Annotated in this window: 86 protein-coding genes and 8 pseudogenes (1 of these 94 running past the window's edge); 57 read left to right on the forward strand and 37 right to left on the reverse strand. The window is 70.6% G+C overall.

Annotation, left to right across the window (positions count from 1 at the left end):
- Positions 1 to 312: 312 nt before the first annotated feature.
- Both ACIBJC_RS36215 and ACIBJC_RS36220 read right to left on the reverse strand, forming a co-directional pair.
- Positions 313 to 1,803, reverse strand: a complete 1,491-nt coding sequence (locus ACIBJC_RS36215) for a sodium:solute symporter (RefSeq protein ID WP_399300227.1) — start codon at positions 1,801 to 1,803, stop codon at positions 313 to 315.
- On the reverse strand, positions 1,800 to 2,000 hold the full coding sequence (locus ACIBJC_RS36220) for a DUF3311 domain-containing protein (RefSeq protein WP_329825586.1): 201 nt from the start codon (positions 1,998 to 2,000) through the stop codon (positions 1,800 to 1,802). Before ACIBJC_RS36220 ends, ACIBJC_RS36215 begins: the two co-directional genes overlap by 4 nt.
- A gap of 428 nt (positions 2,001 to 2,428) precedes the next feature.
- On the opposite strand from ACIBJC_RS36220, the gene ACIBJC_RS36225 reads away from it, so the two are divergent.
- From ACIBJC_RS36225 to ACIBJC_RS36255, 7 genes and pseudogenes are all read left to right on the forward strand, one after another.
- Positions 2,429 to 3,817: an NAD-dependent malic enzyme gene (locus ACIBJC_RS36225; protein ID WP_399300230.1), complete on the forward strand. Its 1,389-nt coding sequence runs from the start codon at positions 2,429 to 2,431 to the stop codon at positions 3,815 to 3,817.
- Positions 3,818 to 3,883: 66 nt separating this feature from the next.
- A complete protein-coding gene (locus tag ACIBJC_RS36230) occupies positions 3,884 to 4,273 on the forward strand; it encodes a gamma-glutamylcyclotransferase (RefSeq protein WP_399300233.1) in 390 nt (129 codons plus the stop codon).
- 66 nt (positions 4,274 to 4,339) lie between these two features.
- Positions 4,340 to 5,236, forward strand: coding sequence for a 2-hydroxy-3-oxopropionate reductase (locus ACIBJC_RS36235; protein WP_399300235.1), 897 nt, complete (start codon positions 4,340 to 4,342; stop codon positions 5,234 to 5,236).
- Positions 5,237 to 5,270: 34 nt separating this feature from the next.
- Entirely contained in the window at positions 5,271 to 7,049 is a 1,779-nt protein-coding gene (gene gcl / locus ACIBJC_RS36240; RefSeq protein ID WP_399300238.1) for a glyoxylate carboligase, read from the forward strand.
- A 55-nt stretch (positions 7,050 to 7,104) separates the two neighbouring features.
- Positions 7,105 to 8,112, forward strand: a pseudogene (gene alc / locus ACIBJC_RS36245) (allantoicase); the annotation flags it as partial.
- Between the two features lie 375 nt (positions 8,113 to 8,487).
- Positions 8,488 to 9,171: an ATP-binding cassette domain-containing protein gene (locus ACIBJC_RS36250; protein ID WP_399300241.1), complete on the forward strand. Its 684-nt coding sequence runs from the start codon at positions 8,488 to 8,490 to the stop codon at positions 9,169 to 9,171.
- The gene (locus tag ACIBJC_RS36255) at positions 9,171 to 10,892 is read left to right on the forward strand and encodes a DUF6297 family protein (RefSeq protein WP_399300244.1); all 1,722 of its coding nucleotides are present in this window, start codon (positions 9,171 to 9,173) and stop codon (positions 10,890 to 10,892) included. The genes ACIBJC_RS36250 and ACIBJC_RS36255 overlap by 1 nt, the downstream gene beginning before the upstream one ends.
- 48 nt (positions 10,893 to 10,940) lie before the next feature.
- On the opposite strand, the gene ACIBJC_RS36260 is transcribed toward ACIBJC_RS36255, so the two are convergent.
- The 5 genes and pseudogenes from ACIBJC_RS36260 to ACIBJC_RS36280 all read right to left on the reverse strand — a co-directional run bounded on the left by ACIBJC_RS36260 (position 10,941) and on the right by ACIBJC_RS36280 (position 16,425).
- Positions 10,941 to 11,600 carry a GPP34 family phosphoprotein gene (locus tag ACIBJC_RS36260; protein WP_399300246.1) on the reverse strand — a complete coding sequence of 220 codons (660 nt, stop codon included), beginning with the start codon at positions 11,598 to 11,600 and terminating at the stop codon, positions 10,941 to 10,943.
- Between the two features lie 65 nt (positions 11,601 to 11,665).
- Complete coding sequence (locus tag ACIBJC_RS36265; protein WP_399300249.1) at positions 11,666 to 13,288, reverse strand: MDR family MFS transporter; 1,623 nt, start codon at positions 13,286 to 13,288, stop codon at positions 11,666 to 11,668.
- Between the two features lie 53 nt (positions 13,289 to 13,341).
- Positions 13,342 to 13,614, reverse strand: a pseudogene (locus ACIBJC_RS36270) (sugar phosphate nucleotidyltransferase); the annotation flags it as partial.
- A 236-nt stretch (positions 13,615 to 13,850) separates the two neighbouring features.
- A complete protein-coding gene (locus tag ACIBJC_RS36275) occupies positions 13,851 to 15,059 on the reverse strand; it encodes a glycosyltransferase (protein ID WP_399300252.1) in 1,209 nt (402 codons plus the stop codon).
- A 52-nt stretch (positions 15,060 to 15,111) separates the two neighbouring features.
- A complete protein-coding gene (locus ACIBJC_RS36280) occupies positions 15,112 to 16,425 on the reverse strand; it encodes a UDP-glucose dehydrogenase family protein (RefSeq protein WP_399300254.1) in 1,314 nt (437 codons plus the stop codon).
- Positions 16,426 to 16,689: 264 nt separating this feature from the next.
- On the opposite strand from ACIBJC_RS36280, the gene ACIBJC_RS36285 reads away from it, so the two are divergent.
- Together ACIBJC_RS36285 and ACIBJC_RS36290 are read left to right on the forward strand one after the other, a co-directional pair.
- Positions 16,690 to 17,382, forward strand: coding sequence for a TetR/AcrR family transcriptional regulator (locus ACIBJC_RS36285; RefSeq protein WP_399300256.1), 693 nt, complete (start codon positions 16,690 to 16,692; stop codon positions 17,380 to 17,382).
- 262 nt (positions 17,383 to 17,644) lie between these two features.
- Entirely contained in the window at positions 17,645 to 18,727 is a 1,083-nt protein-coding gene (locus ACIBJC_RS36290) for a Kelch repeat-containing protein (RefSeq protein WP_399300259.1), read from the forward strand.
- Positions 18,728 to 19,216: 489 nt separating this feature from the next.
- Here the strand turns inward: ACIBJC_RS36290 and ACIBJC_RS36295 are convergent, their stop codons facing one another.
- Positions 19,217 to 21,460: a PQQ-binding-like beta-propeller repeat protein gene (locus ACIBJC_RS36295; protein WP_399300262.1), complete on the reverse strand. Its 2,244-nt coding sequence runs from the start codon at positions 21,458 to 21,460 to the stop codon at positions 19,217 to 19,219.
- A 623-nt stretch (positions 21,461 to 22,083) separates the two neighbouring features.
- Between ACIBJC_RS36295 and ACIBJC_RS36300 the strand changes: the two genes are divergently transcribed.
- The 16 genes and pseudogenes from ACIBJC_RS36300 to ACIBJC_RS36375 all read left to right on the forward strand — a co-directional run.
- Positions 22,084 to 22,887: a hypothetical protein gene (locus ACIBJC_RS36300; RefSeq protein ID WP_399300265.1), complete on the forward strand. Its 804-nt coding sequence runs from the start codon at positions 22,084 to 22,086 to the stop codon at positions 22,885 to 22,887.
- Between the two features lie 98 nt (positions 22,888 to 22,985).
- Positions 22,986 to 24,131, forward strand: coding sequence for a hypothetical protein (locus tag ACIBJC_RS36305; protein ID WP_399300268.1), 1,146 nt, complete (start codon positions 22,986 to 22,988; stop codon positions 24,129 to 24,131).
- A gap of 30 nt (positions 24,132 to 24,161) precedes the next feature.
- A complete protein-coding gene (locus ACIBJC_RS36310) occupies positions 24,162 to 24,554 on the forward strand; it encodes a hypothetical protein (protein ID WP_399300271.1) in 393 nt (130 codons plus the stop codon).
- A 2-nt stretch (positions 24,555 to 24,556) separates the two neighbouring features.
- Positions 24,557 to 24,838: a hypothetical protein gene (locus tag ACIBJC_RS36315; protein WP_399300274.1), complete on the forward strand. Its 282-nt coding sequence runs from the start codon at positions 24,557 to 24,559 to the stop codon at positions 24,836 to 24,838.
- Positions 24,839 to 24,841: 3 nt separating this feature from the next.
- The gene (locus ACIBJC_RS36320) at positions 24,842 to 25,342 is read left to right on the forward strand and encodes a hypothetical protein (protein ID WP_399300276.1); all 501 of its coding nucleotides are present in this window, start codon (positions 24,842 to 24,844) and stop codon (positions 25,340 to 25,342) included.
- 43 nt (positions 25,343 to 25,385) lie between these two features.
- Positions 25,386 to 25,736 (forward strand): hypothetical protein, encoded by a 351-nt coding sequence (locus tag ACIBJC_RS36325; RefSeq protein ID WP_399300279.1) that lies wholly within the window; start codon positions 25,386 to 25,388, stop codon positions 25,734 to 25,736.
- A complete protein-coding gene (locus ACIBJC_RS36330; RefSeq protein WP_399300281.1) occupies positions 25,733 to 27,418 on the forward strand; it encodes a hypothetical protein in 1,686 nt (561 codons plus the stop codon). Before ACIBJC_RS36325 ends, ACIBJC_RS36330 begins: the two co-directional genes overlap by 4 nt.
- A complete protein-coding gene (locus ACIBJC_RS36335) occupies positions 27,418 to 27,762 on the forward strand; it encodes a hypothetical protein (protein WP_399300284.1) in 345 nt (114 codons plus the stop codon). Before ACIBJC_RS36330 ends, ACIBJC_RS36335 begins: the two co-directional genes overlap by 1 nt.
- 26 nt (positions 27,763 to 27,788) lie before the next feature.
- Positions 27,789 to 28,199 (forward strand): hypothetical protein, encoded by a 411-nt coding sequence (locus ACIBJC_RS36340; protein ID WP_399300286.1) that lies wholly within the window; start codon positions 27,789 to 27,791, stop codon positions 28,197 to 28,199.
- Positions 28,200 to 28,202: 3 nt separating this feature from the next.
- Entirely contained in the window at positions 28,203 to 29,519 is a 1,317-nt protein-coding gene (locus ACIBJC_RS36345) for a baseplate J/gp47 family protein (protein ID WP_399300289.1), read from the forward strand.
- Entirely contained in the window at positions 29,516 to 31,765 is a 2,250-nt protein-coding gene (locus ACIBJC_RS36350; protein ID WP_399300292.1) for a hypothetical protein, read from the forward strand. The genes ACIBJC_RS36345 and ACIBJC_RS36350 overlap by 4 nt, the downstream gene beginning before the upstream one ends.
- Positions 31,762 to 32,376, forward strand: coding sequence for a hypothetical protein (locus ACIBJC_RS36355; RefSeq protein ID WP_399300294.1), 615 nt, complete (start codon positions 31,762 to 31,764; stop codon positions 32,374 to 32,376). Before ACIBJC_RS36350 ends, ACIBJC_RS36355 begins: the two co-directional genes overlap by 4 nt.
- A gap of 12 nt (positions 32,377 to 32,388) precedes the next feature.
- A complete protein-coding gene (locus tag ACIBJC_RS36360) occupies positions 32,389 to 33,390 on the forward strand; it encodes a hypothetical protein (protein ID WP_399300297.1) in 1,002 nt (333 codons plus the stop codon).
- 17 nt (positions 33,391 to 33,407) lie between these two features.
- Positions 33,408 to 36,992, forward strand: a complete 3,585-nt coding sequence (locus ACIBJC_RS36365; RefSeq protein ID WP_399300300.1) for a hypothetical protein — start codon at positions 33,408 to 33,410, stop codon at positions 36,990 to 36,992.
- Positions 36,989 to 39,406 (forward strand): hypothetical protein, encoded by a 2,418-nt coding sequence (locus tag ACIBJC_RS36370; protein WP_399300302.1) that lies wholly within the window; start codon positions 36,989 to 36,991, stop codon positions 39,404 to 39,406. Before ACIBJC_RS36365 ends, ACIBJC_RS36370 begins: the two co-directional genes overlap by 4 nt.
- Positions 39,407 to 39,442: 36 nt before the next feature.
- Positions 39,443 to 39,526, forward strand: a pseudogene (locus ACIBJC_RS36375) (dehydrogenase); the annotation flags it as partial.
- Positions 39,527 to 39,606: 80 nt separating this feature from the next.
- On the opposite strand, the gene ACIBJC_RS36380 reads toward ACIBJC_RS36375, so the two are convergent.
- Both ACIBJC_RS36380 and ACIBJC_RS36385 read right to left on the reverse strand, forming a co-directional pair.
- Positions 39,607 to 40,938, reverse strand: coding sequence for a cytochrome P450 (locus tag ACIBJC_RS36380; protein ID WP_399300305.1), 1,332 nt, complete (start codon positions 40,936 to 40,938; stop codon positions 39,607 to 39,609).
- A 150-nt stretch (positions 40,939 to 41,088) separates the two neighbouring features.
- Entirely contained in the window at positions 41,089 to 41,511 is a 423-nt protein-coding gene (locus ACIBJC_RS36385) for a YjbQ family protein (protein WP_399300308.1), read from the reverse strand.
- Positions 41,512 to 41,603: 92 nt separating this feature from the next.
- Here ACIBJC_RS36385 and ACIBJC_RS36390 point away from each other — a divergent pair, with 92 nt between their 5' ends.
- The 6 genes from ACIBJC_RS36390 (at position 41,604) to ACIBJC_RS36415 (ending at position 47,082) form a co-directional block, all read left to right on the forward strand.
- The gene (locus ACIBJC_RS36390; RefSeq protein WP_398905870.1) at positions 41,604 to 41,687 is read left to right on the forward strand and encodes a putative leader peptide; all 84 of its coding nucleotides are present in this window, start codon (positions 41,604 to 41,606) and stop codon (positions 41,685 to 41,687) included.
- A 161-nt stretch (positions 41,688 to 41,848) separates the two neighbouring features.
- Positions 41,849 to 42,715, forward strand: a complete 867-nt coding sequence (locus tag ACIBJC_RS36395) for an ABC transporter permease (protein WP_399300311.1) — start codon at positions 41,849 to 41,851, stop codon at positions 42,713 to 42,715.
- Positions 42,688 to 43,440 (forward strand): ABC transporter ATP-binding protein, encoded by a 753-nt coding sequence (locus ACIBJC_RS36400; RefSeq protein WP_399300314.1) that lies wholly within the window; start codon positions 42,688 to 42,690, stop codon positions 43,438 to 43,440. The genes ACIBJC_RS36395 and ACIBJC_RS36400 overlap by 28 nt, the downstream gene beginning before the upstream one ends.
- A gap of 102 nt (positions 43,441 to 43,542) precedes the next feature.
- Positions 43,543 to 44,583, forward strand: coding sequence for an ABC transporter substrate-binding protein (locus ACIBJC_RS36405; RefSeq protein WP_399300318.1), 1,041 nt, complete (start codon positions 43,543 to 43,545; stop codon positions 44,581 to 44,583).
- Positions 44,580 to 45,797: an LLM class flavin-dependent oxidoreductase gene (locus ACIBJC_RS36410; RefSeq protein ID WP_399300320.1), complete on the forward strand. Its 1,218-nt coding sequence runs from the start codon at positions 44,580 to 44,582 to the stop codon at positions 45,795 to 45,797. The genes ACIBJC_RS36405 and ACIBJC_RS36410 overlap by 4 nt, the downstream gene beginning before the upstream one ends.
- 115 nt (positions 45,798 to 45,912) lie before the next feature.
- Entirely contained in the window at positions 45,913 to 47,082 is a 1,170-nt protein-coding gene (locus tag ACIBJC_RS36415) for an NAD(P)-binding domain-containing protein (RefSeq protein ID WP_399300323.1), read from the forward strand.
- Between the two features lie 37 nt (positions 47,083 to 47,119).
- Here the strand turns inward: ACIBJC_RS36415 and mltG are convergent, their stop codons facing one another.
- Both mltG and ACIBJC_RS36425 read right to left on the reverse strand, forming a co-directional pair.
- A complete protein-coding gene (mltG, locus tag ACIBJC_RS36420; RefSeq protein WP_399300326.1) occupies positions 47,120 to 47,965 on the reverse strand; it encodes an endolytic transglycosylase MltG in 846 nt (281 codons plus the stop codon).
- A 440-nt stretch (positions 47,966 to 48,405) separates the two neighbouring features.
- The gene (locus ACIBJC_RS36425) at positions 48,406 to 50,364 is read right to left on the reverse strand and encodes an ABC transporter ATP-binding protein (protein WP_399300329.1); all 1,959 of its coding nucleotides are present in this window, start codon (positions 50,362 to 50,364) and stop codon (positions 48,406 to 48,408) included.
- Positions 50,365 to 50,522: 158 nt separating this feature from the next.
- On the opposite strand from ACIBJC_RS36425, the gene ACIBJC_RS36430 reads away from it, so the two are divergent.
- The 5 genes from ACIBJC_RS36430 (at position 50,523) to ACIBJC_RS36450 (ending at position 56,509) form a co-directional block, all read left to right on the forward strand.
- On the forward strand, positions 50,523 to 50,966 hold the full coding sequence (locus ACIBJC_RS36430; RefSeq protein WP_399300332.1) for a MarR family winged helix-turn-helix transcriptional regulator: 444 nt from the start codon (positions 50,523 to 50,525) through the stop codon (positions 50,964 to 50,966).
- 110 nt (positions 50,967 to 51,076) lie between these two features.
- Positions 51,077 to 52,936: an ABC transporter transmembrane domain-containing protein gene (locus tag ACIBJC_RS36435; protein WP_399300335.1), complete on the forward strand. Its 1,860-nt coding sequence runs from the start codon at positions 51,077 to 51,079 to the stop codon at positions 52,934 to 52,936.
- Positions 52,933 to 54,714, forward strand: a complete 1,782-nt coding sequence (locus tag ACIBJC_RS36440) for an ABC transporter ATP-binding protein (protein WP_399300338.1) — start codon at positions 52,933 to 52,935, stop codon at positions 54,712 to 54,714. Before ACIBJC_RS36435 ends, ACIBJC_RS36440 begins: the two co-directional genes overlap by 4 nt.
- 151 nt (positions 54,715 to 54,865) lie before the next feature.
- Positions 54,866 to 55,435: a helix-turn-helix domain-containing protein gene (locus ACIBJC_RS36445; RefSeq protein ID WP_399300341.1), complete on the forward strand. Its 570-nt coding sequence runs from the start codon at positions 54,866 to 54,868 to the stop codon at positions 55,433 to 55,435.
- A 132-nt stretch (positions 55,436 to 55,567) separates the two neighbouring features.
- The gene (locus ACIBJC_RS36450; protein ID WP_399300344.1) at positions 55,568 to 56,509 is read left to right on the forward strand and encodes a class I SAM-dependent methyltransferase; all 942 of its coding nucleotides are present in this window, start codon (positions 55,568 to 55,570) and stop codon (positions 56,507 to 56,509) included.
- Positions 56,510 to 56,540: 31 nt separating this feature from the next.
- On the opposite strand, the gene ACIBJC_RS36455 is transcribed toward ACIBJC_RS36450, so the two are convergent.
- Positions 56,541 to 57,332: a metal-dependent hydrolase gene (locus ACIBJC_RS36455; protein WP_399300347.1), complete on the reverse strand. Its 792-nt coding sequence runs from the start codon at positions 57,330 to 57,332 to the stop codon at positions 56,541 to 56,543.
- 216 nt (positions 57,333 to 57,548) lie between these two features.
- Between ACIBJC_RS36455 and ACIBJC_RS36460 the strand changes: the two genes are divergently transcribed.
- Both ACIBJC_RS36460 and ACIBJC_RS36465 read left to right on the forward strand, forming a co-directional pair.
- Positions 57,549 to 60,062, forward strand: coding sequence for a DEAD/DEAH box helicase (locus tag ACIBJC_RS36460; protein WP_399300350.1), 2,514 nt, complete (start codon positions 57,549 to 57,551; stop codon positions 60,060 to 60,062).
- Positions 60,063 to 60,135: 73 nt separating this feature from the next.
- A complete protein-coding gene (locus ACIBJC_RS36465) occupies positions 60,136 to 61,008 on the forward strand; it encodes an acyl-CoA thioesterase (protein WP_399300353.1) in 873 nt (290 codons plus the stop codon).
- A gap of 91 nt (positions 61,009 to 61,099) precedes the next feature.
- On the opposite strand, the gene ACIBJC_RS36470 is transcribed toward ACIBJC_RS36465, so the two are convergent.
- A complete protein-coding gene (locus tag ACIBJC_RS36470) occupies positions 61,100 to 61,483 on the reverse strand; it encodes an SDR family NAD(P)-dependent oxidoreductase (RefSeq protein ID WP_399300355.1) in 384 nt (127 codons plus the stop codon).
- 105 nt (positions 61,484 to 61,588) lie between these two features.
- Entirely contained in the window at positions 61,589 to 63,136 is a 1,548-nt protein-coding gene (locus tag ACIBJC_RS36475; RefSeq protein ID WP_399300358.1) for a glycosyltransferase family 39 protein, read from the reverse strand.
- Positions 63,137 to 63,264: 128 nt separating this feature from the next.
- Between ACIBJC_RS36475 and ACIBJC_RS36480 the strand changes: the two genes are divergently transcribed.
- The 3 genes and pseudogenes from ACIBJC_RS36480 to ACIBJC_RS36490 all read left to right on the forward strand — a co-directional run bounded on the left by ACIBJC_RS36480 (position 63,265) and on the right by ACIBJC_RS36490 (position 66,738).
- The gene (locus ACIBJC_RS36480) at positions 63,265 to 63,945 is read left to right on the forward strand and encodes a response regulator transcription factor (protein ID WP_399300361.1); all 681 of its coding nucleotides are present in this window, start codon (positions 63,265 to 63,267) and stop codon (positions 63,943 to 63,945) included.
- Complete coding sequence (locus tag ACIBJC_RS36485) at positions 63,932 to 65,401, forward strand: sensor histidine kinase (RefSeq protein WP_399300364.1); 1,470 nt, start codon at positions 63,932 to 63,934, stop codon at positions 65,399 to 65,401. The genes ACIBJC_RS36480 and ACIBJC_RS36485 overlap by 14 nt, the downstream gene beginning before the upstream one ends.
- A gap of 185 nt (positions 65,402 to 65,586) precedes the next feature.
- A pseudogene (locus ACIBJC_RS36490) lies at positions 65,587 to 66,738 on the forward strand (ISAs1 family transposase).
- A gap of 7 nt (positions 66,739 to 66,745) precedes the next feature.
- Here ACIBJC_RS36490 and ACIBJC_RS36495 read toward each other — a convergent pair.
- The 6 genes and pseudogenes from ACIBJC_RS36495 to ACIBJC_RS36520 all read right to left on the reverse strand — a co-directional run bounded on the left by ACIBJC_RS36495 (position 66,746) and on the right by ACIBJC_RS36520 (position 78,493).
- A complete protein-coding gene (locus ACIBJC_RS36495; protein ID WP_399300366.1) occupies positions 66,746 to 66,940 on the reverse strand; it encodes a hypothetical protein in 195 nt (64 codons plus the stop codon).
- A gap of 727 nt (positions 66,941 to 67,667) precedes the next feature.
- Entirely contained in the window at positions 67,668 to 67,964 is a 297-nt protein-coding gene (locus ACIBJC_RS36500) for a hypothetical protein (RefSeq protein ID WP_399300369.1), read from the reverse strand.
- Between the two features lie 653 nt (positions 67,965 to 68,617).
- Positions 68,618 to 69,067: a hypothetical protein gene (locus ACIBJC_RS36505; protein WP_399300372.1), complete on the reverse strand. Its 450-nt coding sequence runs from the start codon at positions 69,065 to 69,067 to the stop codon at positions 68,618 to 68,620.
- Between the two features lie 917 nt (positions 69,068 to 69,984).
- Positions 69,985 to 70,071 (reverse strand): annotated as a pseudogene (locus ACIBJC_RS36510) (hypothetical protein); the annotation flags it as partial.
- A gap of 167 nt (positions 70,072 to 70,238) precedes the next feature.
- Positions 70,239 to 70,658, reverse strand: a complete 420-nt coding sequence (locus ACIBJC_RS36515) for a hypothetical protein (protein WP_399300375.1) — start codon at positions 70,656 to 70,658, stop codon at positions 70,239 to 70,241.
- A 2-nt stretch (positions 70,659 to 70,660) separates the two neighbouring features.
- On the reverse strand, positions 70,661 to 78,493 hold the full coding sequence (locus ACIBJC_RS36520) for a ricin-type beta-trefoil lectin domain protein (RefSeq protein WP_399300379.1): 7,833 nt from the start codon (positions 78,491 to 78,493) through the stop codon (positions 70,661 to 70,663).
- A gap of 489 nt (positions 78,494 to 78,982) precedes the next feature.
- Here ACIBJC_RS36520 and ACIBJC_RS36525 point away from each other — a divergent pair, with 489 nt between their 5' ends.
- The 3 genes and pseudogenes from ACIBJC_RS36525 (at position 78,983) to ACIBJC_RS36535 (ending at position 83,040) form a co-directional block, all read left to right on the forward strand.
- Complete coding sequence (locus ACIBJC_RS36525) at positions 78,983 to 82,180, forward strand: FG-GAP-like repeat-containing protein (protein ID WP_399300381.1); 3,198 nt, start codon at positions 78,983 to 78,985, stop codon at positions 82,178 to 82,180.
- A gap of 349 nt (positions 82,181 to 82,529) precedes the next feature.
- Positions 82,530 to 82,754, forward strand: a pseudogene (locus ACIBJC_RS36530) (beta-galactosidase); the annotation flags it as partial.
- A 106-nt stretch (positions 82,755 to 82,860) separates the two neighbouring features.
- Positions 82,861 to 83,040 carry a Beta-galactosidase C-terminal domain gene (locus ACIBJC_RS36535; protein ID WP_399300384.1) on the forward strand — a complete coding sequence of 60 codons (180 nt, stop codon included), beginning with the start codon at positions 82,861 to 82,863 and terminating at the stop codon, positions 83,038 to 83,040.
- A gap of 45 nt (positions 83,041 to 83,085) precedes the next feature.
- On the opposite strand, the gene ACIBJC_RS36540 is transcribed toward ACIBJC_RS36535, so the two are convergent.
- The 3 genes from ACIBJC_RS36540 to ACIBJC_RS36550 all read right to left on the reverse strand — a co-directional run bounded on the left by ACIBJC_RS36540 (position 83,086) and on the right by ACIBJC_RS36550 (position 87,386).
- Entirely contained in the window at positions 83,086 to 84,015 is a 930-nt protein-coding gene (locus ACIBJC_RS36540) for a LamG-like jellyroll fold domain-containing protein (RefSeq protein WP_399300387.1), read from the reverse strand.
- A gap of 4 nt (positions 84,016 to 84,019) precedes the next feature.
- Positions 84,020 to 85,471: a PQQ-dependent sugar dehydrogenase gene (locus tag ACIBJC_RS36545; RefSeq protein ID WP_399300390.1), complete on the reverse strand. Its 1,452-nt coding sequence runs from the start codon at positions 85,469 to 85,471 to the stop codon at positions 84,020 to 84,022.
- Positions 85,472 to 85,877: 406 nt separating this feature from the next.
- Positions 85,878 to 87,386: a hypothetical protein gene (locus ACIBJC_RS36550; RefSeq protein WP_399300393.1), complete on the reverse strand. Its 1,509-nt coding sequence runs from the start codon at positions 87,384 to 87,386 to the stop codon at positions 85,878 to 85,880.
- A 528-nt stretch (positions 87,387 to 87,914) separates the two neighbouring features.
- Here ACIBJC_RS36550 and ACIBJC_RS36555 point away from each other — a divergent pair.
- Positions 87,915 to 88,082: pseudogene (locus ACIBJC_RS36555) on the forward strand (MMPL family transporter); the annotation flags it as partial.
- A gap of 170 nt (positions 88,083 to 88,252) precedes the next feature.
- Positions 88,253 to 89,062: a S1 family peptidase gene (locus tag ACIBJC_RS36560; RefSeq protein ID WP_399300396.1), complete on the forward strand. Its 810-nt coding sequence runs from the start codon at positions 88,253 to 88,255 to the stop codon at positions 89,060 to 89,062.
- A gap of 58 nt (positions 89,063 to 89,120) precedes the next feature.
- Here the strand turns inward: ACIBJC_RS36560 and ACIBJC_RS36565 are convergent, their stop codons facing one another.
- From ACIBJC_RS36565 to ACIBJC_RS36575, 3 genes are read right to left on the reverse strand one after another with little or no spacing between them, the layout of a single operon-like run.
- The gene (locus ACIBJC_RS36565; RefSeq protein WP_399300398.1) at positions 89,121 to 90,617 is read right to left on the reverse strand and encodes a tripartite tricarboxylate transporter permease; all 1,497 of its coding nucleotides are present in this window, start codon (positions 90,615 to 90,617) and stop codon (positions 89,121 to 89,123) included.
- Positions 90,617 to 91,186, reverse strand: a complete 570-nt coding sequence (locus tag ACIBJC_RS36570) for a tripartite tricarboxylate transporter TctB family protein (RefSeq protein ID WP_399300400.1) — start codon at positions 91,184 to 91,186, stop codon at positions 90,617 to 90,619. Before ACIBJC_RS36570 ends, ACIBJC_RS36565 begins: the two co-directional genes overlap by 1 nt.
- Positions 91,183 to 92,169 carry a Bug family tripartite tricarboxylate transporter substrate binding protein gene (locus ACIBJC_RS36575; protein ID WP_399300403.1) on the reverse strand — a complete coding sequence of 329 codons (987 nt, stop codon included), beginning with the start codon at positions 92,167 to 92,169 and terminating at the stop codon, positions 91,183 to 91,185. Before ACIBJC_RS36575 ends, ACIBJC_RS36570 begins: the two co-directional genes overlap by 4 nt.
- 159 nt (positions 92,170 to 92,328) lie before the next feature.
- Here ACIBJC_RS36575 and ACIBJC_RS36580 point away from each other — a divergent pair, with 159 nt between their 5' ends.
- The 7 genes from ACIBJC_RS36580 to ACIBJC_RS36610 all read left to right on the forward strand — a co-directional run bounded on the left by ACIBJC_RS36580 (position 92,329) and on the right by ACIBJC_RS36610 (position 98,792).
- Positions 92,329 to 93,102, forward strand: a complete 774-nt coding sequence (locus ACIBJC_RS36580) for an IclR family transcriptional regulator (protein WP_399300406.1) — start codon at positions 92,329 to 92,331, stop codon at positions 93,100 to 93,102.
- 18 nt (positions 93,103 to 93,120) lie between these two features.
- Positions 93,121 to 93,702, forward strand: a complete 582-nt coding sequence (locus ACIBJC_RS36585) for an RraA family protein (RefSeq protein ID WP_399300410.1) — start codon at positions 93,121 to 93,123, stop codon at positions 93,700 to 93,702.
- Complete coding sequence (locus ACIBJC_RS36590) at positions 93,695 to 94,606, forward strand: NAD(P)-dependent oxidoreductase (RefSeq protein WP_399300413.1); 912 nt, start codon at positions 93,695 to 93,697, stop codon at positions 94,604 to 94,606. Before ACIBJC_RS36585 ends, ACIBJC_RS36590 begins: the two co-directional genes overlap by 8 nt.
- Positions 94,607 to 94,760: 154 nt before the next feature.
- The gene (locus ACIBJC_RS36595; protein WP_399300416.1) at positions 94,761 to 95,519 is read left to right on the forward strand and encodes an IclR family transcriptional regulator; all 759 of its coding nucleotides are present in this window, start codon (positions 94,761 to 94,763) and stop codon (positions 95,517 to 95,519) included.
- Positions 95,519 to 96,724: a CaiB/BaiF CoA transferase family protein gene (locus tag ACIBJC_RS36600; RefSeq protein ID WP_399300419.1), complete on the forward strand. Its 1,206-nt coding sequence runs from the start codon at positions 95,519 to 95,521 to the stop codon at positions 96,722 to 96,724. The genes ACIBJC_RS36595 and ACIBJC_RS36600 overlap by 1 nt, the downstream gene beginning before the upstream one ends.
- Positions 96,721 to 97,581: a citryl-CoA lyase gene (locus tag ACIBJC_RS36605; RefSeq protein ID WP_399300422.1), complete on the forward strand. Its 861-nt coding sequence runs from the start codon at positions 96,721 to 96,723 to the stop codon at positions 97,579 to 97,581. The genes ACIBJC_RS36600 and ACIBJC_RS36605 overlap by 4 nt, the downstream gene beginning before the upstream one ends.
- Positions 97,582 to 97,700: 119 nt before the next feature.
- Positions 97,701 to 98,792, forward strand: coding sequence for a hypothetical protein (locus ACIBJC_RS36610; protein ID WP_399300425.1), 1,092 nt, complete (start codon positions 97,701 to 97,703; stop codon positions 98,790 to 98,792).
- Between the two features lie 101 nt (positions 98,793 to 98,893).
- On the opposite strand, the pseudogene ACIBJC_RS36615 reads toward ACIBJC_RS36610, so the two are convergent.
- The 8 genes and pseudogenes from ACIBJC_RS36615 to ACIBJC_RS36650 form a co-directional block, all read right to left on the reverse strand.
- A pseudogene (locus ACIBJC_RS36615) lies at positions 98,894 to 99,082 on the reverse strand (FCD domain-containing protein); the annotation flags it as partial.
- A 174-nt stretch (positions 99,083 to 99,256) separates the two neighbouring features.
- Complete coding sequence (locus tag ACIBJC_RS36620; protein ID WP_399300428.1) at positions 99,257 to 100,906, reverse strand: glycoside hydrolase family 13 protein; 1,650 nt, start codon at positions 100,904 to 100,906, stop codon at positions 99,257 to 99,259.
- 56 nt (positions 100,907 to 100,962) lie between these two features.
- On the reverse strand, positions 100,963 to 101,859 hold the full coding sequence (locus ACIBJC_RS36625) for a carbohydrate ABC transporter permease (RefSeq protein WP_399300431.1): 897 nt from the start codon (positions 101,857 to 101,859) through the stop codon (positions 100,963 to 100,965).
- 17 nt (positions 101,860 to 101,876) lie between these two features.
- Positions 101,877 to 102,836, reverse strand: coding sequence for a carbohydrate ABC transporter permease (locus tag ACIBJC_RS36630; RefSeq protein ID WP_399300434.1), 960 nt, complete (start codon positions 102,834 to 102,836; stop codon positions 101,877 to 101,879).
- Positions 102,837 to 102,843: 7 nt separating this feature from the next.
- The gene (locus ACIBJC_RS36635; protein WP_399300437.1) at positions 102,844 to 104,193 is read right to left on the reverse strand and encodes an extracellular solute-binding protein; all 1,350 of its coding nucleotides are present in this window, start codon (positions 104,191 to 104,193) and stop codon (positions 102,844 to 102,846) included.
- Between the two features lie 165 nt (positions 104,194 to 104,358).
- On the reverse strand, positions 104,359 to 105,378 hold the full coding sequence (locus ACIBJC_RS36640) for a LacI family DNA-binding transcriptional regulator (protein ID WP_399300439.1): 1,020 nt from the start codon (positions 105,376 to 105,378) through the stop codon (positions 104,359 to 104,361).
- Between the two features lie 130 nt (positions 105,379 to 105,508).
- Entirely contained in the window at positions 105,509 to 109,813 is a 4,305-nt protein-coding gene (locus tag ACIBJC_RS36645; protein WP_399300442.1) for a discoidin domain-containing protein, read from the reverse strand.
- Positions 109,814 to 110,118: 305 nt separating this feature from the next.
- Positions 110,119 to 110,361 carry a DUF6011 domain-containing protein gene (locus ACIBJC_RS36650; protein WP_399300445.1) on the reverse strand — a complete coding sequence of 81 codons (243 nt, stop codon included), beginning with the start codon at positions 110,359 to 110,361 and terminating at the stop codon, positions 110,119 to 110,121.
- Between the two features lie 85 nt (positions 110,362 to 110,446).
- On the opposite strand from ACIBJC_RS36650, the gene ACIBJC_RS36655 reads away from it, so the two are divergent.
- A complete protein-coding gene (locus ACIBJC_RS36655; RefSeq protein WP_399300447.1) occupies positions 110,447 to 110,935 on the forward strand; it encodes a glutathione peroxidase in 489 nt (162 codons plus the stop codon).
- Between the two features lie 55 nt (positions 110,936 to 110,990).
- Here the strand turns inward: ACIBJC_RS36655 and ACIBJC_RS36660 are convergent, their stop codons facing one another.
- Positions 110,991 to 112,244: an acyl-CoA dehydrogenase family protein gene (locus ACIBJC_RS36660; RefSeq protein WP_399300450.1), complete on the reverse strand. Its 1,254-nt coding sequence runs from the start codon at positions 112,242 to 112,244 to the stop codon at positions 110,991 to 110,993.
- Between the two features lie 178 nt (positions 112,245 to 112,422).
- Here ACIBJC_RS36660 and ACIBJC_RS36665 point away from each other — a divergent pair, with 178 nt between their 5' ends.
- A complete protein-coding gene (locus ACIBJC_RS36665; RefSeq protein WP_329825448.1) occupies positions 112,423 to 113,067 on the forward strand; it encodes a TetR family transcriptional regulator in 645 nt (214 codons plus the stop codon).
- 51 nt (positions 113,068 to 113,118) lie between these two features.
- On the opposite strand, the gene def is transcribed toward ACIBJC_RS36665, so the two are convergent.
- Complete coding sequence (gene def / locus ACIBJC_RS36670) at positions 113,119 to 113,676, reverse strand: peptide deformylase (protein WP_399300453.1); 558 nt, start codon at positions 113,674 to 113,676, stop codon at positions 113,119 to 113,121.
- 115 nt (positions 113,677 to 113,791) lie between these two features.
- Between def and ACIBJC_RS36675 the strand changes: the two genes are divergently transcribed.
- Both ACIBJC_RS36675 and ACIBJC_RS36680 read left to right on the forward strand, forming a co-directional pair.
- Entirely contained in the window at positions 113,792 to 115,030 is a 1,239-nt protein-coding gene (locus ACIBJC_RS36675) for a MurT ligase domain-containing protein (RefSeq protein ID WP_329825446.1), read from the forward strand.
- Between the two features lie 49 nt (positions 115,031 to 115,079).
- Positions 115,080 to 115,343: the beginning of a glutamine amidotransferase gene (locus ACIBJC_RS36680; RefSeq protein WP_329825445.1), read on the forward strand. The gene runs 465 nt beyond the window's last position; the window shows 264 of its 729 coding nt (coding positions 1-264); it begins with the start codon at positions 115,080 to 115,082; its stop codon lies beyond the right edge, outside the window.

Genomic DNA, 115,343 nt, shown 5'->3' on the forward strand with positions numbered 1-115,343 from the left:
GACCCCAAACCGTTCGCATGGACCAAGAGCGCCGACGAAATCCTCAACTCATTAGCGAAATATATCGCCAGGATTTCCGGCGCAGGACACTAGCTGGCGGCGCTGCTTCTCCTGGAGCTTCTGCTTACGGGACGGGCTCTTCTCGGGGGTTTGCGAAGTCATGACCAAGATCATAAGCCGACCGTCGGTAAACCCCGAAATTCCCAACTGACGCCCTTCGAAAGGGCGTTCCAGAGACCGGAAAGCCGGGCCCCGGCGCCGCCGCGGCCGGCCCCTCCGATGCGGAGTGCCGGCCGTGGCGCGCGGGTCCCGTCAGCCGGTTCCGGCGGCGGCCTCGTGCCGGGTGTCCTTGGCCGCGGCCTCGTCCGGTGTGCGGGTGGCGGCGGAAACCCCCATCATCACCAGGGTGTTGAGGAGCAGGGCCACGATGCCGACGTTGAGGTCCTTGACCGCCTGCGGCAGCACGGGCAGCAGGTCGCCGACGGTGACGCCGGTGAGTGTGACGACGGCGACCGTGGTCACACCGACGACTATCCCGGCGGCGGCGCCCTGCTTGGTGACGATCCGCCGACTGGCGAGGCTGGCCAGCAGGGCGGGGAAGAGCTGGGTCACCAGGGCGTAGCCCATGAGCAGCAGGGAGACCAGGGAACTGCCGCCGTTGAAGGTGAAGTACAGCGCGATCAGAGCGAGCGCGGGGACCAGGAGCTGGGCGAGACGGCCCACATGGGCGTCGCTGGTGGCGGGGCGGGCGAGCCGGTAGACGTTCTTGGCCAGGCAGGTCGCGGAGGTCATGAGCAGCAGTGAGCCGGGGACCAGCGCGGTGAGCAGTCCCGCCCCACCGACGATCCCGACGACCCACGGCGGGAACGTGGCGGTGGTGATGCGCAGCAGGGCGAGGTCCGCGTCGGCGCCCTGGAGACCGGGGACCACCAGGATCGCCGCGAAGCCGACGAAGAAGACGAAGAGCAGGATGAGCTGGTAGAGCGGCATGAAGATCGCGTTGCGCCGGAAGACCCGCTCGTTCTGGGCGGTGTAGGAGGCGCTGAAGGTGTGCGGCCACATGTAGAAGCCCACCGCCGAGAGCAGCACGGTCGAGGCGAACCACGAGGTGCTCATTCCGCTGGCGGGCAGGGTGAGAAGGTCCGGCTTGGCCTTGTCGACGGCCTGGAACATGTCGCCGATGCCGCCGAAGTAGTGCACCGGAAGGTAGATGCCGAGCACGAGCACGACCGCCAGGATCGCGACGTCCTTGAACACGGCCGTCCAGGCGGAGCCGTGGATGCCGGAGATCGTCACGTAGACCGTCAGTGCGACGGTGCCGATGATGATGGCCCAGTGCGACGAGATGTGCCCGTACGAGGCCACGGAGACGATGATCCCGAGGCCCTTCAACTGCAGGACGAGGTACGGCACCATCGCGACGACTCCGACCAGGGCCACCAGCGCGCCGAGCAGGGGACTCTCGAACTTGGCGACGAAGAAGTCGGATTGCGAGATCAGCCGGTGTTCTTTCGCGTAACGCCAGATCGCCGGCAGCAGCCAGTACGACAGGACGTAGGCGAGCGAGGCGTAACAGAGGATGTAGTACGCCGGAGCGCCCTTGCCGTACGCCCAGCCCGAGGCGCCCAGAAAGGTGAAGGTCGTGTAGATCTCGCCTGCCAGCAGCAGGAAGACGAACATCGTTCCGAAGCCGCGGCCTCCTACCGACCACTCTTCGAGGTTCATGTCCTTGCCGCGGCGGGCGCGCAGCCCGAGCAGCAGGGCCGCTACGAGGAAGACAAGGATGACGGCGATGGCGGTCACGACGTGTGGTCCTTCCGGTTGGCCGGGTCCAGCCGGTAGATGACGGCCATGGTCGCGGAGATCAGGACGACCCACATGACCAGCCAGAAAAGAATGAACGGCATGCCGAGGACATAGGGCGTCACCCGGTTCGCGAAAAAGATCCCGCCGAGGATCCCGATGAACGGGATCACACCAAGCAGATGGGTGGGTTTCACGTCAAGAACCTCCTGGGGCGGGCGGGACTCCGTGGGGGAGCGAGCACATCCCGGGGCGGTCGCCGTTGGCGGCTCGGCCCGCCGGTTGCGGGATGGGCGGTGCGGCTCCCCGCGTCTCTTTGGATTTCACCGTGCGGAAATAAGTTTCCAACTGGGGAGATGTATAGGCCCGCCGGATGACCTTGTCAACGGTTTTCACAAGACGGATAAATCAAACTTTTTGTTGAAAATACGCCGAACATCCGGTCGGCCACACAGGGAGGCCCACGGTCGGGCCGACACACAACAGCCACACAGGGGCCCCGCGGCACCCGCCCGACGAGCACGTCCCGCGAGAGGGGTTGTTATTCCACCATGCAGAAAATACTATCCGCATCGCAGAACTAGTTCGGCATCCTGCCGGATCCCCGACTGTGCGAGGTCCACTCATGTCCACACCAAGTCCCGGATACGCCATCACGCTGCGCGCCGAGGCACCCGCGGCGCCCGACTCGACCGCGCGGCTGACCTCCGCGGTGAGCGGCGCCGGTGGCGCGCTGACCGCCCTGGACGTCGTCGAGAGAGGTACCGACCGCATCCTGGTGGACCTCACCTGCGACGCCGTGGACGAGAAGCACACCGAGGCCATCAGCGACGCCGTCGAGGCGCTGGACGGTGTGACCGTCCAGGAGACCGGTGACCGTACGTTCCTCATGCACCTGGGCGGCAAGCTCGAAATCACCCCGCGGATCGAGCTGCGCCATCGCGACGACCTGTCCCGCGCCTACACACCAGGGGTGGCCCGCGTCTGCCAGGCCATCGCCGACGACCCCGACGAGGCGCGCCGTCTGACCGTCAAACGCAACACGGTGGCGGTGGTGACCGACGGATCCGCCGTGCTCGGCCTGGGCAACCTCGGCGCCGCCGCCGCACTGCCCGTCATGGAGGGCAAGGCCGCCCTGTTCAAACGCTTCGCCGGGGTGGACGCCTGGCCGGTGTGCCTCGACACCCAGGACACCGACGAGATCGTCCGGACCGTCGAACTCCTCGCCCCGGTGTACGGAGGCGTCAACCTGGAGGACATCTCGGCACCGCGCTGCTTCGAGATCGAGCGGCGGCTGCGCGAGAAGCTCGACATACCGGTCTTCCACGACGACCAGCACGGCACCGCGATCGTCGTCCTCGCGGCGCTCGCCAACGCCCTGCGCGTCGTCGGCAGGAAACTCGCCGACGTACGGATCGTGGTCTGCGGAGTGGGCGCCGCGGGGTCCGCCATCATCCGGCTGCTGGCCGCCGAGGGCGCGGGCTCCATCGTGGCCTGCGACCGCACCGGCATCGTCCACCGCGGACGCCCCGACCTCGACGAGGCGCGCCGCCGGATCGCGGACGCCACCAACGCCGAGAACCGCTCAGGCACCCTGGGGCAGGCCGTACGGGGCGCGGACGTGTTCATCGGTGTGTCCGGGCCGAACGTCCTCACCGCCGCCGATGTCGCCGCGATGGCGGACGGCGCGATCGTCTTCGCGCTCGCCAACCCCGATCCGGAGATCGACCCGGTCGAGGCGCGGCGCCACGCCGCCGTCGTCGCGACCGGCCGCAGCGACTTCCCCAACCAGATCAACAACGTCCTGGCCTTCCCCGGTTTCTTCCGCGGACTGCTCGACGCGGGCGCCCACGAGATCACCGACGCCATGCTCATCGCGGCCGCCCGGGCGATCGCCGACCGGGTCGCGGCCGAGGAACTCGGCGCCGGCTTCATCGTCCCCAGCGTCTTCGACCCGACGGTCGCCCCCGCCGTCGCCGACGCCGTACGCGCCAGGTCGGGCACCGGCGCCTGACTCCACCCCTCACCGCACCACCCGGCCACGTCCCCCACCCGCTGACACTCCCCTGGAGGAGATCCCATGGCACGCATGTTCCTCAACGGCCAGGCGATGGAGGGCGGTCCCTTCCACCACCACCTGGGCGGCGCACCCCTGGTGGCGAGGACCCGTACCGCCCCCGGCCACCGCTTCTTCTCGATCCGTGACACCTGCCCCGGGCTGCTCCCCGACCCCGGTGTCGACACCAGCGTGGCGGGCGAGGTCTACGACGTCCCCGACGAGGTGCTGCGCGACGAACTGCTGCCGAGCGAACCGGCGGAGCTGGAGTTCGGCGTCATCAAGCTCCAGGACGGCTCCTCGTGCTTCTCGATGGTGCTGCGCCGTGGGGAGCTGGAGAAGGGCATCCACACGGAGATCACCGAATTCGGTGGCTGGCGCGCCTACCTGAGGACACTCGGCCGCGACGCCTGAGCCGGTTTCTCCCGGTGGCGCGGGCCCCCACCGCACCACCACACGACGACGGAAGGAAGACGCACCATGAGCACCACCCCCCGGAAGATCGCTTTCATCGGACTGGGCATCATGGGCGGCCCGATGGCCGCCAACCTCGTGAAGGCCGGTCACACCGTGACCGGTTACAACCGCAGCGGCTCCCCCGTCGACCGGCTGATCGCCGCCGGCGGCCGGGGCGCCGGCAGTATCGCCGAGGCGGTACGCGACGCCGAGGTCGTGATCACCATGGTCCCGGCCGACGCCCAGGTCGAAGAGGTCGTCCTCGGCCAGGACGGCGTCCTGTGGCACGCCGCGCCGGGCACCCTGCTGATCGACATGAGCAGCGTCACCCCGGGGACCGCCCTGGAGGTGGACGCCGCCGCGCGCGAGCGGGGCGTCCGTACGCTCGACGCGCCGGTCTCCGGCGGGGAGGCCGGCGCGATCGAGGCCGTCCTGTCCATCATGGTGGGCGGCGAGGCCGACGACTTCGCCGACGCCCGGCCGGTGTTCGACGCGCTGGGCACCACCGTCGTGCACGTCGGCCCGCACGGCGCCGGCCAGACGGTCAAGGCCGCCAACCAGCTCATCGTCGCCGTCCATCTCCAGGCCCTGGCCGAGGCCGTGGTCTTCCTGCGGAACGCCGGGGTGGACCTCGCGGCGGCGCTCGACGTCCTGGGCGGCGGACTGGCCGGCTCCACCGTCCTCGACCGCAAGCGCGCGGCGATGGTGAGCGGCGACTTCAAGCCCGGCTTCCGTATCGACCTGCACCACAAGGACATGGGCATCGTCACCGACGCCGCCCGCGCGGTGGGCGCCCCGCTGCCCGTCGGCGCCCTGGTCGCCCAGCTCGTCGCCTCCGCGCGCGCCTGCGGCGACGGCGGTCTTGACCACTCCGCGCTGCTGCGGGGCGTCGAACGCCTCGCCGGCCACGCCCAGCACTGAACCCCCGATGACCCCCGACCCATAGGAGAACCTCATGGCTCGCATGACTGCGGCCCAGGCCGCGGTGGAGATCCTGAAGCGTGAGGGCATCACCCACGTCTTCGGTCTGCCCGGCGCCGCGATCAACCCCTTCTACGCGGCGATGCGCGGCGACGGCTGCCTGACCCACGTCCTCGCCCGGCACGTCGAGGGCGCCTCGCACATGGCCGAGGGCTACACCCGGGCCAGGCCGGGCAACATCGGCGTCTGCGTGGGCACCAGCGGCCCCGCGGGCACCGACATGATCACCGGCCTGTACTCGGCCATCGCCGACTCGATCCCGATCCTGTGCATCACCGGCCAGGCGCCGGTGGCCAAGCTGCACAAGGAGGACTTCCAGGCGGTCGACATCGCCTCGGTCGCGGGGCCGCTCACCAAGATGGCGATGACCGTCCTCGAACCCGCGCAGGTGCCCGGCGCCTTCCAGCAGGCGTTCCACCTGATGCGTTCGGGGCGCCCGGGCCCGGTGCTGATCGATCTGCCGATCGATGTCCAGATGACCGAGATCGAGTTCGACCCGGACACCTACGAGCCGCTCCCGGTCTACAAGCCGGCCGCGACACGGGCGCAGATCGACAAGGCGATCGAGTTGCTGCAGGCGGCCGACCGGCCGCTGCTCGTCGCCGGCGGCGGTGTCATCAACGCCGACGCGAGTGAACTGCTGGTGGAGTTCGCCGAGTTGACCGGCGTTCCGGTCGTGCCCACCCTGATGGGCTGGGGCGCCATCCCCGACGACCATCCGCTCATGGCCGGCATGGTCGGCCTGCAGACGTCCCAGCGGTACGGCAACGCCACCATGCTCGCTTCGGACTTCGTGCTCGGCATAGGCAACCGCTGGGCCAACCGGCACACCGGGGGCCTCGACACGTACACCCGGGGACGCACCTTCGTCCACGTGGACATCGAACCGACCCAGATCGGCCGGGTGTTCGCCCCGGACCGCGGTATCGTCTCCGACGCCAAGGCCGCCCTCGAACTGTTCGTGCGGGCCGCGCGGGAACTCAAGGACGCCGGGTCCCTCAAGGACCGCTCCGCCTGGTCGGACAGTTGCCGGGAGCGCAAGCGGACGATGCTGCGCAGGACCCACTTCGACCAGGTGCCGGTCAAACCGCAGCGTGTCTACGAGGAGATGAACAAGGCGTTCGGCCGCGACACGCGGTACGTCAGCACGATCGGTCTCTCGCAGATCCAGGCGGCGCAGATGCTGCACGTCTACCGGCCCCGGCACTGGATCAACGCCGGACAGGCCGGCCCGCTGGGCTGGACCCTCCCCGCGGCGCTGGGGGTCGCTACGGCCGAGCCGGAGGCCACCGTCGTCGCGCTCTCCGGGGACTACGACTTCCAGTTCCTCATCGAAGAGCTGGCCGTGGGCGCGCAGTTCAAGATCCCGTACCTCCATGTCGTCGTCAACAACGCCTACCTCGGACTGATCCGGCAGGCCCAGCGCGGCTTCGACATGGACTTCTGCGTCCAGTTGTCGTTCGACAACATCAACGCGCCCGAGGTGGGCGGTTACGGGGTCGACCATGTCAAGGTCGCCGAAGGACTGGGCTGCAAGGCCATCCGTGTCTTCGAACCGGACGGCATCCAGCCGGCGCTGGAGGAGGCCAAGAAGCTCATGGCCGAGCACCGGGTGCCGGTGATCGTGGAGATCATCCTCGAACGCGTCACCAATGTCGCCATGGGCACCGAACTCGACAACGTCACCGAGTTCGAGGAACTGGCCACCGACGCGGAGCACGCGCCCGGCGCGACCCTCGCCCCCCGCGGCTGAACGCCCTTCGGGCCGGTACCCGAAGAGCGCTCCCGGAACAGAACAGAGGAGACGCATGACCGACTTCACCCTGCTGCCCGACCTCGCCGCCCGCTCACTCGGCGCCGGCGTCGTGGCGGCCAACGACGAGTTCTTCGCCGAGAAGGAGAACCTGCTGCGCCCCGCGCCGCCGGTCTTCCAGGCCCACACCTTCGGCCACAAGGGCCAGATCATGGACGGCTGGGAGACCAGGCGCCGCCGCCCGGAGTTCGAGGAGGGCGACCGCGACTGGGCGATCGTCCGCCTCGGCGCCCCCGGCCTGATCCGCGGCGTCGTCGTGGACACGGCCCACTTCACGGGGAACTACCCCGAGTACTGCTCCCTGGACGCCTGCGCGATGGAGGGCTACCCCACCGCCGACGAACTCAGCGGCGCCGAGTGGGTGCCCATCGTCCCCAGGAGCGCCCTGCGCGGTGACAGCGAGCACCGTTTCGACGTCGATGCCGAGCAGCGCTTCACCCATGTACGGCTGAACATCCATCCCGACGGCGGGGTGGCCCGGCTGCGGGTCCACGGCAGTGTGATCCCGGACCCGCGCTTCCTCACCGGGACCGCCTGGGACCTCGCAGCCACGGAGAACGGTGGTGCCGTCACCGACGCCAGCGACCGCTTCTACTCCCCGCCCAACAACGTCCTGGCCCCCGGGCTGCCCCGGGTGATGGGCGACGGCTGGGAGACGCGCCGGCGCCGCGGCGCGGGCAACGACTGGATGGTGGTCCAGCTCGCCGCACGGGGCCGTATCACCCAAGCGGCCGTCGACACCTCGTACTTCATCGGCAACGCACCCGGCTCCGCCCGCCTCCAGGGCATCGACGCCACCACCGGGGACCCGACCGATCCCGGGGCATGGTCCGACCTGCTGCCCCGGACCCGGCTGCAACGGGACACCCGGCACCGCTTCCGGCTGCGCACCGCCCGGCCCGTGACCCATGTCCGGATGGACGTCTACCCGGACGGCGGGCTGGCCCGCCTGCGGCTCATCGGCGAGCCCACGCAGGACGGGCTCGCGGCCCTGGGGCTGCGCTGGTTCGACCGGCTCCCCACCTCACAGGCGGTCGACACGCTCGTCGCCGAGTGCGGCGCCGACCGGGAGTGGGCGCGGGACCTCGCCTTCGCGCGCCCCTTCACCGACCCGACCGGGCTGGAGAAGGCGCTGGAGGGCGCCGCGCCCTGCAACGCGGGCGCCGCTCCCGAACTCGCCGACCGCGTACGGGACCTGCTGGCGGTACGGAACTGACCGTACCCGGTACGGGATCGTGTCCCAGGACGGCCGGCGCCCGGTGGCGTCGGCCGTCCCGGCGATCAGGACGGGCGGCGAGGAAGGACGGGCCGGCGTGAACGGTGCCCGGCGCACGGACGGTAGCTTGGCCCGTACCAACGGACGAAGGTGTGTATCAACGTGACGCGCGGCACCCCCCTGCTCCAACTGGCCGACGTCGGACGCCGTTACGGGGAGCGGTGGGTGGTGCGCTCGGTCACCCTGGACCTCACCGCAGGGCAGTGCGTGGCACTGGTGGGTGGCAACGGGGCAGGAAAGTCAACGCTGTTGCGGCTGGCGGCGGGCCGGGAACGGCCGACGTCGGGAAGCGTCGTCCTCGACGGCGGACCGGTCGACGAGGACACTCCCACGATCCGGGCCCGTATCGCCACGGTGATGGACGCGGGCACACACTATCCGGACCTGACGGTGCGGGAACACCTGATGCTGGTGGCACTGGCGCACGGCCTGGGCGCGGAGGCCGCGGACGCGGTCGACCAGGCCTTGGCGGACCATCACCTGACCGATCACGCCCGCACCCTGCCGTCGGCCCTCTCCTCGGGGCAGACGCAGGCGCTGTCGCTGGCCTCGGCCTTCGTACGGCCGCACGACCTGCTGATCCTCGACGAACCCGAGCAGCGACTGGACACACGGGCCCGGGAAGAACTGGCGCGACGGCTCGCGGCGCACAAGAAGGCCGGGGCGGCGATCCTGATCGCCACCCATCACGACGCCCTGGCACGGGCGGTGGCGGACCGGGTGGTGACGCTGGAGGACGGAACCGCCGTCGGGGGACCCGAACCGCTCGCCGGAGGGGCCCGCTGATGTCCGGTACGGCGGAGGGACTTGCGGATCGTACGGAGCGGACGCTGAAGTTCCTTCGCGAGGCACGCACGTCGTACCGCCGGGAGAGGCGGAGGAACGGCGCCTTCACCGTGTACGTCGTCGCGCTGTTCGCCGTGTTCTGGGGCGCCCCGCTGCTGGCGGCTGCCGCCCGGGCCGGGGAGCGCGGCGCGTGGCACGGGGACACCGCGCGGCAGGTGGAGGCGAGTCTGCCGGTGGCCGCGCCGGCCCTGTCGGCACTGGCGCTGCTGCTGGTGGCACGCAACGCCCTGTGGCGGGGGCCGGTGCTGGTGGATCTGCCCACCGTGTCCTGGCTGCTGCCGTCACCGATCCTCCGCGGCCCGCTCCTGCTGCCCGGACTGCTCGCGTCGGTGTCCTTGGCGGCGTTCACCGGATCGGTCGCCGGCGGTGTGCTGGGATATCTGCTGTACGTGGCCGGAGCCGGCGGATGGGCGCCGCTCACGGCGGCGGGGGCGTGGGCCGGTCTGGCCACGGCGCTCACGGCCGTCGCGACCGGGGCGCTGGTCGAGCGCCACGACCGTACGGTCAGGCGTTACGGCGCCCGGGCCTTCGGGGCCGCCTGGGTCCTTCTGGCCGGCGCGTCGGCGCTCTCGGTCGACGCGGCCGTCCGGAACGGGAGCCCGTGGGCCGGCCCGGTGCTGCTGTGGTCCGGCCCCTGGGGATGGGCGGCCCAGCCGCTTGTCTCCGCCGCCGGGCATGACACACCGGGATGGGGCGCCGGGGCCGCCCTCTCCGCGGTGTGCGCGCTCGCCGCGCTGCTCCTGGCATGGCGCGAGACCCCGCGGATCCCGGAGGAGACCTTGCGTTCCCGGGCCACCGTGGCCTCGCAGTTGACCGCGTCGCTCTTCGCCCTGGACCTGCGGCAGGCCCGCTCCACCGTGCGCGACCCGCGGCGGCGGGGATCCCGGCCCGCGCTGCGGCTGCCCGTACCGCGCCACCCGTGGCTGCTCGTGCCGTGGCGCGACGCGACGGCGCTGTTGCGCGCGCCGGGACGGCTGCTATGGGGAGCTCTGTGGACGGCCGCCGCCGTGGCCCTGAGCGCGTTCGCCTCCGCCGGGCAGCCGCGCGGGCAGATCGTCCTGTGCGCCCTGCCCCTGGTGGCCGGGTATCTGGCCGCGGCCCAGTTGGCCGAGCCGGCTCGCGTCGAGAGCGACGACTTCCGCCGCTCCTCGGGCCTTCCCTACGCGTTCAGGACGCTCGCACTGTGGCACGCGCTCGTGCCCGGCGCCCTGCTCATCGCGGGAACGGGCGCGGCCCTCGTCCTGTCACGGGCGGCCGGGTGGTGGGCACCGGGGCACCTCGTCCTCCTCGCGGCGGCGCCGGCTCTCGTGGGCGCGGCGCTGGTGAGCGCGTACCGCGGCGCGGTCCCGCCGCATGTACTGATCGGCGGGGAGACGCCGATGGGCAACACCGCCGCGCTCCAGACGGCCGTCTGGTACGGGCGCGGGCCGTTGGGGGTGCTGGCCCTGACCACGCCGGTGATGGTCGCGGCGACGCGCCAGGACCATGTCGGCGCGGGGCGTTTGGCCTGGCTGTTGCTCGTGGGGGCATGCGGACTGTGGTGGGCCCGGCGCACGGCCCACCGTCTTCACGGTTTCCGTCCTTCCGATGCGCGAGAGCCGCTGTTCACCGCCGTGCGCACCTGGCTGCGCACGCGCCTCATGACGGGGCCCGGACGGTGAGGCCGGGAACCGCTGTCCGTCAGCGCCTTGTTGAAGCGGGGGCGCCGCTCATGTGCCCCCAACTCCCCCACCGCCCCCGGCGGGCCCGCTCAACAGGAACGAGTCGCGCAACGCCCTGCGCAGACCGGGAACGAGCTCGTCGAGGCGCTCGGCGAACGCCCTGAGCGTGAGCTTGTGTTCGCGCAGTTCCTCTCTCGTGAACACACTGGTCCTCTCGCATTCGACGGGGAGCACAGCCATGGCCAGCGCGTCCGCCGGGAGGGCCGCCGGATCGCGGCCGGCCGCCACGGTGTCGCGTACCGTCTCCCGCAGGGCGAGGACCTGTTGCGGGTCGTTGACGGTGACGTAGTGCGAGGCGAGCGGCGACGGACCTCGTCCGCTCGGGAGCGTGACGGCTCCCGAGGCGGCGAGTTGGTCGCGTACGGGCTGCTCGGCCGTGGCGGCCTTGTGGTGCACGATCCGGAGCCAGTGCGTCGGCTCCTCGGGTACGTCACGCCACACCTCGGCGAGGAAGTGATCGTTCGGCGGCTCGGCGGCGTGCCGCAGGACCCTGCCTCGGTCGGCGGTGAGCAGCCCGTCCAGGGTCAGCTCGGCCAGCGCCGCGGCGCGCAGCAACTGGCCAAGCCCCCGGAGATTGACGGCCTCGAACTTCCCTTTGTCCACGGAGTAGCAGAGCAGGTAGAGACGCTGGGGCAGGCTCCGATCCATCTCTTCGTCCTCCCCACCCTCGAATGTCTCCAAGAGACACTATGCCACTAAATGACAGGCGAGGCTCACTCGTCCGACAGCTTGGTGTCGGGTACCCGCCAGGCGGCGATCACGAAGGCGGCGAGACCGACGACGGCACCGGTGAGGAAGACGACCTGCATGGCGCTGACATAACCCTCAAGGAAGGGCTGGGCGGCGCGGGGATCGAGGGCGTGGAGGAAGGCCGAGTCCTCCAGGTTCACCTTGCCGTCGGCTCGGAGTACGCCGTCCAGGGCGCGGGCGTTGTCCGGTTCTTCGGTGAGTCGGCGGAAGGCCGGCTCGGCCGACGCCGCGGTGAGGCGTTCGGTGATCCGTGTGCCCGCGAGGGAGAAGAGGATGGAGAGAAAGGCGGCGGCGCCCACCGTGCCGCCGTTGGACCGGAAGAAGTTCACCGCCGCGGTCGCCGCCCCCATGTCACCGCGGGGCACCTCCGACTGAGCGAGCGTGGTGATGGTCTGCATCGCGGCGCCGAGGCCGGCACCCATGAGCAGCATGCCGATGGAGACGTACCACAGCGGGCTGTCCGCGCGGAGCGTCGCGAACACCACCAGGGAGAGCGTCAACGAGGCGATGCCCAGGACCAGATGGATCTTGAACTTCCCCGTCCTGGACATCAGCCGCCCGACCAGCAGCGTCACCGACACGTTCGCCACCACGGTGGGCAGCGTGGCCAGACCCGCGTCCACCGGGCTCATGCCCTTCGCGAGCTGAAGGTAGAGCGGGAGCGTCGTCATGGTGCCGAACATGGCGATGCCGACGACGAAGTGCAGGACGGCTCCCAGTCGGAACGCCCGAATCCGGAACAGCCGTGGCGGCAGCAGGGCGGCATCCCCCATCCGGCGCTCCAGCAGGACGAAGAGGATCAGACCGGCCAGTCCGAGCCCGTACGCGGCCAGGGCCGGGCCGGAGAGCCAGCCCCAGGCCCGGCCCTGCTCGGCGACGACGAGCAGGGGGACGATACCGATGGCCAGCGCCAGCGCTCCGCCGTAGTCCAGGCGGTGGCGTACGGGCTGGTGCGGGACGTGCAGCACCCGCAGGATCACCACGACGGCGAGCGCCGCCAGCGGCACGTTGAGCAGGAAGATCCAGCGCCAGCCGTCGAGCCCGAGCAGGGTGGCCTGCCCCGCGAACACCCCTCCGACGAGCGGCCCCGCGATGCTCGCACCGGCGAAGACCGCCGTGATGTAGCCCTGGTACCGGCCGCGTTCCCGGGGCGAGGTGAGGTCGGCGATGATCGTCATGGCGAGCGACATCAGCCCGCCGCCACCGAGACCCTGCACCGCGCGGAAGGCCGCCAGCTCGTAGATCGACGTGGCGAAGCCGCACAGCAGCGAGCCCACGGCGAACAGCACGATCGCGCACAGGTACACCGGTCGGCGGCCGTAGATGTCGGAGAGTTTTCCGTACAGCGGGGTGACGATGGTGCCGGTGACGAGGTACGCGGTCGTCACCCACGCCTGCGCGGTCAGCCCGTGCAGATCGTCGGCGATGGTGCGCAGCGCGGACGAGACCACGGTCTGGTCGAGCGCCGCGAGGAACATGCCGAGCATGAGCCCGGACAGCACGGTGACGATCTGCCGGTGCTCCAGCCGCGCGGGTCCGGCGGGGGCGCCCGTGCCGCCGGGCCGGGCCGCGTCGGAGGTGGTCATGTCACTTCCTCCGCTTCCCCCGCTTCCCCCGCTCATGCCGCGACACCCGGGCCGCCGTCGGCCGCCGAGGTGTGGGCCTCCTCCAGTTCCCAGACGTGGTCGAAGTGGTCCTCCAGCGGGCGCTTGTTCCGCCCGGTGATCACGAGCAGATCGGAGAGACCGGCGCCGGCGGCCTCTTCCACCACGTACTGGATGGCCGGGCGGTCGACGACGGGCAGCATCTCCTTGGGCATGGCCTTCGTCGCCGGGAGGAAGCGGGTGCCCAGACCGGCGGCCGGTATCACGGCCTTGGTGACGGTGGTGGCAGGGGGCGGGGAAGGCGGCATGGGAACCCTTTTTCGCTGCGTGTTCGTACGGTGGACGGAGGCGGAGGCGGAGGCGGAAGCGGAAGCGGAGGCCGGGAGGGGGCGGGCATGAGGAGGGGGCCGAGCCGCCCGGCCGGGGCCCAGGGGGCTCGGCTCCGGCCGGGGGGGCGATTACCGGACAGCCGGACGGGACGACGGCCAGGCGGGACGACGGTCCGCCACGGGGGCCGTCCGACGGGCCAACTGTCCGACGAGTGTCAGATGATCTTCTGCAGATCGGCCACGGCGCTGTCGATCTCCGGCAGCGCCAGCATCGCCAGCCGGGCCTCGCGCGCCCTGGCCCGGACGCCGGGGTCGGTCAGCACCTCGCGTACGGCCTTGGTGATGCCCTCCGCGGTGATGTCGGTGATCTCCCTGCCGAGGCCGAGTTCCTCGACGCGGCGCGCGTTGACGGGCTGGTCGCCGAACTGGGGCAGCACCGCCATCGGGGTGGCCGTGCGCAGCGCCTCCCGGATGCTGTTGAAGCCGCCGTGGGTGAGGAACACGTCGACGGCCTCCAGCAGCAGGGGCTGCGGCACCCGGTCGGTGACGTGCACATGCGGCGGCAGGCCGTCGGTGTCCGCCGGGATGCCGGAGGTGGCGACGATCACGGTGCAGTCGTCGAGCCGCGACACCGCCTCGATCATCGACCGCAGCGTATCCACCGGGTCCGGCATCGGGAACAGCGACGGCCCGTTCGCCTCGGCCCCCATCTCCCTGATCATCGGAAGCGCGGTGCCGAGAGCGGCGAACACCAGGGGGCGGTCGGTGGGCAGTTGGGCGATCCACTCCGGCAGGACCGAGCTGCGGTCCACGGTCACGGTCTGCCGGTAGGACCACGACGGGGGCAGGTGCTGGGCGAACGAGAAGGCCGCCGGTACGTAGTCGACGCGCCCGTGGGGGACGAGCGACAGCGGGTCCTCCTGGGCGGACAGCCCGAATTCCTTCCGCAGGCCGTTGAGACCGGGCAGTACCATGGCGGGGTCGATGAGATTGTTGGTGCCCGACGGGGTGGGCAGTTGCGGGATGCCGAGGTGTTCCGCGATCAGGCAGGAGCTCAGGTCCATGCCGTCGCGCAGGATGAGGTCGGGGGCGAACTCCCGCGCCACCGGAAGGATCTCTTCCCAGAGCTTCCTGGCCATCGGACCGGAGGTGATCTCGGGCATGAGGCGCGCCATGGCGTCCTGCGGCTCGCCGTCCTGGCCCGGCCGCATCGCCTCTTCGAGCAATTCGGGGGTGATGAAGGACTGTGGCGTGAAATCGCTCATGCAGACGGTCACCCGGACGTCGTCCTGTTCGAAGACGGAGGCGACGATCGGGGTGGTGGCCACGAGGACCTCGTGTCCGGCCGCGGCGAACGCCCGGGCCAGCGGAAGCTGCGCGCGACCGTGGGAGGGACTACCGAGCGTGGTGAACAGTACTCGCACGACAAGCCTTTCTTCGGGGCTTGAGAGGGGGGTGGAAGGGAAGGGGGCGCGGTCAACCGGCCATGGCCAGCGAACGGCCGATGCCTTCCCAGGTCAGCGCGGCCCTGTCGAGCCGTGCCGGGTCGAGGATGTTACGGAAGTCGTAGACGAGCGGCGCGGCGAGCCGCCCGGCGACGGCCTCCCAGTCCAGGTCGCGGAATTGCGGCCACTCGGTGAGTACGACGCAGGCGCCGGCCCCCTCGACCGCTTCGAGGGGGGTGCCGGTGATGGTGAGCAGATCGCCGAGGTCGGGGCGGAGTTCGCTGAGGGCCGGGTCGTAGGCGCGCAGTTCGGCGCCCTGCTCCCGCAGCAGGCGGGCGATGGCGAGGGCGGGCGAGTCGCGCAGGTCGGAGGTGCCGGCCTTGAAGGTGAGACCGAGCAGCCCGATCCGGACGCCGCGCAGCGAACCGTCCGCCCCCGCGCATCCGGCGGCCACCCGCTCGACGAGCCGGCGCTGGTGCTCGACATTGGTCTCGATGGTGGCCCGGAGCAGCGGGAACTCGACGCCGGACTCCTCGCAGACGCGCAGCAGCGCGTGCGTGTCCTTGGGCAGGCAGGAACCGCCCCATCCGGGCCCGGGCTTGAGGAAGGCGCCGCCGATCCGCGGGTCGTGGCCGATGCCGGCGACCACGTCGTCGATGTTCGCGCCGAGACTCTCGCAGAGCGTGGCCAGGTTGTTCGCGAACGACAGTTTCATCGCGAGGAAGAAGTTCGCCGCGTACTTGGCGAGTTCGGCGCCGGCGGTGTCGGTGACCACGCGCGGTGCGTCGATGCCCACGTACAGGTCGGCCACCAGCCGGGCCGCGTCCGCGTCGGCGGCACCCACCACGATCCGGTCGGGGTGGAGGAAGTCGCCCACCGCGTGTCCCTCGCGGAGGAACTCCGGGTTGCTCACCACGGTCACGTCGGGGCGGCCGAGCAGGGCCGCGACGCGCTCGGCGGTGCCGACCGGCACGGTGGACTTGTTGACCACCGTGCAGCCACGCGGCAGGCGGTCGCGGACCTCGTCGGCGACCGCCTCGACGGCGGCCAGGTCGGCGGCGCCTCCGACGCCCATCGGGGTGGGCAGGCAGAGGAAGACGACCTCGGCCTCCTCGACGGCCGCCCGGGTGTCCCTCACGAACTCAAGACGGCCGGATTCCAGCCCCTCGCGGACGACTTCCGTGAGGCCCGGTTCGAGGATGTCGACCTCCGCCCGCCGGAGCCGTTCGACCTTGCGCTCGTCGGCGTCCGCGCACACCACCCGGTGCCCGAGGGAGGCCAGACAGGCGCCGGTGGTCAGTCCGACATAGCCGGTTCCAATGACGGTTATATGTCGAAGTCCCATGAGAATCACCGATTCTGCTTGTTCGAGTTTCAGCCTCACCGAGGGCCGGCGCCTCGGCCGTATCACCAGCAGGGGAACAGGTCCGACACCGTCGTCGGACCTGAACGTGGAGGACGGGTGTCGGAGATCAACGGCCCGCGCCGACAAGCTACTTCGCCCGCCTAACCATTTGTCAACGATCGGTGACATTGGTTGGCGGCTTTTGGACAGCGCGGGCCGGCACCGGGAGCATGTGTACGGAACCGCCCGACGGAGGAGAACCAGATGGACAGACCCGAAGAGGCGAAACGGGGCGGCGCCGGCCGCACCTCGCCCCGTAAATACGACGCCGCCGGCACCCAGGCGGCTCTCGTGAGCGCCGCGGCCAGGTGCTTCGGGACGTGTGGGTACGACGGCGCCAGCATCCGCGACATCGCCAGGGTCGCCGATGTCGACGCCGCTCTCGTCTACCGGTACTTCGGCTCAAAACAGCGGCTCTTCGCAGCGGTCGTGACCAGGGGCACCGCCGTGTTCGAACCCCTGCGCCACCTGCCGTTGGAGGAGGTGGCGAAGTGGGTTCACCAACTCGCCTTCGAAGGCCCCGAAGAAGGCGAGATACCGCATCCGGTGCTGACGATGCTCCGCTCACCCAACCGGGAGGAGGCCGTCGGACGTATGCGCGCCGATGTGACCGCGGTCTTCTCGGAGAGCTTCGCCGGACGTCTGGACGGCCCCGACGCCGAGGTCCGCGCCGAACTGCTGGCGGCGCTGGTGCTGGGCATGACACTGATGCGGCTGGCCGTCCAGCCGCCCGCGCTCAGCTCCGCACCGGACACCGCCGTACTGCCCTATCTCACGGCGGCTGTCGATTCGCTGCTGAAGCCGGGCGGGGCGGAGAAGGGAGCGGGTGACGGCTGCTGTCACGGGGTTCCGGGCAGTGACGGGCCGCCCCCGGCCGCCCCGGGCGGCTCCTGCTGAACCCGTCGCCGCCAGCTATCGCCGACCGGCGCCGACCAGCGTTGACCAGCGTTGATAGCGGGAGGGCATCGACGGCTCGGAAGAGGTATTGGACCCGACGAGCCGGACCGCGTGAGCTTGGACGCGGACGTGAACCGCGACTCCACTTCCCGCTTGTGCCCGTCGCGGCGATCACGTCCCGGTAGCCGAGATGCGGAGGGCGATGATGGTGATTCGGGATTCGACGGTGGGTCAGGGACGAGCCGGACGGTGGAATGCCGTGATGAGAAAGGTGCTCGGAGCGGCCGCGCTCGCGGTGGCGGCGGGAAGCCTCTCGGTCGTCGGTGTCGGACCGGTGGCACCGGCCGTCGGCGCGTCGGCGACGGAGCGCGTCGGCGACCGTCAAACACAGTGGCGCGCCGGAGCGCCGATGCCCGAAGGGCGTGCCGAGATGGGGGTCGCCGCACTCGACGGTCGCGTGTATGTCGTCGGTGGCACCGTACAACGCGGCGACGACGCACCTGAGTTCACGACCACTCTGGTGACCAGCTACGACCCACGCGCCGACCGCTGGTCGCGGCACGCTCCGCTGCCTCGGCCGCTCACCCATGTCGGTGTGGAGGTGCTGGACGGCACGTTGTACGCGTTCGGCGGATTCACCGACATCGTGCACCTCGACCCACAGCGGGTGGCCTTCGTGTACGACCCGCGGAGCGACATCTGGACGAGGCTGCCCGACATGCCCCGGAAGCTGGGGTCGGTCGCGGTCGCGGCGGTGGGCGGGAAGCTGCACCTGATCGGCGGACGGGACTCACGCACCGTCGTGACGGTGCCGGGCACGCAGCCGCCGATCTCGCAGGGGTTCGGGACGGTCCGGACCCACCTGGTCTACGATCCGGCGCGGCAGCGCTGGACCCATGCCCTGCCGCTGCCGGTCGAACCTCGCGATCACATGGGGATCGCCGTTCTGGGCGACAGCATCCATGTCCTCGGTGGTCGGGTGGCGGATGTGGCGGACAACCTGGCACGCCACGACGTCTACAACACGCTGACCCGTCGGTGGACCACGGCGGCGCCCCTTCCCACGCCTCGCTCCGCCGGCGCCGCGGCCGTGGTGGACGGCCGTATCGTCTACGCCGGCGGCGAGTGCAAGTCCGCCGGGGGCGCCGACCCGACCGGCACCTACGACGACGTGACGGCTTACAGCCCGCGCACGGACCGCTGGTCCACTCTCCCCGCGCTGCCACAGGCACGGCACGCGTTCGGCGCCGCCCGGATCGGGGACCGCGCCTACTTCGTCGGAGGAGCGCTCACCTGCGGAGGCGGCGCGAGTACCGACACACTGGAACTGACCCTGTCGGAGTGACACCGCTCGGCCAGGGTCGAGCCGCGCGGAACCCCGCGTAGAGCCCGGACTTGTTCTTCGGCTCCGGCCGGCTGGATTCCAAAGCCAGGCGACAGGCGCGTGGGCCGCGCAGTCCCCATCACGACTGAGCCCCGCCGCACCAGCCGGCGGGGCTCAGTCGTCTCACGTGCTCTCACGCTGCGGTCACCAACTGTGCCGACTCACCCGGACAGGAATACCCTGAACTGGCACTATGCGCCCGTCCTAGCTAGGGTCTTTCCGTTCGGATCCGGCTGGATCAGGGAGCTCCGGCCGCGTCAGCGGCTGGCGGGACGCCCGCACCTCACGCGGGACACCCGCACCTCACTTCGCACACCACTGTGACTTTGGACAGCGGCCCCGGAATGGTCCGAACAGCGATTGAGCTGTTCACCTGCCCGCTCAATGGCGGCCATGCGCACTGTCGGAGGCTCCACCGAAGAGCCGGGCCGGCGGCCGGTCCTGCCGGGGTCAGCCCGACTTCGGCGGCTTCCGCGTGTCGAAGGCGAAGAGAGTGTTCTTGTCCGCGGCCACGATCACCGCACGCCCCGCGACAATCACGCGCGGGCTCGCGCCCTGCTCGCCCGTCAAACCGTCGACCTGCGGATCCGTTGTCCACAGGAACCTGCCGTCGTGCGGCGACAGCGCGACCACCCGGCCGGTGGCCGAGCTGAAATACAGTGCGCCGGATCCCGCCACGGGACCCGACGCGCCCTCCACGCCCGTCTGCCGGGACCACTTCACCCGGCCCGTCGCGGGGTCGACGGCCGTGACGAGACCGGTCTGCCTGCTCACGTAGAGGGTGCCGTCCGCCATGCCGGGCGTCCCCGAGTATGTCGTGGCCAACCGGGAGTACGTGACCTTCCGCGAGGCCGGGTGGACCCGCGCCACCCCGTCGTAGCCGGCCGGCGCCGGTCCCTCCATACGTACCTGAAGGAGTACGAGCCTGCCGTTGGCGACGCCCATCGGCACGGCGGGGCCGTCGACCGCGATGGGCCTGCCCAGCGTCCCCGAGGCGCGGTCCACCGGGTACAGGGTGGGGTGGCGCACCTCCAAGGCGTCCACCTCCGTGTCCGTCGCACACATCGCGAGGAGCTGCCGGCCCACCGGAACGGGAGCGCACTGTGTGCCCGCGGGGAACGGCGTCTTCCAGGTGACCGTACCGCTGTGCGCGTCCCGGGCCTCGAAGCGGGAGTTGGAAGCGTCGACCGTCACCACGGCGGAGCCGACCACAACGGCGTCCTGAGTCCGGCCCGTGACGGCCTGCGACTGGGCGCCGGACGGCACGGACCACAGCTCCCGGCCACTGTCCGCGTCGATGGCCACCACCTCACTGGGAGGGTCCTGCGGGGCGTCCTGGGCGGCGAAGCGGTAACCGAGCACCGTGTCATCGGTGGCGCCGATCAGGTGCTTGCCCTGGACGGGGACGCCCGGACTCTTCGCCGTCCACACCTGCGAGCCGTCCGAGACCCTGATACGGGTCGCGACCACACTGCCGCCGCCGCAGAACAGCGCGTCGCCGCGTGCGACGCACCGCACCTCGTCGGGGATGTCCTCGCGACCGCCCAGCACGGTGTTGTGCCACGGCTCGAAGCCGTCCGGAAGTGCGGCAACCGGCGCCGCGACGCTGTTGTCCTGGTGGCCGCCGCTGTCCGCCCCGAAGCCGCCCGTCTTCAGCGCGGCGGCTCCCCCGCCGATCGCGGCCACCGCGACCGCGGTCGCGAGCACGGGACGCCATCGGCAACGCAGACGGCGGCCGACGGGGGCGCCGGTACCGCGTGTGCCGGGACCGGCCGGGTCGGTGGCCGGGGCGCTCGGCTCCGGGGTGGCCCGCGCCGCGAAGTGATGCTGGGTGTCCATGTCGCGGGTGCGGCCCGCGCCGTCCCCGTGCGCGTCGGTCCCGCCGAGGTCGGCCGGCAGGTCCCGCAGCAGTACGAGGAGTTCGTCCGTCGAGGGGCGCCCCTCGACCTCCTTGGCCAGGCACGACTCGACGACCGCGCGCAACGCCACCGGCACGGCGCCCAGCGAAGGCTCCTCGTGCACCACCTGATACGCCGTGATGTAGGGGCTGTCCGCGTCGAAGGGCCCGTGGCCCGTCGACGCGTACACCAGCAGCGTCCCCAGTGAGAAGACATCGGACCGCGGCCCCACACCACGCGGGGCCTGCAACTGCTCAGGCGACATGAAGGGCGGCGTACCGATGACCCGCCCTGTCATCGTCAGCGTCTGCTGGTCCACGGCGCGCGAAATGCCGAAGTCGATGACGCGCGGGCCCTCGGGCGAGAGCACCACGTTCGAGGGCTTCAGGTCACGGTGGACGACCCCCACCCGGTGGATGTCGCGCAGCGCCTCCGCCAGCCCGATGGCGAGCAGCTTCAGCTCCGCTCCGTTCAGCGGGCCTTCCGCCGCGATGCGCTGGGCGAGCGTCTGCCCCTCGATATAGGTCGTCGCCATCCACGGCTGCTCGGCCTCGGGGGCGGCGTCGACCACGGCGGCGGTGAACGCGCCGCTCACCCGTCTCGCCGCCGCCACCTCCTGCCGGAAACGGATGCGGAACTCGTCGTCCCCCGCGAACTGCTGGTGGATGAGTTTGATCGCGACAGGTCGCCCCGAGCTCGTGCGGGCCAGAAAGACCGTGCCCATTCCCCCCGAGCCGAGCCGCGCCTCAAGCGGATAACCGCCGATCTCGGTGGGATCACCTCCGCGCAGCGACACTCTTCCCGACCTCTCGTCCCCCGTGCACCTCTGTCACCACGGGCCTGCGTACCTGTACTGCACCCAAACTAGCCGCAGGGCGGTACGGCGGAGCAAAGAGGGTGACGAACAGGGGGCCCGGGGCTGCTCCCCTACCGTGGAGCGGAAGGCCGGCCGGCACGGCATCGGACGGGCCGTCCTCCTCAACGGCTTCGCCTACGACGAGGACGGGCCAGAGCAGTCCCACAGAGGCCGGTGCGCTCGACGCCCGGGTCCACTTCGCCGAGTAACCTGCCCGCCGCCCGCGCGGACCGCGCTCCGTCTTCGGCCTTCTCGGCAGCACCGGAGCCCCGCCGCACTGGCCCAACTATCCGCCGAGGAAGTCCCGTTGAGGAGAGTGCGTCGGATGCGCGCCCCCGGTGCACCGCCCCGGCGCTCGGTCGCCGGGGCGGGGGCGGCCCCTGAAACCCCTCGCGGACGCAGTCGTCCGAAGGGTGAGGTTCTTACTCCGCCCGGAGCAGGAACTCTTGCCCGAGACTTGTCCGGTATATATAACTATTTTCAGCTATACACCGGAGCTTCCGCGCTGACGCGCAGTCCGGTGCGCCGTGGTGCGAGAGGACCCGAGCCGAAGGACGCGCAGTATGGGTGTCATCCAGGACCGGGCCATGGCACGGCTCACCGACAAAGCCGGCCTCGCGCAACTGCTCACTCCCCGGGCCCGGCTCCTCGTCGAGCTGACCCACGAACTGGAGAACGAGCGCGTCGATTCCGTGACGGACCTCAGGGTCCGCTCCGTCACCCCCCAGTCCCCGCTCTTCCCGCCCGACTCCCGCCAGGGCTACTGGAGCCAGGTCGTCCCCTCGATCACCCGCGCCGACTTCGGCTGGGCGGGCGAGACGGCGGAACCGGTGTGGATCGACGTGCTCGCCGAGGTGGAGGTCGACCTGGTCGCCGAGACCGACCCCGGCGGGCTCGACTCGCTCGTCGTGAAGGCGGTCGACGACTACACCACTCTCGACGAGTTCCGCGCGCAGTTCCGATTCCTGGACCTCGACGCCTTCATGGCGAGCCACGGCCTTCGCACCGTCGAGGACCTGCGCGACTCGGGCGAATACCTGCGCACCGAGGTCAGGCTGCGCCGGCCGCCCGTCTTCGACCCGGCCGACCCGGCCAACCGCCGTACCGTCGGCCTGGACACCGCCGTCGTCATCGGGGCCATGAACGACGTCGCCGGAGCGGTACGGACGGCCCGCCGCGTCGCCGCCGCGGCGCGCGACCGACCGCTCGCGCCAGGGCCGTTCGGGGTGCGCGTCGCTCCGTACGCGCTGGCCGTCGCCTTCCCGGTACCGTCGCCCAGACCGCCGCCCCCGGAACAGGGGCTCGGTCAGGCAGAGATCGAGACCCTGCTCGGCGACGCCGGCATCGCGGCGCTCTTCCTCGCCTGAGGCCCGGCCCACCCCCCGAAGCCCCGGCCCCCCGGCCGCGGTTCCCGCGCCGCACACCGCGCCCCACACCCTCCCGCTGCCGGAAGGAAGCACGCCCCATGCCCACCGATCCCGTCCGCTACGTCCGCGTCAAGACCGAGGGCGTCCCGTTCGCCCCCGCCACTCGCGCTTACGGCAACATCGCCATCCTCGGCCTCGTGGATCCGCCCGCCACCCCACCCGACGATTTCGTCCAGCCCAACGTGCCCACCCTGATCGTCGACACCGGCGTCGCCCGCACGATCGCCACCGGACCCCTGGGCGACGCCGTGGCGACGGCGCTTGTCCAGGAGCCGGGGCCCAGCGAGGTGTGGGCCGTGCGCCTCACCGACGCCAGCCCCGAGTCCCTCGACGCCGCCTTCGCCCAAGTGGCCACGCTCGACGTCCAGCTGGTCGCGCTCGCCAACACCTCGCTCGTCAACACCGCGGCCGCCGGGGCCCCGGCCGTGCCCACCCCGGCGATCGTCAAGCTCGCCGAACACGTCTCCGCGCCCACCGGAGACGGCCTGGAACGCATGGGCATCGCCATGCTCCGCAAGGGGGACGCCGACCCGGCCGTGGTCTCCGGCAGCCTCGTCACCGAACGCATGGTGTACATGGCGCACAAGAGCGACGAGGACGTCGCCGCCGCCGTGGCCGGCACGATCGCCGGCTACGAGCCCCATGTCTCCCTGCTCCTGAAGAAGGTCAAGGTGAGCTCCGGGGCCTTCAGCGTCGCGGACGTCCTCAAGATCAACGGAAGCGAGGGCAAGAACAGCGGCGGCCCGGGAGGCTTCGGCGTCAACTGGCTGGTCGACCCGCCGCTGATCCCTGGTGCGGGTGTCTACCTCGGAGAGGGCTACACCGGCGACAGTGGGCCCGGCGCCAAGAAGTACATCGACATGGTCCGCACCGTCGACGACATCACGTTCCGGCTCAAGGCCCAGCTCATCGCCTCCATCGGCAACCTACGGATCAGCCGCTCCGGGCTGCGCGGTCTCGTCGCCGAGATGGAGACCGTCCTCGAACCCCTGCGGCGGGCCGAGGTCATCGACAGCTACGAGATCGTCGTCCCCATCCTCGTCCTGCTCGACAAGCCACAGCCCAGCCCCGTCGAGGAAGGGCTGATCCTGAAGGCCCGGACCGAGCGGGCCGCCGACGTCATGGTGAAGGTCGTCTACGCCGGGGCGATCCACCGCATCAACATCACCCTGAACTTCGAGTAGTCCGAGTCATTCGAGTAAGGAGCCGCCCCCATGCCCGACTGGAACACCCGGCTGGAAGTGAAACTCGGTGGCCGGACCATCACGCCGATCACCAACTTCTCCCCTTCGTTCAACGTCCCGCACACGGTCATCCACAGCCTGGAGGCCGACGGCGTCGGCTATGTCCGCCAGCCCTTCACCTTCACCTTCACGCTGACCGTCCCCGCGATCGCCTCCGCCGTCGCCGAGCTGACCGAACTCGCGGTCAAGGGTGGCGAGTTCGCCATCGCCGTGGCCGAGAAGAAGGGCACCGACTGGGCGTTCTCCTCGCTCAAGTTCGGCCGCTGCGTGGTCAACGCCGCCCAGCCGAGCAACGTCACCGTCGACGGCGTCCCGCAGGCCACCTTCACCTGCATGGCGCTCAACGTCGGCGTGGAGGAGTGATCGTGGCTGCCTCGGACGAGCCCGGCGGCGACCCCGGTGACGCCGGCGCCGGCGCGGCCCGGGTGGAGCGGACCGGCATCGCGCTCGTCCACGAGGGCGAGTACGTCCTGCCCGCGCCGGGCAGCGAGGCCGTCGTCACCCACCACGCGGGCGGCGGCACCGTCGTCCACTACCACTTCCCCGTGGAGGTGGAGGTCGTCGGCACCCTCCAGGACCACCACCTGCGGCGGATCGCCGACCACGTCTTCGACGCGCTCGACAGCGAACTCGGCAGCCGGGGGTGAACCGTGGCGGACAAGGTGCTCGTCGGCGCGATCCCGCTCCTGTACGTGCAGAGCATCACCCTCAGCGAGGGCTACCGTGTCGAGCGGATCCTGGGCAGCCGGTTCGCTCAGGCCACCCAGCCGTCCACGAAGACGATCGCCATCGAGGCGCTGCTGCTCGGCCCCGACCGGCTCGCCGTCAAGAAGGCCCTGGAGGTCCTGGCGCTCACCTCGCGGGCCCTGCTCTCCGCGGCCGGGCCGGCCCTCGCGGCCAGCGGCATCCCCGTCGTGTGCGGGCTCACGCTCAGCCTCGACATGCAGATCACCGACCTGCGCTTCGCGCAGAGCGTGCAGAAACGCGACGCGTTCGACGTGTCGCTGACGCTCCAGCACGTGCCGCGGTCGAGCCTGACGGCGCTGCTCGGCGAGGCCGCCGACCTGGCCCTCGCCGCAGGCAGCGCCCCCGTCCCCTCCGTACCCGCGCCCGGCCCCGTACCCCGGGCCCCTGGCCCGCCCCTGGGCTGAGCCCCGGAACACCCTGACCCTCGACCATCCGAGAGGAGGCCCCGTGCAAGCAAGCCTGCCCGTCGACGCCGACGAGGGCTTCCCGCAGTCCTTCCGGCTGCGCTTCGGTGACCGCGTCCACCGGATCGAGCTGTACGTCAACGCCACCGAGGACACCGTGGCCCGTGGCGGCCTCCTCGACCTGCTCGGCACCGGGCCGTTCCTCGTCGTCGCCGTCCACCGCGAGGGCCCCGCCGACCTCGTCCCGCTGCTGCGCCGCAAGGCCGTACGCGACCTGCCCTGCCCGGCCGGCGATTTCAGCATCGTCTTCAAGGAGGCCGTCGTCGACGTCCGCAACCTCAACGGCACCGGCAGCTACGGCTCCCGGATCCGCGCGGGGGTGTCCGCCCGATGAGCTTCGCCATCCGCTACAGCGTCACCGTCGACGAGGACAAGCCTGCCGGCGGCGGACTGCTCGGGGCCGTCGCCGCCACCGCCGGCTCCCTTTTCGGCATCGCCGGACTGCCCCTCGACGTCTCCAACGACATCTTCGGCGGCTCGCTCATCCTCGACGCCGACATCACCGTCACCATGCACGAGGGTGCCCTCGCGAGCACCTTCGAGATCGTCCTCGTCAACCCGCCCGGCGACGCCGTCGAGATGCTCCGCGGCAAGCTCGCCGACCAGGCTCTCAAAGCCACCGTCAAACTCGGCTACTTCGACGCCCCGAGCCTCGGGCGCGAACCCGTCATGGAAGGCCGGGTCGTCAAACTCGCCTCCTGGGTCGGCGAGGACGGCCTGAACCGGGCTCGGCTCACCGGCCAGGACGCCGGCGGCTATGCCCTGCGCATGACCCCGGCCGCCGCATACCGAGCCAGTTCCTGCCACGCCACGGAGTTCGCGGAGAACGTCGTCAAGGCCGCCGGACTCACTCTCGCCGAGGGCTCCGTGCTCCTCGCCGACCTGCAGGACTACACCGTGCGCAACCCCACCGCGCTCGGCGCGCTCCGCGACCTCGCCGCCACCGTCCCCGCCCCCGTCGTCATCCGCGGGAAGCGGGTCCTGGTCGGCCCCGTCGTCGGCTCCGACGACCCCGCGCCCGTCGTCTTCGACCCGGCCGTCAACCTCGTCTCGTACGGTGACGCGCAGGGCGAGGAGAGCATCGTCGTCGCCCCCGGCGAGGAACGCCCGCCCACCCGCACCAGCATGGACCTCGTCGTCCTCGGCCACCCCGGCCTGCGGGCCGGCCAGGTCGCCACCGTGAACAACGTCGACCACGTCCCCGACGGCCCGCTGCGCATCACCCGGGTCGTGCACCGCTTCGGTGTCCGTACCGGTTACGTGTGCGAGGTCAAGCTCGTCGCCGCCGCCGCGGGTGAGTACGTCGAGGCCGGCGACGGCGTCCGCTCCTGCGTCGACCGGATGGAGGCCGGCGCCGAACGGCAGCGCCTCGCCCGCCCGGCCGTCGATGTCGGCCAGGTCACCGCCTACAGGTCCGCCGGTCACCAGGTCTCCCTCGCGTACGGGCAGGACCCGCCGCCCGCCATGAGCATGCCCAGCGTGCAGGGGGGCGTGGAGGACGATGTCCCCCTCCTCGACAAACCCGTCGCCGCGCCCTTCGCCTTCGGCCCCTGCGGTCTGATGACCCCCGTCTACCCCGGCATGCGCGCCCTGCTCGCGCACAACCGCGGCCTCGTCAACGACGCCGTCGTCGTCGGCTACCTCTGGCCGCGCACCCCCGGCGCCCGCGCCCCCTCGCCGGAACCCGGCGACCACTGGCTCGCCCTGCCCACCGGACTCGGCTCGGACGGACGGCCCTTCGGCCCCGGCGTCAACGACCTCACCGACGCCAAGGGCGGCCGGATCGTCCAGGCCCGCGGCCTCCGCGTCAGCGTCGGCACCACGACCCTCCCGCAGGTCGGTGTCCGGCCCACCCCGCCGGGCGACGACACCCTCACCATCGAGCACCACACCGGCACCACCATCGCCATCGACACCACCGGAGCGGTCACCGTGAGCACGAAGGGAAGCAGGATCAGTCTCACCAACGGGGCCGTGAGCCTGTCCCTCGACGGCCCCTCCGTGGAGGTGAAGTGATGCCCTGTGTCCTCACCACCTCCTCCGTGATCCGCTGCGCGCACCAGGGCACCTTCCTCGTCACCGCCTCCCAGCACGCCCTGACCGTCGGCGGGAACCCCGTCCTCCTCGTCAGCGACCTGCTCACCGCCACCGTCCCCGACTGCAAGAACATCGACGCCAGCAAGAGCCAACTGCCCTGCGTGAAGATCACGGCGGTCAGCACCGGCGCCAGCCGGCTGCTCTCCGTCCACGGCAGCCCCGTCGCCCTCGACACCGCCAAGGGCACCACCCAGGCCAGCCCCGTCCTCCCCGTGGCCTGGCAGGTCGCCTCCGCCGGCCAGACCCGGCTGAGCACCGACTGAAGGACTGAAGGAGCGCACCGACCGCCATGAACGCCCCGGAACCCCTCGGATACAGCCTGCTTCTCGACGACGGCGACCTCGTCGTCCGCGGCACCGGCCTCGCCGAGGTGCACGGCCTCGCCAACCTCGTCCAGGCCCTCACCCTGCGGCTGCTCACCCCGTACGGCACCGACCGCTGCGACCACCGGTACGGGCTGAGCGCCGGCGCGGCCTTCGGGCACCCCGGCGGGAAGAGCGCCCTCCAGGACCTGCTGCGCCTGGAGATCGTCCGCACCCTCGCCGCCGACCCGCGCGTCCACGAGGTCGTCGATGTCGCCTTCGCCGAGGAAGGGCCCGACAAGCCCGGCGCACCCCGCCCCCGGGTGCTGTCCGTGCGCGTCCTCGTCGAGGCCGTCGACGGCCGCACCACCGCTCTCACCGCCGAAGTGGAGGTGTGAACCATGACGTTCGGTGTCACCGACGAAGGCTTTGTCCTCAAAGGCTTCGACGTGATCCTCGCCGAGAGCAGGACCCGCACCCTGGCCGCCCTCGGGCAGAACCTCGACCTGTCGCCCACCAGCCCGCTCGGCAAACTCCTGGAGGTCGGCGCCCAGGAGGACGCCGAGCTGTGGAAGGCGCTGGAGGACCTGTACTACGCGCAGTTCCCCGCCACCGCCACCGGCGCCTCCCTCGACCTGCTCGGTGACGACGCCGGACTGCCCCGGCAGGGCGGCCGCCGCGGCGGCGACGTCACCCTCACCCTCGGTGGCAGCGCCCCCGGCCGCACCTACGTGGTGCCTCAGGGGACCATCCTGCTGACCACCGGGCCCGACGTCCGGGCCTTCGCCACCACAGCCCCCGTCGAACTCGCCGCCGGGGCCCCGTCCCGTACCGTACGGGTCCTCGCCCTCGAACCGGGCGACGCCGAGGTGCCCGCGGCCGCCGTGAACGACGTCCACCCCGACGACCGCGCCCAGTACCTCGCCGACTGGGCGCCCGCCACCCTCACCGTCGGCAACGCCGGCCCCCTCACCGAACTCGTGACCGAGGACGACGACGCCTACCGGGCCCGGCTCATCGCCCTGCCGTACGCCCTGTGGACCCCGGACGCCGTCCAGCAGGCCGCGCTGCGCGTGCCCGACGTCATCGACGCCCGGGTCTCCGACCCGTTCGGCGGCATCGACGTCTCCCAGGCGTACTTCGGCAGCTTCGACTTCGGCGGCCGCACCTTCACCGAGGATCGCCGCATCGGTGAGCCCTACTTCGCCGAGGTCGCCGTCGCCCACCGCGGCCTGCGCCCCTGGGACACCCGGACCGGCCCCGGCGGGGTGACCGTGACCGGCGTCCACGACCTCGTCGCCCAGGAGGTCGACCGGGTCCGGCCCATCGGCATCCACGTCAACGTCGTCGAGGCCGACCACATCGACATCGCCGTCCGCGCCGAGATCGTCCTCATCCACGGCTTCGACAGCGGCCCCGTCATCGACCGCATCCGGGCCCGGCTCGCCGCCGAGATCGGCCGGCTCCGGCTCGGCGACGACGTGCTGTACGCCCGGGTGATGTGCGCCGTCGTCGATCAGCCCGGCGTCCAGGACGTCCGCCGGCTCCATCTGCGGCGCTGCCCGCCCGCGTTCGGCCGCTTCGGCTTCGGCGGGGTGCCCTACCAGCTCGCCACCGTCGAGGCCGCCGTCGGCGAGAGCCTCGCCATGGGCCCCACCGAGATGGCCGTCTTCGCCACCGATCCCGCCCTCAGCAGCATCGAGGTGGCCAACCCGTGACCACCGCCACCGACGACCCGACCGCCGCGCCCGAACGGCCCCGCCTCGCCGTCGCCGACATGGCGGCCCGGCTCACCGTGCCCTTCGCCCGCGGGTCCGACCAGTTCCACCTCACCGTACGGGGCACGGGCATCGACGCGTACACCTTCGACCTGCACCGCGCCCAGTTCGGCGGCGTCCCGGAACCTCTCTACATCCTCCAGGCCCGGCAGGAGATCAGTGCCACCACCGTCACCCTCACCGTCACCGGCGGTGACACCTTCGACGTCACGCTGCTCGACGGCCTCGTCGCCGGCACCTCCGTCCCCCTGCCCACCCCCATGGGCTTCCTGACAGGCATTCGGTCCACCGGCCTCGCCGGACCGCAGGAGGACTACTGGCGGATCACCGTGCTGCTCGGCACCACGGCCCGCCTGCTGTGGGCCGTCGGCTGGGAACGCGACCACCTGCGCGGACAGATCGCCCGCACCCTCGGCGTGCGCGGCGTCAAAAACGCGGGAGGCATCCAACTGGACCACATCGGTGCCGGACTCGGCGTCGTCCGCTCCCCGGGAGAGACCGACGACGCCTACAAGCGCCGGCTCACCGTCGCTCGCCGCTGGACCCTGCCCACCCCGGCCGGACTCGCCGCCGCCCTCAACGACGCCGTGGGACGCGTCGACGGCAAGGAGAACCCGTTCGTCGTCGAGGACACCGACGCCGAACTCCGCCGCGGCCTGCTGCCCTTGCGGATCGTCCCCGGCACCGTCCTCGCCGGCCGCAGCATCGACATCCGCGGATCCGTCGGCGTGCTCGGCATCGACCTGGCTCCGCCCGACGCCGACGATCCCTTCCACCCCGACCTCCTCGTCACCCTCGACCCCGCCCACGCCGATACCGACCCGCCCGCCGGACCTGACGCCGACCCCCGTAAGGTCCAGCCGGGCGTCGCCGCCGCCCTCGGCCGGCTCGCCCCCCTGCTCACCGGCCGCGTCCGGGTCCGCGCCGGCTACGACCCGCACGCCGCCGACGCCCGCGCCACCGGCCGCGCCGTCCTCCTCAGCCACCCGGCCACCGACGCCGGCCGGCTCGCCGCCCTCGCCCACCGGGCCGGCTTCGACCTCGTCACCCACCGCGAGGACGGACTCGTGTACGCCGAGTGCGCCCCCGGCGACCTCCTCGGTATCGGCTTCGGCGAGGGCATCCTTCCCGTCGGCGGCACCCTCGTCCTCACCGCCCTGCCCGCTCCGCCGCCGTCCGACTCCCTCGTCCGCTGGTCCACGGTGCCCTGCGGGGCAGGACGTGCCCAGTTCGCCCCGCCGGCCGGCGCACCCCCAGGACCGCCCGCGTCCACGACCGCCGAAGGCCCCACCGCCACCCTCACCGGCACCGCCGCCGGCCGGCTCGTCGTCGCCGCCGAACTCCGCCTCGCCGGCCTCACCCTCACGGCCTCCCGCGAGATCACCGTCCACCCTGTCACCGTCGCCGACGGCCACGCGATCGGCTCCGACGGTACCCCCGACCCCGACCCGCCACTCGCCGAACCCTCCGGCGACGCCCAGCACCCCGTCTTCCTCGTCCGGCACGACGACCCCGCCCACGTCGACTACGGGGCCGAGCCAGGCAACCACGTGATGCGCCGCGAGACCCTCGAACACCTCGACCGGCTGATCGGCCTCCTGCCCGCAGGCGCCGCCCAGCTCGCCGTCCGGCGGGACCTCGGCGCGGGAGCGAGCGCGCTCGCCGTGGAGGGCAGGGAACTGCGCCTGGCCCACCCGGGTCTGGCAGCCGGCCCGCTCGCAGCGCTCGCCCACCGGGCCGGCTTCACCCACGTCCGGGTCGCGGGTACCACCGTGATCGTCTCCCAGGCCGCCCAGGACCCCGTACGGGTCACCGCCCCGGGCCTGTCCGACGGCGTCCTGGAGACCGGCGCCACCACGATCCTGGCCGTCGCCCCCACCGCCGCCGAGGTCGGCGCCGCCGGCGTGCTCGTCTGGTCCACCGGCGACGGCGCCGCCTCGCTCCTGACCACCGGCCCCGGCGAGATGTCGGTACGGGGTGAACGCCCCGGCCCCGCCTGGGTGCAGGCCGCCTACCGCATCGGCGACAAGCCCGGTCCGTACCAGATGACCGTACGACTGCGCGACGAACTCGCCGGCCACACCCTGACCCCCGCCACCCACGCGCTCGTCGTGAACCTCCTCGCAGGCCTGCGCCCCCTGGGCGTCGAGGTCGTCACCCGCACCCTCACCGGAGGCAGTCCGTGACCGACATCAGCTTCGTCCCCACCTTCAAACACCTCGCCTGGGTGGACAATCGCGACCGGGTCGCGGCCGGCGGACAGAACGGTTTCAACGTCCGCTTCGACGCCATCCAGAAGGACCTGGAGAAACTGTCCACGGTAGTCGGCGATATCGACACCAGCATCAAGACGGCCGGCCAGCACCCCGCCGTGCCGCGCCTGCTCTCCCTCGCCCCCGCTTTCGTGGCCCTCCCGCCCAGCACGGCCTGGAGCCTGAACCGTTACGGCGTCGCCGTCCGCCACGCCACGAGCGACTCCGACGTCACCGGGCTCCTGAACGTCGCCCCGCCCGACGGCGCCAGACTGGTCAACTTCCGTGCGACCGGCCAGAACTCCGGCGCCGGCAGCCTCGCCATCACCCTCTTCCGTTCCCCGCTCACCGGCACCAGCAGCCGCGAACCCCTCGCCCAGATCACGGCCACCGGTACCTTCGGCGACCCCGTCGGCATCACCCCGGGCAAGGACAAGGTCGAGATGACTGCCTTCCGCTACTTCGTCACGGCGACGCTCACCGGTGCCGTTGACGGCGACAGCATCGACATCACCAGCGTCCAGCTCACCTACATCGCCGACTGAAAGGGACCCCTCATGACCGGAAACCTCTTCCTCTCCATGGACTTCGGCCTGAACACGCCGGAGCAGCCGGGAACCGACGACGGCACCAACCGCCCCTGGCTGGGCGACAGGCCCATCTGGTACTCCAACAACAGCATCCGGCTCGACCCGGGCGTCGACATCGCCACCATCGGCCAGCCGACCCACATCGAGGTCCGGGTCAGCAACAAGGGCGAGCAGGTGATGAAGTACGTCACGGTCGAGGCATGGTTCTTCATCCCCGGCATCGGCGCCATGAAACCGCCGGGTGCGTTCCACACCTTCGTCTCCGGGCTGTCCGACGTCCCGGCCGGCGGCTCGACCGTGTTCACCTGTGACACCGATCCGGTGTGGGTCCCCAGCGATACCGACCTGGCGAAGACCAACGGCGGTCACGCGTGCATCATCGCCAACTGCTTCCAGAGCGACGAGTTCGTCGCCGACCCCGAGGGCACACCCGTCGACGTCGACCAGCCCGTCGCCCCCAACGGCGACCAGCACCAGGGTCAGCGCAACATCCAGCTCATCAAGGTCAAGAAGGCCGCCGCGTCCGCCCCGCAGTGGGTCGACTACACCACCTACCCGCCAACCGACAGCGGTCACCACGAGTACCTGGTCAACGCCACCCACGTGAACCCCCGGATGGAGCGGTTCGACCCCACCACCGAGTCCGTCCTCGCGAGCCAGGAGGGCGTCGAGACCGGCGTGAACGGCGGAAGCGGACTCAACCTGATCACCTCCGGGGGCCCCGTCGAGATCAGGCCCGCCACCGATCCGCCCACCTTCGAACTGCGCACCGAGGGCCTGCCGAGGGAGCTCGGCACCCGGTTCCGTTTCGAAGAGGACCGCGCCGACCAGATCGACTCCGAGATGATGGTCCAACTGCCCCCGGACGCCGAGGTCGGCAGCCTGCACAGCTTCGACCTCGGCATGTGGGCAGAGGACGACGAGCTGGTCGGATCCGGCATGCACGTGCTGGTCCTGGTCACCGAGTAGTCCGGGGCCGGACCGTCGTGGAGACCAGGGAAATCCATGTCCGGGTGCCGGTGAGGATCCGCCTCACCGGCGACCCGGGCCCCGCCGAACTGGCCGCGCTGACCCGCCGCCTCACCGCACTGGTCACCGCCCGGCTCGCCGCCGCCGACCGCGAACTCGCCCGCGCCCAGCGCCCCTTGGCGTCCCCGGGGGTGGCGGTGGAGGCCCGCGAGCCGTACGACCCGGCCCGGGACGCGGGCCCCGGCTACGGCCTCCCCTCGTACGCGGGCGACGGCCGGCCCGCACAGGTGCCGGTCCGAGGCCGCGCCGAATCCCCTTGGACCGTGGTGCGCACCGGCCGCGCCGGGCTCCCCGTCGAACGGTTCCTCGCGTACGTCGAGGAGGTGCTGCACACGCCCTTCCCGCAGGCCGTGCTCTACACCGCCCTCACCGGCACCAGCCGCCCCGTCGACGTCTGGCTCGTCCGCGTCGACCGGCCCTACGTCCCTGACGAACTCGGCCAGGAAATCCTGGCCAGGGCCGCCGCCGGCGCCCGCCCCGAACACGGTCCGCGCACCGAACCCGCCTGGGTGCTCACCGGCTCCGAAGAGGCACTGCACCGGCTTGTCGAGGCCGATGAGGACGGCACCCTCGCCCCGCGTGTCCGCGGTGTGCCGCCCGGCCACGTCCTGTTCGTCTTCATGCATCTGCCGCGCGTCGACCTCACCGACGTCGCCGTGCCAGGACCCGGGCTGTCCCTCACCATGACCGTGCGCGAGGCCGGCTTCTGCGTCGACCCCGAGGTCTTCGCCCGGGCCGTCGGTGTCCCCTGGAGCCGCTACGCCGAGGAGTTCGCCGACGACGCCGTCACCGTCTGGACCCAGCCCGCCGTGCTGCGCCCCGCCTCCACCCTCGCCGGCGCCGACGAGGACACCCGGCACGAGGCCCTGTTCCTCCTCTTCGACCGGCACGCCGGCAGCGGCAGCCCGCGCCACGAACCCGCCGCCCGGCTCTTCGTCGCCGACGACACCCACCTGCCCGGACTGCCCGAGACCGTCCGGCGGCAGAGCACCTGGCCGCCCGGCGAAGCGGGCGTCCGGGTCCTCTACTGCCGCGCCGACCTCGACCTCGCCCCCGAACGCCTCGGCGCCGCGATCTTCCGCCCCGTCGCCCGGCAGATGGCCGCCGCCCTCGTCGCGCGCCTCGGCGACGAGGGCTTCGGCGACCTGCTCGACCGCGTCCTCGACGAGGCCGCCCCCCACGCCCGCGGTCGCTTCGGCAGCCTCTTCGGCCATGTCCTCGCCGTCCTCGAACAGGACGGAAAACTCGGCGAGTTCTTCGACGCGGCCGACGCCACCGGCCGGTTCGCCCTGCGCCTGAGTCTGCTTCAGCAGTGCGAGGCCACCCCGTACGCCCGCCACCCACGTGTAGGAGCCCTGCGCGCCGCCCTCACCGAGGAGCGCCGCGCCACCACCGCCAACGCCTACACCGCCGGCGGCCCCGGACAGGGCGAGATCCAGCTCCACCACGACCCCACGGCCACCGTCCCCGTGGGCGGCCTCCTCGGCGACGCCGACCCGATCTACACCAAGCGGGCCGATGCCATGCGCCCCAAGCCAGGCAAGGCCGAGGCGCTGCGGGCCGAACTCCTCGCCCAGCGACAGAAGCTGGTCGCCGACCTCCTCGCCGGACGGGAGCAACGCGACTACAGCGAGGGGGAGTTCGCCAACGAGGTCATCCAGCGGGCCGCTCGCGCCGCGCATGTCACCGCCGACGACTTCGAGAAGATCCAGGTCGAGTACGGCATCCGGCTCCTGGAGGTCGTCGCCGCCGAGCACAGCGGGCTCCCGTCCTACAACGTCACGTACGAGATCGTCTCGCGCACGCTGGGCGGCGGCGCCCCCTGGGGCACGGCCGCCGGACCGCTCATCGAGGGCGTCGGCGAGTTCGAGGCCCGGCTGGTGCAGTGGCGCCTCGGCCGCCACGGCGAGGTCTTCCAGGCCATCCACTTCGCCGTGCTCGTCGTGCTCGTCGTCGGCGGCATCGCCATCGTCTTGGAGGCCGGCATCGTCGGCCTGCTCATCGAACTCGGCGGCGGCGGAACGGCGGTGGGCATCGGCATCGGCCTCTCCGAGACGGCCTATCTCCTGAAGGTGCTGCTCGGCCAGGAGGAGGCGAGCCTCGGCGGCTTCGTCCTGGCCGCGGTCGACGGCTATCTCGGCGCCGTCGGCTTCCGCGTCGGCGCCGGACTGGGCGGCTGGGCCGGCGGCCGTATCGGCACCGCCACCCTGCGCGGCCGGGTCACCTCCTGGCTCACCACCAAGCTCATCACCGGCGCCGTCGGCGGCGCCGCCACCGCCGGCCTGGAGACCCTCGCCCACGACGTCGTCTCCGTCGCCTTCCAGGACGGGCAGTGGAGGGGCATCGCCACCTATGTGCGCCGCATGGAGTACGGGGCCGTGGTCGGCATCATCGCCGAGTTCACCGTCGTTCCCTTCCTGCGCGCCCTCCTCAAACGCGCCGCGCCGACCCTCGTGCGCGCCGCCCTCCTCACCCAACTCCTGCGCGAGGAAGGCGTGTCGGCCCAACGCTGGGCGGAGGCCATGGCCCACACCCGTGAGCGCATGGAGCAGACCCTCGTCCGGACCGTCGCCGCACCGGAGGCGCGCGCCTGGACCACCGCCCTGACCGAACGCGTCGACGAGGCCGCGCAGGAGCTCGGCCCCGCGCCCCGGGCGGGCGCGGGCCCGCACCCAGGGCCCGAACCGGCCGGCACCGCACCCGTGGTCGAGGGCGCCGCCGCGCGCCCGCGCCCCGGCCCCGCCACCCGCTGGCAGACCCGGGAACAGCTTGAACAGGCGGCCCTGAGAGACCCGGAGGCGGGCCTCGACCGGGCCTGGTACGAGAACGCGAACGAAGCCCAGTTGCGTGCCCGCGAGGCCCGCGACCCGGTCGCCAAGGAGTACCTGGACGAGCGGTGGGGCGGCACCCGGCGCCCGTTCCAGCCCGACCGGCCCAGCGACCCCGCCCTCCAGGAACGGCTCCGCGCCGACCTGCGCGAGGCGCGCGCCGCCGTCGAGGCCGAGCGGCGCAGCCTGGAACAGGAGGGGCTGCGCGAACCCGGCACGCGCGAACCCGGCGGCTTCGAGACCCGTGACACCCGCGCCGGGCGGCAGGGCGTGCCGCCGACCGCCAAGTCCGCCGCCGCCTACGAGGGCACGGTCGCCGTCGCCCGCACCGACATCCCGGCCCTGGCCGGCGAGCGTTTCTCCGGCGGCTCGCCGCGCGCCCTCGGCTCGTACGACCCCACGCACGAGATCCGGCCGCCGGAGAACGTGGTCGTACCACAGGCCCACGGCCACGCCGAGCAGGACCTCGGCCAGCAGCTCGACGCCCGCCTGAACGCCCTCACTCCGGCCGAGCGGGAGGCGGCGCGAGGCCACACCGTGTTCATCCGCGTCGACCAGGAGGTCTGTTCGATCTGCGCGGCCGCCCTGGGCGGCGGCCCGCGCGCCGGAGTCCTGGCCCGGCTCAGCGCCCGCCACCCCGACCTCGTCTTCGAGGTCACCGCGGATGACACCAGCGCTGTCTACCGGATCGTCGGCGGCAGGAGGGTCCGATGAGCCGGCCCGCGAGCACGGGGCCCGGCGGTGGTGGGGCGGGCACCCCGTACCCCTGCCGTTACCACCTGCCCGAGAGCCTCCCGAGGCCCGTCGGGCTCTCCCCGGACACCGCCCGGCTGCTCGGCATCGCCGTCCGGCAGGCCCTTGACGACGCCGTCCGCGCCGCCGAGGCCCGCCGGAACGCGCCGGAGACTCTCACCGGGCCCGCCTCCGGTTCCGCAGGGCAGGGGAGCTCGTCGGGCGAGCAGGCCGTCGGTGCGTATCCGGTGCCCAGCTACGACGACCTGGGCCGCCCGGTCGCCCTGCCGCTCGTACGGGCCTCCGGCCAGGGCGGCGGCCCCGTCGCCACGGGACGCCCGGCGGGCGGGATCGGCGCCGGCGCGGGCCCGGCCGGCGGCGGCCGTGACCTCGGCCGCGGCCCCGGTACCCGTCCCGAGCCGACTCCCACGCCGCCCAAGGCATGGACCCCGCAGGCCCTGGAGGCTCTGCGCGCCCAGTTGGGCCACGGCTACCGCAACGCGGTGATCGGCCGGATCTCCGCGGACAGCCTCGTCGTCGGCGAGCAGAGCATCCGGCTCGTGCCCGCCCTCGGCGACGGCGCCGACCGGGAGCGGACCGTCGCCGCCCGGATCGGCGACGGCGCCTTCTACCTCGACCCGATCCCGCGCGACCGGTTCACGTTGCTGGCCGCCGCCGTGCCCGGCGCGGGCTACGCCGTGCACCGGGTCGGTGCCGACGGGCGCCGCCAGGACACCGGGCTTCGCGTGCTCACCTGGAACACTGCCACCGTCCCGGCCGGCATCCTCGCGTACACCAGCGACCTCACCACCCTCCGCGAGATCACCATCGTCGGCCGCAAGCCCGGCGCCCCACGCGCTGCGGCCGCCCGCATCGCCGATGTCCTGCACCACCTCACCCAGGCGCCGGGCTCGGTCGCGGCAACCACCCTCAAGGCGTACCTGCGCGACCTCGACGACGACGAAGTCATGGCCTGCTTCGAGGAATTGCGCAAGCTCGGCCGGCTCGGCGAGACCCTGGCCCTGGTCCGCGTCCGCGAGTTCCGTGCCTACCTCCAGGAACGACACGTGCCCTGGACGTACATCTTCGCCAACTGGGAGCCCAACCTGGCCGACGGAGCAGCCGTGTTCAGCGGTGTGCTGTGGGGAGCGGGCGAGAGCGTCACCGACGTCCTGGAGATCATCGGCATGCTCGCCGGCTCGGTGTTCTCCGAACGGCTCGCCCAGGAACGCCACCAGTTCTGGACGGCGGTCGTCACCGCCGTCCAGCACCCGCTGATCACCGGACAGGAAGGGCTGCGGCAACTCCGCGACACCTTCTGGGAACGCCTTGAGCGGCTGGAGTTCTTCGACGCGGGCCGCTTCCTGGGTCAGCTTGTGGTGGCCGTGATGACCCTGCCCGAGGCCGTCCGCGCGCTGCCCAAGCTGGGCCGGAGCGCCGTCCGGGTCGTCGCCGCCTTCAACCGGATCGGGGTGGCGATGCTCGACCACATCGGGCTCACCCTCAGGGACATGGTCCGCTTCCTGCTCACGGAGCAGCGCGCCTTCGTCACCGAGAACAACATCGTGCTGATGATGAGCGATGGTGACGACATCCTCGCCTCGGGCCCGAAGACGAAGGGCACCGTCGCGATCGCGCACGGCGAGTTCGTCCAGGCGGTCAAGGACGGCACCACTCCCCTCTTCTCCGATACCGAGATCGACACGTGGCTGAAGCGGCTCGACGAACTCCTCAAGCAAGCCGCGAAGTCCGGCGCCACCGAGGCCGGCGCGGCGGGAAAGGCCGTGCTGACCGTGGAGGCACTGGAGGAGCTCGTCGGCGCGGCCCTCGCGGAGCTCGGCGAGGCCCCAGGGAGCGCGACCCTCCCGAACAGCGTGAAGGGCACCAAGCTGCACACCATCTTCAGCCGCCTGGTCAAGGAGCGCTTCGCGTTCAGCGGACTGGAACTCGTCAGCGAGACCAGCCTGCGCTCCTTCGCGAAGCTCCCGGCCGAGCTCCTGGACCTGCCGATCGAGGCCTATGTGAAGCGGACCCCGGGCCTGATGCCGTACGAGCGGCAACTGACCCCGCTGTTCCGGGGCGAGGGCGGCAAGGTCCGGCTGATCGGCGACCTCAGGCCCGACCTCGTCGTCCGGGCGCCGGGCGAACTGGTCGTGTTCGACCTGACCAGTGTCGAGCGTGCCCGGCACCTGGCGAAGGACATCCTGTACACCCATCTGCTGAGCGCGTCGGGGGAGATCGTCCGGGTCGGCGAGACGTACTGGCGCCACTTCGGCAAGACCACGGCCGAGATCGAGTCCCTCTACCCGAAGGAGGTACGGGCGGCCCGCAAGCAGGCTGAACTCGCCCGGCGCCTCAAGGCCCTGCACGACGCGAAGAAGGGCACCCCTCCCTGAACGCCTGAGTCCTGAACGCCTGAGTCCTGAACGCCGGCCGACGTCGACGCGTTCGGCGTGCCACTGGACGTGACCGACGAGGCGAGCGTGACCGCCGCCGCACGGCTGATCGAGGAACGGCGGGCCGCGGTGCCCTGTCGAGGACTGCTCGGGCGCGCCTCGCCCGGGGTCCGCGGGGGCCTGACTCCGGCACGCCCGCTTCAGGTACGTGGACGTACCGAGGTCGCGCGAGTGGGGCCGTCGGGGCGGACCGTGATGCCGAACAGCGTCTTCGCCGGGGTGGCGGAGAAGGCCAAGGTGTGGGCCGGCAGCAGGTGTTCGAGGAGGACGGTCGATTCGCGGAGCGCGAACTGGAGACCGAGGCAGGCGCGAGGACCGATACCGAAGGGGAAGTAGGCCCCCGGGTGGGCGGGCCTGCCGCCGGGGGCGGTGAAGCGCTCGGGGGCGAAGTGCTCCGGGTCCGGCCACAGTTCGGGGTCGCGGTGGGTGAGGTACGGGCAGACCAGGATGTCGGTCCCCGCCTCGACGGTGTACCCGGCGAGGGTGTCGTCCTCGGGGGCGTGGCGCGGCAGGATCCAGGCGGACGGGTAGAGCCGGAGCGTCTCGTGGACCAGGGCCTGAACGGCCTGGCGACGCTGCTCCGAGCCCTCGCCGCCGGTGGCGAGGGCTTGTTCGCGGGCGGCGGGGTGCCGGTCGAGGAGCAGATAGAGCCAGGTCAGGGTGGTGGCGGTGGTCTCGTGCCCGGCCACCAGCAGCGTCACCATCTCGTCGCGGATCAGCCGGTCGGTGTACTCGGGGCGCTCGGCGGCGGCGTCGGTCAGAACGTGCAGAAGGCCGGGCCCGTCGGGACCGGCCACCCCGCCGCGGGCGGCCTCGACGGCCTGCCGGGCGACCGCGTCGATCCGGGCGAGATCGGCGGCGACGGCGTCGCGGGCGTCGGTCACGTCGGCGGGCAGAGTGGGGAGGGCGGTCGCCACGCCGGCCACGGCCTCCAGTTCGCGCTCGGTCCCGTCGTCCAGAGGGTGTCCGGTGAGGGAGCGCCAGATCGCGTCCAGGGCGAAGCGGCGCATCTCGCGCCCGACGTCGAAGGTCTGTCCGGTACGGGCGTATCCCTCCCAGCGTTCGGCGGTGGTCCGGGCGGCCTCGGTGATCCGGTGTTCGTAGCGGCGCATGCCGGGACCGGTGAACTGGGACTGCAACAGGCGGCGTTGGGACTTCCAGGCCGCACCGGTGGCGGAGAGGACTCCGTCGCCGATCAGCAGTCGGGCGCGGTGGGAGCGCTTGACGTACCGGTCCGGGTGCCGGGCGAGTACGTGCTGTACGGCCCCCGGGTCGGTGACGAGAACGGTAGGGGCCGGCCCGACGCGGAACGCGGCGACGCCGCCGAGCCGCTCGCGCACCTGGGAGAGCAGCTCGACCAGTTCGCCGCCCTCCGACCGCCACCGCCGCACGAGTTCGGGCTCGGCCTCGGGGACGGCTCGTCCCGTTCCGGGGACCTGCGTGAGGGAGTCGGAGGTGGCTTCGGCGTCCATGGTTCCTCTCCTGGTCAACCGTGCTCGGCCCTGACGGAGCAACCGCGCCACGGACTTTACGGGAGGGGGCGGAGCCGCGGGACGCGAACCTTCGAGCCGGGGCAGGAAGGTACGGAGAATCGGCGGCCCGACCCCGGGGAGCGATCTCGGTCAGCCCAGGAAGCTCAGGCGAACCTGGCGGTCGGGGTTGTCCCTGTTCGTGTCGACCAGGCAGACCGACTGCCAGGTCCCCAGTTCCAGTCGCCCCGCGACCACCGGCAGCGTCGCGTGGGGCGGTACGAGGGCGGGGAGGACGTGGTCCCTGCCGTGGCCCGGGGTGCCGTGGCGGTGGTGCCAGCGGTCGTCGGCGGGGAGCAGGGTGTGCAGGGCCGCGAGGAGGTCGTCGTCGCTGCCCGCGCCCGTTTCGATGACCGCCACCCCCGCGGTGGCGTGCGGCACGAAGAGGTTCAGGAGGCCGTCCCGGCCCGCCGCCGTCTCCCGGAGGAATTCCGCGCAGGCGTGGGTCAGATCGGTCACCGTCTCCTCGGTGCCGGTGGCGAGACGCAGGACTCTGGTGGTGAACGCGTGAGACATACGTCCATCTTGCCGACCGCCAGACGGAAGCGCGCGTCCGCGTGGCGAGACGGCATTGACCGGGTCCGGAACATCTCGCTACGTTCGGCGACATGTCCCGATCAGCTCTGCTCACCACGCGCGGTCACATCGACCTGCTGCGGGTGGCTTCCGCCGCGTGTTGTCGCGGCTGCTGACCTCTCTTCGGCTCCGGCGCCTTCCTTCCCCGAGCCCCGCGTCTCCCCACCACCCCGTCGTACCCGGCTGACCGTGCCGTAGCACCACTGTGCGCGGACGCCGGGGCGGGGTCCTGACGCCATCCCCCCTCCCTCGCTCTGTCGCTGCCCGTGGAGCCCCCATGACGCTCGATCATGCCCCGCCCGACATATCCCCTGAATCAACTTATCTCCCCCCTGTTCTGGAGGCCGTGACCCCCGTCTCCGCGCACGGTTCACGGCTGCGTACCGTCCCCCGGTGGCTGCGCCGTACGGTCGGGCCGCTGCTGCTTCTGGTCTGCTGGCAGGTGCTCAGCGCGGCGGGGGTGCTGCACCGTGACATCCTCGCCTCGCCCGGCACCATCGCCCGCGCCGCCGGCGATCTGATCGCCGACGGAACCCTGCCCGCCGCCATGGGGGTCTCGCTCCAGCGTGTCGCCGCGGGGCTGTTGCTCGGCGGGGTGATCGGGGTCTCCCTCGCCCTGGTGTCGGGGCTCTCCCGGCTCGGTGAGGATCTGGTCGACGCCACGGTGCAGATGCTGCGCACCGTCCCCTGGGTCGGTCTGATCCCGCTGTTCATCATCTGGCTCGGCATCGGCGAGGCGCCCAAGATCGCGCTCATCGCGCTCGGGGTCGCCTTCCATCTCTATCTCAACGTGTACGCGGGGATCCGCGGCGTCGACGAACAACTCATCGAGGCGGGCGAGTCGTTGGGGCTCGGCCGCTGGGGGCTGATCCGGCATGTGGTCCTGCCGGGCGCGCTGCCCGGCGCGATGACCGGTCTGCGGTACTCGCTCGCCACCGCCTGGCTCGCGCTGGTCTTCGGCGAGTCGATCAACGCGGACGCCGGTATCGGCTTCCTGATGAACCAGGCCAGGGACTTCTTCCGTACCGACATCATCGTCGTCTGCCTGGTCGTCCACGCCCTGCTCGGCCTGCTCGCCGACGCCGTCGTCCGTACTCTCGAAAGGCTGCTGCTGCAATGGCGACCGACCTTCAAGGGCCAGTGAAAAGCGCGCCGGATCTCGACGGCGCTGCGGCCGTACGGGTCGAGGGGCTGACCCGGTCCTTCGATGGGCGGCCGGTGATCGACCAGCTCGATCTGACCCTGCGGCCAGGGGAGTTCACCGCCCTGCTGGGCCGCAGCGGCTGCGGCAAGTCGACCCTGCTGCGGGTCCTGGCGGGCCTCGACCGGGAGATCGAGGGCACCGTACTCGTACCGAAGCGGCGCGCCGTCGCGTTCCAGGCGCCGCGGCTGATGCCGTGGAAGCGGGTCTGGCGCAATGTGCTGCTCGGTCTGGACGGCAAGCCCGAACGGGCCGTGGCGGAGAGCGCGTTGGCGGAGGTCGGCCTGGGCCACCGGTCGGGCGCCTGGCCCAGGACGCTCTCGGGCGGCGAGGCCCAGCGCGCCTCGCTCGCCAGGGCGCTGGTACGGGAGCCGGATCTGCTGCTGCTCGACGAGCCGTTCGGGGCGCTGGACGCGCTGACCCGGCTCACGGCGCAGCGGCTGGTCGCCGAGTTGTGGCAGCGGCGCGGCTGCGCGGTCCTGCTCGTCACCCATGACGTGGAGGAGGCCCTGCTGCTCGCGGACCGGGCGCTGGTGATGCGGGACGGTGTCATCGCGTACGAGACTCCGGTCGCGCTGGACCCGCCGCGTTCCGTGGGCGATCCGGGTTTCGCGGCTCTCCGCGCCCGGCTGCTCGCCGAGTTGGGGGTCGATGACGTCGGGGATTGATGTCGTCAGGGATCGATGTCGTCGGGGATCGATGACATCGACGACCCCGCCGTCCCCGAAAAACCGTAGCTCCCCCTCCCCCCACCCCCTGAGAGACCGCTCATGAAACGCATTCTGCCCGCAGTCCTGTTGCCCCTCGCCCTGCTGCTCACCGCCTGCTCCGGCGGTTCGTCCGCCGGTGGCTCCGGCGGCGTCGGCGGCTCCACCGACGGGAAGGGGTCGGTGACCCTCAACGTCGGTGACCAGAAGGGCGGTTCCGAGGCGGTCCTGCGGGCCGCCGGTGAACTCGACGATCTGCCCTACAAGGTGAAGTGGTCGACGTTCACCTCCGGTCCGCCGATGCTCGAAGCGGTCAACGCCGGTGCCGTGGACGTCGGTTCGGTCGGCAACACCCCGCCTGTCTTCGCCGCCGGGGCCAAGTCGAAGATCACGATCGTGGGCGCCACGCATGGCGACGCCCGGGGCGAGACCATTCTCGTGCCGAAGGACTCGAAGCTGAGAAAGACGGCCGACCTCCGGGGGAAGACCGTCGCGGTCGCCCAGGGCAGTTCGGCGCACTACCAGTTGATCGCCTCGCTCCGGCGCGCCGGCCTCACCCTCAAGGACATCAAGGTCACCCTGTTGCAGCCGGCCGACGCGCTGGCCGCGTTCGCCGGGGGCAAGGTCGACGCCTGGGCCGTGTGGGACCCGTACACGTCACAGGTGCTCCATGCCGGACAGGGCAAGGTCCTGACGGATGGTCAGGGGGTCGTCAACGGGCTGAACTTCCAGGTCGCCGCGGACGCCGCGCTCAAGAACAAGGCGAAGACGGCGGCGCTCGGTGACTTCATCGACCGGCTGCGCCGCGCCCAGGACTGGGTCTACCGGCATCCGGAGGCGTGGGCGAAGGTCTGGGCGAAGGACACCGGGCTGCCGTACGACGTGGCCCTGGACGCGGTGAAACTGACCTGGGGGACGCGGGTGCCGGTGGCGCTGGACGCCGCGGCGGTGGCTTCCGAGCAGAAGATCGCCGACACCTTCGCCGAGCAGGGGCTCATCCCCCGCCGCTTCGACTTCGCCGACTACCTGGACGGCCGCTTCAACAAGGATCTGCCGCCGTCGACCTCACCCGCGCGCAGCTACGGAAAGGCTTCTTCCCGATGAGCGTTCATCTGCACTGGTTCCTGCCGACCGGGGGCGACGGGCGCACCCTGGTGGACCGTCACGCGTACACCGACGGGGGCATCAAGCGATCGAAGATCACCCCGGTGAGCGGGGTCAGGGCGCCCGACATCGAGTATCTGGCGCAGATCGCCAAGGCCGCCGAGCATCTCGGCTTCGAGGCGGTGCTGACGCCCACCGGCACCTGGTGCGAGGACGCCTGGCTGACGACGATGGCACTCGCGCAGCAGACCGAGCGGCTGAAGTTCCTGGTCGCCTTCCGGCCGGGGCTGATCTCGCCGGTGCTGGCGGCGCAGATGGCGGCCACGTACCAGCGGATCACCCGGGGCAGGCTGCTGCTCAACGTGGTGACCGGCGGCGATGCCACGGAACAGCGGCGCTTCGGCGACCATCTCGACCACGACCGGCGCTACGCCCGGACGGCGGAGTTCCTGTCGGTGGTACGGGGTGCGTGGGAGGGGCGCCCGTACGACTTCGACGGGGAGCACTTCCAGGTGGAGGGCGGGCTGACCGCGCTCCCGCCGGACCCGCTGCCGGACATCTTCTTCGGCGGCTCGTCGGCGGCGGCCGGGCCGGTCGCGGCGGAGCACGCGGATGTCTATCTGACCTGGGGCGAGCCGCCGGCCCAGGTGAAGGAGAAGATCGACTGGATCCGCTCGCTCGCCGAGGAGCGCGGCCGTACGGTCCGGTTCGGCATCCGGATGCACACCATCTCGCGGGACTCCGCGCGCGACGCCTGGGCCACGGCCGACCGGCTGCTGGACGATCTCGACCCCGAGACGGTGGCCGCGGCCCAACGCGCGCTGAGCCGGAGCGAGTCGGCGGGCCAGCAGCGGATGCTCGCCCTGCACGGCGGCTCACGCGACGAGCTGGAGATCTCGCCCAACCTGTGGGCGGGGGTCGGTCTGGTACGAGGTGGGGCGGGCACCGCGCTGGTCGGCAGCCATGCCGAGGTCGCGGACCGGATCGAGGAGTACCACGAACTGGGCATCGAGCACTTCGTGCTCTCCGGCTACCCGCATCTGGAGGAGGCGTACTGGTTCGGGGAGGGAGTGACGCCGGTGCTGGCGGAGCGCGGGCTGCTCGCGCAGGTCCCGGCGTCCCCGCTGCTCGGGGTGGCGGGGGCGGGCGGCACGCGGGCTCCCGGAGACGGGGGCGGGGGCGGCGCGCCGCTGCTGCTGGCCGGGGGCCGCTGAGCCGCCGGGGGCCCGTACGCACCCCCGGTACGCGCGCGGTCGGCCGGTACGCGTCCGGTCGCGGGCGCCGGGCCGGGCCGGGAAGATTGCCGGGACCCGGGCTGTTGGTAGAACCGTGAACGACTTTGGGGTACGCGACATCGACGTGGTGGTCATCGGCGCCGGCCAGGCGGGGCTGTCCGGCGCCCACCATCTGCGGCGCTCGGGGCTGGAGCCGGACCACGACTTCGTCGTCCTCGACCATGCCCCGCGGCCGGGCGGCGCCTGGCAGTTCCGCTGGCCGTCGCTGACGTACGGCAGGGTCCACGGCATGCACGCACTGCCCGGCATGGAGCTGGTCACCGGACCGGAGGACGACGGGCGGCCGTCGTCCGAGGTGATCGGCGCGTACTTCACGGCGTACGAGCACCGCTTCGGCCTGCGGGTCCACCGGCCGGTCGATGTCCGTGCCGTACGGGAGGGCACCGGCGGTCGGCTGCGGGTGGAGACCTCGGAGGGGACCTGGTCGGCCCGGGCGCTGATCAACGCCACCGGCACCTGGGACCGCCCGTTCTGGCCGCGCTACCGGGGCCAGGAGACCTTCCGGGGACGCCAGTTGCACACGGCGAACTATCCGGGGCCCGAGGAGTTCGCGGGGCTGCGGGTGATCGTGGTCGGCGGCGGGGCCTCCGGCACCCAGCACCTCATGGAGATCGCGCGGGTGGCGGCGGGGACGACCTGGGTGACCCGCCGCCCGCCGGTCTTCCGCGAGGGCCCGTTCACCGAGGAGTGGGGCCGGGCGGCGGTGGCGCTCGTCGACGAGCGGGTGCGCCGGGGGCTGCCGCCGCAGAGCGTGGTCTCGGTCACCGGGCTGCCGGTGACGGAGGCCGTCGCGCGGGCGCGCGAGGAGGGGGTGCTCGACCGGCTGCCGATGTTCGACCGGATCACTGCGGAGGGTGTGGCCTGGGACGACGGCCGGACGGTGGACGCCGACGTGATCCTCTGGGCGACCGGGTTCCGGCCCGCCATCGATCATCTCGCGCCGCTGGGGCTGCGGGAGCGGGGCGGCGGGGTCCGGGTCGAGGGGACGCGCGCCGTACGGGACGAGCGGGTCCACCTCGTCGGGTACGGGCCCAGCGCCTCCACGATCGGCGCCAACCGCGCCGGACGTGCGGCCGTACAGGAGATCGGGCGGCTGCTGGAACGTACACCCAAGGCGGGGACGCCCGGGGAGAGGACACCCGGGGAGAGGACGGCAGGCGAGGCGGCGACAGGGGACGAGCAGGCGGAGGCGCTGCGTGCGTGAGAGGCGCTGCGTGCGTGAGAGGGGCTGAACGCCCTTCCTACGCGGCGCCCTCGCGGTGCTTGTTGAACTCCTCGACGTTCTTGCGGTGTTCGGCGTACCGGTTCGTGAAGCGGGTGTCGCCGGGCTTCACGGTGACGAAGTACAGCCAGTCCCCGGGCGCGGGGCTGACGGCGGCGCGCATCGCCTCCTCCCCCGGGTTCCCGATCGGCGTGGGCGGCAGTCCCTTGTGTTCGTAGGTGTTGTACGGGCTCTTCGTCCGGGTGTCCTCGTGGGTGGTGTCCAGGGTGGAACGGTTCAGCGCGTAGTTGAGCGTCGAGTCCATCTGGAGCGGCATGCCGAGGGCGAGCCGGTTGTGCACGACCCGGGCGACCCTGGCCATGTCCGCCGTTGTGGCGGCCTCCGCCTGGACGATGCTGGCGATGGTGACCGTCTGGTAGGCCGTCACCCCGTGGGCCTGCGCGCCGGCGGTGATCCGGTCGCCCCCGAACCGCTGGTTCGCGGTCCTGACCATGTAGTCGAGCAGTCCGGCCGGGGAGGTCGAGGGGGCGATCGGGTACGTCGCCGGGAAGAGATAGCCCTCCGGGTTGGCCCGGGCCGCCTCGGGCAGTTCGAGCCGGGTGCTCGCCAGCGCCTTCCGGGTGGTGCCCGCCGGCACGTCGAGCGCGCGGTCGACCGAGGCGTAGACCTGGGTCGCGCGCCGGCCCTCGGGAACGATCAGGGACGTCGCCCGCGGGGCGCTCTCGTCCCCGCCGGTCAGCAGGGCCACCGGCACCAGCACCGCGGCCGTTGCCACCAGGGCGGCGCCGGTGATCAGCACCAGCCGGCCGCGGCGGGTCAGCCGGGTACCGCGCCCGGGTCGTGCCACCGGAGGCTCGTTCTTCATATGGGCACACTAACCCGGAGTGATCATCGAACCCGACATCTCGGGCATGGCGACACGAATGGCACGCGTTCGGACGGACACCGGGACGACCGCCGGAACCACCACCCGGACAACCGCCCGGACGAATGCCCGGCGGACGAACAACGATCGAGGAACACACGAACGTGGGATCGGTTGTTCGTCAGAACGTGTGATCGCATCGGAATCCATTGCTCCGCACCGATGTGACGGGTGATTCTTACGGAGCGCGTTCGACGGGCTGCAGACCGTGAAGCGCACTGTCCCGCAGTTGCATCACGTACAAGGAGAAACACCTCGATGAACGTCATCACCAGCCTGCTCGCCGGCATCGTCCACTTCGTGGGCTGGCTCGTCTGACACACCTTCACCGAACGCGGTGCCGTCGCTTCCCGTCCCAGGGAGCGGCGGCGCTGCCGTGTTCACCGGGCTTCGAGAGCCACCGGTGCGAGACCGCCGGCGCCGGAGGCGTCCGCGTGCGACGGGCGCTCGTCCCTGCGGACGAGCGCGGCGTAGCGGCCGTCCCGTCGGAGCAGTTCCTCGTGGGTACCCCGCTCGGCGACGGCGCCCGCGTGGAGGACGACGATCTGGTCCGCGTCCCTGACCGTGGAGAGCCGGTGCGCGATGGTGATGGTCGTACGTCCTTCGGAGAGCGCGTCGATGGCCTGCTGCACCGCGTGTTCCGTACGGGTGTCCAGCGCGCTGGTCGCCTCGTCCAGGATGAGTACGGGCGGGTCGCGCAGGATGGTGCGGGCGATCGCGAGGCGCTGTTTCTCGCCGCCGGAGAAGCGGTATCCGCGCTCACCGACCAGCGTGTCGTAGCCGTCGGGCAGCGAGGCGATGTGGTCGTGGATCTGGGCGGCCTTCGCGGCGGTGCGCATCTCCTCGTCCGTGGCGTCCGGCTTGGCGAAGCGCAGGTTGTCGGCGACCGAGGCATGGAACAGATAGGTCTCCTGGGAGACGACACCGACGGCCCGGGCGAGGGTGTCGAAGTCCAGATCGCGTACGTCCACGCCGTCGAGGAGCACCCGGCCGCCCGTCACGTCGTACAGCCGGGGCACGAGATAGCTGAGGGTCGACTTGCCGGAGCCCGTGGGGCCGACGACGGCGAGGCTGCCGCCGGACGGGACGGTCAGGTCGATCCCGCTGAGGGTCTGGCGGTCCTTGTCGTCGTAGCTGAAGTCGACGCCGTCGAAGCGGACCTCGCCGCGGATCCGTTCCAGCCGGACCGGCCGCTCGGGCTCGGTGATGTCGACGGGGAGATCCAGGTACTCGAAGATGCGCTGGAAGAGCGCGAGGGAGGTCTGCATGTCCACTCCGGTGGACAGCAGGCTCACGGCGGGCCGGAAGAGCCCCTGCTGGAGCGAGACGAAGGCGACGAGCGTCCCGATGGAGACGGGGGTGCCGCCCGCGCCGAGCGCGATGCCCGCGGCCCAGTAGATGACGGCGGGCATGGCCGCCATGACGATGCCGATGGTCGACATCCGCCAGCGGCCCGCCATGCTGGAGCGGACCTCCAGATCGACCAGGCGCTCGGACTCGTCGGCGAAGGAGCGCGTGAGCGAGTCGGCCCGGCCCATCGTGCGGCCGAGGAGTATGCCGCTCACGGAGAGCGATTCGGTGACGGTCGCGGCCATGGTGGCCATCTGCCGCTGGCGCTCCGTGGTGATCTTCTTGCGCTCGCGGCCGACCTTGCGGCTGATCCAGACGAAGACGGGGAGCAGCACCATCGAGACGGCGGTGAGCCGCCAGTCCAGGGCGAGCATCGCGACGACCGAGGCGATCACGGCCGTGAGGTTGGAGACCAGCGAGGTCGCGGTGGAGGTCACCGTCGCCTGCATGCCGCCGATGTCGTTGGCGATGCGCGACTGGACCTCACCGGTCCTGGTTCTGGTGAAGAAGGCGAGCGGCATGCTCTGGAGCCGGCTGTAGACGCCGGTCCGCAGATCGTGCATGACCCGCTGGCCGACGGTCGTGGAGATCAGTGTCTGGAGCACGCCGAAGATGCTGTTGACGACCGCCGTCAGGATCATGCCGAGGGCCAGCAGACTCAGCAGGCCGGTACGGCCCTGCGGGATCGCTGTGTCGAGGATCTCGCGCAGCATGAACGGCGAGGCGACCGTGACCAGCGAGGACGCCGCGACGAGAAGGCCGACGAGGGCGAGCCGGCCGCGGTAGGGGCGGAAGAGGCCGAAGATCCGCCGAAGCTGGGCGGGCTGTTCCGGCTCCGACTCCGGCTCCGGCTTCGCCCCTGACGGACCGGGTGGACCAGGTGGACCAGGTGGACCCGACGCCTCCGACCGGCCAGACCGGCCGGACCGATCGGGGTCGTCGGGGACGGGGCGGGGCGAGGGTGTCCAGGTGGAGGGTTCGGGTTTCATGGGCTCCTTCGATGACAGATGTCCGATGTCCGGTGAAGTGCGAGGGCTCGACGCCCTCCGACGGTCCCGCTCCGGAGGGGCGGGACCGGTCAACTTTACCGACCATAGCTCACTGTTACCTATGTTCACAATCACCTTGGTCCTGATATTATTCCGGCATGAGCACCCCCGATGTCGACGGCATGCTGGCCGAGCAGCTCCTGCGGCTGACCCGGCGGCTCCACCGCATCCAGAAGCAGCAGCTCGAACCGATCGGCATCACCCCCGCCCAGGCACGGCTGCTGCGCGCCCTCACGCTCTACGACACACCCCCGCGGATGACCGATCTGGCCACCCGGCTCGAAGTGGTGCCCCGTGCCGTGACCACCCTGGTCGACAGCCTGGAGGCGAGCGGCTGGGTGCGCCGCGCCCCCGATCCGACCAACCGCCGGGTCATCCGCATCGAGCTGACCGACACCGGCCGGGCGACGCTGCGCGCGCTGCGCGGCGCGCGCCGGTCCGCCGCCGAGGACGTACTGTCGCCGCTGACCGCCGAGCAGCGCGAGGTGCTCGGCGGGCTGCTGTCGACGCTGGTCGACGGGGCCGCCGAGCGCCCCTGCTGAGCGCGGACGGGCGGCCGGAACCGGCCTCCCCCGCGGAAAACCCATTGCCTCGGGCCCTCGAAAACCGCGAACCTTGCACGGTTTGGGCCACCCACGAGTCATGGGACATCATGCAGATTCGCGACCTTCCGTATCCCGATCCGGGGATTCCCGATGTCCGGTCAGGCCCCCGGTTCCTGTTGTGGCTCGGGCGCAACCAGTTGGGCGGACAGCTCAGATCACTCTCCTGGGGCCTGCTGCACCAACTGGGCATCGCCGGACTGCCGCTCGGCGCCGGGGTCGCCGTCCAGGCCGTCATCGACCGCTCCGGGGGCCGGCTCGCGCTGGCCGGCGGCCTGATCGCGCTGTTCGGCCTGGCCATCACCGTCGGCGACACCATGCTGCACCGCACCGCCATGACCAACTGGATCACGGCCGCCGCCCGCCTCCAGCAACTGCTGGCGCGCAAGACGGCCGAGCTGGGGTCCGCGCTGACCCGGCGGGTCGCCGCCGGTGAGGTCGTCGCGGTGTCCACCGGTGACGTGGAGAAGATCGGATGGTTCGTGGAGGCGCTCTCGCGCTTCCTGGCCGCCGTCATCGCCATCGTCCTGATCTGCGTCGGCCTGGCCCTGTACCTGCCGGAGCTGGGCCTGCTCGTCGCCGTCGGCGTGCCGGTGCTGGCCCTCTCCGTACTGCCGCTGCTCCCCCGCGCCACCCAACGCGCGGACATCCAGCGGGAGAAGGCCGGAAAGGCCACCGAGCTGGCGTCCGACACCGTCGCCGGACTGCGGGTGCTGCGCGGCATCGGCGGCGAGGAGCTCTTCCTCGACCGCTACCGCACCGCCTCGCAGGAGGTGCGCGAGGCCGCCGTACGCAGCGCCCGCATGTGGGCGCTGATCTCGGCGATCCAGGTCCTGCTGCCGGGGGTCCTGCTGGTCACGGTGGTCTGGTACGGGGCGCGGCTCGCCCTGGACGGGCAGATCGAGGTCGGCGCGCTGGTGACCGTCTACAGCACGGTGACGCTGATGCTCTTCCCCTTGAGGCACTTCGAGGAGATCGCGATGGCCTACTCCTTCTCCCGGCCCTCCGCGAAGCGCGCGGCCCGAGTGCTGTCCCTGGAGCGCACGGCGTACGAGGACGAGCGCGGCGGGCTCGACGACGCCCGGCCGACGGGCGATCTGTACGACCCCGCCACCGGCCTGCTCGCCCCGTCCGGGCTGCTGACGGCCGTGGTGTGCGGGGACCCGGACGCGGCGGGACGGCTGGCCGAACGGCTCGGCGGCCATGCGGCCGAGGAGGAGAGGAGTCCGTCCGTGCTGCTCGGCGGGGTGGCGCTGGACGATCTCCCGCTGGACTCGGCACGGGCGAGTGTCCTCGTACAGGACAAGGATCCGGTGCTGCTGTCCGGGACGCTGACGGAGCTGCTGGACATCCCGGCCTCCGGCGGGGTCGCCCCGGAGGCGGCGCTGACCGCCGCCCAGTGCGGGGATGTCCTGGACGCGCTCGTCCAGGCCTCGGTGGACGGCAGCGGTGATCCGATGCGGTCCCGGATCACCGAGCGCGGGCGCTCGCTCTCCGGCGGGCAGCGGCAGCGGCTGGCACTGGCCCGTTCGCTGGTCACGGATCCGGAGGTGCTGGTGCTCGACGAGCCGACGTCCGCCGTCGACTCGCATACGGAGGCGCGGATCGCGCGCGGGCTGAAGGAGTTGCGCGCCGGGCGCACGACGGTGGTGTTCGCCTCCTCGCCGCTGCTGCTGGACCACGCGGACCGCGTGGTGTTCGTCCACGAGGGCGAGGCCGTGGCGGTGGGGACGCACCGGGAACTGCTGGGCGGCGACTCCGGCTACCGGGCGGTCGTCACCCGCGAGACGGAGGTCGAAGAGAGAGAAAAAAACGAAGAGAACGAAGAGAACGAAGAGAACGTCCACGTCATGGCACCCGTCGCGGCGCGACTGGCCGGGACCACGAGCGACATGGAGGAATCAACGTGATCGGCTTGGCGCCCCCGGCGTACGACCCGGCGGCCCCGGAGTCGGCGACCACCCTGCCGGTCGGGACACCGGCGACCGTACGGACCTATGTGAGCGAGCTGCTGCGGCGCCACCGTACGGCGTTCGTCGTGCTCGTCGCGGTCAACGCCGTCTCGGTGATCGCCTCGATGGTGGGCCCGTACCTCCTCGGCACCATCGTCGAGGACCTGTCGAACGGCGTGCGCGACCTCCCCATGGAGCGCGTCGTCGCGGTGTTCGTGATCGCGCTGGTCGTCCAGACCGTGTTCGTACGGATGGTGCGGCTGCGCGGGGCGATGCTCGGCGAGGAGATGCTCGCGGATCTGCGCGAGGACTTCCTCGTCCGGGCCGTCGGGCTGCCGCCCGGCGTGCTGGAGCGGGCCGGGACCGGCGATCTGCTCTCCCGGATCACCACGGACATCGACCGGCTGGCGAACGCGATGCGCGAGGCGGTACCACAGCTCGCGATCGGTGTCGTGTGGGTGATCCTGCTGCTCGGCGCCCTGACCGCGACTGCTCCCCCGCTGGCGCTCGCGGTGCTGGTGGCGCTGCCGCTGCTGATCGTCGGCTGCCGCTGGTACTTCCGGCGGGCGCCCTCGGCCTACCGCTCGGAGGCCGCGGGATACGCGGCCGTCGCGGCGATGCTCGCCGAGACCGTCGACGCGGGGCGGACGGTGGAGGCGCACCGTCTCGGCGGGCGCCGTGTGGCGCTCTCGGAGCAGCGGATCCGGGAGTGGACGGCGTGGGAGAGGTACACGCTGTACCTGCGGTCGGTGCTGTTCCCGGTCATCAACCTCACCCATGTGACGATCTTCCTGGCCTCGCTGGTGCTGGGCGGGGTCTTCGTCCTCCAGGGCTGGCTCACCGTCGGGCAGCTCACGACCGGCGCGCTCTTCGCCCAGATGCTGGTGGACCCGGTCGGGCTGATCCTGCGCTGGTACGACGAGCTCCAGGTGGCCCAGGTGTCGATCGCCCGGCTGGTCGGCGTACGGGACATCGAGCCCGCCGCCGGTGACGCGTCCGTCGTGCCCGAGGGCCGCGAGGTCACCGCCGACCGGGTGCACTTCGGCTACCGCGAGGGCGTCGACGTACTGCACCGGGTGACGCTGGACGTCAGCCCCGGCACCCGGCTGGCGCTGGTCGGCCCCTCGGGCGCCGGGAAGTCGACGCTGGGCCGGCTCCTCGCGGGCATCTACGGGCCACGGCAGGGCCGGGTCGCGCTGGGCGGCGCGGAGCTGTCCCGGATGCCGGCGGAGCGGGTCCGGGAGCAGGTGGCCCTGGTCAACCAGGAGCACCATGTCTTCGTGGGGTCGCTGCGCGACAATCTGCTGCTGGCCCGCACGGGCGCGGCGGACGAGGAGTTGTGGACCGCGCTGGAGGCGGTCGACGCGGACGGCTGGGCGCGGGCGCTGGACGGCGGGCTGGACACCGAAGTCGGCTCCGGCGGTACGGCGCTGACGCCCGCCCAGGCGCAGCAGATAGCGCTGGCCCGGCTGGTGCTGGCGGATCCGCACACGCTGGTGCTCGACGAGGCGACCTCGCTGCTCGATCCGCGGGCGGCCCGGCATCTGGAGCGTTCGCTGGCCCGGGTGCTGGAGGGCCGTACGGTCATCGCGATCGCCCACCGGCTGCACACCGCGCACGACGCGGATGTGATCGTGGTGGTGGAGGAGGGCCGGATCAGTGAGCAGGGCAGCCATGACGAACTGGTGACGGCGGACGGCGCGTACGCGGCGCTGTGGCGCTCCTGGCACGGCTGATCGCTGACCGCCGCCGGGGACGGCACGGTGTGCTGTTCCCGGCGCCTCGCCGCCCGTCCCGGGGCGGCACCCGGGGCGAGGCGGCCTCTCTTCGAGTGCCGCCTCGCTGAGTGCCGCCTCGCTGTTGCCGGGAAGGCATATTCTGTTGCCCATGACGCAAGACAATGACGAGCTGGACAGCCTGGTACGCAAACGGATCCGGGCTCTGCGTCTGGCGCAGGGGTGGTCCCTGGAGGAGCTGGCGACCCGCGCCCGGGTCAGCCAGTCCACACTCAGCCGTATCGAGAACGGCGGGCGCCGGCTGGCTCTGGACCAACTCGTCACGCTCGCCCGGGCTCTGGACACCTCGCTGGACCAGCTCGTGGAGACGGCCACCGACGATGTCGTCATCAGCCCGACGATCGACGGGGTCCGTGGGCAGATGCGCTGGCCCATGAAGGCGGAGCCCGGCGTGAGCGTCATACGTCAGCGCATGACGGACCCGCCGCCCAAGAGCCCCACGCGCATGCGCGCCCATCCGGGCCGCGAATGGCTCGTCGTCCTGTCCGGCACCGCGGTCCTGCTGCTGGGCAACCGGCGTATCCGTGTGGAGACGAACCAGGCGGCGGAGTTTCCCACGATGCTGCCGCATGCCATCGGCGCCGAGGGCGGGCCCTGCGAGGTCCTGGGCATCTTCGACCGCGACGCGCGCCGCGGCCACCAGCGCGGTGACGACATCTGAGACCGCGGTCAGGCGCCACTCCCGTCTCGGCGGAGGCGGCGTCTTGCGCGTTCGGCAGTTCCTCCGGCCATCGTCTTGCGCATCCCGGGAACCGTGGTGTCCCGCGGGCATGATCCTCCTAGCGTGGCTGTCATGACCCACGCTTCCTCGCACGCGGCACACGACGCGCACCCCGTCCTCCAGCACACCCCAGGCGCCCACGACCTGACGGAGACCGAACAGTCCGACATCGAACAGTCCGACATCGAACAGGCGGAGGCCGACCAGGCGGAGGCCGACCAGGCGGAGATCCTCGACCTGGACGCGGAGGTGCTCGCCGAACACATCGCCTCCATCACCGCGTGGCTGCCCGTCGAGAGGGGGCCGCGCCACATCGTGGACCTGGGATGCGGGACCGGGACCGGCACCTTCGCCCTGCTCGCGCGCTTCCCCGAGGCGGAGGTGACCGCCGTCGACGCGTCGGCCGGACATCTGCGCCGCCTGCGGGAGAGGGCCGAGGCGCTCGGTCTGGCCGACCGGGTGCGCACCGTATCGGCGGATCTCGACGCGGACTGGCCCGAGCTCGGCCGGCCCGAGCTGGTGTGGGCGTCGGCGTCGATGCACCACATGGCCGACCCCGACCGTGCTCTGCGTGCGGTCCACGGCCTGCTCGCGCCCGGCGGCCTGTTCGCCGTCGTGGAGCTGGCCGACTTCCCGCGTTTCCTGCCCGAGGACGCTCCGGCGGAGCGGCCCGGCCTTGAGGAGCGCTGCCATGCCGCCCTCGCGCACCACCACGCCGAGCATGTGCCCCACCGCGGCGCCGACTGGGGCCCCAAGCTGACCGCCGCCGGGTTCACCGTCGAGGGCGAGCGCACGATCAGCGTGAACATCGACGGCTCCGGCAACAGGACGGTCGGCCCCTACGCGCTCAGCAGCCTGAAGCGGCTGCGCGGCGCCGCCGCCGACACCCTTGCCGCCGAGGACCTCACCGTCCTCGACCACCTGCTCGACACCGGCAGCCCCCTCAGCATCCTGCGCCGCGGCGACCTCACGGTCCGCACCGAACGCACCGTGTGGGCCGCCCGCCGCGCCTGACCCGAGCGGGCCGGCGCCGTGGTCCCGCCGCTCAGACCAGATTGAGGGCGAACACGGCGCCGACCCCGCCGAGCAGCATGAAGACGGGCATCAGCACCTTCACCTCCACCCAGGCTCCGGCGCGGAAGCGCATCGCCTTCGGCGGGCCTATCGGGTACCAGCGCTTGCGGCCGAGCGGTATGGGCCACAGGATCGGGCAGCCCGACACGGTCAGCGCGTCGCCGATGTCGTGCACCAGCGCGCCGAGGATGATCGGCAGTCCGAGCCAGAGGTACTCCTGGCCCGGGTCGGTGAAGAGCCAGTTCGCGCCATTGCCCGGCTGGTCCAGGATCCCCGCCAGCATCCAGGCGCTGGTCGCGCCGAGCAGCCAGACCAGGACGTCGCTGGAGACCCGGGCGGCCTTCCAGAGCAGGCCCTCCACCGCGAGGACGAGGTGGACGAAGAGGATCGCGAGGACTCCCCACCGGCCCCCGGTGTACGCGATCGCCGAGGCGCCCGCGCCGATCAGGACGGCCCAGAGCCAGGTGTGGGTGAGCGTGCGGTGACCGCCGGTCCTGCGGGGGTCGCCCGGCTTCCTGGTCGACTTGTAGACCGCGTACGACAGCTTGTCGACGATCTCGCAGAGCGTTTTCGACACCGGGCCGAACGCCCGCGAGATCGTCGCGGCCTTGTGGTCGAGGTCCGGGGCGAGCGCGGCTCCCGCGCAGATCAGCGCCCCGACGACCAGAACGGGCCAGGGCATCGTGTAGCCGGCGGCGGTCGCGGCGGCGCCCACCCCCAGCCAGGCCGCTGCCCCTGACAGAGAGTGTGCCGGTCCCATCATGGTCGTGTCCGTCCCGTCCCGTTGCAGTTGTCGTGAGCCTCCTGTCGCGGAGGCTCCGCCCCTGTGGAGCCGCGTGTGGTGAAGCCGTGTGTCGTGAGACTCAGGGCTCTGAAGCCAGTTGTCCTGATGCCCAGTTGACACGGCAGCGTATCTCTCGTGATCTTCTGCCCGCTGTCCGGTTCCCTCATCCGGCCGGAAGGAGGGCAAGATGGGGACGTGACCCTTATCGATCGCCTGCCGCCGGATGCCGACCCCGATGCCCTCTTCGAGGCTTTCTCCTCCTGGGCCGAGGGCCAGGGCATCACGCTCTATCCGGCTCAGGAGGAGGCACTGATCGAGGTGGTCTCTGGCGCCAACGTGATCCTTTCCACCCCCACCGGCTCCGGAAAGAGCCTGGTCGCGGCGGGTGCGCACTTCACGGCGCTGGCGCAGGACAAGGTCACCTTCTACACCGCGCCGATCAAGGCGCTGGTCTCGGAGAAGTTCTTCGACCTGTGCAAGCTCTTCGGCACGGAGAACGTGGGCATGCTGACCGGCGACGCCTCCGTCAACGCCGACGCCCCGGTGATCTGCTGTACGGCCGAGGTGCTGGCGTCGATCGCGCTGCGCGACGGGAAGTACGCCGACATCGGCCAGGTCGTGATGGACGAGTTCCACTTCTACGCCGAGCCGGACCGCGGCTGGGCCTGGCAGATCCCCATCCTGGAGCTGCCGCAGGCCCAGTTCATCCTGATGTCCGCGACGCTCGGGGACGTCTCGCGCTTCGAGGAGGACCTGACCCGGCGCACGGGTCGGCCGACCTCCGTCGTACGGTCGGCGACCCGCCCCGTGCCGCTCAGTTACGAGTACCGCCTCACCCCGATCACCGAGACGCTGACCGAACTGCTGGACACCCGGCAGGCGCCGGTCTACATCGTGCACTTCACGCAGGCGGCGGCCGTCGAGCGGGCGCAGTCGCTGATGAGCATCAACATGTGCACGCGCGAGGAGAAGGACAAGATCGCCGAGCTGATCGGCAGCTTCCGCTTCACCACCAAGTTCGGCCGCAACCTCTCCCGGTACGTACGGCACGGCATCGGGGTGCACCACGCGGGCATGCTGCCCAAGTACCGGCGGCTGGTGGAGAAGCTGGCCCAGGCGGGGCTGCTGAAGGTCATCTGCGGTACGGACACGCTCGGCGTCGGCGTCAACGTACCGATCCGTACCGTGCTGTTCACCGCGCTCACCAAGTACGACGGCACCCGCGTCCGCACCCTGCGCGCCCGGGAGTTCCACCAGATCGCGGGGCGCGCCGGGCGGGCCGGGTTCGACACGGCGGGCTTCGTCGTCGCGCAGGCTCCCGAGCATGTCGTGGAGAACGAGAAGGCCCTGAACAAGGCGGGCGACGACCCCAAGAAGCGCCGCAAGGTGGTGCGCAAGAAGGCGCCCGAGGGGTTCGTCGCCTGGTCGGAGACGACCTTCGACAAGCTGATCGGCTCCGACCCCGAGCCGCTGAACTCGCGTTTCCGGGTCACGCACACGATGCTGCTGTCGGTCATCGCCCGTCCCGGCAACGCGTTCGAGGCTATGCGCAGGCTGCTGGAGGACAACCACGAGCCGCGCAGGCAGCAGCTCCGGCACATCCGGCGGGCCATCGCGATCTACCGATCGCTGCTGGACGGCGGGGTCGTGGAGCGGCTGGAGACCCCGGATGCGGAGGGCCGTATCGTCCGGCTGACGGTGGATCTCCAGCAGAACTTCGCGCTCAACCAGCCGCTGTCGACGTTCGCGCTGGCCTCGTTCGAGCTGCTGGACCCCGAATCGCCGTCGTACGCACTGGACATGGTCTCGGTCGTCGAGTCGACGCTGGACGATCCGCGGCAGATCCTCGCGGCCCAGCAGAACAAGGCGCGCGGCGAGGCGATCGGCGCGATGAAGGCGGACGGGATCGAGTACGAGGAGCGGATGGAGCGGCTGCAGGAGGTCACGTACCCCAAGCCGCTGGAGGAGCTGCTCGTCCACGCGTACAACACCTACCGCACCAGCCATCCGTGGGTCGGTGACCATCCCGTCTCGCCGAAGTCGGTGATCCGGGACATGTACGAACGGGCCCTGTCCTTCACGGAGTTCACCTCCCACTACGAACTGGCGCGCACCGAGGGCATTGTGCTGCGCTATCTCGCGGGCGCGTACAAGGCGCTGGAACACACCATTCCGGACGATCTGAAGTCGGAGGACCTGGAGGACCTCACCGCCTGGCTCGGCGAGATGGTCCGGCAGGTCGACTCCAGCCTGCTGGACGAGTGGGAGCAACTGGCCAACCCCGAGGTGGAGACGGCCGAGCAGGCGCAGGAGAAGGCCGACCAGGTCAGGCCGGTCACGGCCAACGCCCGCGCCTTCCGGGTCCTCGTACGCAACGCGATGTTCCGCAGGGTCGAGCTGGCCGCGCTGGACAAGGTGTACGAACTGGGCGAGCTGGACGGCGAGTCGGGCTGGGACGCGGACCGCTGGGGCGAGGCGATGGACGCGTACTGGGACGAGTACGAGGACCTGGGCACCGGGCCCGACGCCCGCGGCCCCAAGCTGATCGCCATCGAGGAGGACCCGGAGCACGGGCTGTGGCGGGTCCGGCAGACCTTCGCGGACCCGAACGGCGACCACGACTGGGGCATCGGCGCCGAGGTCGACCTCGCGGCCTCCGACGAGGAAGGGCTCGCGGTCGTACGTGTCACGACCGTGGGCCAGCTCTGATGTACCCACGGCTGTACGGCGCGGTACAGCACCTGAGAACGAGCGTGAACCGAGAACGGGAGCACACGGCACCATGACGAACCCCGCCGAGCGGCTGGTCGATCTGCTCGACCTGGAGCGGATCGAGGTCGACATCTTCCGCGGGCGCAGCCCCGAGGAGTCCCTCCAGCGGGTCTTCGGAGGGCAGGTGGCGGGCCAGGCGCTGGTCGCGGCCGGCCGCACCACCGACGGCCGACAGCCGGTCAACTCGCTGCACGCCTACTTCCTGCGGCCGGGTCGCCCGGGCGTCCCGATCGTCTACCAGGTCGAACGGATCAAGGACGGGCGGGCGTTCACCACGCGCCGGGTCACGGCCGTCCAGCAGGGCCGTACGATCTTCAATCTGACGGCCTCGTTCCACCACCCCGAGCAGGGCGGCTTCGAGCACCAGCTCCCGCCCCGGCTGGACTTCCCCGACCCCGAGTCGCTGCCCACCGTCTCCGACGAGGTGCGCGAACATCTGGGCGGGCTGCCGCAGTCACTGGAGCGGATGGTCCGGCGCCAGCCGTTCGACATCCGGTACGTGGAGCGGCTGCGCTGGACCCAGGAGGAGATCAGCGGCGCGGAGCCGCGCAGCGCGGTGTGGATGCGCGCGGTGGGCCCGCTCGGCGACGACCCGCTGGTGCACACGTGCGCGCTGACGTACGCGAGCGACATGACACTCCTGGACGCGGTGCGCATCCCGGTGGAGCCGCTGTGGGGGCCGCGGGGCTTCGACATGGCGTCGCTGGACCACGCGATGTGGTTCCACCGGCCGTTCCGCGCGGACGAGTGGTTCCTGTACGACCAGGAGTCGCCGATCGCGACGGGCGGCCGGGGGCTGGCGCGGGGCCGTATCTACGACCGGCAGGGCCACCTGCTGGTGTCCGTGGTGCAGGAGGGGTTGTTCCGCAAGCTGGACAGCTGACCCGCGACGCTACCGATGGCCGCGCAGCGCGCCGCGGGACGACCCCGGGGAGGCGACCGTCCCGCCACGTCCTTCTGTGCTCCCTGCTGCCTCACGCCGGCCCGAACCGGGGCGGCGGCCGGAACCGGCCGTCGGCGTACGGGGACGGCGCGAGGATGCGGTGCCGGCCGTCCTGGATCTGGTGCACGAGGTGAGCCTGACCGATCGACGGGTCCGGCGTCAGCTCCGGACAGGCCGGCGCCACGCCCACGACACGGGCCCAAGCGTCCTCATCGGTCACGTCGAGCCATTCGAACGCGACGGTCCCCGGGCCCTCGGCGTGCTCCACCCGGCCGTCCGGCGCCCCGGGGTCGGGTCGGATGACATCGGCGACCACCACCATGGCCCCCTGCGCGGCGAAGAGGTCGGCGATCCCCCGCCCGATCCCCCGGGCCCCGCCACTGACCAGTGCGACCTTGCCTGCCAAACGGCTCATGTCCGCCCTCCGTCCTCAGCCCCGCCCCGGGCCCGGTGATCCCGGTCCGGGGGCTCGTGGAAGGACAGTAGGAGCGGCGAGCGGGCGCCACGTCGGTAAAAATGCTTACTTCCTGGTCCGCACCGGCCCGGCGGGCCGCACGAGCGGCGAGGTTCGTGGCGGGACGGACCACCACGGGTCGTGGCCGCGGACATAGACGGTGACTCGCGCGCCGGTGAGATGGGTTGTTCCGTACTCGCGGAAGTACCGTCGCAAGGTGCTTGTTTTCGCTTCCTCCTGAGAGTTGGTGGGCGAGTGCGCACCCGCCGGGTCGCGGACCGCGACGATCCGGTCGAATTCCAGCATGTGTGCCGCTATGTCCTGGGCGGGAAGCTCGATACCTGCAAGTGTGTTCGATGCAACGGGGTCCTGTGCCAGGGCCAGATCCGTCAGGAAACGGGTGTCCTCGGGGTTGGCCGCGGTCCAGACCCGGTGCCGTCCGGAGAGATAGAGCAGCCCGTCGCCGGGACGGCCTTCCTTGCGTACGGTGGCGCCGATGGCGATGACGTCAGTGCTCCGGCTCTGGGGCGTCCTCAGCGAAAGGCTCGGCGGGACGAGCGCGGCCAGTACGGCGACCGCCGCGATCCACGCGTTGCGGGAAGACCGCCGCAGCCGGTGGAAGTAATCCATCCAGGCGCCCAGCAGCAAGGCGATTCCGATACTGCTGTAGAGCACATACCGGTCGACGAAAAGGGGCTCGACCAGTGAGACGATCAGCAGCAGAAGGCCCGGAAGCACAAGAATCGGCACAGCCAGCAGGGAAAGCCGCACGGGCCCCCTCACTCCCAGGGGCGCTCGCGCACACGCCACGCCCACGACCGCCACGGCCAGGAAACCAAGAAGCCGCATCGGTCCGGGCCGGTCGATCCAGGACACCTGACCCGACTGTCCCGCACTCCCGATGGCCAGCGGCAACAGCCCGGCCACAACGCACGCGGCAGTCACACTCCACGCCCTCAGCACCGGTCGTGGAACACGGGAGGCGACCAGTGTGACGCCGTGTGCGACCAGGGCGAGGACCGCGAACTCATGGAGCAGACAGGCGAGCACCATGGTGGAGCCATAGACGGCCCACCGCCACCGGGCGCGATGCGGGACGCTGACCACGAGCGCATAGGTGGCCCAGGTGACCAGGGCACACACCAGGGCATACGAGCGGCCTTCCTGCGCGTACTTCTGTACCTGGGGAAGGAGCGCAAACACCAGCCCGGCCAGCAGCCCGGCCCGGGGTCCCGCCAGGCGCAGCCCCAGAAGCCCGACTCCGCTCGCCGCCACGGCCATGGCCAGCACAGACGGCAGCCGCAACGTCAGCAGCCCTGCGCCGAAGAGACCGAAGATCTCATGCATCATGGCGTAGTGGAGGGCATGGACCAGATCAACATGCTGGGCGGTGAGCCATATCTGCGAAAGATCGCGGTGCGCGAGCTGATAGGTGACGGACTCGTCCCCCCACATGGTGTTCTGCCTGCGGATACCCCAGAGCCCCAGCGCGACGGTCAGCAACAAGGGCGCCATGACGACAACGGCCCTGGCCGGGCCCGGTGATGGTCGACGGGCGCGTACGGGAGGGGAAACCGTCCTGGCCACGGCGGGGCCACGTTCATCAACGGACATCGGCGGCAGGGCCTTTCAGCAGTGGCGAAAACACTCCGCCAGCGTGCCCGGGCCCCGTTGACCGGATGCTGACCCAACCTGACCGGCCGATCAGGAAGGCGGGCCGGCACTGTGCGAGGCTGCACCACATGCGCATCCTGGTGGTCGAAGACGAGGTGGACCTTGCCCACACCCTGCACACCGGTCTGACCGCCGAGGGCTACAGCGTCGACCTCGCCCATGACGGCCGACAGGGACTGTGGATGGCCCGGACCGGCGAATACGCCCTTGTCGTACTGGACTTGATGCTGCCAGGACTCAACGGCTACAAGGTCTGCGCCCAACTGCGCCGGGAGGGCAACGCGACGCCCATCCTGGTACTCACCGCCAAGGACGGGGAATGGGACCAGGCAGAGGCCCTGGACACGGGGGCCGATGACTACCTGGCCAAGCCCTTCTCCTACGTGGTGCTCGTCGCACGGCTGCGGGCCCTGGTCAGACGGGCCGCCACGGTCGCCCCGCCCGTCCTTGCCGTGGGCGACCTCTCGTTGGATGTCGCCGCCCGGGTCTGCCGCCGGGCCGGGACCCGGGTGGAACTCACACCCCGGGAGTTCGCCGTGCTGGAACTGCTGGCCCGCCGGGCGGGCCAGGCGGTCTCCAAAACGGATCTGCTCTATCACGCGTGGCCCGACGAAGCCTGGGACCCCAACCTGGTGGAGGCGCGCGTCAGCGCACTGCGCAAGAAGGTGGACGCCGCGTTCCACCGGCAGTCCCTGCAGACCGTACGGGGTACCGGCTACCGGCTGATGGACGACCGTGAACGCGACTGAGCCGCGACGCCGCTGGTGGCCGCGCTCGGTACGAGCCCGCACGGCCCTGGCCGCCGCCCTGGCCGCCGCCGTCGTCCTGGTCGGCATCGGCTGGTGGGTACACCACGACGTCTACCGCCGGAGCATGCAGATCGCCGAAGACCAAGCCAAGGACCAACTCTGGGCTCTCTGCCTACAGTTGGAGCAGGGTGTCATTCCCGACTCCACAAGCGTCGTACCGTACGAGGTCGTCGCGACCGGCCGACGCACCGCTGTCGCCTCCGGCGGGGCCCTGAGCGACACCTACCCCGGCACCGACCACGTGATGCCTACCCCGCCGACAGCCCAAGAGACCTGGGAAATAACGACCGTCCGCCTACCTGCGAACCCCGACTACGACTCCAGCGACCCACTCGACATGGCCGGCGGGACTCATCAGGTCATAGCATCTGATTTCGCTTCCAAGGAACTCAGCGCCGACAAAGCCGCGGCTCTGGGCGTCGCCACCGACGCCAAGTTGCGGGTCTATGTGGTGGTGCTCCCGTACACAGCCGAGGCAATCACCAGGACCACCGACCGCCTGCTGCTCCGGGCCGGGCTCGTCGGCCTCGTACTGATCGCCGCCGTCGCCTACTTCGCCGTCCGGATCGCGCTGCGGCCGGTCGAGGCCATCCGGGTCCTCACCGCCTCGGTCACCGCGAACGACCCCCGCGAACGCGTCATCGTCCCCGCCACGGGACACGAGATCACCGCCCTGGCCACCACCATCAACACCACCCTCCAGCGCCTCGACAACGCCGCCTCGCAGCAGCGCCGCTTCGTCGCGGACGCCGCCCACGAACTGCGCAGCCCCCTCACCACACTGCTGGCCAGCCTGGAAATCGCGCTCGCCTACCCGGACCGCACCGACTGGCCCGCCGCGGCCACCACCGCCGCCCGGCAGACCCGCCGCCTCCAGGCCCTCGCCGAAGACCTGCTGCTGCTCGCCCGCCTCGACACCCGCACCCCGACAGCCCACCCCGACACCGTCGACCTGACAGCCCTCGCCTCCCGGCTGACCGAGCAATACCCCCTCACCGAACGAACGTTGACCCTCACCTGCGACAGCACCGGCCCCGCACACGCACACGGAAACCCCGACGAATACGAACGGCTGCTGCGCAACCTCATCGACAACGCCGCCCGCCACGCCGCACACCGCATCCAGATCACCGTCCGGAACCAGGACGACTGGGTCGTCCTCACGGTGCACGACGACGGACCGGGCGTGCCCACCGAGGACGCCGAGCGCATCTTCGAACGCTTCGTCCGGCTCGACGACGCCCGCTCCCGCGACCATGGCGGCACAGGCCTGGGCCTCGCCATCGCCCGCGACCTGGCCCACCGCCACCAAGGCACCCTCACCCTCACCCCCCGGCCCCTCGGAGCCTGCTTCCGGCTACGCCTCCCCCGAGCTCCCGCCCAGGCCGAGAAATGACGCACTCCTCATGCCTGCCACTATCAGCGACAGGCTGCGGGCCAGGGCTGTTCCAAAGTCCTATCGGGTGGTGAAGGTGCTGGTCACGGCGTGGTGACGATGTTGGTGAGGACCGCTACTTACACATCGAGGCTCCTGTTGTGGACGGATGACCTTGCGAGTCGTCGTCCAGAACCGGAGCCTCGATGTGCCGTCAGTCTGCCACCGTCTGTCTGGTCAAGTCGCCGTTGCTGGCGGGGTGTTCGGGGAAGTCGTTGGCGGAGCGGCTGGTCAGGCTGCCGAACCCGCGCCATCGCCGGGGTGTGCGTCACCCGTTCGTGGCGGTGCTGCTGATCGCCGCGTCCGCGGTGGCGGCGGGCGCACGCTCGTACACGGCGATCGGGCAATGGGCTCGCAGCGCCCCGCAGCAGACCCTGGCCCGGTGCGGCGCACGCTTTCTGACCTCGCTGAACGTGCGGATCGCGCCGAGCAGGTCGACGATCCGCAGGATCGTCTCCGTTGTCTGCCCGGGCGGCCTGGCCGACCTGATGGGCGAGGCTCCGGTGGGAGCTCGATCAGTTGCGGTGGACGGCAAGAGCGCCCGCGGCTCGCGCACCGATGCCGCGCCCGCCGCTCACCTGCTGTCCGCGGTCACGGCCGCCGGCCGTGTCGTGAGTCAGGTGCGGGTACCGGACAAGACCAACGAGATCTCCGCGTTCACCGCCCTGCTGGCCCCGTTCGATCTGGCCGGCACCGTGGTGACGGCCGACGCCCTGCACACCCGGCGCGAGCACGCGAAATGACTGGTGGAGGTGAAGCAGGCGCACTACCTGCTGGTAGTCAAGGGCAACCAGCCGAACCTGCACACGGCGGTCAAGACTCTGCCGTGGAAGGACGTGACCGCCCGCCGCTACGACCGCGAGCGCGGGCACGGGCGGCGCGAGACCCGCTCGGTGCGCGCGCTCACCGTCACCGGCCTGAGCCTGGACTTCCCGCACGTCGTCCAGGCCGCGGAGATTCTGCGCCATCGCACCGACCTCAAGAGCGGCAAGGTGACCCGGCAGACCGTCTACGCGGTCACGGACATGACGGCACATGAGGCATCACCGCATCTCATCGGCCGTATCGCCAGATCGCAGTGGGGCATCGAGGCCGTCCACCACATCAGAGACGTCACGTTCGCCGAGGACGCCTCCCAGATCCGGACCGGGCACGGCCCGGAGAATATGGCCACCCTGCGAAACCTCGCAATCAACAAGCTCCGCGGGCACGGCCACACCAGCATCGCGGCAGGCCTCCGCGAGATGTCTTACGAGCCCTTCACCCGCCCCCTCGACCTCCTCGGCATTGCCCCGTAACCAGCAACTACACGAACATCAAAGGGCTTTGGAACTGCCCTGGCTCACCACGCTCGACACCGCCCTGCAGCGACAGCCACCGCTGCACACAGGACGCGGAGATCCCGAACAAACGGGCGACCTCCGCCTTCGACTCCTCAGGATGGACACGGGCAAACGCGATCACATCGCGACGGAACTCGGCGGGGTGCGGCTTCGGCATGGTCGACACCCTTTCTGCAACGATCACAAATCGCTACAAATGCGTGCCAACCGGGTGTGGGGCACCTCCGATCATGAGTGTTTCGGTCTGTCTGCTCGTAAGTCTGGGTATGGGAATCCGTCAGTCGCGGCCATGGTTCGTGTCGGACGAACTGTGGTCGCTCATCGAGCCGTTACTGCCGACGATGTCCTCGACCCCTCGCCCACTTCTGCCGACAGATCTCCGGCGCAGGACACCAGGGTGGGACGCCGCCGGGCGAACCGTCAGGTTGGGGAGTGTTCAATGAACGGCGGATCCGATGATCGAGGAGACGCCAGATGAGTGACATCACCATCGAGCGGTCCTCACCAACATCGTCACCACGCCGCGACCAGCACCTTCACCACCCGCCAGGACTTTGGAACAGCCCTGCCCTGCCAGGGCGCAGCATCTACTCAACAGTGCCCGCTGGGGACGCCGATGCCGGCCGGGATGCCGAGGCAGTACACGGGGACTTCCGGAAAGATCGACAACTGCCGGATCGGTGTCTTCGCGGCCTGCGTCGCCGTCCGTGGACGGGCCCTGGTCGACCGCCTCCGTCGTCCGCTGATGTTGCAGTCAGCGTTGCCGTCAAGCGCCCAGAAGCCCCACCGGAATCGGAACCCGGCGGGGCTTCGAAACTCCCCTCTACCAGAGCAGGGAAGATTGGCGCGACTTATTTCCTAAACATGCACAGCACCTTCAGTGCTTATTGGCCATCATTCCCCGAGATCTCACGGCGCTGACCCCTGGAAAATTCATCAGCCAAACACTTTTCAAATTCTTCCTTTTGATTTTCATCCCAGTACTTGACGGAGCGCCATCGCTCCAGATCGTACTCTTCATGCCACTTCCATGAAGATACCAGCGCCCACAGGGCGTTCCATGACACTGCGACCCGCATGCGCACCAATGGCTGTGCTTCATTGCCCCGATCCGAGAAAGACAGAGAAGTTTGAAGCGTGACCACGAGGTGATGCAGGGCACTTCTGACTGTGCGCGCCATTTGCCGCTCGTCAGATCCACGCTCCGCCTGGGCAAGTCCCGCAGTTCGCGCCATGAGAAACGACTCCAGGCGTGTGACATCACCCAGGGTTATGTCACACCCATAGCACGCGGTCGCCCTTGAGCCTCTGAACCTTCCAAGCCTTTCCCCAATCGACCGGAGTGGATCGCTACCTCTCCCAAATTGGCTCATCGTAGTCGAAGTCGATCTCACCCCACTCATCCTTCTTCCAGATTCGGCTCACATGCGCCCATGGAATTCCGCTTTCGAAGCCTATCTCCGCCTCGTGGGCATTCGGGTTCATGCCACCCATCGCTCGTTCACATCGATTCCGCCCGGTGCCCCACGAATCTCGTACACATACCCATCAAAGAACTTCTCGGCCGCGCCTGGCGGGAACGACGGCGCCCTGGGTCGCGGCCGGTATCGCGCTGGTGGCATCGGTGGCGCTGGAGCTGTGCTGACAGTGGGTGGGGCGGAGTTTCCCGGGCTGAGATCCGGGCCGGGAACCTCTGCCCGGCTGAACGCAGCCAGGTGCATCACCGACCAAGCCACCCTGCAGAGCTACCCGCGCCCCAGAGATCGCCCTCTTCCACACGCCTTGAGTTCATTTCCGTTGATGCCGTCGTTCCTTACGTAATCTTCATCCAAGGTCAGGAATCGGCCCGCTGCGGGTCGAGCGCGAGAATCAGGTCACACACGTTCTCGGAAATCCTCTGCCAAGAATCCCCTTCCCCCAGAAAGGCCACGCTTGGATCTACAGAAGATTCCCTGTAATCCAGAACGAAAGGAAGATCTGGTCCAAGGTTCCCGATTATCACGGTCTTCATTCGTGACATATAGCCGGGTGCGGCACACTCCTCGGACGTACCGAAGTAGCACTGCAGAGTTTCTTCATCGAGCTCTTCACGCCACCACTTCGTCATTCCGGTCATTCCGGAAATTGAATGGAATCCGGGACGGACGGAGGCCTGACCGAACACTGCCTCAATTCTAGGGGAATTGGCCAGACTCATCCAGCTGCAATCTTTGATCGATTCGACCAGACAAGCAGGGAGGGACATGTCGAAAACCAATTCGAAGAATTCTGCGTCGCCATTCATCTGGACCTCACCTGCCTGCCCATGGCACCAGCTATCGCGTCCATGATCGCCTGCCTCACAACACATCAGTGATCACGTGTTGCGACGACTCCTCGAATCCAAGTGTCCTGGCGGGGCTTCTGTTTGCTCATGTTACGGCGTGATCGGCTCCCTACTGCCGCCGCCAGACGATGCTTTGTGGCAGCACACCGTCCTCCCATAGCCGGTCGATCCTAGCGAAGAACCTGGGCAGGCTCGCATCGAACTGTTCCCACGCTGCCGGGTCCAATTCCCGCCATGGATCCGAGATGATCAGACCGGGCGGCAGAGGACCAGTTGAGCTAGCCATCTTGCGACAAGCAGCACACCATGTGTAACTGATCACAGCAGGACGATCCGCGTGTTTCGTATTTCTGAGGTAGGTGCGAACCGAAACTTCTCCGCACGAAGGGCAAAGCCACTCTGACTGATCCCGGAGGAAATTTCGCTCTCGCCCGAGAGCCTCGATTTCCGAGGGTGTGAAGCGCGTTACCTGAATCATGAACCCGTCCTTCGCCTGAAAACGCCGAGCATAGCTTGCCCGAATGTCTCCGCCGCGGACTCTGTTCCACCCATTGAGCCTGGCCAAGTGGCGTACATCCGGTGATGGTAGATCTCGTGGAAGATCGTGGCCACGGGGCGGTATCCATATCAGCCAGTCCCATGTTGGAAATCTGGATTACCGGACGTCCTCGCGGGCCAAGATTCGGCCTTCCATTACCGTCGTGCGGACTGTTCGCGTAAGCAGGCAGGCCATCTCCAGCGGTGCTGATCTCCGGCACGTGCACGATGTCGTACTGGGCAACGCTCATGTCAGCCCTACCCAGCGCCATTTTCACCTGCTTGATGCTAACGGCAGCGCCGTTCTTCCCTCCAGGAGAACTCTGGGGGTCTACATCGCAGTTGTGAACGAGGACCGGGGTGGCGCCCGCCAGCACATAGTACGTGTGGAGGTCCCCGACGGTGAGGTTGTAGACCGTTTCGTCCGGGACGGTACGGCAACGGCGGCGGACGCCACCTGGTGTCCGCCGCCGTTGCCGTCAACTACTGCCGTCACGGCGCTCTGAAGCCCCACCGAAGCACACCTGGTGGAACTTCACATTAGCGACAGTGCAAACCATGACGGAGAAGCACACCCGGACGCCCGGCCGACTCAAGCCTCGCAGTCAGCTTTCGCGCGAGCGAGGATGGCAGTAGCCTCACGAACGGCACCGATGAGCGCGTGCTTCTCCTGGTTGACTTGCGATACCTTCCCGCCCGCCAAGTCGTATGCTCTTTCATAATTGACCCAGGATTCATAAGCGATTCGCAGCCCCTCCGAACTGGCCCGACCAACAGTAAACTTCTGGCCAAGCGTCAGAGAGGGTTCACGATGCCCCATCCACAACTCAATTCGGGCTTTGGTGGAAACGAACTCCGCAACAACCTCGATCACGTCGTTGCCGATCATGTTGCTGCCCATCATCTGAACAGCAAGATTGATCGCCGTTGAAGCCGTGGGGCCTCGCAACTGCTCGGGTGCTTCCCAGTTCGGAGGCTGGCCCTTGAGTGACTCCCAACCATCAGCTGCCACGACTAGAGCCTCCTCTGCGGATGGGAAGAATTGAGTAGCCAACCGGCGATATTCTGAGAGCCATTGGCTGGCACCTCCACTCCACCAGCCCTCAAGATTCTCGCGCAATAAGTCACACAGTTGTTCGTATCGTTGTCGTGTGGACCGAGATTGACATCCTCCATAGCATACTGAGCTCGCTGCGCATTCCTTGCGTTGGGAAGCGGGACCCTGACAACAATCGTGCCGGGCGAGTGGGGCCGAGTGCGGACACCAGGAACCGAACTCGATCCTGGCTGCGAACCTGCCTCGGTGTGCATCGTCGTGTCTCCATGCGTAACCGAGACGGACGCGTGTCCCTCGACGTCGTCGAAGTAGACATCCGCATATCCATCGTTGCAGTTGTGAACAAGTATCGACGTGGTGCCTGCCAGCACATAGTACGTGTGGAGGTCGCCGACGGTGAGGTTGTAGACCGTTTCGTCCGGGACGGTGCGGTGTTCGACTGCCGTGATCTGGACGAGCGTGCCCGCGCCCGTGCGCAGCCACTGGCCTGGTTTCAGGTCGGTGGCGTCGATCCATTCGCCGAGTTCGGGGACCCAGAAGGGGTGGCCGTCCGTCGCCGTTACCTCGGCGGTTTTCGTGCCCTTCTCGCCGTCGGTGTCGATGACGACCTCGACCAGGTTCTTCAGGCCCTGGCCCTTGATCTCGGCCGTGACCGTCTCGATACGGGTCTCGCCCGTTCTCGGGTCGGTCGCGACGACCTTGTCGCCCGTCCTCACCTGCTCGATCGGCTTCGTGGTGCCGTCGGCCATCAGGACCTTCGTACCCGCCACGAAGCTGTTGTCGACCTCACAGGAGCCGCCCCCGCCGCCCCCGTCGGCCTTGCCGGAGCCGCCGCTGCCGCTGGAGCCGCCCTTGGTACGGGAGGAGCCTCCGGAGCTGCCGCCCGGCTTGGAGCCGCCGGCCTTGGAGGCGCCGCCGCCGCTGGAGGCCTTGTGGGTGGAGACCTTCGGGGCGGCCTTGGCCTGGGCCTGTTTCTGGACCGCGTTGCCGGTTTTCTTGGCTTGGGCCGCGGCCCGGTCGGCGATTCTCTTCGCCTGTTCCGCCGCCTTTTTCTTGGCTCTCTGGGCGGCTTCCTTCTTCGCCTTCTCGATCGCCGCCTTCTTGGCCCGCAGCGCCGCCGCTTCCGCCGCCTTCGCCGCCTTCAGGACCAGTTCCGCCGCCTTCTTGGCCGTACGGAAGGCCATGACGGCGTTGATGGTGCGGTCGACGGCTTTCAGCACCGAGGGGATCTTGCCCAGCTTGCTCCAGGGGATCGCCCCGATGATCAGGCTGCCGCACGACCACATGTCGCCGCCGAAGCACGACATCGCGTCGTTGATGCCGATGAAGTCCTTCAGGGTGTCCCACGCCACCGCGAGGATCACCGAGGTGAGGGACTTGCCCATCATGGCCTGGGCCTGGGAGACCTGGGCCGCCGAGAGGCCCGCGCCGGCCAGGGCCGCCGCGCGCTCCGATGCCGTCAGGGAGATGGCCAGGCCCGTCGGGTCGGACATCGTGACGGGGTTGTTGTGGGCGTAGGTGTAGCCGTTGGACTGGAGGACGTCGTTCAGGTCCAGGACCGGGTCCGCCGACAGGAAGCGGCCCACCAGCGGGTCGTACAGACGCGCGCCCAGCGGCTGGAAGCCGGAGGAGTCGTCACGGGTCGCGCCCAGGAAGCCCGTGTGCGACTGGAGGTTGGCGCCGACCGTACTGGTGCCACGCTGGTTGCCGAACGGGTCCTGCTTGCGGATCCGGACCGTGTTCGTGCTGTTCAGCGCGACCTCGGCGTACGTGCTGCCCTGGTGGTCACCCGCCAGCGCGACCAACTGCTCGGCGCCCTCGCCGTTCGCGTACCGCATGACCGCGCCGCCCGGCGCCGCGTAGGTACGCTGTGTGTGGATCAGCGCGCCGCCCGCCGCGACCGTGATCTCGGTGTCGCCGAGGGCGAGCGTGGCCTGCTTGCCCTTGATGGAGAGGAGTCGGCTGCCGTCGGGGCCGTAGATGTAGCGGGTGTCGTTCTGTGCGGACCATTGCTGTTCAGCCTTGCCCGTCGCGCACGTGGCCAGCACGAGGGGCGTCGAGTCTGCCGCGTTCCCGTCCTTGACCGTTACGCACAGGCCGCCCGATGCCTCGTGAACGAGCTGGCCGGACGCCGTCCGCCGCAGCTCCTGGGCCGCCTTGCCGTCGCACTTCTGGATGCCGAGCGCGGAGCCCGCCGTGTTGGCGGCCGGCTGGGCGCACCAGTCGTCGTGAACGACCAGCGCGCCGATGTCGGCGTCCTTCTGTCCCGGGGTCGGGGTGAAGCGCCAACTCTGCGCCGGGGACGTGTTGCACGGGTAGAGCTGGAGCGGCTGGGCGTCAGCCGCCAGGCCGCTCTTCAGGTCGAGGCACTTGTCCGCCAGGCCGACGTACGGGGTCTTGCCGCCCGTGCCCTGGCCGGTGATGCGCTCGACCTGACCGTCATGGGTCCAGGACAGTTCCTGCTTGTCGCCGTTCTGGGACGAGGTGATGGACCTGGTCTCGCCGGTGAGTTCGTACAGGCGCTCCGCCTCGGCCTTGACCTGGGCGCCCGCCGGGGTGGTGTAGGTCTTCGAGACCTTCGTCAGCGTGTGCGGCTGGGTGCCGTTCTCCTTGCCGTACGTGTAGGAGGTGACCGCGTCCTTCGCCGTCGCGCCCGTCAGGTCCTTCTCGGTCAGCTTCTTACGGTTGCCGACCAGGTCGTACTCGTACTCCTGCCAGTAGCCGGAGTTGTCCTTGCCCGCCGCCACGTTGAGCGATCCGTCGCTGTTCTTCGGGGCGGTGCAGGCGGTCTGCTCCTCGGAGGTCCAGGCCGTCTTGAGCTGGCCGAGGGGGTCGTAGGTGAAGCACTGCCTTTCGGCGATGCCCGTGGAGTGCTCCTGGATCGAGGTGACGTTGCCGGACGGGTCGTAGGTGTAGGCCCGCTTGGAGACGAGGTTGCCGGCGACGACGCTCCGGTCTCCGGTCTGCTCGCGATAGACGGCCTGATCGGTCAGTTCACCGCTGGACTCGTCGTACGTCGCCTGTGTCCACACCCGGTTCGGCTGCGCGCCCAGCGTCGAGCGCTGGACCTGGCCGTAGGAGTCGTAGACGGTCTCGGCGCCGTACCAGTCCTTGCCGGAGAGGGAGAGCGGCTTGCCGTCCTCGTTGTAGCGGACGACGAGCTTCTCCGCGTCGAACCGGCCGGCCTTCGGAAGCGACGCCTCCTGGAGCATGCCGTTGTCGTTGTACGTGTAGCCGTACGTGTACGAACTCTCCAGGCCCCACGCCGTTTTCAGGGAGGGCGGGAGGGTGAGGGTGGTCGAGGTCGGCTGGTAGTCCTTGGTGTAGCCGTCGACCTTCTGGGTGTACGCCTCGCCGTCGGTGTAGCGCGTCGCGGTGTACGGCATGCCCTTGCCGCCCGGCGCCTTGTCGTAGTCGAAGGCGGCCAGCAGCTTGCCGGTGGAGCTGTCGAGGCGCTGCTGGGTCGGCCGCGACAGCAGGTCGTAGCCGTTCCAGACGGTGACGTTCCGGGCGTTCTTGGTGGTCAGGACCCGGTCACGGGCGTCGTACGTGGTCCTCGTGGTGCCCGTGTCCGGGTCGGTCGCCGTGACCTGACGGCCCCGGTGGTCGAACGTCCAGCTCCACGGGTGGGTGGTGTCGGCCGAGCTGGTCGCCTTCTCCATGCGGCCGTGCCGGTCGTACGCGTACCGCATCGAGGTGAAGCCGTCCGGCGCCTCCGGGTTGAAGGTGTCGACGCGGGAGGTGCGGCCGAGTGCGTCGGTGTAGACGCGGTAGTCGGAGGTGCCGGCCGGGTTGACGACCTTCGACCAGTCCTGACCGTACTCGTAGCGGGTGGCCCGCTCCGGGACCGGCCGCGAGGTGGCCTCGCCGGTCAGCGCGTCCTGGACCTTCAGGACCGGGGTCTCGGCCAGGACCCGGCCCAGACCGTCGTACGTGTAGCGCGTGATGTTGGGGACGGCGGTGTCGGCGAGCGGGGTGAACAGCTCACCGGGCTTCGCGTCCTGCGTGAGGTAGGCGTTGTTGGTCTGCCAGACCTCACCCGAGGTGTTGTAGAGGGTGTCGGTGATCAGGTGGCCGCCGCCGTCGGCCTCCTCCTGTGTCTGCCGCTCGCGGCCGAGACCGTCGTAGAGGGTGACCGAGGTCTCGATCCGGTCCTCGTGGCCGCGCGCCCGGGTGGTGACGTACGGGGGCTTGCGGTCGGGGTTGTTCTCGTCGTAGCGCGGGATGGTGTAGGTCGCGCGGAAGTCCGGGACGGACGAGGAGGACGGGGTACGGCCCGCTCCCCATGCCTCGGACATGCGGCCCAGCGGGTCGTATGTCGCCTCGCTGACCTGGCCGTTGGCGTCCGTGGTCCGGAGGGCCGTCGAGCGGCCGGGCTCCAGTTCCTGCTTCTGGGAGTGGCCCGCCGCGTTGGTCTCGGTGACCGTGAAGACCTGTCCGGTGGGCGGGTCGTAGGTGATCGTGCCCGCGTTGCCGTCCGGGTCGTACTGCTTGACGACGCGGCCGACGTCGTCGAACTCGGAGCGGCCGTCGCTCTGGAAGCCGTTGCCCTCGCTGTTCAGGGACCACGTCTGGGTGGCCTCACCGAGCGTGCCGGCGGCGAGCGCGGTGCCGTAGCCCTGGCCGTCGTACGCGGTGCGCGTACCGCCGCTGAGCGTGGACAGGTCGGCGAAGTCGGCGGCGGCGCAGGTGGTCGGGGAGACCAGGGCCTGTTTGGTGAGGCCGATGAGGTTCCTGGCGTTCTGGTGGAGGTACTCCAGCCTGGTGCAGGACTCGTCGCCGCTCTTGCCGGTGTCGCCGAGGGACTCGACCTGGGTGGGCAGGCCGTACGTCGGCTCGTAGGCCGTCGTGGACCTGACGGTCCGCTGGGTGCGGGTGTCGTCGCCCGTACCGGAGGAGCGGGTGTACGCGACCTCCTCGGGCTCGGTGACCCGCCAGGCGCGCAGCGGGCTCAGGCCGTCGTCGCGGTCCCGCTTGGCCAGTTCGGTGGCTTCGGGGACGGTGACGCTGCGCGAGAGCCAGTCGGTGTCCGCGTCGGAGGCGCTGGTGTACGTCAGCTCCTCGGCGATCCGGCCGGCGAAGGGCTCCCGGTCCTTGGCGATCTCGGCGCCGGTGATGTCCTTGACCGGGACGGTGTCGCCCATGCCGCGGAAGTAGCGGGTGACGGACTTGGACCTCTTGCTGCCGATGGACGTCTCGTCCGCGCCCGTGATGACGGTGGTCTGCTCGAAGCCCGCGAACTGCGCGTAGGTGCGGGTGGACTTCTTGGTGAACTCGGCCTCGGCGAGCCTCCAGCCCGCGTTCTTGTAGCCGTAGGCCGTCTGTGTCGCGAACGCGCCGTCGACGTTGGGGAGTTCCTCGATGGTGTCCACCACGTACTTGTGGAACCAGTCGATGTCCTCGGCCTCGGGGTCGGGGTGCCAGAACGACGGGTAGCACAGGCGTGTGTTGGCCTTCAGCTCCGCGGTGTCCTTCTTGCCGGGCAGGCCGGCGCCCGAACCGCACTGTCCTTCAGGCCGCTTGTAGGTGACGACGGTCTCGCCGCCGTACTCGTTGATGACGCGCGCGATCCGCAGCCGGGAGAAGCCGGGACGCGCGTCGTTCTTCACGCGGTTCGGCATGTCCTCGGCGTTGGACTCGAAGCGCACCGGGTTCAGGGTGACGCTGTCGTCGGTCGAGCCCTTCCGGGCGTAGCCCGTGCGCTGGATCGACTCCAGCCACAGGGCCGTGTTGGCACCGGTCTTCAGGACCGGGAAGCTCTGCTTGAGGGTGTACTTGTCGACCACCTGGCGGGCGTCGGTGGTGGTGAGGCGCTGGGACGAGGTGGTGATGGTGGTCAGTCGCTTGCGGGTCCAGAACGACGGTCCGGCATTCCAGCACTTCTTGCCCGACTGGCAGCGCAGGTCGGCCGGGGTGTCGTACCAGATGCGGTACTTGCCCGGGTCCTTGTCGGCGAAATTGTCGTCCGAGCAGGTCAGCGCGCCCTCGGCGAGGCAACGCTCGTCGACGGCGAAGGAGACACGTTCGGTGGCCGGGGAGGCGAAGACACCGTCCTTGGTGTTGCGCTGGCCGTAGTCGATGTGGTCGAGCCAGCCGCCGCGGTCGTAGCGGACCGGGGCCTTGAAGTTGAAGTTGCGGGCGTAGTGGTTCTCTTCCTTCTTCCACCACAGGGACATGGCGTTGCCGTGCACGTTCTCGACGTAGTCGAGGTTCCAGCGCCAGGCCTGGGTGCACCAGGACCCCGCCCAGTCACCGGACTTGTAGCAGTCCTCGTCCGGGTGGTTGCCGTACACCGGCACGGTCAGGACGGAGTCGGTGACCGGCCGGCCGCTCGACCATCCGGGCAGCTTGTGCTTGCCGAAGTGGTACCGGGTGCCGTCGCGGGTGGTGACGACCCAGTACTCACCTTTCCGCGCGCCGTTGCCGGTGGTGTCGTCCTTGATCTGCTCGACCTTGGCACCGTCGCCGTTGGCGGTGGTCCACTTGCCGTCGTCCCACACCAGCTCGGTGGTCATGCCGCCGAGGGAGAGTGTGGCGTTGTTCGAGCCCCAGCACAGATCCGCGGTGCGGTGGGTGGCGTTGTTCGAGCCGGACTTCTTGGAGTCCTCGCGGCAGGTGGCGTACGTACGGGTGATCGAGCCCGGGTTGTAGTCCCAGCCGTCGCCGATCCAGGACGCCTGATTGTTGGCCGCTGAGGTGCGGCCGTCCACCGACTGGGAGGAGTAACTCAGGTTGACCTTCGGCGTCAGACCGCCCGCGGACTCCGGGACCTGCACCTGATAGCCGTAGGTGAACGCCCCGGAGGACGAACCCGCCGACCAGGAACCCGAGGAGAGCAGCGGGGTGGCGGTGTAGTCGCCGGAGGCGGAGGAGCCGGTGTCCAGGGCGCCGACCACCTGGGGGCCGGAGGCGTCGACGGCCGGGAGGACGGAGGTGGAGGTGGAAGCCGTACGGACGGACGCGCCGGAGGCGGACGCGCCCGAGTCACCGGAGTCGCCGGAGCCGTCCGCGTCAGCCGCCTCGCCCGAGTCGCTCGCGTCGCTCGCGTCGCCGGACAGCAGTCCGGCGACCGGGACCGAGCCCGAGAGGATCTTGCGGGTCGGCGACTTCTTGGCGGCGGCGTTACGGGTGGGCGCCTCGGCCGCCGGGACCACCTCGACCGAGCTGCTCAGTCGCTCGGCCTTCTCCTCGGCCTTGCCGGACATGGTCGTGGCGCCCTCGGCGGCGCAGTCGCCGGTGTCGGGGGCGTCCAGGACGCAGTCGGGCAGCAGCATCAGGCCGAAGCGGTCGGCGGCCTGCGGCCCGTAGAGGTCGGCAAAGGCCGTGGTGTCGACGGCAAGCGCGATCTGGGCGCCCGGATCGGCGGTGGCCGGCGGGGTGACCCGCATGATCATTCCGGAGACGCCCGCGTCCTGGGACGTGGTCGGCGGAGCCAGATCCACCTTCCAGTCACCCGCGAGGGCGGACGCGTCGCCGCCCTCGGGCACCCCGACCGCGATCGGCAGGTCGTCGACCGGGATGGTGGTGCCGGGCGCGGTGTCCTTCGTCAGCGTCGCGACGCCGCTGTCCTCGGTCCACGGCGTGACGGCGGTCGGCGTGTACGGATCGACCGGGACCTCGGGCGCGGTGGTGAGGCTCTTGTCGGCCTCCTCGTCACCGTCGACCGCGGTGTTCTCGGGCAGTTCGGGCAGCTCGACCGACCGGCTCATGCCGGGACCGGGCACCGCGAACGCGCTGCCGCCCAGGCAGGTGACGGTCAGCGTCGTGGACAGCAGAAGGACGGTCGCCATGCGGGCATGCCGCCGGCTCCGTCGTTGTGATTCCGTCCTGACCAGGCGTCTTCGACCCAGCCAGGACAGTGGACCTTGAACACGCATACGCGACGACCCCACCCAGGCGATGCAAAAAACAACAGAGGCGGTCCGCACCTTCTGTCATGAGCGCCACAGGTTTCAAGGGCATTGTGTGAAGCGCGAGCCACGCTCTGTGATGCCCCTCACGGGAGAATCACCGCTAAATCACCGCTCGACGGCCCAATGAGTCAGACCAACCGGGAATCGCCACTACCGCCACACATCCACTGGCCAAGATCATTAAAATCCGACATTTGCGATTGGCGACCAAGAGCACACCAAGGCTCCGTCACAGATTCATAAATTCTTTACGTATGGACACGCTGTGTGAGTCGTGTGATCGTTTCCGCACCCGTGCCCTCATCCGCCTGGTTCACCCGGGAGTAGACCGCCGTGTCCGCGCCGCCCCGCTTTCTCAGCCCCTTCGTGCGCACACGCACCCGGCTGACACTCAGTCTCGGCCTGGTTCTGGCCGCCCTGACCGCTGCCCTGCTGCCCTGGTGGCAGGCCGACGAACCGTCACCACCCCAAGCCCGCAAGGAACATGACCTCCGCAGGGCGGCGACCGCTCCCCGCGACGAGGCCGCGGCGGCGGCCGAGGCCCGGCGCACCGGCAAGGCGGTCGTCGTCGACACGGCCACCACCGCCACCGACATGACCTGGGTCCAGCCGGACGGCCAACTGCGCACGCAGATGGCCGCACTCCCCCGCCGCGCGAAGACCGCCGAGGGGCGGTGGGCGCCGATCGACAACCGCCTGCGCCGCACCGCCGGCGCCACCGACGGACTGGGAATCCGCCCGGTCAACCCGGCCGTACCGGTGCGGTTCGCCGACGGAACGTCCACCGCCGGGAAGACGCGCGCGAACCGGTCGTACACCAGAGCGCGCTTGACGGAGGATCAAATCCCGCCCGGGGAAACGGTGTTGGCGGAGACGGTCGTCCATGACCATGTCATCTCGTACACCTGGCAGGGCGAGCTGCCCGAGCCGGTGCTCGACGGACCGCGCGCCCTCTACTCCGAGGCGATGCCGGGCGTCGACCTGCTGCTGGTCGCGCGGGAGGAAGGCGGGTTCGCGCAACTGCTCATCGTCAAGGACCGCGAGGCCGCCCGGAACCCGGCGCTGGCGAAGATGTCGTACGGACTGCGGTCGTCGACGGCTGTCTTCCGGTACGACACGACGGCAAGCCGGATCCTGGTGCTGGACCCCGACGGCAAGGAGATCGGGTCCGTGCCGACGCCGTTCGCCTGGGATTCCAGCGGGCGGGACCCCGAGGCGCCCGAGGAGACGGACGAAGCGACGGACGAGGGGACGACCGAGGGGACGAACGGGGAAACGGAGGCGGGCACGAACGAGCCGCGTACCTCGGTCGCCACCCCGGAGGACGTACTGAAGCTGTCCGGGCTGACCGGAATCGAGCCGGGGTCCCGGCAGACTCCGGCCCCGATGGAGCTGGCCGGAGACGGTACGGGGACGGCGCGGATCGACGTGAAGGTCGGCGAGACCGGTCTGCTCAGCGATCCTGAGGCCCAATTCCCGTTGTTCGTCGACCCGACGCTCAACGCGGGCTGGCTGGCCTGGACCGTGGCCTACAGGCCGTACCCGAACACCAGCTTCTGGAACGGCACCAACTTCAGTTCGGGCACGTCCGACGCACGAGTGGGCCACGAGAACGACACCGGCGGCACCGCCCGCTCCTACTGGCGGATGAAGTACAGCACCACGCTGAAGGGCGCGACGGTCACCTCGGCCAAGTTCAAGGTGCTCAACAACCACTCCTGGTCCTGCACCAAACGGGAGTTCCAGTTCGGGCTGACCGGTGCGATCTCCTCGGGTACGACATGGAACAAGAAGCCGGGCTGGGCGGGCACGGTCCTGAAGCAGTCGTTCGCGCACGGCTGGTCGTCCGGCGGCTGCCCCGACGACTACGAGTCGTTCGACGTGAAGTCGGGCGCGCAGAAGGGCGCGGACAGCGGCTGGTCCACCATCACCTTCGGGATGCAGGCCACCAGCGAGGGCGACACCCAGACCTGGCGGAAGTTCCGGGCGACCTCGGCGGAGCTGACCGTCGTCTACAACCGCAAGCCGGCCGTGCCCAGCAGCGTCACCTCCACCCCCGGCAGCACCTGCAAGACCACCACGGGCGGCGCGACGATCGGCAGGACCAACCTGGTCCTGTCGGCGAAGTCCACCGACCCCGACGGCAACCTCAAGGGGCTGCGCTTCCGGTTCTGGAAGTCGGGCGCCAGCACCCCGGCCGGCACGCTCGTCACCGGTCTGTCCAGCGGTAAGGGCACACTGACCATCCCGTCGAGCACCCTGGTGGACAAGGGCGTGTACTACTGGGACGTACGTGCGGAGGACTCCGGCGGCCTGGTCTCCGCGTACTACCCCACCAGCGGAAACCGGTGCACCGTCACGGTCGACGGCTCCGCCCCGCCCCCGCCGACCGTCGAGAGCGATGTCTTCCCCGAGGCCACCGACGACGGCCTGACCTGGGCGACCGTCAAGTTCCCCGGCACCGGGTCCGTCACCCTCACCTCCACGGACGCAGCGAAGTTCCAGTACGGCATCGACGGCCAGGGCTGGACCGATGTGACGGCGACCAAGGGCACCGCCACCATCCCCGCCCTGAAGCCCCCGCACTCGGGCCCCAACTCGCTCCAGGTGTACGCCTACGACGCGAACGGGAACAAGAGCGCCGTCACCAACCACACCTTCTACGTCCAGCCCGGCGACAAGGGCGACAGCCCCGGTGACACGGGCGGCGACGGCATCCCCGACATCCTCCAGGTCAACGGCGACGGCGACCTGTACAACTGCGTCGGGCTCCCCGGCGGCTCGCTGAACGGCTGCCTGGGCGCCTCGTACACCTCGGACAAGCAGTTGCACCCGGCCGACCACTGGTACAACCCCACCACCGGCAAGGCCGCGCTGATCACCCACTACGGGGACGCGTACCCCGGTGACGGCATCACCGACCTCTTCGCCGTCACGCCGGACGGCACCTTCTGGCTCTACCCCGGCGACGGCTACGGCAGCTTCGACATCGGCAAACGGATCAGAATCCTGCTCCCCGCCGACGCCCCGTCCCCCGCCACCTGGACCCAGCTCAAGGCGGTCGGCGACATCGACGGCGACGGCCTGCCCGATCTCGCCCTGCGGGCCGGCCCGGCCTTCTGGGTCCTGTCCGGCTACACCGGTGCCACGTTCCGGACGGCCACGCTGATGAACGTCGACGCGTGGGCCCGCCGCGACATCGTCAACGTCGCCGACATCAACGGCGACAGCGTGCCCGACCTGCTGTGGCGCAACCTGGACAATGGCAACATGTACGTCCGCCACGGCAAACCCGGCAAGGCCGGCGGCGTCGACCTCGAATCGCTCAAGCTGGCCGGGAACTCCCTCAACGGGGACGTCTCCTACGGAACGAGCTGGACCGAGGCGAACATCTCGACGGCTCTCGGTATCCCCGACGTCAACAACGACGGCGTCCCCGACATCTGGGCCCGTTCGGGCGTCGACGGTCAGATGCGGATCTACCACCCGTCGAAGACCAACACCAACGCGCCGGTCAAGGTAGCGCTGGCCAAGGACTGGAGATCGATGAAGGCCCTCGGCTGACACGACCCCTCGGCCGACACCGGCGCAGGCAGGGGCGGGGCCCTGGCAGCAGGCCGCTGCCAGGGCCCCGCCCCTGCCTGGTCCGCCCCCTTCACGGCGGCGTCGTCACGGTCGAACCAGCGGTCCCGGGCCGGTTCCGAAGTGCGGCGCCGGTCCGGCTTGGTACCTCGTACTTCCACGCCGTACCTTCCTCGACCCCCTACCGCGCAGCTCAGGACTCAGGAGCTCCGCCATGCCGCGATCCGACCGCCCGCACCTCGCCTGGGGCCGCGTCCCACGCCCCGCCTACGGGGCCGACTACAACCCCGAGCAGTGGTCCAGGGCGACCTGGAAGGACGATGTCCGCCTGATGCGCGAGGCCGACGTCAACCTGGTCACCCTCGGGGTCTTCGCCTGGTCCTGGATCGAACCCACGCCGGACGCCTTCGACTTCTCCGGCCTCGACGAGGTCATCGCCCTCCTGCACACGTCGGGCATCGCCGTCGACCTGGCCACACCGACCGCCGCGCCCCCGCTGTGGTTCTCCCACTCATACCCCGGGTCGCTGCCGGTGACGGCCGACGGGCGTACGCTCGCGCCCGGCTCCCGTCAGGCGGGCTGCGCGTCGTCACCCGTCTGCCGGGAACACGCCGCCATGACCGGCGGGCTGCGCCGCTCCGGTCCAGGGGGCCGGCCGCGGCGTGGAAGTCACCCGCCGCACCACCCACGACGGCATGACCTGGCTCTTCGCCGTGAACCACACCGCGCACCCCGCACAGGTGGCCGCGACCGGGGTCGACATCCTCTCGGGCACCCGTTCATCGGGCGTGGTCACCGTTGCGGCGGGCGAGGTCGCCGTCGTGGCCGAGAGCCCCCGGTGACCTCGCCGGCCTCCTGGCCACACCTGACCGCCCGGCCCGCTCTCCTCACCTGCTCCGCCGGTACTGGGCCAGGATCTCTTCCGGGGTCAGGGCCCGGTCGAGGAACATCAGGTCGTCCATCCGGCAGTCGCAGGAGTTGCCCTCCCTGGTGTTCTGCGGATAGCTGCCGCCGATCTTGATGCCCCGGGGGTCGGTCGGTGACGCGGTGTCGGGCTCCGGTTCGCCCTCGACGGACCAGGGGTCGCCGGTGAGGGTGTAGAAGCCGGGCACCGGGCGGCCGTTGCGGTAGAGCGCCATGGTGCCGTCGTCGTAGTCGAAGGTGGCCGCGAGGAACACCCAGCTCCCGCGGGGCAGCAGCGTCGTCCAGTCGGCGTCGGCGGCGAAGGTCTGCGAACTCCCGTCGTCGAGACGGCGGCCGAGCGCGACCACCTTCATCTCGCCGCCCACCGTGATGAGTTCGAGGAGGGCGCGTACATCGTGGCCCTGGGAGGTACCGGAGAGGACGCCGGCCAGTCCGATCGCGCCGTAACGGTCGCCGGGGTCGGCGGAGTTCGAGTTGAGGCCCGGGTTCTCGCCGGTCATCTTGAACCAGCCCATGACGGTGGTCTCGCGTACGCCGTTGAACGCGTGCAGGGAGGGCACGCCGTCCTGGGCGTAGACCCCGGCCTTCCAGTCGTCGTTGCCCGCGGTGGTGGGCGCGATCTGCCCGGTCCGCAGGACGGGGCCGCGGGCGCGGTCCCATACCCGCATCCGGGTACCGCCGTTGACAAGCCGGAGGTCGGTTCCGGACCGGCCGCGGTCGCGCTCCCGGGCCGTATTTCCGCGTACCGGATGGGCGAAGTCGTAGTACGCGACGAGGTTCGGCCGCAGGCTCGCCGGTACGGGAGCGGAGGCGGCGGTCGCCCGCTCGGCGGGGGCGAGCGTGGCGCCCAGCAGCCCGGCGGCCAGCACCAGCGCGCCCGTGGCTCTCAGCACGCCGTTACCGCGCACCGGACACCTTCCAGATCTTGCCGTTGGCCTTCGAGAGGACGTACAGCTCACCCGCACGGTCCGTACCGAAGCGGAGGTCGACCCGCTCGTCGCCCGCCAGCGACCGCATCGAGGTCACCGCGCCCCGGGCGTCGAAGACCTGGAGCTGGTGGACGCGTGCGAGCGGTCCGCCGCGGCGCATCTCGCGCACCTCGGAGTAGAAGACGCGCCCGCTCACGCCCTCGGAGTACACGTACTTGCCGTGCAGCTCGGGAATCAGCCGTCCGCGGTAGACGAATCCACCGATGAGCGCGTTCCCGCTGTCGGCGCAGGGGCGGTCCGCCGGCGGGTTGTGGTCGAAGGCCGCCACCGGGTACGTGTAGCCGTTCTCGGCGTCGTCGGCCGGGAGCGGGAAGACCCCGCAGGTGGGGTTGTCGGCCTTGCGGTAGGCGAAGGGGCCCTCGCGCTCGCTCCAGCCGAAGTTGTCGCCCGCCCTGACCTCGTAGACGGACTCGATCCGGTGCTCGCCGATGTGCCCGACGAACATCTGGTGGCGTCCGCCGGTGTCCCAACTGAACCGGTGGGGGTCGCGCAGCCCGTACGCGTAGATCTCGCCGAGCCGGCCGGGCTGCCCGGCGAAGGGGTTCGAGGCCGGTATCCCGTACTTCCCGCCCGGCCCGTCGTGGCCGCGGGGATCGATCCTGAGCATCTTGCCCTGCGGCGCGGTCAGGTCCTGGGGAACGGTGCCGCCCGCACCCGCCCCGCCGTCACCCACGGCGACATGGAGGAGGCCGAACTCCTGTTGCCCGGGGCGGGCGTTCGGGTCGAAGCCGATCTCCTGGATGTTGTGGAAGACGTCCTGGAATCCCAGACGCATCACCTCGCGCCGGGTCCCGCTGAACGTGCCGGACGCGGGATCGTCGGCGGTCCACTCGGTGATCACGGAGTGGACGCGCGTGGTGGCGGGCGCCGGCAGATCGACCGGCTTGGTGGTCAGCGCGTCGCGTGCCTCGGTGTGGACGGTGTAGAAGACGCCGTTGCGCGCGAAGCCCGGATGGAAGGCCACGAAGCCGAACCCGCTGCCCAGTCCCCGGTGCGACCAGAAGTGGGGGCCCACGGCCGCCCCTACGTCGAGGTATTCGCGCGGGGCGCCCGCGCGGTCCAGCAGATAGAGCTTGCCGTTGAGATCAGGGACGTACAACCGCCCGGAGCGGTCGGGGACTTCACCGAGGTAGTTGATGCGGGCCCAGCGCTGCAGCCGGGCATCCGTGGGAGGCGGTACCGGCTCCGACTTCGGGAGGGCCGCGAACTCCTTGAGCACCAGACCGTGTTGGGAGACCACGGGGTCCGGCAAGGGGTCGTCGATCGGGGCGCCGTCCTGTGCGAGGGCCGGTGGCGCGAGAAGCGCCATCAGCAGCACACCCGCGGAGATCACCAACCGGCTCCGGCCTGACCTGGGCATTCCGCTCACCTCATCGGTTCGCCGTGCGGAGAGAATGCGTAGAAAGCGCTTCCAGCAGCGCCTGCGCCAAGCTACAAAGCGAGGCAGGGGCGCGACAAGAGGCGCGACATCACGAATGTGATGTACACGCCAATTCCAGCCATCGGCTCCTTCCTCGACACGCTTCACCACCGGCTGAGGTGAACGCGGGGCCGGCACAGCGGACCGGGAGACCGGAGACACGGAAGACCGGCGACACGGACCAGGACCGTCCGCCACCGGCGGATCTCCGGGCGTACGCCACCCAGTTGCGCCGGATGAACGGCGGGCTGGAGGACGCGCGCAACGCGAAAGCGTGAGCGAGCCCCCGCGTCGCCACCCGTCCCGGCCTCGGCGACGAGTTGCGGCCCACCAACGAAGCGATGTCCTAATCCCTGACCTTGAGGAAGCGCATCCGGGTCGCGCCATTGCTGTCGGTGCCGCCGGCCTCGGCGTTGGAGATCTTGCCGCCGGTGAGGACGAACATCAGGTGCAGGCGGACCGTCCGGGGGCCGGAGGCGACCGTGTACTCGGTCATGATGTGTGTGGTTCCGCCTTGCTGCTCCTGCCTCGCCGCGTTGATCGCCGCGATCTGGGTGAAGCTCGTCAGGAGGGTGTCCGTGGTCTCGTCCCTGAGCCAGCCGATGATGTAGCCGCTGCCGCCGGTGGCGGAACCGAGCGCGTACCGTACATCGCTGTCGATGTGGTACACCCCGGGTTCCGGGAGCACGATGTCGGACTCGGGGATCGGCACGTCGGTACCGGCCTGGGCCAGGAGGTTGGCGTGCTGCCTCTCGGTGTTGAGGAACGCGCTCACCGGCGTGAGGCGGGCGCCGATCTTCCACCTTTCGGGGCAGCCGGGCGTCCCGGTGACGTCGATGTCCACCGACCGTTCGATGCCGCTGTTGCCGCCAGGAGCGATACCCGTCAGGTCGATCCGCGGCACGAGCAGCCCACCGGTCGTGTTCCGTGCGGCATTGCACGGGGACGGGTCCAGAGCAGGCGTGTCGGGCGCGTACAGACACCCGTCGCTGCCCCGAGTGAGGGCGTTGCCCCGGTCGGTGGAGAGGCACGGAGGGCGGGCGGTGGCGCATCCGTCCTGGCAGGAGGCGACCGGGATGACCGGCGGGACCGCGGCGTAGGGAGTCGAGCCGTCGAGGGTGTCGGTCGTGCAGGTGACCGCGCCGTCGCAGTTACGGCAGGTCGTACGGAGGAACGGCCTGCCGCAACCCGGGGCGGACGCCTGGACGGTGAGGACGAAGCTGTCGACGGTCCACTGCTTGGGGCCGACCCGGCAGGTGTCGTCGTTGCCTGTTTCCAGGTTGAGCTCGACGACGATCTTTCCCGCGAGGACGTCCGCGAGGGACACGGTGGTCGGTGGGATGACGCCGTTGTCGTCACCCCCCGCCGGCAGATCGGGTGGGCCCAGGAGATCGGCGCGAATCGGGGTCGTGCCGTTCCACAGGGCGAAGCGGCCGTAGAGCTGGCAGGCCGTGTTCCTGCCGTCGTTGTGGACATGGACCGAGGCGCTGATCATGACGCTGGTGGGTTTGCCGCGCAGTGAAGTGGGGTCGATGTGCACGACGCCGGCGAGCCAGGTGTGCCGGCCGTTGTGCGTCCCGTCGTCGGCCGGGAACGTGCCCGTGCCGCTGTTCAGGATGGTCTGGGCGACGACAGGGTCCAGCGCTGCATGGGTGTTGGCGATGGTGTAGTACGGCGTCGGGTCGGTGCCGCTCGCGGTCGCTGCGACCCGGTACGGCGCGGAGTCGCGCAGTGGGGTCGTCTCGCAGTGCTCGCACGGCTTGGAGCCGGGACAAGCAACGGGGGGACAGGCCGGCTTGGAGGGCTGACAGCCGCCGATGGCGAGGGGGGACTGCCCGCAGCCGCATCCACTCATGGGTCAACTCCTTTGGTGAGGTGGCGTGGTGGCAATGGCGGTGTGCGCCCCGTGCCGCTTTGGCGCGGTTGGGGCACGAGGGGGTGGTGCGCCGACTCGTCGGCCGAAACGGTTGAAAGTCGAGCGGGCAGGCGCGTTGAGGGATACCGGAGGACCTGAGGTCGGCCGCGCAACCGCGGAGCGGAAGAAGACCGTCCGGCGGACCGCTCGCCGGGCCGTGGCCGACATGACGTCGATCGTCATCCAGCTACGTGTTCCCGCAGCAGGTCATTTCCTTGGGGTGGGAAACAGACGCGGCCATGTCGGCCCCTCTTCGCGATTCCGCTACCGGTACTGGGAGAACCGTGTCGGGCGCTCGGACAGAGGAATACCTGAAGCCCAGTCACTTGTCTTCTTCGTTGCCATTCCTAATGTACTATCCCGTGATCTGTCGAGCATTACTCCGTTAGGGTGGCCAATTTCCACGGGAAAGTGGCAGAGCGCACATTCTGGGCGTCATCGCTCGACTTTCTCGTGCAGATCGCGTTTCTCGTGCAGGTCGCCTTTCTCGTGCAGGTCGCGTTCATCGTCGCCTTCGGTGTTCTGCTGGACACGCTGGTTGTCCGCCCGCTGCTGGCACCGGCGCCGGTACGCGACATCGGCCCGAAGGCGTGGTGGCCCGGCACCCTCAGCCGCGGAAGGGCCGAACTGCGTTGATTCCGCGGTCGGTTCGTGATGCGGTTCGGCTCCCGACGTGGCGCTTTTCAGCCATCGACAGAACTCCCGGTAAATACCGAACACACATTCAGTGGCATCCGGTAGTTTCATCGCCACGTCACGCGCGGGGGCATCAAGAGGCCCCCGCGCACCATGTTTCAGGGGGGAACATGCGGAGGAACAGAATCCGTCCGGCCGCCGTGCTCGCGGCACTGCTGCTGCCGGTCGTCGGCGTACTGACACCGGTGTCGGCCCAGGCCAAGGAATCCCCGGGAGAGCTGACCTCACCCACCGCCGACAGCGCCGACAGCCAGGACGGTGACGACGGAGACCTCGAAGCGCAGATCATCGGTGGCACCAAGCCCGAGTCCCGTGGGATCGCCGCGATCTCGCTCGACGGCAGGCCGAACTGCAGCGGGTCGATCGTCGACAACTACTGGATCCTCACCGCCAAGCACTGCGTCAGGGAGGACGGCGGCGACGGCCCGAAGATCTCCTACAGCCGGCTCAAGGTGCGGGTGAAGAGCGTGCACTCGGACACCGGCGGCGGGGTCGTGGCCGTATCGCTGACCAAGTCACGCGACCTGCAGGACCTCGCACTGATCAAGCTCAGCCGGTCCGCGAACGCCGAGCCGGTGTCCATGGCGACGAAGCACTCCGCGATCGGTGCCACGACCTACGTCTTCGGTTACGGAATCACCTCGTCCAGCGGCTCGAACGACAACCGGCTGCGCCGGGGTACCGAGCGCGTCGTGGACAATTCCTTCCCCGGAATCCTGACCACCGCGATCGACGGCAAGCCGTGCTACGGGGACTCCGGTGGCCCGCTGTTCAAGCTGGTCGACGGAGCGCGCTACCAGATCGGTGTCGTCTCCCGGCCTCCGCAGGGCGACCCGGCGGACTGCTCGGGCGGCCGTACGGTCTACTCCTCCGTACCCAACAGCCTGGACTGGATCAAGGGTGTGATGCGGGACTTCTGATCTCTCTCATGTGGTGATGCCCGCCGGCGTCCGGCCTCCACCCCGGTCATGGAGAACGTCATCGCCGGGCCCCGCGGGCGCGCTGAGCGAGCAGGCCGACGATGCCGAGGGCGAGGACGAGATAGAGGGTGATGGTGATCGGGCTGGAGACCAGCGCCGTGGGGTCGCCCTCGCTGACCGCCATGGCGCGGCGGAACTCGGTCTCGGCGAGGGGGCCGAGGATGACGGCGATGAGGACCGGGGCGACGGGCAGTCCGTAACGGCGCATCGCGAAGCCGAGCAGCCCGATCGCCAGGACCAGGACGAGGTCGAGGAGCTTGCTGCTGGTCGCGTAGACGCCGAGCATGGCGAATACGGTGATGCCGCTGTAGAGGTAGTGGCGGGGGACTTTGAGGAGTTTGGCCCACAGGGGTGCGAAGGGCAGGTTGAGTACGAGCAGGACGGTCATGGCGATGAAGAAGCTGGCCAGCAGGGCCCAGACGAGTTCGCTGGCCCGTTCGAAGAGCAGCGGTCCTGGCTGGAGGCCGTACTGACGGAACGCGGCCAGCAGGACGGCGGCCGTCGCGGAGGTGGGCAGTCCCAGGGCGAGCAGGGCGCCCATCGCGGTGCCCGCGGTGGCGTTGCCCGCCGCCTCAGGTCCGGCGACGCCCTGGATGGCGCCCTTGCCGAACATCGAGTCGCCGCGGCGCGATCCGAGCCGGCGTTCGGTGCCGTACGACAGGAAGGTGGGCACCTCGGAGCCGCCCACGGGGATGATGCCGAACGGTACGCCTATCGCGGTGCCGCGCAGCCAGGCGGGCATCGCCTGGCGCAGCTCCCCGCGGGAGAGCCACAGCCGGCCGGTGGAGGGCATGACGCGCAGGTCCTCCTGGGTCCCGCGCCGCGCGGCGACGGAGATGACCTCGCCGAGGGCGAGCAGGCCCACGGTGATGACCACGATGTTGATGCCGTCGAACAGTTCGGGGAGTCCTCCGGTGAAGCGGGCGGCGCCGGACATGCCGTCGACTCCGACCAGGGCGATCGCGAGGCCGATGACCAGGGCGGCCAGCCCGCGCAGGATCGAGTCGCTGACCACGGCCGAGATGGCGACGAACGCGAACACGGCGAGCGCGAGGTATTCGGCGGGGCCGAAGAGCGTGGCGAGTTCGGCCAGCGAGGGCGCGAAGAACACGACGAGTACGGAGGAGAGGATGCCGCCGATGAACGCGCCGATGGCGGCGGTCGCGAGGGCCTGGGCCGCGCGCCCGGACTTCGCCATCCGGTGGCCCTCGATGGATCCGGCGATGGCGGTGCTGTTGCCGGGGGTGTTCATCAGGATTCCGGCGGTCGAGTCGCCGAACAGGCCGCCGAAGAGCACACCGGCGAACATGATGAACGCGCCGATGGGGTCGAGCGAGAAGGTCACGGGCAGCAGCAGCGCCACCGCCATCGCGGACCCGAGGCCGGGCAGTACACCGACGGCCGTGCCCAGCAGGGCGCCGACGAGTACCCACAGCATGTTCATGGGTGTCAGGATCGTGAGGAACCCGTCACCGAGGTTGCTCAGTGATTCCATCAGAGCACTCCTGCCAGGATGCCCGGGGGCAGATTGAGGCCCAGCCCCGCGGAGAAGGCCAGTTGGACGGTGGACGAGATGGCGGTCGACAGGAAGAGGTCGAACACCGGCCGGCGGCTGCCGAGTGCGCGGGCGACGCCCCAGAAGAGCAGCGCGCCGGAGAGCAGCCAGCCGAGGGGGACGAGCAGGGCGATGAAGGCGGCGATCGTACCGACCAGTCCGGCCAGCGCCCGGTGGTTGCTGCGGGTCCGGCCCGCTCCGTCGGTGGGAGCGGTGTCGTCGGCGGCCTGTGCGGCGCCCGGGTCCGCCGGGGCGGCGACCCGCTCGGGCTCGGGGCGGCGCAGGACATCGGCGCCGAGGAGGACGGCGAAGACGAGGCAGGCGACGGCGACCACGGTGGGGAACATCCGCGGTCCCGGCGAGGCGACGTTGGCCGGTACCTCCATGGTGAGGGTTCCGGCGCCCAGCACGACGCCGGTGACGAGCAGCAGCAACGGGATGATCAGGCCGGTGCGGCGGCGCAGGAAGGCGGCGGGACCGGTGTCCGCGGGCCCGGGGTGGGTGGTCACAGACCCAGCTCCTTGATGATCGTGTTCACCCTGGCCTGGTCCTGGCGGATGAAGTCGGCGAACTCGTCACCGGTCAGCAGGCTCTCCACCCACTTGTTGCGGGAGAGCGCGTCCTCCCACTCGGGGGTACGGGTCGCCTCGGTGACGATGTCGGTCAGTTCCCGGCGCTGTGCGTCGCTGATGCCGGGCGGGGCCACCAGGCCGCGCCAGTTGGGCAGCGACACGTCGACGCCCTGTTCGATGAAGGTGGGGGTGTCGATGCCCGGCACGGAGGTGTCGGCCGAGACCGCCAGCGCCCGCAGGTTGCCCGCCTCGATCTGGTCGCGGAAGTCGTTGTAGCTGCTGACGCCGATCTCGACGGTGTCCGACAGCAGCGCTGTCAGCACCTCGCCGCCGCCCGCGAACGAGATGTAGTTGACGTCCTTCGGGTCGATGCCGGCCTCCCGCGCGGCGAGTCCGGCGAGCAGGTGGTCGGTACCGCCGAGCCCGCCGCCGCCGACGGCGTGGCTGTGCGGGTTCTTCTTCCACGCCGCCATGAAGTCCTTCAGCGTCCGGTACGGGGAGTCCGCGGGGACGATGAAGACCTGGTAGTCCTCGGCGAGCCGGGCGATCGGGGTGGTGTTCTCCAGGTCCACCCGCGACTTGTTGACGGTGATGGCGCCCTCCATCACCGTGCCGGTCATCATCAGCCGCGTCGGGTCCTTGCCCAGTTCCACGAACTGTCCGAGGCCGATGGTGCCGCCGGCGCCGGGCACGTTGACGACCTGGACGTTGTTGACGATCGAGCCGGCCCGCAGGGCCTGCTGGAACTCGCGTGAGGCGAGGTCCCAGCCGCCGCCGGGTGCGGCCGGGGCCGTGACGGTCAGCTTCGACCTCGGAGTGGCGCCCGAGGTGGAGTTGCTGGCGTCCACGGCGGCGACCCCGGCGAGCACCGCGGTGCACAGGGCACCGGCGACGCCGAGCATGAAACGTTTCCTCTGCACGACCACTCCCTTGTGATCTCGTACCGAGCTGTCCCCGATGGCCGGTGGCGTTACCCCAGTGTGTCCATCTGGTGGATATTAATGACCGCCAGATGGTAAACATCATGAGCGGGACGAAGCAATGGAGTCGACACGGCGAAGACGAAGAAAGGGAAACCGATGTCCCCGACGACCGACGGTGGCGGCATCCGGGCCGTGAGCCGGGCGTGGCAGGTGCTGCGCGCGTTCACACCGGAACGTATGTCACTCACACTGACCGACCTCGTCCGCGAGACAGGACTGCCGAGAACCACCGTCCTGCGGCTGGTGGAGACGCTGGCCGGGGAGGAGTTGGTGGAGTACGGGGCGGACGGGCGGGTCCGGGTCGGCACCAGCCTGATCGCCTTCGCCGCCTTCGCCGACACGGCCTGGACGGTGCCGCCCGCCTCACTGGCGCGGATGCGGGCCCTCGCCGCCGAGACCGGGGAGACGGTGAGCCTGTACGTACGGCAGGGCACCCGGCGCGTGGTGGTCGGCCAGGCCCCCAGCCCCAGCACCCTGCGCCATGTGGTGGAGCCGGGCGACTCGTTGACGATGTCCGTGGGGTCCGCCGCGTACGTCCTGCTCAGCCTCGAACCGCCCGGGGAGCGGGAATCGCTCGTCATCCGCATCGCCGAGGAGTGCGGCGGTGACGCCGAGGCACTGCGGGCCGGGACGCGGGCCGCGGCCGAGCGGGGCTGGTGCGTCACCCACGGCGAGCGCGAGCCGGGCAACAGCGGTCTGGCGGTCCCCGTCCCGTTCCCCGGCGGTGACGCCCCGGCCCGTCCGCCGGTCCTCGCCGTCGGTGGTCCCACCGTCCGGTTCACCGAGGAGAAGATCCCCGGCTTCGTCCACGCGGTACGCCGCTGCGCCGAGGACATCGCCCGCACCGGTCTGCCGCCCGCACTGTACTGACCTCGTCGAAGGAGAACCGTGCACAACTATCCGCCCCCCGGGGCGCTTCCCGTCGCCACCGTGTCCGACGCGATGGACCGGTTCGGCGTCGCCGACGGCATCCGCCCCCTGTGGCCGGGCGCAATCCTGTCCGGACCCGCGTTCACCGTGTGGACGCGGCCGGGCGACAACCAAGGTCTGCACGCCGCGTTCGAGACGATCAGGCGCGGGGAGGTCCTTGTCGTCAACGGCGGCGGGGACGCGACCCGCGCGCTCATCGGTGAGCTGGTGGTGCAGAAGGCGAAGGCGCTGGCGATAGGCGGGATCGTGCTCGACGGCGCCGCCCGGGACGTGGTCGAGCTGGCGCGGCTCGGTGTCCCGGTGTTCGCCCGCGCCGTCACACCGGCGGGGCCGTGGAAGACCGGTCCGTACCGCACGGCCGTCCCCGTCGCGGTCGGCGGGGTGCCGGTCAGCCCCGGGGACTGGGTGCTCGGTGACGACGACGGGGTGGCGGTCGTCCCGGCCGGGGAGGTGGAGGACGTCGTCGCGCGGACGCACCGGCTCATCGAGGGCGAGGCCGAACGCCGGGCCGCCAACCGGAAGCTGGTGCCCCGTGACTGAGCGCCCGCTCGTCTGGATCCCGCGGCCGGTCCACGACGACGCGCCGGCCCGGCTGCGCCCGTACGCCGAGGTGTGTCCCGGATACGGCGCCGAGGGCGTCACGTTCGACCAGGTCCACGACCGGGTCGCGGCCATTCTGCTGCGGACCGAACGCGTCGACGGCGCGATGATGCGCCGCGCGCCCCGGCTGCGGATCGTGGCACGGCACGGGGTCGGTCTCGACACCGTGGACGTCGACACCGCGCGCGAGCTGGGCATCACCGTCACCACGACCCCGACGGCCAACAGCCGGTCCGTCGCCGAGCACACCGTGGCGCTGCTGCTCGCGGTGCGCCGGGGCATCGGCATCGCGGTGCGCGACGAGGGGGACACTCGCGCCGCGATCCACGGCCGGGAACTGGGCGGCGCGGTGCTCGGGCTGGTCGGCTTCGGCCGTATCGCCCGTGAGGTCGCCGCGATCGCCGGCCGGGGGTTCGGGATGCGGGTCCTGGCGTACGACCCGATGGTGCCGGCGTCCGTCATGACGGACGCGGGCGTCGAACCCGCGGATCTGCCCACGCTGTTGTCCCTGGCCGAGAACCTCAGCCTGCACGTTCCGCTGGTCGAGGCGACCCGTGACCTCATCGGTCTGCCGGAGCTTCTGGCGCTGCCGGAGGGCGCGGTGGTGGTGAACACCTCGCGCGGGGGCATCCTCGACGAGTCCGCGCTGCTCACGGCGGTCCGCCGGGGCCATCTGGCGGGCGCGGGACTCGATGTCACCGCCGTCGAACCGCTGCCGTCCGACCACCCGTTGCGCGCCGAGCCGTCGGTCGTCATCACCCCGCACACCGGCGCGCAGACCGCGCAGGCGCTGCGCCGGATGGCGACCGAGGCCGCCGACCACATCATCGCCCACCTCACCTGACCCGACGCCGGATGCGCGCCCCGCACCGGCGGCGTACCACCAGGTGGTTTGCTTGTGCCGCTGGATGGTTCCGTGGTGTGATGGCGCGGCCCACGCACCCGGCGGGGCGATCGCCCCGCCGGGTGCCGGGACACCGAGACACGAGGGAGACGGCATGCCCGAATCCGACACCGGCGGCGTCCGCAGTGTGCAGCGCGCGGTGGACCTGCTCGCCCTCTTCGACGCCGAGCACCCCAGCCGGTCCGTACGCGAACTGGTCGACGCCACCGGACTGCCGAAGACCACCGTGGTGCGGCTGGTCCACACCCTGGAGCAGTGCGGCCTGCTCTGGAGCCGGGGGGACGGCCTGCTCGTGCCCGGCACCGGGCTGCTGAGATGGGCCGAACTGGCGGGCCGCACCTGGCGGTTGCCGGAGGAGGCGCTTCGCCGCCTCGCCGCGCTCAGCGAGGCGAGCGGGGGCGAGACGGCCTCGGTCTACGTCCGCCAGCAGAACACCCGGGTCTGCGTCGCCCGCCACGAAGGCACCCTCACCCTGCGCCATGTCGTCCGTATCGGGGCGGAGATGCCGCTGTGGTCGGGGGCCGCGAGCCATGTCCTCCTCTCCCGCGCGGACCGCGCCGACATCGCCGCGGTGGCCTCCCTGGCACCGGACGACGACCGGGACGCGCTGCTCTGGGAGCACACCAGGAAGGCCGCCGAGGACGGCATGGCCGTCAGCCACGGGGAACGGGAGCCGGGCGTCTCCGGTGTCGCGGCCCCGGTCTTCGCCGCGTCGGGCCGGCTGACCGCGGCGGTCGCGCTGGGCGGCCCCACCACCCGCTTCACCGACGAGGCCGTCGCCGGTCTCACCCCCGCCCTGCTGGACACCGCACGCGCTCTCACGGCGCTCGACTGCATCGGAGGCACCGCCTGATGACGACTCCCCTCCTGGAGGGCGTCCGGGTCCTCGATCTGACCAACGTCCTCGCCGGCCCCTTCGCCGGCTATCAGCTCGCGATGCACGGCGCCGATGTCATCAAGGTCGAGATGCCCGAATCCGGGGATCTCGCACGCCAGTTGGGCGCCGACCGCGCCCTCGGCGAAGAACTGCTGGGGGCCTCCTTCCTGGCGCAGAACGCCGGCAAGCGCTCCCTCACCCTCAATCTGAAGGCCCCGGACGGGCGGGAGGCGCTGCTGCGCGCGGTGCGCGAGGCGGACGTCCTGCTGGAGAACTTCCGGCCCGGTGTGATGGACCGGCTCGGCGTCGGCTGGAAGACCCTCAGCGCCGAGAACCCCCGGCTCGTCTACTGCGCGATCTCCGGCTTCGGGCAGACGGGACCGCTGCGGGACCGTCCGGCGTACGACCAGATCATCCAGGGCCTGAGCGGGATGATGAGCGTGACCGGCACCCCGGGGACCGCTCCGCTGCGGGCCGGGTTCCCCGTCGCGGACACCCTGGGCGGCATGGCGGCGGCCTACGCGGTCGCGGCGGCGCTCGTCCGGCGTGGCCGCACCGGAGAGGGCGCCTTCGTCGACGTCTCGATGCTGGAGTCCGCGCTCACCGCAATGGGGTGGGTCACGTCCAACTACCTGATCAGCGGGCGGGTGCCCGAGCCCATGGGCAACGAGAACTTCACCGCGGCCCCCTCGGGCACCTTCCGTACCGCCGACGGCCATCTCAACATCGCCGCCAACCGGCAGCAGCAGTTCACCACCCTGTGCCGGCTCATCGGACGCGAGGAGCTGACGACCGACCCGCGCTTCGCGCACCCCGCCGACCGCAAGACACACCGCGACGCCCTGCGCGACGAGATCGAGACGGGGCTGGCCGCCAGGACGGCGGCCCGGTGGGAGGAGATATTGTCCGACGCCGGGGTCCCGGCGGCGCGGGTGCTGTCGGTGCCGGACGCCCTGGGCCTGGACCATCTGGCCGTCCGCGGCTTCGTGCACGACCTGCCCTTCCCCGACGGCCGCGAGCGCTCCCTGCACGTCCTCGGCAGCCCGGTGCGGGTGGACGACGCACCGGCCGCCGCCCCCTCGCCCCCACCGCTGCTGGGAGAACACACCGACACCGTACTGGCGGAACTCGGCTACACGCCGGTGGAGATCGCCGCGCTGCGCGAAGGCGGTGCGGTGTGACCGGCACAGCGGCACCGGCGAGCGGCGGACCGGCGCGGGAGACGGCGGACGGGGGCGAGCCGATGATCGCCGAACGCACCGTCACCGACTGGTGGTCCACGGCGGTCAGCGAGATCAGACCCGGCGAGATCAGGCTGCGCGGCTACCCGGTCGAGGAACTGATCGGCCAGGTCACCTTCGCCGAACAGATCTGGCTCATGCTCCGCGGCGAACTTCCCACCCCCGTCCAGGGGCGCCTGCTGGAGGCCGCCCTGGTCGCCGCCGTCGACCACGGGCCGCAGGCCCCGTCGATCGCCGCGGCCCGGATGGCGGCCACCTGCGGTGTCGGGCTGAACAGCGCCGTCGCGACCGGCACGGGTCTGCTCGGGGACGTCCACGGCGGGGCGGGACAGCAGTGCATGGAGGTGCTGCGACGGGTGACGGACGGCGAACAGGCCGCCGACATCGTCGCCGAGTACCGCGGTCGCCGCGCCTACCTCCCCGGGTTCGGCCACCGCTTCCACCCCCGGGACCCCCGGCGGGACCCCCTGCTCGCGCTGGTACGGGAGGCCGCCGACGCCGGTGAGGTCCCCGGCCCTGCCCTGTCCGCCGGGCTGGCGCTCGAAACCGCGCTCGCCGCGGGCCGGGACCGCCCCGTACCCATGAACATCGACGGCGCCACCGCGATCATCTACGCGGAACTCGGCTTCCCGCCACAGCTCGGCCGGGGCCTGTTCGTCCTCTCCCGCAGTGTGGGCATCCTCGCCCACGCCTGGGAGGAGACGGAGAACGGGACCCGCATCAAGGGACCGCTGCCCCGCCAGTTCCTCGCGGGCTACCACGGCCCGCCGCAACGCCACCCGGACCGGGGCGCCTGACGGCCGGCAGGACGGGTGGGGCTCGGGGATTCGCGGGGGTGTCGGTGGCCTGTGTGATGATGCGGGCTGCCGACCGGTCCAGGTGTGACCGGTCACGTGTGAGGGGGCGGGGCCGCAGCATGGCCAAGGACGAGGGGTCCATACCGGACGAGGAGTGGGAGCGCTTCCTGCGTGACGCGGGGGCCGGGGTCCCGGACGCGCCGAAGGAGCCGTCGGCGCGGGCCCGGATGGTGGCGCGGCGGCTGCGGGAGGAGCCCGGTCCGCCGGAGGGATGGCGGACCTACCGCCCGGCCCGGCGCCGGCGGAACACCCTCTGGTACGCGGTCGGTCTGGTCGCCGCGGTCGGTCTGCTGATCGTGGCACTGACTCCGGGGCTGGTGACGGGGTGGTTCGGGGGCGGAGGCGGCGAGAGCGCACCGCTCGCCGCTGAGTCGGAGCGCCCCGACCAGCCGCCGGCGACCGAGGCAGCCGCCCAACGGCCCACCCTGGAGGAGCCGTTCAGGGGTTCGCCCGCGGCCCGGTGGGGCAACGGGGTGGCGTCGATCGCGCTCCCCGAGGCGCGGGCGACCGGCTGGATGAGCGAGGCGGAGGTCGCGCGGGCCCTCGGCCGGAGCCGGGACTTCCTGGCCGCGTCCAGCCTGGACGCCGGGGTGCTGCGCGGGGAGCGTCCGGTGAAGGCGATCGCGTTGCTCAATCCGCATCAGAAGGACGTCCAGGACTATGTGACGGCCGCCTTCCGGGAGCCCGGCGAGGAGAACGACCCCCTGCTGCTGTTCAGCCGGTTCGCGAAGACGGAGGTGCGGCTCGTCGGGAACGTGGTCAAGACGCAGGGCCGGATCACCTACCGGGAGGGTGAGCGTGGCGCGGTCGAAGTGACCGCCGATGTCACGTACGTCTATCCGGTCGTCCGCGCCGCCGCCGGCAGCGACGAGGTCGCGCGGACCATCGTGCGCCGCGAAACCGTGATGAGCTGGGACGACCCGGCGAAGGTGGTCATCGAGCCGGGGACGTTCTCCCTCGTCTCCTACAAGATGGACACCACCAACGGCGGCTGCTTCACCCACACCGGCTACTTCACCCCCGCGTTCGGCGCCGAACGCGGGGCCCCGGCGGACGGCCCCGAGGTCGACCCGTACGACCGGAGTACGTCGATGGACGCGCGCCTGCGGGAGGCCGGCGACGCCGAGTGCGGGACCGCCACCCGGTCGTGAGCGGCGGCGGCCGGCGGCCGGCCCGTCCATGACGACCACTCAGGACAGGCCCCGGACGCCGGCCGTACCCGTGCCTGTGCCCGTACCCGTACCCGTGCCCCTCAGGCGGTACGGGACTCCTCGCGGCTCCGGTCCGGGGTCGCGCCCAGCTCCTCGATGACGCCGGCGAGGTGCGCCCTCGCCGCGGCCTCCGCCGCCTCGGCGTCGCCGGCCACGATCGCGTCGGTGATCGCCGGATGCTGGGGCAGCGACCGCGTCGGGCGGCCCGGCCGCAGGGCGAGCCGGAACCTTCTACTTCATCGCCGGCACCTGGCTCTTCGGCGCCGTGGCCCTGGCGGTCTTCGGCCGCAGGACCCGGGCCGCCCGGCTCGCGCAGGCGGAGAAGACCCGCGCGGCGGCCTGACACACTGCGCCCCCGTCGCCGCCGGTGCGCTGTGCACCGGCGGCACGTGCGGTGAGGTCCCTCACGGGGCGGCGCGCAGCCAGACAGCCGTGTCCTGGGGGAGCCGGCCCGCCACCAGCGGGCCGCTGGTGAGCAGCACCTCGGTGTTCGGGGGCAACTCCACCGACTCAGCGGCGAAGTTGACCACGCAGATCAGGGCGCCCGCGGAGCCGTCCCCGGCGTCCCCGGCCCTGGCGTCCCCGGACCGTACGAACGACAGCACGCCCGGCGCCGACTCCAGCCAGCTCATCGAGCCGTCCCCGAAGCCGGGTCCGGTGCGCCGCAGCCGCAGGGCCTCCCGGTAGAGCGTGAGCATCGAGCCGGGGTCGGCCGCCTGGAGGTCGGCGGCGTACACGGGCCAGAACTCCGGCTGCGGCAGCCACGGTTCGGTCTCCGAGCCGAATCCCGCGTACGGCGCGTCCGCCGTCCACGGCAGCGGCACCCGGCAGCCGTCGCGCCCCGGATCCTTGCCCCCGGAGCGCGCGTGCATCGGGTCCTGGATCCGGTCCAGCGGGACATCCGCCTCCGGCAGGCCCAGTTCCTCGCCCTGGTAGAGGTAGACGGCGCCGGGCAGGGCCAGCGAGAGCAGCGCGGCGGCGCGCGCCCGGCGGGTGCCGAGTCCGGGGTCGGTCGGGGTGCCGAACTCCTTGGCCGCGAAGTCGAATCCGGTGGCCCGCCGCCCGTACCGGGTGACCGTGCGGGTCACGTCGTGGTTGCAGAGGACCCAGGTGGCGGGCGCGCCGACGGGCGCGTGTTCGGCGAGTGTCGCCTCGATGGCGGCCCGCAGCGGGCCGGCGTCCCACGGGCACGCCAGAAAGCTGAAGTTGAACGCGGTGTGGAGTTCGTCCGGGCGGAGGTAGCGTACGAAACGCTCGGTGTCGGGCAGCCACACCTCGCCGACGAAGACACCGCCGTACGTGTCGGCGAGGGCCCGCCAGGAGCGGTAGATCGTGTGCAGTTCGTCGCGGTCGACGTACGGGTGCGGGTCGCGGCCCGCGGTGAAGTCCGGCAGGGCGGGGTCCTTGGCGAGGAGCGCGGCCGAGTCGATCCGTACGCCCGCGACGCCCCGCTCGAACCAGAAGCGCAGCACCTCCTCGTGCTCCCTGCGCACCGAGGGGTGGGCCCAGTTGAGGTCGGGCTGCTCGGGGGCGAAGAGGTGCAGGTACCACTCGCCGTCGTCGACCCGCGTCCAGGCCGGGCCGCCGAACTCGGAGACCCAGTCGTTGGGCGGGATCTCGCCGTGTTCACCGCGCCCGGTCCTGAAGTGGAAGAGGGCGCGTTCGGGGCGGCCCGGTCCCGCCGCGAGGGCCGCCCGGAACCAGACGTGCCGGTCGGAGACATGGTTGGGCACAACGTCGACGATCGTACGGAGGCCCAGCTCGCGTGCCTCGGCGATGAGTTTCTCGGCCTCGGCGAGCGTGCCGAAGGCCGGGTCGATGGTGCGGTAGTCCGCCACGTCGTAGCCGCCGTCGGCGAGCGGGGAAAGGTACCAGGGGGTGAACCAGAGGGCGTCGACACCGAGTTCGACCAGGTACGGCAGCTTGGCCCGGACCCCCGCGAGGTCTCCGGTGCCGTCGCCGTCGCCGTCGGCGAAGCTGCGTACGTAGACCTGGTAGATGACGGCGTCGCGCCACCAGAGGGTGTCGGTGGGCGCCGGCGGGCTGCCTTCCATGCGGTGTTCCTTTCGGGGAGGGTGAGAAGTACCAGGGTCGGTCGGGCGGGCCCTGGTCAGCCCTTGGTGCTGCCGGCGCTGATCCCGGCGATGATGTGCCGTTGGAACACCAGGAACATCAGCACCATCGGGACACTGGCGATCACCATGGCGGCGATGAGTACCGAGAGCGGGATGTTCTGGGAGAGCTGGACGAGCGCGACGCTGATGGGCTGTTTGTCGGTGTCGGAGAAGACCATCAGCGGCCAGAGGAAGTCCTGCCAGACGGCGACCAGTGCGAAGATCGACACCACGCCGAGCACCGGCCGGGACATGGGCAGCAGGATCGACCAGAGGGTGCGGAGCCGGCCCGCCCCGTCGATCTCGGCCGCTTCCAGCACATCGCGCGGGATCTGGTCGAAGAAGCGCTTGAGCAGGTAGAGGTTGAAGGCGTTGGCGACTGCGGGCAGCCAGATGCCGAGCGGGTCGTTGAGCAGGCTGGTGTGGATCAGCGGCAGATCGGCGATCGTCAGGTACTTCGGTACGAGCAGGGCCTGGGCGGGCACCATCAGGGTGGCGAGGATGCCACCGAGGATCACCTTCCCGAACGCCGGCCGCAGCTTCGACAGGGCGTAGGCCGCCGCCGTACAGAAGACGAGCTGGAGGATCCAGGCGCCCGTGGCCTGCACCACCGTGTTCCCCAGGTGCGTGGGGAGCCGCATCAGCTCCCACGCGTCGGTGTACGCGCCGAGGTGCCAGGTGTCGGGGACCAGGGTCGGCGGTGTCCGCACCAGTTCGTCCGGGGACTTCATGGCGCCGGACGCCATGAAGTACACGGGGAGGAGGAAGGCGGCCACGAAGGCGAGGACGACTCCGCCGAAGACGGTCCAGTAGAGCGCCTTGCCCCGGGCGCTCGCGAGCGCGAGCGGGGAGACGAGGGTACGTACGGCCTGGCCGTGTTCGGCTCGGGTCATGGCGCCGCGGCTTCCTCTCAGTCGTCGGTGCGGGTGAGCCGCAGGTAGAGGGCGGAGAAGAGGCTGAGCACGATCAGGAGCAGCACGCTCAGGGCGCACGCGCCGCCGAAGTCGTTGTAGAGGAAGGCGTACTTGTAGATGAGGTAGAGGACGGTGACGGTCGAACTCTCCGGGCCGCCACCGGTGATCACGAAGGGCTCGGTGAACACCTGCATCGTCGCGATGATCTGGAGGAGCATCAGCATCAGGATGATGAAGCGGGTCTGCGGGACGGTCACATGGCGCACGCGCTGCCAGATGGTGGCCCCGTCCAGCTCGGCCGCTTCGTACAGCTCCCCCGGAATGCCCTGGAGCGCGGCGAGATAGATGAGGACGGTGCCGCCCATGTTCGCCCAGGTGGCGACGATGACGAGGGAGAGCAGCGCGGTGTCGGCGCCGTTGGTCCAGTTCGACGTGGGGAGGTGGAGGAGGCGTAGGGCTTCGTTGGCGAGTCCGGCGCCCGGATCGTAGAACCACTTCCAGAGCAGGGCGCTGACGACCGGCGGGATCATCACCGGGAGGTAGACGACCACGCGGAAGAAGGATTTCGCGTGGCGCAGCTCGTTGAGGACGAGCGCCATCAGGAACGGTACGGCGAAGCCGACGAGCAGGGCGATCACGGTGAAGGTGAGTGTGTTGCGCCAGGCGGCGCCGAACTCGGGGTCGTGGAAGACCTGGGTGAAGTTGGCGGTGCCCACCCATTCCGGTTCCGATCCGGGGGTGTACTTCTGGAAGGCGATGACCACCGCGCGGATCGCCGGGTACCAGGAGAACAGCGCGAAGCAGATCAGGCCGCCGATGAGGAAGGCGTAGGCGCGGAGTTGGTGCGTCAGGGCGCGGCGCAGGGCGCCGGGGGCTCTGCGGTCCGCCGGTTCGCCGCGTCCCGGCACCGGCGCGGAGGGCGGCGCGGACCGCCGGGGAGCCTGGGCTGTCTTCATGGGTGCGTCAGCCCCGGGCCAGGATTCCGTCGATCTTCGACTGGGCGTCCTTGAGGAGCCGGTCGATGTCGGCGTCCTTCTTGGTGAGGACGGCGGAGACGGCGCCGTCGAGAACGGAGTAGATCTGCTGGGCCTTCGGCGGTTCCAGCTTCGCGGTCAGCCCCTGGCTTCCGTCGAGGAACGCCTGGTAGTTCTCGACCGGGACATTGGCGTAGCGCTTCTTCAGCTCCTGGTCCTCGGCATCGGTGGCGCCGTTCCACAGCCGGGGCTCGGGGAGGCCGACCGGGGCCTTGAGGTCGGCGGCGCGCTTCCAGTCGTTGAGTCCGGAGCCGGGGGCGTTGGTCTGGAACTCCAGCCACTTCAGGCCGGCTTCGATCTGCTCCGGGGACGCCTTCTTGTTGAACATGTAGCCGTCGCCGCCGAGGAGTGTGCCCTTGCCGCCTGGCATCGGGGCGAGCCCGAGGTCCTCGTACCTGCCGCCCTTCTCCTTGACCAGGATCGGGACGTTGTCCGGGGCGGAGAGGTACATGCCGAGCGTGCCGGAACCCATCATCTGCTGGACGTCGTTGAGGATGAGCAGTTGTTTGGTGCCCATGGAGCCGTCGCTCCAGCGCATGTCCTTGAGGTTCTGGAGGACCGCCCTGCCCTCGGGGCTGTCGACGTCCGCCTTCCTGCCGTCCGGGGCGACGATGTCGCCGCCCTGCGAGTACATCTCCGCGGTGAAGTGCCAGCCGCCCTGGTTCTGCGCGCTGTAGTCGGCGTAGCCCACGTACCCCTTGCCGAGGCCCGCGATCCTCTTGGCGGCGGTACGGACCTCTTCCCAGGTGGCCGGGGGCTTGTCGGGGTCGAGGCCGGCCTGTCGGAAGAGCTTCTTGTTGTAGAGGAGGCCCATCGAGTAGTTGGTGCGCGGGACGCCGTACACCTTGCCGTCGGCGGTGTACACGTCGCGCAGGGACTGCTGGATGTCGCTGTAGCCCTTCATGTCCTTGACGTACGCGGTGATGTCCGCCGCCTGGTTGATGTCGACGACGTGTCGGGCGTCGGTGAAGTACGTGTAGAAGACGTCTTCCATCTGGCCGCCGGCGAGCTTCGCGTCGAAGGTCTTGGGGTCCTGGCAGGGGAAGGCGTCGCGGCCGACGACGTCGATGTCCGGGTTCGCCTTCTCGAACGTCGCGATGTCGTCCTCGAAGTTCTGGCGGTCGATCCTGGCGCTCCTGGGCGGCATGCAGTTGACGGTGATGCGCGTCTTGCCGTCGGCGGAGCTGTCGCCGCCCGAGCCGCAGGCGGCCAGTCCGGTGAGGGCGAGGGCGGTGGCTGTGGCGGTGGCGAAGGTGCGGCGGAACCCGGAACTACTCATCGGCGGGACCCCTCTTGGGCATGAGCGCGGGAAGCTCACAGCAGCTCGCTGTGTGGCGGCGCTCACTCAACCACCAACCACCTATGCCCGCAATATGTTGCTCCGATTTCGCAAATAGTTGACAGATATCCGGACGCGAGGCGACGCGGCGGGACGCGGCCGTGGTCAGCCGCTCCGAGGGGCCTGGCCCGTGGAGCCCCGTACCACCAGCTCCGGTTCGAACAACAGCTCACCGGAGGGCACCGTGGCGCCCTGGATCTGGGCGTTGAGCATCTCGACCGCCGCCCGGCCCATCGCCTCGATGGGCTGACGGACCGTCGTCAGCGGAGGTTCGGTGCAGTTCATGAACGCGGAGTCGTCGTACCCGACCACCGAGACCTCGCCCGGGACCGCGAGGCCGCGCCGCCGTGCGGCCCGTACCGCCCCCAGGGCCAGCGGATCGCTCGCGCAGATGATCCCCGTGACGCCCCGGTCCAGCAGGCGCGCGGCCGCCGCGCGGCCGCCCTCCAGGGAGAACATCGCCCGCTCGACCCGCTCGTCCGGGAGGGCCGGACCGCCGCCCTGCGCCGCGTACGCCGCGTGCCCCGCCGCGAGCTTGCGGCGGGACGGTACGTGGTCGGCCGGGCCGAGCACCAGCCCGATGCGCTCGTGGCCGAGCGAGGACAGATGGCGCCACGCCTGTTCGACCGCGACGGCGTCGTCGCAGGAGATGCAGGGGAAGTCGAGGTTCTCGATCGGCGCGTTGATCAGGACGACCGGGATACGGCGCTCGGCGAGCAGCCGGTAGTGGTCGTGCGGGGCGTCCGCCTGGGCGAAGAGACCGCCCGCGAAGACGACCCCGGAGACCTGCTGCTGGAGCAGCAGTTCCACGTAGTCGGCCTCGGAGACGCCGCCCTTGGTCTGGGTGCAGAGCACGGGGGTGAGGCCCTGCTGCGCCAGCGCGCCGCCGATCACCTCGGCGAACGCCGGGAAGATGGGGTTCTGCAGCTCCGGCAGGACCAGGCCGACGAGCCGGGCGCGCTCACCGCGGAGCTGGGTGGGGCGCTCGTAGCCGAGGACGTCCAGCGCGGTCAGCACGGACTGCCGGGTGGCCGGCGAGACACCGGGCTTGCCGTTGAGCACCCGGCTGACCGTGGCCTCGCTGACCCCAACCTTCTTCGCCACCTGAGCAAGTCGTCGCGTCATGCGCGCAAGAGTATCGCAAGAATTGCAAGCCACTTGCTTAACCCTGCAACGCCCGCACGGGGACGGTGCCGGCCGAGCGTACCGGCCGGCACCGTCCCCGACAGGTCGGGTGCTACGGACAGGTCGGGTGCTACGGATTGATGTTGATCTTGAAGTTGGGCGTCGTGTTCTTGATGTCCACGGCGTTGTTGTCGAGTGTCAGACGGTTGAAGGTGACCTCGCCGACGGCCGGCCCCTGCTCCGCCTCCGGCATCTCGTTGGCCCACACCCCGAAGCCGGACTTGGCGTCGAAGGCGTCACCGCTCTTGCGGGCGCCGGTGATCGAGATGTCGTTGAGGATGGTGTCCTTGACCGGGAACTGCGGCTGCCCGCCCACATAGTTGGTCTGGAACATGATGCCGCTGTAGGTCGGATCGACGATGTCGACGTTGTTGATCCGGATCCCCTGGAACACCTTGGACGCGGAGAACAGCCAGATCCCGGGGAAGGTCTGCCCGTTCCAGAAGTGGCCCCCGGACCGTACGACCGACACGTTCTCGATCGTCGTCGGACCGGTCCCGAAGCCGTTCATCGGATACCCGAAGTCCAGCGAGCTGACCGTGATGCCGGAGTACACCAGGGTGTCCGCGACATGGATGTTGCGGAAGGTGTTGTCGTAGCCGCCGTACACGGCGATGCCCGCGGCGCGCCAGGTCAGGATCGTCGTCAGGTTCTCGTAGACGTTGTTCTTCATGTCCGCGCCCCCGGCGTCGATCGCCGAGAACAGCGCGAAGCTGTCGTCGCCGGTGGCCCGTGCCTCGTTGTTGACGACGTGGTTGTCCGTTGAGCCGTTGGTCATGTTGACGCCGTCGGCGAACATGTCGCGGATCCGGGAGTTCTTGATGGTGATCCGGTCCGTGTTCGCACCCCAGTAGAGGCACACCATGTGCTCGTTCCAGATGTTGTCGATCACCATGTCGGCGACATTGGCGAAGTCGAACACCTTGCCGGGGCCGTCGATACGTGAGGTGTAGTTGCCGAAGTACGCGAAGCCGCTGAAGGTCGATCCGTTCGCCGCGGCCTCGGCACGGAAGCCGATGTCGGTGTTCTCCTGGGACGCCGGGGCGCGGAAGCGGGTGAACCAGGGCCCGGCGCCGACGACCCGCACCGGCTTTCCGTACACCTGGAACTTGCTGGAGGTCTGGTAGTCACCGGCGGGCAGGTAGACGCCCACCAGCTTCCCTGTGGTGTCCATCCGGACCTTGTCCAGCGCGTTCTGCACGTCCTGGTGGGTGAGTCCGGCCGGCACCGTGTACGTGGCCGGGTCCGGGTTGGCGATCGGGGTGGCCTGCTCCAGGCTGACGAAGTCGATCGCGTACTTCGAGGTGTTGGCCGCGTCCTTCTGGAGCCTGATCCTGCTGCCCGCCGCGACGGTTCTGCCCAGCAGGACGTTGGCCTCGTCGTAGATGTGGCGGGGCGCGCCGGAGCTGGGCGCGTTGCCGGGGGCGGCCTCCGCCCCGTACAGCCAGGCGTACTTCGAGGTGAGGTCGACGGCCTTGAGGAAGGTGCCGTCCACGTAGATGTTCAGGGTGGAGTCGATGCCGCCGCCGCCCGCCGCGTCCGGGAGGGAGAACCGGGTGACCAGGGTGTTGGTACTGGCCTTGGAGGTGAACTCGACGTAGTTGCCGGTGTCGTCGAGGGTGACCGCCTTACGGCCCGACGCCTCGCCCGCGACGTCGCCGATGGTCCTGTTGGGCCCGACGACCCGCGCCCCGCCACCGGTGGTGCCGTCCTCCGCCTCGTACAGGTCGTACGGCATGTCGGCGCCGCGGCCGACGAAGAGCGGCCGGCTGCTGGTGTTGTTGTCGCGCTTCACCGGCAGTTCGTTGGCGTCGGCGGCGAGGACCGCCTTGAGGGTGTACGAGCCGTTGACGGCCGCCCAGGTACCGAGGCCGACCGGCGCCGTGGTCGCTCCCGGGGCGATGGTGCCGTTGTACGTGCCGGTCAGGGTCTTGACCGTGGCGCCCTTGGCGTCGAGCACGGAGAGCGTGATGCCGTGCGCTCCGGCCGCCGACGCCACGTTGCCCTGGTTCCTGACCGCGAGGGAGAAGGTGACGGTGTCCCCCGCGGACGGGGAGGACGGGGAGGTCGCGACCGTCGCGGCGACCAGGTCGGAGCTGTCGACGGCCCGCACCACGAGCGGGGTGGGACTGGTGTAGGCGTTGTTGGTCTCGTTCTCCTCCATGATCAGGCCGCCCGGGTCGACGACGGCGCCGAGCTGGTACGAACCCGCGTCCCGCGCACCGATGTCCGCCGTGACCGTGGCCGAGGCCCCGGCCGCGAGCGCGCCCACCGACGCGGTGGCCACCTTGGTGCCGCCGAGCCGGAGTTCGACCGGTCCGGCCGGCGCGGCGGCGCGCCCGGTGTTGCGTACGGTCGCCGACAGGGTGATGGCGTCGGACTCGACCGGCGCCGAGGGCGAGGCGCTCAGCGCGGTCACGGTGAGGTCCGGGTTGGGCGCCGGGGCGCCGAGCACCTGGAACTCCGCGACCTGACCGGCGCCCGAGCCGGTGTTGGAGGTGAACCTGAGCTGGACGTCGGCGACGCGTGCGTCGACCGGGATGGTCACCGCGTTGCCGGTCGCCGGGGTGAAGGCGTAGTCCTTGGCCGCCACCAGGCTCGTGAGGCCGGAGGCGCTCTGCTCGCGGCCGAGCACCTGGATGTTCTGGGTGCGCGCTCCCCAGGAGCTGTCGGGGTTGAGCTTGACGACGACGCTCCGGGTGTCGGCGTTGGCGCCCAGCTTCACGGTGAGTGTGTTGGGGTAGCCGCTGCCCGCGCCCTCCCAGTAGGTGGTGAGGCTGTTGTCGTTGGCGTTCTCCGCGACGTAGGTGTGGACCACGGAGGAGGCGGCGATCGGCCGGCCGACGGCGAGGTTCGACGCGGGTCCCGAACTTCCGTTCCGTGTCACGGTGTTGCTGTTGACCGAGGTGTTGCCGGCCGCGTCCTTCGCCCGTACGTGGTACGAGACCGTCGTCCCGGCCGGCTGGGTGTCCGTGTACGTGGTGACCTCGCCGGCCACGCTCTTGCGCAGGACGTTGTCGGCGTAGATGTCGTAGCCGGTCACCCCCTTGTTGTCGGTCGAGGCGCCCCAGGTCAGCTTGATCTCGTCGGCCGACGGCTCGGTGAAGGCGAGGTCGGCGGGGGCCGTCGGCGCCTGGGTGTCCCCGTTGTCGCCGCGCCGGGTGACGGTGTTGCTGCCCGCCGACGCGTTGCCCGCCGCGTCCTTCGCCCGTACGTAGTACGAGACCGTCGTCCCGATGGGCTGGGTGTCCGTGAAGGTGGTCACGGTGCCCGGGACGCTGCTGCGCACCTCGTTGTCGGCGTAGATGTCGTAGCCCGTCACACCGGTGTTGTCGGCGGACGCCTTCCAGGCGAGTACGATCCGGCCGGTGGCGGGTTCGGTGTACGACAGCTCGGTGGGCGCGGTGGGCGCCTCGGTGTCACCGGTCTCGGGCCCGTAGATCTCCAACTCGGAGAGCTGGCCGCCGGGTTGGGCGGTGTTGGCGGTGATCAGCACCCGGAGGTACCGCGTGGTGGTGGCGTCGAAGGCGATCGTCGCCGACTGGCTGCCCGCCGCGTTGAACCTGTACGCCTTGGAGGCCGTCAGATCGGTGAAGGCGGTGTGGTCGGTGGAGCCCTGGACCTTCAGGGTCTGGTCCCTGGCGCCCCAGCCGTCGGGCAGCCGCAGCACCACCTGGTCGACCCGGACCGAGGTGCCCAGGTCGGCCTGGATCCACTGCGGGAAGTCGCTGTTCCTGCTCTCCCAGTAGGTCGCCCTGTTGCCGTCGTTGGCGTTGCCGGGCCCGTAGACCTCGGTGAAGCTGCTCGACGTCAGGGTCTTGCCGAGGGCGAGGTCGACCGAGGCGGCGGCTGCCGCGTGGACCTCCAACTCGGCTAGCTGGGCCTTCTTCCCCGCCGTGTTGGCGGTGAAGTCGGCCCGTACGAAGCGCGCCCTGGTGGCCGGGAAGGTCACCGTCACCGTGTTGCCCGTCCCGGGGCCGAAGGTGTACGTGGCCGAGGTCTTCAGGGTCGAGAAGCTGGTGCCGTCGGCGCTGCCCTGGAGGGACAGGGTCTGCTTCCTGGTCGCCCATCCGGTGGGGAGCTTCAGCACCACCTGGTCGACGCGCCGGGTGGAGCCCAGATCGGACTGCACCCACTGGGGGAATGTCTTTCCGCCGCCTTCCCAGTACGTCGACGGGTCCCCGTCCGTGACGCTCCGGGGGGCCTTTCCGCCCGCGGTCGCGCTCGCCGTCGCGGTCCGGCCCGCGGCGACATCGGGGCCCTTGGCCCGGGGGCCGTCGGCCGCCGCGGCGGTGAGCGTCGGCCAGCCGGCCATCAACAGGCTGCTGGCGAGGGTGGCGGCGAGGACTCGCCATCTCCGGCGTAACGATCTCATGGTTCCCCGATCTTCGGCCTCGGCGCGAGGGCGGCGAGGGCGCGGCTCCGGCAGCACGCCTGCATGGCATGCATTTCTGCACTGACGAACGGAGGATTTTGCATTTTGCCGTGAGAGAGTTGCAGAGAAATGCGAGTGCGTCCATCGGCCCGACCGAACGAAATCGCCGTGCGGCACACCGAAGTTGGCCGTCGCCCCTTGCGAACGACGTGATTTTTGGCGCTCGATGGCCGTGAACAGGAAAACGTAAGTGATCTGCAAAACTTGCAGATATTTTGCTGCGTTCCAGAAAATGCGCGAGGGCGTCAGATGCCGGGCAGCGGGTCCTGTTCCGCCTCGCGCCGCCGGGTCCTGATGTCCGGTGCGGGCGGGTGGAGTTTGGCGTCGCAGGCGGGGCCGAGACCGGTACGGCGCGAGCCCGTGCCGGTCAGCGGCCTGCCGCACATACGGCACCGGACGAGCCGCGCGCCGGCGGCGGCGTCCGGCGCGGAGCCGGGGAGCCGGCCGTCGTCGGCGGGCTGCGAGGGGTCGAGCGGGGTTTCGTCCACGGACCACCTCTACCAGCCCGGCCGCCGGTCACCGCGGTCACGGGTCCACAATGAGGACAGTTCGCCGTCGACCGAGGAGATCCTGATGACCCTGTACGACATCCCGCTGACCACTCTGACCGGCGAGCCGACCTCCCTGGCCGCCTACGCGGGCAAGGCCGTGCTGCTGGTGAACGTGGCGTCCAAGTGCGGCCTCACCCCGCAGTACGCCGGTCTGGAACGGCTCCAGCAGAGTTACGGCGACCGGGGCTTCACCGTCCTGGGCGTGCCCTGCAACCAGTTCGCGGGGCAGGAGCCCGGCAGCGCGGACGAGATCCGGACGTTCTGCTCGGCCACGTACGGCGTCAGCTTCCCGCTGCTCGCGAAGACGGACGTGAACGGGGAGACACAGCACGCGCTGTACGCCGAGCTGACGAAGACGGCCGACGCGGCGGGCGACGCCGGGGACGTGCAGTGGAACTTCGAGAAGTTCCTGATCTCCCCGAAGGGTGAGGTCGTCGCCCGGATCCGGCCGCGTACGGAGCCGGAGGCCCCCGAGGTCGTCGCGGCCATCGAGGCGCAGCTCCCCGCCTGACACCCCGTCGGCCGGGTCCTCGGCCACCGTACGAGGACCCGGCGCTCCCCCACCGCTAGCGGATGGGCATGCCCGACAGGGTGCGGGCGATGACCAGGCGCTGGATCTCGCTCGTGCCCTCGAAGATGGTGTAGATCGCCGCGTCCCGGTGCATCCGCTCCACCGGGTACTCGCGGGTGAAGCCGTTGCCGCCGAGTATCTGCACGGCCTGCGCCGTGACCTGCTTCGCCGTCTCGCTCGCGTACAGCTTGGACATCGAGCCCTCGGCGGAGGTGAAGGGCTTGCCGGTGGTCGCCATCCAGGAGGCCCGCCAGACCAGCAGCCGGGAGGCGTCGATACGGGTGCGCATGTCGGCCAGTTGGAAGGCGATGCCCTGGTTGTCGATGATCGGGCGGCCGAACTGGCTGCGGGTCTTCGCGTAGTCGAGGGCGACCTCGTACGCGGCGCGCGCCGTGCCCACCGCCATGGCGCCGACGGCCGGGCGGGACGCCTCGAAGGTCGCCATGGCGGCGTTCTTCACGCGCTCCCTGTCGCCCTTGCCACCGCCCGCGCCCTCGGCGGCCCTGGCCCGCTCGTGCGCCCGCGCGAGGCGTTCGTCCAGCTTCTCCTTCCCGCCGAGCAGGCAGTGGCCGGGGACCCGTACGTCCTCCAGGACGACCTCGGCGGTGTGGGAGGCGCGGATGCCGTGCTTCTTGAACTTCTGGCCCTGGGAGAGTCCGGGGGTGTCCGGCGGGACGATGAAGGAGGCGTGGCCCTTGGTGCCGAGCCCGGCGTCGACGACGGCGACCACGACATGGACGTTCGCGATGCCGCCGTTGGTGGCCCAGGTCTTGGTGCCGTTGAGCACCCACTCGTCCGTGGCCTCGTCGTAGACCGCCCGGGTGCGCATGGCGCCGACGTCGGAGCCCGCGTCGGGCTCCGAGGAGCAGAAGGCGCCGACCTTCACGTCGTCCGGGTCCCCGTACATCTGCGGGATCCAGGTGCCGATCTGCTCCTCGGTGCCGTTGGCGAGGACGCCGACGGCCGCCAGCCCCGTACCGACGATGGACAGGGCGATGCCCGCGTCGCCCCAGAACAGCTCCTCCATGACCATCGGGATCCCCAGCCCCGTAGGGTCGAAGAACTGCTGGGCGTAGAAGTCCAGGGAGTAGATGCCGAGTTTGGCGGCCTCCTGGATGACCGGCCAGGGGGTCTCCTCACGCTCGTCCCACTCGGCGGCGGCGGGGCGGATGACATCGGCGGCGAAGCCGTGCAGCCAGTCGCGGACCTGCTTCTGGTCGTCGTTGAGATCGAGCGTGAACTCGGTCATGTTCCCCTCCAGCACCGCGTGACCCACGGTGTCGCTCCCTGATGTTACTTGCGGTAACACCAGTCTGTTACTCATAAGTAGGGAATGTCAACCGGCCACCTTCTGACCAGCGTCGACGGCGGACAGGGTGTTACGTTGCGGTGGCGTCACGCAATCGCACGGGCGGGGAGACACATCTATGGAGAGCACACAGCAGGCCGAGCAGCAGCGCTCGGCCCGGCAACGGCGCCGACAGCTCCTGGAGGCGGCCGACCGGGTGGTGCTCAGGGACGGCCCGGGAGCCTCCATGAACGCCATCGCCGCGGAGGCCGGCATCACCAAGCCGATCCTCTACCGGCACTTCGGCGACAAGGGCGGGCTGTACCGGGCGCTGGCCAAGCGCCACACGGACGCGCTGCTCGACGCGTTGCGGACCGCGCTGGACGCGCCCGCGGGGCGGCGCGAGCGCGTGGAGGCCACGCTGGACACGTATCTCGCCGCGATCGAGGCGAGGCCCCAGGTCTACCGGTTCCTGATGCACCCGGCCGAGGACACCCCGCTCCCCGAGCAGGGCTTCGACGTCGGCCGCCACTCGGCGCCGCTGCTGCGCCGGCTGGGTGAGGAACTGGCCAAGGTCATAGAGGAACGGGTCGACCTCGGCCCCGGCAGCGAACAGCTCGCCCGGGTCTGGGGCCACGGCATCGTCGGCATGATGCACGGCGCCGGTGACTGGTGGCTCGGGGAACGCCCCTGTCCGCGCGCCCAGTTGGTGCGCAGCCTGGCGGACCTCCTGTGGGGCAGGCTGGCGGCGGTCGACGACCGCGCGGGCGGCCCCGGCTTCTGAGCCCGGACGGCGCGTTCCGGGCCGGGCCGGCGCACGGGGCCGTACAGCGCGCTACGGGGCGGGCGGGCGACCCGTCGCCCAGGGCGCCCGGCGCGCCGCGCGCAGCGTCCTGGAGCGCCGCCACCCGGTGAGCCGGTCGGAGTAGAGCATGCCCTCCAGGTGGTCGCACTCGTGCTGGAGACAGCGGGCGAAGAAACCCCGGCCCTCCACCCGGGCCGGTACGCCGTCCTGGGTGAAGCCCTCCACCACGGCATGGTCGTACCGCTCCGTACCCGCCTCGATGCCCGGCAGGGACAGACAGCCCTCGGGTCCGCGCAGCACGATGTCGTCGGCCGAGGCGAGCCGGGGATTGACGAGGTGTCCGAGATGGCGGACGTCCTCGTCGTCGGGGCAGTCGTACACGAACACCCGCTGGGAGACGCCGATCTGATTCGCGGCCAGCCCGACACCCCGGGCGGCGTACATCGTCGCGAACAGATCCTCGATCAGCGCGCCGAGCGCGGGACCGAAGTCGGTGACGGGTTCACAGGGCGCGTGGAGGACGGGATCTCCGAGCAATCTCATGGCTCGTACTCGCCCGGTACTGCCGGGGATCGGACGGTTTCGCATGACGGTCAGGGTACGGTCCACGGTGAACCCCGCCTTCTGCCCGGTGCCACGGTTCGGGGCCCTGGCCGGATCTCGATAGGCTGGCCCACGGACCGACGCAAGGAGGATCAAGGCGATGTCAGGCAACACGGACCCGCTGACGCCGCGGGCCAAGCTGGCCGTGACGGCGGGCAAAGCCGCGGCGGCGGTGTCGCGCGCCGCAGGGCGCGGCAGCGGATCGGTGATCGGCGGGAAGGTGGCGCTCCGGCTCGACCCGGATCTGCTGGGCCGGCTGGCGCAGCATCTCGACGTCATCCTCGTGTCGGCGACCAACGGGAAGACCACCACCACCCGGCTGATCGCCGAGGCGCTGCGGGCCGCCGGGCCCGTGGTGTCGAACGCGCTCGGCGCCAACATGCCGGCCGGCATCACCTCGGCCCTCGCGGGCGGCTCCGACGCCCGGTTCGGCGTGATCGAGGTCGACGAGAAGTATCTCGCCGGGGTCGCCAGGGACACCACGCCCAAGGCGATCGCGCTGCTCAACCTCTCCCGCGACCAGCTCGACCGCGCCGCGGAGACCCGCATGCTCGCCGAGAAGTGGCGGGAGGGACTGGCCGGCACGAAGGCCGTCGTCATCGCCAACGCGGACGACCCGCTGATCGTCTGGGCCGCCTCCTCCTCGCCCAACGTGGTGTGGGTCGCGGCGGGCCAGGAGTGGAAGGACGACGCCTGGTCGTGCCCTTCCTGCGGCGGTGTGATGCAGCGTCCCGGCGACGACTGGTTCTGCGGCGAGTGCGGATTCCGCAGGCCGCCGCCGAGCTGGGCGCTCCACGGCGACCACGTACTCGATCCGCACGGCTCCGCCTGGCCGATCCACCTCCAGCTCCCGGGCCGCGCCAACAAGGCCAACGCGGCGACGTCCGCGGCCGTCGCGGCGACCTTCGGGGTGCCGCCGCAGGTGGCCCTGGAGCGGATGTACCAGGTGCAGGCCGTCGCGGGACGGTACGACGTGGTCTCCTTCCTCGGCCGTGACCTGCGGCTGCTGCTCGCCAAGAACCCGGCGGGCTGGCTGGAGACGTTCTCCCTCATCGACCCGCCGCCCACGCCGGTCATCCTCGCCGTCAACGCCCGTGGCGCCGACGGTACGGACACCTCGTGGCTGTGGGACGTGGACTACACCCGGCTCGCGGGCCACCCGATCTTCGTGATCGGCGACCGCAAGCTGGACCTCGCCGTACGTCTGGAGGTCGCGGGCCTGGACTTCCGGGTCTGCGAGACGCCCGACGAGGCCGTGCGGATGGCACCGCCCGGCCGTATCGAGGCGATCGCCAATTACACGTCGTTCCAGGATCTGCGCAGACGGGTGGGCAACTGAAGCCATGTCGGGATACATGACTCCCCGGAACCCGGAAGGACGAGCCAGAATGAGCGACAACAGCCTGCGGCTGGTGTGGATCTACCCGGACCTGCTGAGCACCTACGGTGACCAGGGCAACGCTCTCGTGGTGGAGCGCAGGGCGCGCCAGCGCGGTCTCGGGGTCACGCGGGTGGACGTACGCAGCGACCAGCCGGTGCCGACCTCCGGCGACATCTATCTGATCGGCGGCGGCGAGGACCGGCCCCAGCGGCTGGCGGCGGAGCGGCTGCGCCGCGACGGCGGGCTCAGCAGGGCCGTCTCCAACGGCGCC

The sequence above is a fragment of the Streptomyces sp. NPDC050509 genome, from assembly GCF_044457965.1.
Lineage (GTDB): Bacteria > Actinomycetota > Actinomycetes > Streptomycetales > Streptomycetaceae > Streptomyces.

Coding starts and splice junctions, on each gene's coding strand:
- ACIBJC_RS36225 (WP_399300230.1), top strand. CDS start 2,429: ATGTCCACACCAAGTCCCGGATACGCCATCACGCTGCGCGCCGAGGCA.
- ACIBJC_RS36230 (WP_399300233.1), top strand. CDS start 3,884: ATGGCACGCATGTTCCTCAACGGCCAGGCGATGGAGGGCGGTCCCTTC.
- ACIBJC_RS36235 (WP_399300235.1), top strand. CDS start 4,340: ATGAGCACCACCCCCCGGAAGATCGCTTTCATCGGACTGGGCATCATG.
- gcl (WP_399300238.1), top strand. CDS start 5,271: ATGGCTCGCATGACTGCGGCCCAGGCCGCGGTGGAGATCCTGAAGCGT.
- ACIBJC_RS36255 (WP_399300244.1), top strand. CDS start 9,171: ATGTCCGGTACGGCGGAGGGACTTGCGGATCGTACGGAGCGGACGCTG.
- ACIBJC_RS36260 (WP_399300246.1), bottom strand. CDS start 11,600: ATGGATCGGAGCCTGCCCCAGCGTCTCTACCTGCTCTGCTACTCCGTG.
- ACIBJC_RS36265 (WP_399300249.1), bottom strand. CDS start 13,288: ATGACCACCTCCGACGCGGCCCGGCCCGGCGGCACGGGCGCCCCCGCC.
- ACIBJC_RS36280 (WP_399300254.1), bottom strand. CDS start 16,425: ATGGGACTTCGACATATAACCGTCATTGGAACCGGCTATGTCGGACTG.
- ACIBJC_RS36285 (WP_399300256.1), top strand. CDS start 16,690: ATGGACAGACCCGAAGAGGCGAAACGGGGCGGCGCCGGCCGCACCTCG.
- ACIBJC_RS36290 (WP_399300259.1), top strand. CDS start 17,645: ATGAGAAAGGTGCTCGGAGCGGCCGCGCTCGCGGTGGCGGCGGGAAGC.
- ACIBJC_RS36300 (WP_399300265.1), top strand. CDS start 22,084: ATGGGTGTCATCCAGGACCGGGCCATGGCACGGCTCACCGACAAAGCC.
- ACIBJC_RS36305 (WP_399300268.1), top strand. CDS start 22,986: ATGCCCACCGATCCCGTCCGCTACGTCCGCGTCAAGACCGAGGGCGTC.
- ACIBJC_RS36310 (WP_399300271.1), top strand. CDS start 24,162: ATGCCCGACTGGAACACCCGGCTGGAAGTGAAACTCGGTGGCCGGACC.
- ACIBJC_RS36330 (WP_399300281.1), top strand. CDS start 25,733: ATGAGCTTCGCCATCCGCTACAGCGTCACCGTCGACGAGGACAAGCCT.
- ACIBJC_RS36335 (WP_399300284.1), top strand. CDS start 27,418: ATGCCCTGTGTCCTCACCACCTCCTCCGTGATCCGCTGCGCGCACCAG.
- ACIBJC_RS36340 (WP_399300286.1), top strand. CDS start 27,789: ATGAACGCCCCGGAACCCCTCGGATACAGCCTGCTTCTCGACGACGGC.
- ACIBJC_RS36345 (WP_399300289.1), top strand. CDS start 28,203: ATGACGTTCGGTGTCACCGACGAAGGCTTTGTCCTCAAAGGCTTCGAC.
- ACIBJC_RS36360 (WP_399300297.1), top strand. CDS start 32,389: ATGACCGGAAACCTCTTCCTCTCCATGGACTTCGGCCTGAACACGCCG.
- ACIBJC_RS36370 (WP_399300302.1), top strand. CDS start 36,989: ATGAGCCGGCCCGCGAGCACGGGGCCCGGCGGTGGTGGGGCGGGCACC.
- ACIBJC_RS36380 (WP_399300305.1), bottom strand. CDS start 40,938: ATGGACGCCGAAGCCACCTCCGACTCCCTCACGCAGGTCCCCGGAACG.
- ACIBJC_RS36385 (WP_399300308.1), bottom strand. CDS start 41,511: ATGTCTCACGCGTTCACCACCAGAGTCCTGCGTCTCGCCACCGGCACC.
- ACIBJC_RS36390 (WP_398905870.1), top strand. CDS start 41,604: ATGTCCCGATCAGCTCTGCTCACCACGCGCGGTCACATCGACCTGCTG.
- ACIBJC_RS36395 (WP_399300311.1), top strand. CDS start 41,849: ATGACGCTCGATCATGCCCCGCCCGACATATCCCCTGAATCAACTTAT.
- ACIBJC_RS36400 (WP_399300314.1), top strand. CDS start 42,688: ATGGCGACCGACCTTCAAGGGCCAGTGAAAAGCGCGCCGGATCTCGAC.
- ACIBJC_RS36405 (WP_399300318.1), top strand. CDS start 43,543: ATGAAACGCATTCTGCCCGCAGTCCTGTTGCCCCTCGCCCTGCTGCTC.
- ACIBJC_RS36410 (WP_399300320.1), top strand. CDS start 44,580: ATGAGCGTTCATCTGCACTGGTTCCTGCCGACCGGGGGCGACGGGCGC.
- mltG (WP_399300326.1), bottom strand. CDS start 47,965: ATGAAGAACGAGCCTCCGGTGGCACGACCCGGGCGCGGTACCCGGCTG.
- ACIBJC_RS36425 (WP_399300329.1), bottom strand. CDS start 50,364: ATGAAACCCGAACCCTCCACCTGGACACCCTCGCCCCGCCCCGTCCCC.
- ACIBJC_RS36430 (WP_399300332.1), top strand. CDS start 50,523: ATGAGCACCCCCGATGTCGACGGCATGCTGGCCGAGCAGCTCCTGCGG.
- ACIBJC_RS36435 (WP_399300335.1), top strand. CDS start 51,077: ATGCAGATTCGCGACCTTCCGTATCCCGATCCGGGGATTCCCGATGTC.
- ACIBJC_RS36445 (WP_399300341.1), top strand. CDS start 54,866: ATGACGCAAGACAATGACGAGCTGGACAGCCTGGTACGCAAACGGATC.
- ACIBJC_RS36450 (WP_399300344.1), top strand. CDS start 55,568: ATGACCCACGCTTCCTCGCACGCGGCACACGACGCGCACCCCGTCCTC.
- ACIBJC_RS36455 (WP_399300347.1), bottom strand. CDS start 57,332: ATGATGGGACCGGCACACTCTCTGTCAGGGGCAGCGGCCTGGCTGGGG.
- ACIBJC_RS36465 (WP_399300353.1), top strand. CDS start 60,136: ATGACGAACCCCGCCGAGCGGCTGGTCGATCTGCTCGACCTGGAGCGG.
- ACIBJC_RS36470 (WP_399300355.1), bottom strand. CDS start 61,483: ATGAGCCGTTTGGCAGGCAAGGTCGCACTGGTCAGTGGCGGGGCCCGG.
- ACIBJC_RS36475 (WP_399300358.1), bottom strand. CDS start 63,136: ATGTCCGTTGATGAACGTGGCCCCGCCGTGGCCAGGACGGTTTCCCCT.
- ACIBJC_RS36480 (WP_399300361.1), top strand. CDS start 63,265: ATGCGCATCCTGGTGGTCGAAGACGAGGTGGACCTTGCCCACACCCTG.
- ACIBJC_RS36495 (WP_399300366.1), bottom strand. CDS start 66,940: ATGCCGAAGCCGCACCCCGCCGAGTTCCGTCGCGATGTGATCGCGTTT.
- ACIBJC_RS36500 (WP_399300369.1), bottom strand. CDS start 67,964: ATGGCGCGCACAGTCAGAAGTGCCCTGCATCACCTCGTGGTCACGCTT.
- ACIBJC_RS36505 (WP_399300372.1), bottom strand. CDS start 69,067: ATGAATGGCGACGCAGAATTCTTCGAATTGGTTTTCGACATGTCCCTC.
- ACIBJC_RS36520 (WP_399300379.1), bottom strand. CDS start 78,493: ATGGCGACCGTCCTTCTGCTGTCCACGACGCTGACCGTCACCTGCCTG.
- ACIBJC_RS36545 (WP_399300390.1), bottom strand. CDS start 85,471: ATGCCCAGGTCAGGCCGGAGCCGGTTGGTGATCTCCGCGGGTGTGCTG.
- ACIBJC_RS36550 (WP_399300393.1), bottom strand. CDS start 87,386: ATGAGTGGATGCGGCTGCGGGCAGTCCCCCCTCGCCATCGGCGGCTGT.
- ACIBJC_RS36560 (WP_399300396.1), top strand. CDS start 88,253: ATGCGGAGGAACAGAATCCGTCCGGCCGCCGTGCTCGCGGCACTGCTG.
- ACIBJC_RS36565 (WP_399300398.1), bottom strand. CDS start 90,617: ATGGAATCACTGAGCAACCTCGGTGACGGGTTCCTCACGATCCTGACA.
- ACIBJC_RS36580 (WP_399300406.1), top strand. CDS start 92,329: ATGTCCCCGACGACCGACGGTGGCGGCATCCGGGCCGTGAGCCGGGCG.
- ACIBJC_RS36595 (WP_399300416.1), top strand. CDS start 94,761: ATGCCCGAATCCGACACCGGCGGCGTCCGCAGTGTGCAGCGCGCGGTG.
- ACIBJC_RS36600 (WP_399300419.1), top strand. CDS start 95,519: ATGACGACTCCCCTCCTGGAGGGCGTCCGGGTCCTCGATCTGACCAAC.
- ACIBJC_RS36610 (WP_399300425.1), top strand. CDS start 97,701: ATGGCCAAGGACGAGGGGTCCATACCGGACGAGGAGTGGGAGCGCTTC.
- ACIBJC_RS36620 (WP_399300428.1), bottom strand. CDS start 100,906: ATGGAAGGCAGCCCGCCGGCGCCCACCGACACCCTCTGGTGGCGCGAC.
- ACIBJC_RS36625 (WP_399300431.1), bottom strand. CDS start 101,859: ATGACCCGAGCCGAACACGGCCAGGCCGTACGTACCCTCGTCTCCCCG.
- ACIBJC_RS36630 (WP_399300434.1), bottom strand. CDS start 102,836: ATGAAGACAGCCCAGGCTCCCCGGCGGTCCGCGCCGCCCTCCGCGCCG.
- ACIBJC_RS36635 (WP_399300437.1), bottom strand. CDS start 104,193: ATGAGTAGTTCCGGGTTCCGCCGCACCTTCGCCACCGCCACAGCCACC.
- ACIBJC_RS36640 (WP_399300439.1), bottom strand. CDS start 105,378: ATGACGCGACGACTTGCTCAGGTGGCGAAGAAGGTTGGGGTCAGCGAG.
- ACIBJC_RS36645 (WP_399300442.1), bottom strand. CDS start 109,813: ATGAGATCGTTACGCCGGAGATGGCGAGTCCTCGCCGCCACCCTCGCC.
- ACIBJC_RS36655 (WP_399300447.1), top strand. CDS start 110,447: ATGACCCTGTACGACATCCCGCTGACCACTCTGACCGGCGAGCCGACC.
- ACIBJC_RS36660 (WP_399300450.1), bottom strand. CDS start 112,244: ATGACCGAGTTCACGCTCGATCTCAACGACGACCAGAAGCAGGTCCGC.
- ACIBJC_RS36665 (WP_329825448.1), top strand. CDS start 112,423: ATGGAGAGCACACAGCAGGCCGAGCAGCAGCGCTCGGCCCGGCAACGG.
- def (WP_399300453.1), bottom strand. CDS start 113,676: ATGCGAAACCGTCCGATCCCCGGCAGTACCGGGCGAGTACGAGCCATG.
- ACIBJC_RS36675 (WP_329825446.1), top strand. CDS start 113,792: ATGTCAGGCAACACGGACCCGCTGACGCCGCGGGCCAAGCTGGCCGTG.